The organism is Paenibacillus sp. FSL R7-0189 (assembly GCF_037969925.1).
Lineage (GTDB): Bacteria > Bacillota > Bacilli > Paenibacillales > Paenibacillaceae > Paenibacillus_AQ > Paenibacillus_AQ odorifer.
The window spans coordinates 4,902,077-5,017,419 of sequence record NZ_CP150223.1 but is presented as its reverse complement, the minus strand read 5'-3'; the positions used below and the strand labels follow the sequence as shown (position 1 = coordinate 5,017,419).

The following is a 115,343-nucleotide window of genomic DNA, read 5'->3' as shown; positions in this document are numbered from 1 at the left end:
GTGATCGGATTTTTTGCATTTACGACATGGGTTGTATTTGGGACAATCTTCAGAACATTTATGAAAAATCATCAAAAAGTTCTAAATACCGTGATGGCACTGTTTTTAGTATACTCAGCCATTATGATATCGGGAATCCTATAAAGTCGCGGAGGTTAAGAACGTGGAGAGATTTAACTATAAAAAGTCAGCAGAGATCCTGTCCTTATCCGCCAGCCTTACTGATTTCACCTATAAAAAACATTGCCATGAGGAATATGCACTCGGTGTGACCCTTCGTGGCATTCAGCAATATAATCTTGACGGTAGTTTGCAATCCTCACATAAAAATGGCGTAATGTTGTTTAATCCAGAACAAACACATGATGGCAATGCGTATGATAAAGGTGGCATTGATTATGTCATGCTTTATATTAAGCCAACCCTAATGCGAGAGATACTAGATAAAAAAGAACTCCGCTTCGCCACTCCTATCTTATACGATGACAAATTGGCGCAGTGCATATTAGCCCTAAACCATGCCATCCAGAATGGCAAAGAGGAGTCTTTGTGCAGTGAACTGTTATTCACTCTGGTTCATTTAGTATCTAATACTGAAATAGTTACCGATCGTAGAACGAATAATAAATTTCTCAAAAAAGCAAAGGAAATGATGTACTGCAGTTTAGACCATGTGCTGAAGCTGGACGATCTCTGCACAGAGTTTGGTCTGTCCAAATATCAGTTTATTCGCGAGTTTAAGACACATACAGGAATATCACCCTATCAATATTTCTTAAATTGCAAGGTAGAGCGTGCCAAGCAGTCCATTGAGAGAACCAAGGATATCTATGCAGCTGTTGTAGATTGCGGATTTGTGGATCTAACTCATCTGAACAGGCATTTTAAAAGCGTGTTCGGAATAACCGCACATGAATATCGGTCACAGCTGTAAGATTTGCCCTCCTACCATTGTCCAGAGCACTTTAAATTCATCATCCAAGAGGACTAGGTCAGCATCTAAGCCAGTGGTTATCGTCCCCTTTTGTTGAAGTTCAAGAATATTAGCAGGTGTAGTTGAAGCCATTTGTACGGCATCTGTCAGCGAAATTCCAGTTTCGACAGTATAACGTAAGGCTTCATTCATGGTAACTGTACTGGAGGCCAGCGTGCCATCTTCCAATCGCGCTATGCCCCCAGATACCGTAACCTGATGTCCTCCAAATATATAGTTCCCATCCCCTAACCCCATTGCTTGTAACGCATCTGTGATCAAGACCATTCCTTCTGGTCCTTTCATGGTATGCATCAATCGGATAATTGCAGGATGCAGATGGACATTATCCACAATAGCTTGCAGGCTTACATGTTTCTCTTCGAAAGCGGCAACCACAATCCCCGGATCGCGATGATGGATCGGCCGCATGCCATTAAAACAATGCGTAACATGACTTGCCCCAGCGGCAAAAGCTTGTTTGGCTTCCTCATATGTGGCATCCGAATGAGCAATTGCTATCACCACTCCCCGTTCCTTCAAAAAGGAAAGAAGCTCCATGCCTCCCGGCAGCTCAGGAGCAATCGTAACCATTTTAATGAGTGATCCAGCTTCTTGGAAAATGAGCTTCATTTCTTCTAAGTTAGGATGCCGCAGATACTTTTCATTTTGCATTCCTTTTCTCTTGGGGTTTAGATAAGGTCCCTCTAAGTGAATGCCTGCGATCTTTGCTCCCACTTCATGCCCAATTACACGTTTGACACTACGAATCATCTCTAAAAGATCTTCCATCGTAGAACTCACAGAGGTAGCCAGAAATGAGGTGCAACCAGATGCTGCGCAAGCCTTCGATACTTCTTGAATACTCTCTGCAGTACCGTCCATCATATCAAACCCGTTAGCACCATGAATATGCACATCTATCATTCCGGGCACTAACAAATGCCCTCCGCCATCAATCCGTTCATACTCACCCTCTGGAATAGAGGTATCTCCTGAGTCTATCCTCATCACTTTTCCTTCAGAAATCCATACATTGGCCGCTGAAACTATACTATTCTGAAGCACTACTTGTACATTTTGCAAAATATAAGTCATAAACGTTCTCCTCCATTTCGTTATCACTCTTGATTTCGAACCTCTTCAGCTTCATCTTGACACTCAATAACTGTGATGTTCTTCTGATCTAGAACTTCTCTGATCTCGATTGGAAGCTCTCGATTTGTAATTAAAATATCAATGAAGTCAAAGTCTAGCCGATAAAAGGATTTGGCATTAAATTTGGTGTGATCGGCTACTAAAATCACTTGATCAGATCTTCGAGCCATTTCTCTTTTTACCCGCGCATCTTCTTCATAAGGATAATAGAGCCCATCAGCACAGATCGCCGACGCTCCAATAAAGGCTTTATCCGCACGAATTTCACTAAGTTTATCGATAATGGAAGAACCATATAACAAGCGGTTTTTCACATTCAAGTAACCACCAAGTACATAAATTTGCAGATCCTCACGATGGGATAAAATCCCTACATTATCTATTGAATGCGTGACAACCGTAATATCCTGTGCACTAATTTGTTCAGCAACAAACTGTACAGTGGTCGATACGTCTAAAATCACAGTCTCACGATCTTGGATAAGCGCGGCTCCGATCTTCCCTATTCTCTGCTTACTCTCGGATTCATCGATCAAACGATCCTGGTAAGATAATAATTCTTTTTGTAATTCTGGTAACGCTAGACCGCCATGCGTCCGAACAACGACGCCCTCTTGTACTAACCTAACAATATCCCGTCGGGCAGTATCTCTTGAGACTTCAAATTGCGTACAGATATCTTGAACACTCATTGCTTGGTGTTGTTTCAAATATTCGAGTATTTTTAATAATCGTTCCTCTTGATACATAAGGTAATCCACCTCCTAAAGTCATCATAAGTCATTTAATAAGTATTTACAAGCGTTTATGAGTATATGATTAAGCATATGTAAGTATTAATACGTAAAAAAAGACGAAAGCCAGATGAATGTGCATCCGCTAACGCCTTTTTAATTTTATTTTTTTAGGATTTACTTCACAATGTCACTTCACCTTGCGGTTCCAGCTTTTTTGTATTTTTCGAATAAAAACAATCTGGCCCACATGATAAGCATTATGGGTTGTTACATTTCCGAGTACTTCCCACCATTTACTGTCTGGGAATCCTTGAACATCAGCTTCCAATTGTTCTTTCTTAATCAATTCCTGCCAATGTAAAAGAACCTCTAAAAGTTGTTTTTGCAACGCTTCGAACGTTTTCCCTTCTGCAACGACAAAGGTATTATTATTATCCACTGAAGGAACCACATGAACACTGGCTTCTTTATACCTTGTTTGCCAAGTTTCATTCCAGTAAAGCAGATGCTGCACAATCTCAGCAATACTATTGCTTTCTTCCGTTACCTTCCAAAAAGCTTCTTCTTCACTTAAGTCTTTAACCGCCACTTCAAAGGGCACATACCAACTCGGATCATTTGCATTGGCCAGCAACTGGTTGGCTAGAACATCATAAGCATGAAACATTCTTCCTTCCCCCATTTTCCAGATAGATTATAAGCAATTTAAGTACCGCAGAATGTACGATATGGACATGCGGATTCCTCAGGAAGTGCCGAGTATTCCTCTTGTTCAGGGGAGTAGGCGTATGGGTTAGACAATGCTTGAAGTAACCTCTCCATCACATCGTAATCTTTCCGCTCTACCGCCGCCTCAAGCGCTTCTTCCACACGATGATTCCGCGGAATAATCGCAGGATTACTGGTACGCATCAGCTCCTGTGAAGAGGATTGTGATTCCTGCTGCCTGCTAAGGCGCGCCTGCCACAGCTCATTCCATTGCTTAAATTCAGGAGTGCCAAACAGATCAGCATCTTCCATTACGCCTAAAGTTAAAGACCGAAATGTATTAGTGTAGTCAGACCGATATTTTTGCATCAGTTCAAGGAGGGTATCAATCAGAGCAACATCCTCTAACTCTTCGTTAAAGATTCCCAGCTTCGCTCTCATTCCCGTTAGCCAATATTGATAGGACCGCTCCGAAAAATCTGAAATTGCCTCCTCAGCCAGCTTAATCGCCTGTGCCTGATCGTCAGCCAGCAATGGCAGTAGAGTCTCGGCAAATCTGGCGAGATTCCATGCGCCAATCCCGGGCTGATTGTGGTAAGCATAACGACCCTGCTGATCTATGGAACTAAATACCGTCTCAGGATTATACACATCCATGAAGGCACATGGACCATAATCAATCGTTTCTCCGCTAAGGGCCATATTATCGGTATTCATCACTCCGTGAATAAAACCTACAAGCTGCCATTTAGCAATTAGCGCTGCTTGACGTTCCATTACTTCCCGAAGCAGAACAAGATATGGATTAACTTCCACAGGAGCTTCTGGATAATGTCTATGCAACGTGTAATCAGCCAGAATACGCAGATCCTCCACAGTCCCCCATGCAGCAGCATATTGGAAAGTTCCAACACGCAAATGACTCGCCGCGATCCGGGTCAAAACAGCCCCCGGCTGTTCCGTTTCTCGAATTAGCGACTCCCCTGTAGCTACCACCGCCAAGCTGCGAGTCGTAGGAATCCCGAGTCCATGCATAGCTTCACTGATGATATATTCGCGTAACATCGGTCCAAGCGCTGCCCGGCCATCGCCACCACGAGAGTATGGGGTTCTTCCCGCACCCTTCAACTGAATATCTACACGATCACCTTGAGGGGTGATCTGTTCGCCCAGCAGCACTGCTCGACCGTCTCCCAACATGGTAAAATGTCCGAATTGATGTCCAGCATAAGCTTGCGCAAGCGACACGGTACCTTCAGGAACTTCGTTGCCGGCAAGAATCCCAAGGCCCTCCTTGCTCTGTAGTGCTGTGCTATTCAGCCCTAGAGTAGCAGCCAATGGTTCATTAAAAATAATCAGTTCCGGTTTACGCACAGGCGTTGGCTTAATTCTTGTAAACATTGATTCCGGCAGATGAGTATAACCATTCGCAAAATTCCAGCCTATATCTATTTTCTCTGTCATATTATCTCCTTTTTATACCCTCAGTCTCTATGCCTTTATTAACTCAGAATAAGTTATGTTAAAATTTAATGCAAATCTTCTCGCAGACCTATGTTTTTGCCGAAGTGTTACAAAGACCGCCCGGCTTCCTGCCATTTTATGCAGGGAACCGGGCGGTCTTAATTATGATGTTCTATCTTGTTTTCAACTTATTTGGAAGCTAATTCGCTCCGCCTTTGGAGAGCATAATATTGAGAATGGTCTTGTCAGTTTCCGCCAGCCCTTCCTGAACCAAACGCTCCATGTTGCGGATGGTATCTTCCACCTCTTCGAAAATCACACCATCCTTGGTTGTAGGAGCAATGTTGTTCATAGCCAGTGTGGCTGCCTGGATCGCCGTATTGGTGGAGGTGGAAATCTTCAGCGCACAGGTAGAATTCGCACCGTCACAGATCATCCCTGACAAAGAAGCTATCGTATTCTGTATCCCATGCTTGATCTGCTCAAGACTGCCGCCCATGAGATAAATGATCCCGCTATTTGCTCCTACTCCTCCTGCAATCCCTGAACCACATAATGGGGACAAACGCCCGATATAATGTTTGATGTGCACAGTGACCAGATTGCTCAGTGCAAGCGCCCGAGCTAGCATTTCTTCATCTTTGCCCAGCAATTCCGCCAGAGCTATAACGGGTAGTGTACAGGCGATGCCTTGATTACCGCTGCCCGCAGTTGTCATCACAGGCATTGCACTGCCATCCATTCGAGCATCTGAAGCCGCTGCAGTGGCCGCGATAATTCTGTTCGCTACATCATTGCCGAACAGATTCACCGCAGATTGCTGATTCATTTTCTTACCTACCTGCAAGCCATAATCGCCTCGCAATCCCTCATCGGAGATCGCTTTGTTCATCCGTGCCCCTTCCAAGAGAAAGCTAAGCTCTGAAAAAGGAGCGTTACAGATAAACTCGAATATCTGGTCTACTGAGCCCGCATACTCTTCCGTGTCGGAAAGACTAGGCTTGCCACAGTCGGCTTTTGAATTCCGGGGTGTTATTTTCTCCCCGTCCAGAGCCAAATATTCTATATGGGTGTGCTCTCTGGCAATAATGGCAGTCGCCGTATGGTTCTGCGTAAACAACTGGGCTTCAATATATAATTTCTCAGGAGTGTCCTTTATCTCCACTTTTAGCAGCTTTCTATCCAGCAGGTCATTTGCCATCTTCAACTCAGCCTGTGTCAGACCTGACAGAATTTCCAGTTCCTTGTGAGAACGGCCGACCACCGCTCCAAGGGCTGCTGCGATGGGCAGGCCTGTCTGGCCTGTCCCGGGAATGCCCACTCCCATTGCATTTTTGATAATATTACCGCTGAGATGCAGCTGAATCCCCGTAATTTCTTCCTCGAGAAGCTCTGCCGCCAAGGAGACGGCATACGCAACTGCAATCGGCTCCGTACAGCCTTCTGCCGGTACGACTTCCTTGTGTAAAATTTCCAATAAGTTGCTCATGTATGCATTTCCCCCTTCTCTCTCCTGTTGGAGTTATTTATATATAGTAACTCAGAGAGAAGTTTCAGGGAATCCTTTTTCTTAGGAATCACTCCTTCATCCCCCTAATATAGTGTAGGAAAGAAAGGCGGGATGCACGTGAGTAAGAGGAATGAGCAAGGGCAAAGGGCGATCTTTCTAGCTGCAGTCTGCGGGCAGACCTATACACAATTTTCAAATATAGATGGAGTTTTCGTCATTCCATTAGATTATCAGCTATGTCATCCCATTGAAGCACAATCCTTCAATAATGTATGGGAACGTTTCGGCTTTATTTTGGAGTCTCCACAAGAGATTATTATTGCCTTTCGGGGAACCAGTACGACGACCAATTGGATATCCAACGTCCTCGCTTCACAGGAACGGTTCAAATATCTTAAAGAAGACTCTCTCACCCATCGTGGCTTCACCAACATTTATTCTTCAGCTCGGGATGGCATCTTCTCTACGCTCTCCAAGCTATCTCCCGACAAGACCTTATACATTACGGGCCACAGCCTCGGTGCAGCGCTCGCCACCTTATGTACCTTAGATATTGCGGCAAATACCTCTTACACCACACCTAACCTCTATACTTATGGTTCCCCACGGGTAGGCGATCCGGACTTCGTTAATATTTTCAAACAATATGTGCGGAAGAGTTACCGGTATGCCAATCTTTTTGATGTTGTAACCTACGCACCTCCACATGTCTATAAGCTCCCCAAACGGGAAAAAAAGTATTATTACAATCATGTCCACACTTTTAACTCACTGTCTTTCCAAAATGGATCTACAAGTGGTAATCACGTAATCAGCAGCTATTTCGCCGAGCTCTCCAAGCTCCAACCGGAATTCGCTCAAGAATTATGTATAACGAACCCTGGATTCTGTCCACTCGTGGCTACGAAAGCAGAAGTATAATGTGAACACAAAAAGGAGGTGCCCAACACGCCATAAGCTGGCTGCCGAAACACCTCTTTTCTTCGTATGATTCGATGCCATCAGCAGTTACAAAGTCACTAACGGACTCCATTGACACTAACAGCAGTATATTTCCACTTTAAGAATTCCATCGGACTCCATGGCCACTATTGGCATAAAAAACACCTAATATAAGTCACTTTCTAACGAATAGCTGCACTGGAGTCCGAAACGCTGCCCAAAAGGCGATTATTTTGCAAATAACGTCATCTGGGTCCGAAGCCGGTACGAATGAAACTAGATCAGAATATAAAATAAACTAATACCACACCCAGGACTAACAGAATAAGTGAAACTATGTGCTGTTTCGTATGTTTTAGAAATTTCCAGTCGATGAACGACTGAAACCCTATTGCTACTACTATAACTACAATCCAAAACCATTTTATAACCGTACCCTCTGGGCCATCGGCAATTATTATCACAATCCCCGTAATTAATCCCACAAGTGCAAGTATAAGCTTCCCTTTTATATTAAGCTCATAACCGTCTTCAGGAAGTTTTTCTTTGTCCGGGCCAACAATCCATATCCTTAGAAATAGATTAGAAAAAGCAAGTATTATAAGTATAAGTCCAATTTTCACTTTCGTTCACCTCCACCCTTATATAGAATTCATTCGTATTTATTTCTGATCATTAGTTCTTTGATTTCTTTTAACTCATTTAATATTTCTTTTGATAGTTGCGTACTTCTAGAGTTATCGATGCCTACTTTAATCACAAATATTCCAAGCAACAAATAGATGATTAGCATTACGATGATCCCCAATTTACGTTCACTCCTCTTTTTTTGTATATTTCATTAAAGATATTGTTAGCATTAGATTAATATTATTCCCATGATACCATAATAAGGATATCTAATTAACACTCAGGAGCTTGCCGTTGGCTTGACAAATGATCAGTATATTCGATAAAATATATTATATCTTGATAATCAAGATAATTGATTTGCGAGATTTTTTCCATGAGGGAACGCGATTAATCTTAACTGAAAAGAGGGAACACAATGGCAGTACTTATTCTATACGCTACAAAATCTGGAGCAACAGAACAATGTGCAAAAGTATTATCAGAAGAGCTACCTCAGAGCAAAATTTGCAATATCGAACTAGAAAAGCCAGATATCGAGGCATTTGATAGCATTATTTTAGGGGCAGGAGTAAGAGATGAAAAAATATATAAAGCCATTCGTGACTTTATCAAAAAAAATAAAGATGAGTTACTGACTAAGAAGATGGGCTACTACATTTGCAACGAGAAACCCAAGAAAACCGAAGAATTAATAGAGAAAAATTTCCCTGATGATCTGAAAGAAGCTGCGATTTGTATTGAATCTTTTGGAGGTTATAAGGCATATAAGGCTCCAAAGGAAGGTACTGATCAGCTCAAAGGGATATTGGTAGATAAAATAAAAGAATTCTCACAAAATTTCAAATAAAAAATCCTGTTACCAAGACGAAAATCTTGATAACAGGATTCTTTTTTTATATACGTTTATTGCGCCTTGAGGGTCACTTCAAACTTCGCACCGACATCACCTACAAATACAATTTTGCCGTTGCTAGGAAGTTTGACTTGCTTAAGACCGCTAATGGTAAAGTAATTCACACATACACCATTCACATCATAGACGGCAAAGGAACTCTTGGTTGGCAGCTCTACTGTCATTATCTTACCTGTTGCCGTTTCAGGAACTCCATACCATCTAGCGTATCCATCTGATTGGATAGTTACCATAGATTGCGGGCCTGCATAAATAGGTTTAACTGCATCTTGATGTATAAATAATTGATTGCCAATCTTTAAATACTCCACACCATTTTTATTTTCAAAAATAAGATCCGCAAGATCGCGCCCAGCGATGGTTGGGATTTGCACGGTCATTTCTGCTTTATTAGGTCCAGTTATTTTATTCGAGCCCATATAACCAGGTGCGTCAGGGAACATAGCGATTCCAGCTACCGGCATACTCATGTAATATTGGGAGCTGTACTTCTCGCTGACATCAAAATACAATTTCCCTTGACGCTGCTGCCATGCAGTAATGACCTCTTGAGATAGGGCATTAGGTTCAAGCTTCTCAGCTGCATATTGGGTAACGGCAGTTTCACCAAGTCCTGGAATTACCCCATACCCTTGACTCCAAAGATAGATACGGCCATTGCTCTCCTTCACAAAGCTAACTTTACTTGTACCCTCGGCATCTAAAAATTCACCGTTCGAATTATATGAAAATTTCTGCGCTGGCATTGTAGGAGCTATAATCGAAGATATACTCAATTCCCCAGCTTTACTAACTTCTATCTTCATTAGTTGCGTAGAATCACCATAGACACCCGCATAGTTTACCAATTCTTGCGGCATATCCTCTTTGTTCGAAGCTTTAAAGGTAGGTGTAGCTTTCAGTTCCTTAATAACTCCCTTTTCCTGTAAGGCACTGAGTAAAATTTCGTTGGCAAGCATCTGGTCCGTTGTACTTGCTCCGCCAGAAGATATTACTGCTGCTGCCATCCGTTGTTCGGGCAATACAACTAATGAGGTATGATACAGACCCGTATCTCCCCCCTTTGTCAAAGCCTTGATTTCGTACTGGTTAAATGGATATAAGTTCACACTGTCCCAGCCTAATCCATAAGCTAACGAATTATCTGTTCCCTTAGGCCATATTCCACGCTTATATTCCTCTTGTTCCATCGCTTTCACAGACTTTTCTGACAAAATGCCAGTCGATTGGCCCGTAAAAATAGTTGCAAAGCGCACCAAGTCCTCTGCAGTGGAATAGATACCACCTGTTCCAATCACATTAATGGTTTCTTTGGGTAAAGCTGCTGAGTAGGTAGCATTGTAGACACTAGCCAGCTGAGAAGAAGCTACAGAATCTACAGGCGTTTTCGTATGTTCAAGCCCTAGAGGTTCTGTGAAATTTTGATGAATGAATGTGGTAAAGTCCGTGCCGCTGACCTTTTCAACAATCAACTCAGCCAGCGTAAATCCATCATTACAATATACTGAGTAGGCACCTGGATCGGCCTTCAGACGTTGTGTTGACAACGTTTCTAGTAAACTATCTTTTGCAATAGGATCAGAATCATTAAATAAGAAAGAATTGGATAAGTTCGAGCCAGCAAGACCTGAGGAATGATTCAACAGCATCCGTACAGTGATTTGCTTATAACGAGGATCTTCCATCGTAAAATTATTCAAATAAGATACGACTGAACCGTCCAAGTCTACTTTCCCTTGCTCAACAAGCTTCATAATAGAAGCTGTTGTATACATTTTACTCGTTGAGCCAATTCCATACATCGTTGTAGCGCTTGGTGCTGTCTTACTCTCCACATGACTATATCCAGATTGACCGCTCACAACGATATTATCGCCATCAATAAGAGCATATTGGAGACTAGTCGTTCCCAGCTTTTCCGTTAAGAATGCTGCCTTCTCTGCTGCCACCTTCTGAGTGTTCACATACGTTTGCCCTTTGCCGCTATCTGCTGCTAATGCACTCGTAGGGACATACATTACCAGTAGAAGCAATGCAACTAATAGGGATGCCAAATTCTTCTTCATACATAACCTCCCGATATGAAATCGTCATCCTTTAAAGGATAATTTATCCATGGAGTAATGTAAAGGAAGTTTGCAATTTTGGGACCATGTATCTAATCTACTAATTCTACTTTATCTCCGATTCGAATTTGCCCAGTTTTGATTACTGAAGCATAAACTCCAAAATGCAAATCAAACTCTTTATGCAGTTTTTTCAAAAGTACTGGGTCCTTCTGGAGACTATCCGGGTCCATCGTAATCACAACACATCTCTCGCAAAAACTATCTACCTGTAGCTGTGCATCCCCAATGTTGAGCCGGCGTCCAATCCAATCTCCTTCAAAAAGAGAATCATCATTCAGCGCAATAACAAAATTCCCGCGAAAACGCCGTTGATCCAAGGAATGCCCCCAGGTTGCCTCCAGTTTTTTTAAGCTGGCATCCGTAATGAGTAGAATACTAGCGCCATCCACGGATAGGAGCTGCGGATGTTCTGGCTGAGGATGTACAGCTTTTAGACCAGACATAGTGATTGGAGTTTTGGTTTGGCTTTGGATTTCTTCCAATAGAATATCATCCCATCCAAAGGTTCGCCCGTCTGATGCCGTTACATGGATTTGTCCATCTATAAATTGCGCTTGATAGGTAAGCATATTCGGAATATTTCTAGCGGTGATATATTTTCGCCAGCCCTCTTTTGACTCATCGTAAAAGGAGCAAAAACGGTCACCAAGCATTCCATACGGTTCAATCATACAACTTTCTAAATTCTCACCCGCAAATGACTTGACCGGGTAACGATTAATTCCTTGAATTTCACCAACAACTGATAACATGATACAACGCCTCCACTTGTCTTAAAATGCAACGTATCTTCCCATTCTACCTGATTTTATTTAACTGTTGTATGAATATCTAATAACCCAGAAATTTTATATGTTTTATTGAGTTATATGTTTTATACTATGACTGTTGGATATATTGCATTTTGAGATAACACTCACTCCCCTATAAAGAAGAGAGGTAACCTGCTGTGCGGACAAATGATTTTCAAGGTTTTGACTTTGTTTTTACCCAAGCCGTGATGGGTATGGCCCTTATTTCGCTTGATGGAACGTTCCTAAAACTGAATTCAGCATTATGCGACCTCTTGGGGTATGATGAAAACGAGTTAACGACACCCTCTCCAACCGTCCGTACCCTTCTAGATCAGATTCATAAATTCATTTCATTAGGAAGCTCTCTTCCATCTACGAGTACTGATCCGCAGAGACTCGAATTAGATTATTTCCATCCAACCGGACACCGGTTATCTTTAAACGTCTCCATATCTATCCTTCCGGATGACAATGGTGAACCCATATTTTATCTTACTCAATTCGAGAATAAGACCCTGATCAGGGAGATGGAGACTCAGCTTCAGGTTGTGAAGACCCATCTACTTGAAAAAGAGAGCTCTTTTCTACAGCTGCTGGAGGAACTGCCTCAGCCCGTGCTTATCACTAGGGGAGGGATTGTTCTATATGCAAATTCGGCAGGTTTACAATTAATCCATGCAGAAAGCCTAGATCAAGTGCTTGGTCTATCGACTATGGATATTGTAGACTACTCTAATTATGAAATTCTCTCAGAACGAAGAAAGAAATTCAACACTGATAGAACAACAGGTTCTGTCTGCTACCTGATTAATTGTTTAAATAACCAGCAGAAATATGTGGATGGAATTACATTGCCAATCATTTATGAGGGAAACGAAGCGTACATTGGCATATTCAAAGATATATCCGAGCAAGTATTGGAAGATGAACGACTGATACAGTCCGAGAAATTATCTACAGCAGGACAGTTAGCCGCTGGAATCGCTCATGAAATACGGAATCCTCTGACAGCCATTAATGGCTTTATGAAGCTACTGCGCTCTTCCGAGCGGATGAATGATAAATATATTTCCATTATTGAGTCAGAATTGAAACGCATCGAGTTCATCGTCAACGAACTGCTTGTCTTATCTAAACCCCAAACCACTCATATTAGTAAACCAGTGGATTTATTGTCTTTGCTGGAACAAGTCACCACACTAATGAATGGACAAGCTGCTCTAAAAAATCTCAAGATCCTCCCTGTCTGTACTGATCAATCCATTTGGATTAATGGTGAGGCTTATCAGATGAAGCAGGTATTTATTAACTTACTTAAAAATGCGATGGAAGCAATGAATCATGGGGGAAACATCTATATTCATGTGCAAACCTATGACAGAGAAGCCCGAATCAGTGTGCAGGATGAAGGCTGTGGGATGACAGAGAAACAGATCAATGCCCTTGGCAAACCATTTTATACGACCAAAGAAACAGGAACAGGCTTAGGTTATATGATCACACAAAATATTATACATAATCATGGCGGAGCGATCTCTGTAGAAAGTATTCTGGAGCAAGGAACAACTTTTACTGTGAGTATTCCAACGATCATTACACCTGAGGAACCTATCATGTAGAAGATGTGGTATCGCAACATCATGCAAGAATGCCCCTAATTTTCACAATATAATGGTTATACATAATTGGAAAAGAAGGTGCAGCAATGACTCGAGAAGTTCGAACTGTCGTTTTCGATCATGACTTAAAATTTGAGGCGTATCGATTCGAAGGTATTATGCAGAAGTTTCCCAACCATTTTCATGACTATTATGTCATAGGTTTTATTGAACAAGGAAAGAGACATCTGCTCTGTAACCAAGAAGAACATATTCTTAACAGCGGAGATGTGGTCATCTTTAATCCGGCGGATCCTCATGCCTGTGAACAGATAGACGGGAGAACGCTTGACTATCGCTGCATCAATATTCAGCCGGAAGTCATGCGTGAGTATGTGCTAGAAATTACCGGCATAGGCTACTTACCGCGGTTCACACGCAATGTTCTCTACCAAAGTGAACTGTCGAGCCCTTTACACGATCTGCACCAAATGATGTTAGAGGATCAATCCGATTTTCAAAAAGAAGAGTTGTTTCTATTTCTCCTTGAGCAGCTTTTGAGAGAATACATGGAGACAGAAACCCCCTATCCACAAGAGCCTACTTCTGAAATTAAAATCATTTGCGATTACATAGAGTTACATTATGCGCAGAACATTACGCTAAACCAGTTAAGTGAATTAAGCGGCTTAAGTAAATATCACTTGCTGCGTTTATTTACCAGACAGAAAGGAATATCACCTTACCGTTACTTGGAAACTATTCGCATCAACCACGCCAAAAAGCTTTTAGAACAAGGAATATTGCCAATAGAAGTGGCCTCTCTAACCGGATTCAGTGATCAGAGCCATTTCACAAATTTTTTCAAAAGACTCATAGGCTTAACCCCTAAGCAATATATGCGTATATTTGTTCAGCAAACGGGAGTAAAGTCATCAAGGAACTTACGAAATGATAAATCAACGCAAGATTAACACAGGACATCTGCTGGCATTACTTACGATTTTAATCTGGGGAACCACCTTTATCTCCACTAAAATACTGTTAAAAGACTTTACGCCTGTGGAAATTCTGTTCTTCCGTTTTCTTATTGGGTACTTTGTACTGTTACTGATCTATTCACGTCCAATCCGAACTACATCCTTTAAAGAGGAATTACTCTTTATCTCAGCAGGTCTTTGTGGGGTCACGTTATATTTTCTTATAGAAAATATTGCCCTAGTCTATACCCTTGCATCCAATGTAGGTGTGATTGTCTCCATCGCTCCATTTTTCACGGCGGTGATCGCTCATTTCTTTTTAGAAGAAGAGAAATTTCGTAGGCAGTTTATTATAGGATTTTTGATAGCCTTGGCAGGAATTATATTAATTGGGCTGAACGGGAGTTTTCTTCTGCAGCTGAACCCCATCGGTGACTTGCTGGCATTGCTGGCACCTGTGGTTTGGGCAATTTATTCAGTGTTGATGAGAAAAATAAGCGTATTAAAGGTTCATACTATAGGGGCTACCCGCAGAGTATTTTTCTATGGTCTGCTGTTTATGCTGCCTGCTCTGTTTCTGTTTGATTTTCAGCTAGGTCCGAGTAGATTTAAAGAAATTTCAAATGTAGCTCACCTGCTTTTCTTAGGTTTGGGTGCCTCGGCACTGTGTTTTTTGACTTGGAATAAAGCTGTAGGGATTCTAGGGGCTGTAAAAACAAGTGTATATATCTATATTGTTCCTGTAATTACAGTGGCAGCTTCCGCCCTTGTTCTGAATGAAAAGATCACCTGGGCAATTCTAACGGGAACTTTTTTAACGCTTATCGGTTCTTATATTTCCGAACGCAAACCTAAATAAACAAAATATCTTTAACATTTAATAAAAAGAAGCCCCAGCAGCGTGATGCATACTGGAGCTTCTTTAAGTTTCATTCCATACTCAGAACAACGAGACAGGAATAAGCTTTCTTCCTCCCTTGATCAGGGTTGATTCCAGCATGTCCCCTTTGACGCCTCCAAAATAAAGCTGCCAATACACGCCAAAACGCACGCTGACATCATTCTTCACCAGCTCCGGCGGCGTAACAATCAGCCATTGGAATTTGAGCGCCTTGGAAATTTCGAAGACGGGGTCAAGCACGTTATTGGAGACCATTTCTCCGAAAGGATTGTCATATAAAAAGACCGTCCAGCCTTTATTCTCACGATTCACACGTTTATGCGTCATGATCATCATTGCGACCAGCAGCTGTACAGATTGACGTTGCCCACCACTGCCGACTGCTTCATCCAGTGCGCCGCGATTAATAATCTCCCAGTCCGAATAATGATAATCTTCCGGTGCGGCGTAGAGGAAATAATTCTCCGTTACCGGTTTATACACTTGAAGTATCGGAAAGCGGTTCTGCAGCGCCGCATAGACAATTCGTCCGTCATTAATAACCTCTTTGATTACCAGCGCCGGCACTTGTTCTATCTTTGGATACTTTTTGAGCAATTCATTGATGCATTGATTGAAGTAGTCACTCACCATCGGCTCTACCTCATCGCTTGTTCTTGGCACATTGATATTCTTGTAATTCAGACGTACCAGCGGAAAGGCATAATTATTCTCGTTATGAATAATCATCCGGCGTTCCATTCGCTTCATAATATCAATGATTTGTACCACTCGTAGAGATGCCCGGCCTACCCACATCTTGCGGGAGAGATCCATGCCTTCCTTATCACTTTGAATGCTCTCGATCTGATCGCTCGAACTGCGTAACATGGAATCTAGGACTTGCAGTGCAATGGCGAAATTATCCCAATGGACCGTATTCAATCGATCTAGAATCTTGGTCTCCAGTTCGGAATTCCGTTCATTTTTCGCAAGTTTTTCGGTTAAGGAATTTTTCTCTTCCTTCACCTTTTTGGAGATCTCATCCTGTCTAATCCGGCTATCTTTAATGCGGAGAAGCCAGTCGGCTACTAGAGGCTCGCAGCTTTCTCTAACCCTCAGCGTTATTTCTTCTGGTACACTCCGTAGGTTGACGCGATCCTCAATATGCGCATTCATTATTTTGATTTGATTGGATAAAGTCTGGATGAGGACATCCATTCGATCCAAGGATCTTTTACACTGGTTAAGCATAAGCTCATTCGCTTGGCAGCGCTCCTGAATTTCTGTCTCCTTATCCTCTAGCGCCTCATTCCAAAGCTCCACGGCACGTTCATGTTTCTCCTTGATACCCTTCTCTACTTTGCGCAACTCTTTCTGCAAGTTCTCCAATTCAGTCTGGCAGCGGATGTAACCGTCGTGAACAATCTGATAGTCTTCCTCTAACGAAGTAGTATCCGTCTTTTGGCGATTTCTTGCAGCCATAATAGACTCGGACGTTTCCGTAGGTTCAGTCGCCTTCCGCCAATTCACATCTACTTGATTCAGGCTGGATTCAAGCTCAGCCAGATTCTCGCTTGCTGCCTTAATCTGTGCAGCTCTTGTCCGAACTTCCAGCTCATTTTCGGTAAGTGATTGCTGCAGGCTTTCAACGGTACTGAGCTGCTGCAAGAGAAGATTCTGCTCTACAGGATCTACAGGTATGACTTCTCCTTCATCAGAAAGCTGGTGATCTGTTGGGAAAACAATCTCAGGAAACCATCGTTGCAGTCTAGGGAACATCGCATATTCGGTTTCTCTCGTCCATTTATTGCGTTGTCCGCTCAAGCTTTCCATTTGCACCTTTAGGTGTTCAAGCTGCTGATCTTTACCTGCTAACTCTTTGCTCACCAGATTCTTTCGTTCGATTATTTTTTGTTTTTCCTTATAATCTTGTTCCTGTTTCTTCGTCCGTTCAATCCAAGCTTGCAGAACCCCCGCTCTCTGCTCATGTTCCACACTTAGAACTTTGTTCTCAGCGAGCTCTCGTCCGATCCGGGTAAGCGTCCCCTCATTCTCATCCATCTCATTGCTCAGATTGATAATGCTCTGCTGAAGTTCAGCCTGCAGTTTAATAAGCGCATCATGCTTGGCTGTAAGCGTCATGGTATTCTCGACTTGAAATAAACGTTCATACTCCTGACGCACCGATTTCAACTTAGATAAATAGGCTTCAGAGTCCTGAAGGATCTGCTCCTGTTCCTTGAGCTTCCCCTGAATACTGCTCTTCCAATCCTGGAAACGATCCGGCTGCAAGACCATTTGCGGCCCTTGATTCGCAAAAAGCATGAAGGATGCTTGATGCGAAGCTGCCATCTCTTCACGAATAAAGATCGGCACCGCTGATTTCAGCAAGGTGTCCTTCATCAGTTCCGGCTGAATTTTATCAGCTTCGCGCCGGGTCAAAATCAAACTATATGGAAGTAACGGATATTGCTCCAGTTCTTCCTCACGTTCAAGATACGGACGGTCATTTAAGTAGGAACTACCTAGCGTTGATTGAATCTTTAACGAATCGAGTGTATCTTTGACCGTCAGAATATCTGAATTGGGTAGCCAGTAGGATTGGTTCTGAAGTTCCACATCCATGAGCTGATTATAGTAATCCCTTCTGGAACGTTTAGTCTGTTGCTCTACTTCATCTATTTTTCGGATAAAACGTGCCGGGATAACATCTTGTTCTTCAAAAAGGCCGGTAGCACCTAAACGATTATGCTCTTCATACATTTCCAGCAGTACAACGAGCTGTGACCATAATTGGGATTCTTTCTGAGTCTGTGACTCAAGCAGAACCCCAAGCTCGTCCGCTTCACGCTCATAAGAACGCCGTTTCTCACTCAGCTCAGCATGACTCTTATGCAGTGCCAGCTTCCGAATCTCTTCCTGCTTGTGCTGTTCTTCCAAGTCTCCAATGTCTTGAAGAATCGTTTTGGCCGCTGAGACCGTACGCTGCAGCGCAGCTGCCGGAGAATGGGCGGCATCCTGCCCATATTGGGCTGCGAATGCTCCGAGTTCTTCCGTATATTGCCGAATAGATAAGGTCAATTCATTGATCTGATTATCCAGCCCCGCCAGCTCTACCAAGAAACTTTCCCTTTCCTTGCGCAATTCCCTTTCTTCCGCCGTCAGGTCTTGCTGCGCTGTCTCAAACTCTCTAATCGTTTGCTGCCAGAGATTAAACACCACATCCCACTGTTTCCGCAGCTGTTCCTTGGCTGTCTGAATGACCTCTTGCCGTTCTTTCATCTCCAGAGAACCTTCGATAGCTTGAATTTCTTTTTGCCACTGCTCAATTTGCCGGGTATGGAGCAAACGTTTAGCCAGAAAATAAGCTACTTCAAGCTTCTTCTCTTGCGCTTTGGAATCCTCCAACCGACCACGCGCACGGCTCTGATCATCACTGAGCTTCTTAAACTCTTCTTGCTTCAGTTCCGTTTCTTCCTTGCTGCGTAAGTATTTAAGATTGTCTGTCTCAAAGCGCAGTTGCTTCGCATCCTGATAACGTCCAGCCAGTTCATCAGCAATCTTACTTCGCTCAACTTCTGCATTTCTCTGCTCTTCATAGATAACCGTATAGATTTGGCGTCCACGTAGTTCAGTTTCTTGTACTACGTTTTCCGCCTCCACGCCAAGTTTCACCAGCTCATAAAGCGGTGCAGCCATACCAAGAAACTCTGAATAGACCTGCTCCCGCTGTTCAAGCATCGGCAAGCGCTGAGCCACTGTTGCTGTATCGATAAACATCCGCTGCAGCGTATTGTCGTCTTCCTTTAATCCTTCATTCAGACTAGATCCGATTTCAGGAATAATCAGCTTTTCGAACAAGTTATGATTGGTGAAGGCATCATTCTTTTTAAAATAACCTTTGATACCGCCCTCTTCACCATTGATCCGCCGCATATTACGCCACTCGGCGATATGGATATCCCGGATAGCCAGGAAGTCATAATATCTTTTCAAATCCGAGCTATGGCTGCCAAAAGGTACAATCTCCCCCCGCCGATCGCGTACAAATTGCTGGATCGTTTCAAAACTCGTAGGTTCAGCAGTCACTTCGTCAAATAACGGCAACGTTGATAGCGTAAGTTCAGCCGCTTCACCGTAATCTGTAAGTGCGTACAGCAAGTAATCCACTTTGATATCCTGCTGATCAAGCGAATTATGTGCCGTCATAGCGATTCCCGTAGTCATATACTCATTGCGCTCATTGTTGTCGAGATGCCATTCGATAGCTACGTGAAAAGTGTACGGTTTAAGTTGTTTTTTATGATTATGAAAAAAAGCCTCAACCTGGTTCTCACTGTCTTTGCCCCATGGTGTTTTGGGCATTAACAGCTGAAAAATGGATTGCAGCAGTACTCCCTTTCCACCGCCATTCATGAGCGTAATAAGCGTATTAGCGGGTCCCTCTTCGTTGCAGAGGTCCAGAATCATATCGTCGTATTTCTTGAGCATCTTCTCGTATTTAAGTCCTGTAATTCGTATGCGTTCAATCCGCGGCATAGGTAGCACCGTCTTTCTCAGCTAAAGTTCTTCCAATGAGGCTCTTTAATTCCTGGTATCGATCGACATCATGATATAAATAACGCATTCTCTCATACAGCTCTTCCCGAGGAAAGATACGCTTCTCTGTCTCAGAGATGAATACGAGCTTCTCCTCTTCCAGAAGTTTCATGCCTTCATGGATCAGTCCAATTCGTGAGCCTGCGCCTCTGGTCAGAAGATCGCTTTCTTCCTGACTCTTAGTCTGCATGTAGAGACTGGTCCATACCTTAAACATCGCTTGGATATCAAGCTGCCACTGCTGGCTAAATCGCCCATCCTCATCCATCTGAATCCACGTCTGAAAGAGCGAGGACACCTGATCAGCAATTTGAATATAGGACATACTGTCCTGCCCCGACTTAAAATGAGTCTCATCCTGATCCATTTCGGCCAGAAAAACCAGAATAATAATATTGATAATATGTAAGTGAGTTTTACGCTCAACACGTGAATATTTGTTCTTTAACTGGGTGAAATTGGTTGCAAACACTGACCCCAGTGGATTAACCAGCAGATGGAGACGGTGCCCCGAATTCATCACCCGACAGCCCCCTTCTTTAGCAACATACTGAAGCGCATCATAAGTTCCTGCATCCTGAAGGCATTCTGCCGCTGCAGGGTCATCGAGAGGAATTACTTTTTTACGGAGCAATTCAAAAAATAGCCGCGAAGCTTGCTGTACCTGTTCTAATGTATAACTCATGTTAGTAACTTCTCACCTCTCCACGATCGTAATCATATATGGACTCATATCCAGACCAGGACACCGTACCCTTGAGGCTGGCTCTGGAGCAATGCTCGTCCGCAGCATTTTGCCGCGTAAACTCTCAAACAGAAGATCTTCTGCAAGTACATATTGGATTAGCTGTTGGCATTCATCAGAAACGCCGCCACCACCTTCTGGTGCCTGTTCCTGCACTAAAATCTCTGTATGAAAAAACTGCACCCACAGATCAACAGCATCCGGTGTATTTGCCCACCCTGTTAGTTCTTCGGCGGAAAAAGCCTCTGCAGTAAAGGTAAAGCTTCCCTGCTCAGCCAAGGCAGTAAAAACCGGCTTCCACAGATCCACTACTTTTGCCCATGGGATACCTTTAGGAATATATTGAACAGGCTCTGCGTCCACCTCATCTTCGAAATCATCCATCACTAAGTCGGGGATAAAGCCTACCTCTTGTTCCTCCCAAGCCCAAGGAAGCGGATAAACGAAGTCCTGATTCGGAGCGAATAATCCGCTGAGCAGCAGTTCAAGACTGTCACCGCTTGGCAGACCCTCTTCTTTCACCCATTCCTCCCATACGTGAGTACGGAAGTTAAACCCGGCTGCTCCCCAGAATAATTCAGGAAAGTTCAATCTTAAATTGGTCTCCATCTCAAAAATATTCAATACTACCTCAGCCAGCTCATCGTGCACACGCCTAGAAAGCTCGACTCGTTCAGAGAGAATACGGATCTCATTGAAGTCGATTACGTCTTTCTCATCATTGGCCAGCCGGGCCAGAGAACGGTGAATACTGTCAAAATGTTTGCGTTCCTCCTCGAACTGATGATGAATCTCTTCGAGTCGCTGATGCCGAGCCACTCCGAATTCACTAAAAATATGCTTCGGATTGCGGCGTAACGCATTGCGGTATTCTTGCTGTTGCTGGGTCATCTTACGGACACGGGAGATCAGTTCATTAACATCCTGAAGAGCCCGAGTTACGCGCCCATGTTTAATATGCATTTGAATCTCGAGCAGTTTGATGCTGATCTGAAATTCATCAATAATCTCATGGCTCATAAAAATGAGCTCCATTGCATATTCGGAGAGACGATAGATGGTTCTGCCATTCTCTTCCCAACTGCTGCGGGTCGCATCCTCGTCCACCGTGAAATACTTATATTTCTGCACGGACATTTGCCGGGTCACATCATCATAGAAAAAGGATTCGAAATCTCCACCATTCCCGCTCCACAATAAACCGTCCACGAGACGCTCTACGGATTCGGTAGTCCCAAGATTGGCGATATTAAAACGTTCCAGTGCAGTCCAAGTAAGTTCTATAATATCCTCCTTGGATCTTCTCTCATTCGATTCTAGCTCCAGATAATAGACTTGCAGCAGAACGCTTAAAGACACCATTTCTTTGTACGGTTGGATTTCGCCAAGGTTCATGCCAGCCCCCAAATTCCACAGGGGATTCAATCGTTTGTTTCGTTCGCCAAAATCCGACCAATTCATCTTTCTGCTAACCTCGCCATCACTTCATAATTTAAAATTTCCTGCGGAACTCTCCGGTCCTTTTCTCCCTGTACGGACAACGCCATACTTATTCTCGATCACCCTCACTAAAAGAAATAAAACCCCTATACATCCTGTATAGGGTTCTGAAACACGGGAATATATGTTTCTATTATAACAATCCTTCGAAGCTTATGCTATTTTTGTTAAACAAAATAATAGATTCTAGCCGGATGACAAAAGATCGCGGAATTACAGGGAGAAATCCCCTGATTTTTCTCTTGAAGCTTCATTAACTCTTATGGACTAAGCAAAAAAAGGCTGCCCCATAAACCATGAATTGGCTGAATGAGACGGCCCTTTTTTATTAACTACTCAGCAACTCCTTGCGTAAACGCCATACAATACTGCTCAAGTGGGCTATTAGGTAGAGGAATGACTTTAACCGTACGGAAATGATAATGCTCATAAATGGGCAAGTTGCTCGGCGTCTGTGTCTCTAACGTGCATAATGTATTGTTCACACGACATTCCGCGAGCAGCGGTGTCATGATTTTTGATACATATCCTTGGCCTCGATATTGTTCTTGCACTGCAAGCATATCCAAATGTTTATACTTCTGATCCCCAAACATTGATAACCATAAAGAACTCATACTACGCAAAATAGATAAACCACGTATAAATCCTCGCACCCCAATGATTCGGCAGATCGGTAATGACTTGATGATCGCAAGGACTATCTGTTTCATATACCTGACGTTCGAAATCAATGTCCCTGTCTGACGCTCCGAATGGAACACTAAAGCCACTGCTTCAAAGTTAGTAGAAGTCGTTAGTAAATCCGAATATGGATACAACATCTCAATGTAACGATGGAAAAAAATATTCAACACGCGTAATCTGGTTGATTCATCAGGCAAGATATGCTGATATAACGGATCATTTTTAGCAAATGCTTCGGCCAGAACACTGGCTGCTCTCGGAATATCATGCTGCTGAATTTTTAGTAATGTACTACAAATAGTTCCACCTCATTTAATAGTCTTACGAATTAGTATAACTCGTCCAATTGAATATGGCACGATGGTTCTATTGTCATTTCTTTATTGAATACGATATGATTGAAAAGATTACAAAAATACTGGGAGGTAAAATGGAAGATATTATACTGTGGCTTAAATACTTGTTTCTAGGGTTTGTTCAAGGGGCAACTGAGCCAATCCCCGTCTCTTCGAGCGGCCATTTGATCATCGCACAGAAATTGCTAGGCTTAAAACAAAATGGGCTATCATTTGAAATCTTAACAAATACGGCTTCACTAATCGCGATTTGTTTTATTTTCCGTAAAGATATCGGAAGATTGATCACTGGATTCGTTCAATTTATTCTGACCCGCAAAGAGGAATATAAGTCAGATTTCCTGTTCTCTTTGTACATCATCATCGGTACCTTGCCTGCGGTAATCGTTGCTTTACTCTTCAAGGATCAGATTGAGGATATCTTCTCGTCAGTTCATACCGTATCTATCGCCTTGCTGGTTACAGGGGTAGCTTTATGGTTGATCCGTAACCTTCGCGGCCGTAAACAAGATGGTGACTTAAAAGCGAAGGATGCAGTTATAGTCGGACTTGCCCAAGCAGTCGCCCTTATTCCTGGGATAAGCCGCTCTGGTGCAACTGTCATCTCTTCCATCGCTGTGGGAATGAAGCAAGAAACTGCTTTACGCTTTTCTTTTATGCTTTATATTCCTGTCAGTTTGGGCGGACTTGTTATGGGTGCATCTGATATTGCCCACGATCCTAACCGCTCGCAGCTAGCAATTCCATACTTGATTGCATTTATTACTACACTTATCGTTACTTATTTCTCCATGCGCTGGTTTATGGGGATTATGGCTAAAGGTAATTTGAAGTATTTCTCTTATTACTGCTTCTTAGCTGGGATACTTCTCCTCATCTTTATGTAAGACATAACTTCAATTAAAAAACCTCATGACAATCTCTGAAATTACAGAGAGAGCCTGAGGTTTTTTTATACTATTTCAACATGGATATTACTTCATCGCTCGACCGGATCTTACCTATACGAGGGAAGATAGTTTTGCATACATAATCATGCTCTTCTTTTACCATCGCGGTCATAGCGTCTTCTACAAAAACTTGATGATAACCAAGCTGATAAGCTTCTCTTGCAGTAGTATCCACACCAATCGAGGTAGAAATACCACATAATACGATCGTATCTATTCCGCGGCGCCGTAACTGCAAATCAAGATCTGTACCGAAAAATGCCCCCCACTGCCGTTTGGTAATCAGATGTGCATTTTTGATATTCGCTAATTCTGGCACGATGTTGTCCCAACCTTCTGGATAGGTGACAGAATTCATTTGTAAATCAGTTTTAGGTTTAAGCATATCTTGCCCATCTAGCCATGACACCCTCACTAGAACAACAAATCCTCCTTTCTCCGTAAAGGATTGAGCTAATTTGCAGGCATTCTCAACCACCTGAGCACTTGTATGCGGCCCCTGCTTTGGACTGAGGACAATTCCTTGTTGCAGGTCGATCACGACTAGCGCCGTTTTACTTGCCTCAATACTTTCAGATACTAAGCTTGTTAATTCTTCCATGGTCTTCTCTCCGATTACTATCAATTTTGTGTACATCTTAAAATAGACCCACTGTTAGTTAGTTTAATACAACAATTACCCTATATTACCCAATAGGTGTCCCATTAGGTAATTTAATATCTGGCTTCAAGAGAACCACATCCCCTTTATCCGGTATTCCTCCAAGAACTAATACTTCTGATAGGAAACCCGCTATATTTCGAGCAGGGAAGTTAACTACCCCAATGATTTGTTGCCCTACAATCTCTTCAGGCCTATATCGTTTAGTAATCTGTGCACTTGATGTTTTGCTTCCGATATCTGGTCCAAAATCAATTTGGAGTTTAATCGCAGGTATTTTTGCTTTTGCAAAAAACTCCGCTTTAATAATCGTTCCAACACGAACATCAAGTTTCAAAAAATCATCAATAGTTACCATTTTCCATCCCCCTATACATATTTCCGACTACTCATTTACTTATTTTGAATGTTGTACTTTAAAGATTTCGACCAAAAATACATTCCCATACCGAGTAAGGTTATTATGCCGCCTAAAAGCTGGAATAATGACATAGTTTCCCCTAATAATAGGTATGCAAGGACAATGGCAAGAACAGGCTCACCAATAATCCCAACCGAGACAGTAGTTGCTCCAATCGACTTTAACAAAAGGTTAAAGATGTATTGACCAAAAATAGTTGGAATTATTGCAAGAAGCAAAAAATAAATCCAATCTGATGAAGCATAATTAATTAATGAGACATTATCTATCAAATTGTACACGAGCATAACAGTACCACCAATAAAAAAGACGAAAATGCTGTATATATTTGCATTGATTTTGCCGCTTACTTTTTGCCCGGCCAACAGATAGGCTGAAGCGAAGAATGTACCAATTAACGATAAAGCATCACCGATTAGTGCATCTTTCGAAACCCATATGTCTCCCCATGCAATAACAATCGAACCTAAAAGAGCAACAATCAGGCAAAAAACGGTTAGCAGGTTAACATGTTCTTTGAATAAAAAGTAAGACCCTATCATAACAAATAGTGGCTGTAACGATAAGATCACCATGGAGCTTGCAACTGAAGTATAGACCAATGATTCCATCCAGAATAAAAAGTGTAACCCTAGAAATAGGCCGGATAAAATAACGATGACCCAATCTTCTTTATTCATCTCAGTAGAACGAGCCATTTTCCCGGATGTAAAACAGAGCATGATGATTACAGAAATAAACAGTCTATACATCCCAGCCACTGAAGTAGGTGTATCTGAAAGTTTAATCATAATTGAAGAGATAGAAACGGACAAAATACTAATAAATAACAGAATAAACGGATGAAATAGTATAGACGGTTTATTTGAACTAACCATAGTTCCTCCAAAATGTGTGACAATCCCTGTGCACAGAATTGTATGATAAGTCTAGGCTGGATATAATAATATCATCGCCAGGGTCTATATTGTGCAACTATATCTTTAATTTATATTGAAATATCGTCAAATAAGGAGAATAAGCACTTTGAAAAAGCAATTACACGAAGCCATTCAATTTCCTGATGATTCATTTCCATACATCCTGTACACTCATACCAATTATGAATCTATTCCTAATGGCAGAGGGGTTAACGATCTACATTGGCACCAAGAACTACAAATTACTTTAGTGACCAAAGGGAAACTAACCATACAAGTCAACGGAATCAATTATGATTTAGAAACAGGTCAGGCCATCTTTATTAATAAGAGCGTACTTCATATTGTTACATACCTTAGCCAAGAGGGTGAATATGTTAGTTTTAACTTCCCAGAGAAGTTACTTGCGTTTTATTCTGATAGTGCAATGGAAAAAAAGTATGTACTACCGTATACCAATTCATTCTTGTTAAGTTTAGAAATCAAAGGGGATAAGGACTGGCATAATCAAATCCTACAAATTCTTTGGGATATGAAAAAAGAATTTGAATCGAAAAAAAAATGGGGATGGGAGTACGAAGTTTCTATCAAAACTGCCCAGCTATGGTTAATCCTTATATCAAATTTTTCTCTATCCTCCGAGGAATCGTCTAAATATAACAGACTCCAGCAAGAGAGACTACAATTAATGCTTAGCTTTATTCACAAAAACTATTCTAATAATTTGACATTGAAGGAAATAGCAGATATAGCACATTTAAGTGTATCGGAGTGCACTCGAGGTTTTAAAAAAAGCATCCATATGACTCCGTATTTCTACTTAATTAAATATCGCATTAATAAAAGCTGTGATTTGTTAATAGCAACTGACTACACGATAACTGAAATCGCACAGCGAGTTGGTTTCAATAACGCAAATCACTTTATCCAGTCTTTTAAAAAACACTTAAATATAACTCCTAAGGAGTTCAGAAAAATTAGAAATGAACGAACTTAAAAAACAACAAAAGCAGAGTCGATCGCTTTGGCTGACTGCCAAATCGTGTTTATTGAGCTATCGTTCTCCGTTAGCGTAATTTCGATGTCCTTCGTAAATCTCGAATTTATTTCCAAGACACAAGCTTAATGTTTTCATTTTCTAATAGTCTATGATTTCGGGATCGCCATATAAACGATATTCCATTCTCTTTTCCAATAATGTTACGTCTATATCTTCAACCTTTTCGTCCTGCATGAATTAGTGTTCAATTCTCCTATATGATAAACTTGCAAGAAGTTATCTGCTATTTATCTATTAATAAAGGAGCGGAAAAATGAGATGGGCAAAAAGAAAAAAACATTACCCGCCACTTTTGCCGAGCTGGTTAAAACGAATGATATGTCTGCCTTAAAAGAGGTATTTGAGCTATGCGAATGGGATGCCCGTGGGGGTTACAGCAAAGGTACCGCCCTCAGCTTCCGGCAAATACCGGATGAAATGGTTTCCTGGCTTGTGGAGCAGGGTGCTGACATCAACGCTGCCGACAACTATAAGCGTACCCCTCTTCATGCTCAGGCTGCAACCTGGTCCGGAAATGTCCCCTTACTCCTTGAGTTAGGTGCAGATATGGAAGCCCTGGATTACCAGAATGAGACACCGCTGCACTCAGCAGCAGCTTCTTACAAAACAAAAGTAGTGCGGGATCTGGTGGTACGCGGCGCAAATGTCCATGCAGAAAATAAGCAAAAAAACACACCTCTCGCCAAAGGATTATTACAATGCCGGAATATCGATATAGTTCAGATGGCAGAAATCTCGCGAATTATGCTGGATGCAGGAGCAGTAATCACGCCGGAGATGAAGGAATCCGTGCGGCGTATCGGCAAGGAATTTGAATTCATCAGAACAAATTACAATAAAGATCGACTGGATGAAACTGCAAATGCTCTCCTGGAGCTGTACCAGCAATTTGATGTCGAGCCTATAGCGAAACTGGTGAGACATGATGGAATCTCTCCTATCAAGGTAACGGCAGCCGCATGGCCCGCACAGCACCAAGAGCTGTGGGATTTTCTCGTCCCTGCTTCAGGACACGCGATAACGGTGCAGGGTGAGGTTATCCGCATCACAGGGCGGGTGTCTCATGAAATCCTTAATAATGGCGGAGGAAACTGGGATGCCGATTACCGTAAAATGCTGGATGCACTGATGCGGCATTTTAGCACGGGGACGCCTTTAACGCCCGTCCTTCTTCAAGAGGCAGCTGCACTCGCCAAACGGTTCCGCAACATCGCTGGCAATGAGCAACCAGCCAGATTATGCGAGCTGGCGGTGCAATGGGTACTTGCCAATCCTCAGCCTATTTCTATGACACAACCCGATTATTCCCGTTAAGTCTATCCTGCTAAAGAAAACAAAGAAACGCCCCGAAGAAAAAAACTTCGGGGCGTCAATTTACATAAATTCTAGATCCAACAAGTTTTAAGGATAATGACGAGGAGAATGTAAAGCACAAGAATCGTACCCGTTGATGTCCAAGGATTAATACAAACTGGAGCCTTTTTTTGTTCTTGAACGCCCCCAACACAGTTATACCCCATTTAAATCCCTCCCTAATTATTTTATTTTAATTTCACAACAGCATATGACTATGTATCATCAAGTGATTGGGCATTAAACAACTTTACCGCTTGTATTTAATTCTATGATTCTATTCATTTTCTTTAACTTGACAAGCATCCATAACTTTATGCTAATATAGACAAATCAATAACGTTGATATATCATCTATTCTTCAATTAGGAGAGATCATATGGATTCAAGAGAACCTTTAGGTTTGGTCATTCGAGATTTGCATTTAGAAATAGCAAATTATTTAACAAAGTTACTTGCTCCTTTCCGACTTGCACCTGAACAGCATCTACTTATGGCTCTGATGCTTGAGAAAGAAGGTCTATCTCAGAACGAGATTGCTGCTAATCTTGGTAAGGACAAAGCCAGTGTTGCCAGAATGATCGCCAGCTTAGAGAGCAAAGGTTACATACGCAAAGTAACAAGTGCGCAAGATCGCCGAGCGGTAAATGTATATGTAACAGAAGAAGGACGGAAATTAGAGAATACTATAAATGAGGTGACGGTCAATTTAAACGAAATTATCGAGTCAGGATTATCTGCTTCAGATTACTCAACGTTAAAGACTTTGCTAACACATGTGCTGAATAATGTAAGAGATGCTTAAAGCATTTCTCTCCCCCTTATAGTTGATATATCATCTATCCTGTAAAAATAATCCGAATCAAAATACTGAAAAGAGGTTCATCATTATTATGGAATCATCATCAACTGTTCAAGTTAAACGTCCAGCCCTCATGGCCTTCTCGCTTATGTTAGGTGCATTCGTCGGGCTATTTAGTGAAACCGCCTTAAACATGGCTTTTACAAATTTAATGGATGAATTTTCAATCAACGCCTCAACGGTTCAGTGGCTAACCACAGGATATTTACTTGTATTAGGTATCCTCGTTCCAATATCCGCCCTATTAATGCAATGGTTTACCACTAGACAATTATTCACCGCTTCCTTGCTATTTTCTATTATCGGTACTTTAATTGCTGCCCTCTCCCCTAATTTCAGCTTATTATTAATTGCACGATTAGTGCAAGCCTTAGGGACAGGGTTATTGCTTCCATTAATGACCAATATTATTCTTATTATTTTCCCTGCACATAAACGCGGAACTGTCATGGGAATGATGGGGCTCGTTATTATGTGTGCACCGGCCCTTGGACCTACTCTATCTGGTTTAATTGTAGATCATTTTGGCTGGGAGTATATCTTTTGGATAAGCTTACCTTTATTGTTATTTACATTAGGTTTCGGATTAACATTCATCAAAAATGTAGCCAACATCACAAAACCTAAAATAGATATTTTATCCATCTTGCTTTCTACGCTTGGATTTGGTGGAATCGTCTTTGGTTTTAGTAACTTTGCTGATCATTCTTTGAGTGAAATCATTGTTTTGTTGCCTCTTATTATTGGTTTCATCAGCTTAATCTTGTTTGTATTACGGCAATTTAAATTGGAAACCCCAATGCTGAATTTACGGGTATTTAAATATCCCATGTTTACGATAGGTCTTATAATGCTCTTTTTAGGAATGATGATCATTTTATCTTCTGCAATTTTATTACCTTTATATTTAAAAGGAGGTTTATTGTTATCGGCCACAATGGCTGGTACTCTACTTCTTCCAGGCAGTGTTATTAACGGGGCTATGGCTCCAGTTACGGGTAGAGTATTCGATAAATACGGTCCGAAATTATTGCTGCCGCTTGGATTTTTTATCGCAACCATTGCTGGTTTTCTATTTACAAGAAACTCTACTGAAACCAGTAGCCTAACCTTTATATTAATACACTGCGCAATGTTTATCGGATTAGCAATGGTCATTATGCCCGCTCAAACCAATGGGTTAAATCAATTACCTGTGAAATACTATCCGGATGGGGCTGCTGTTATGAGTACACTTCAGCAAATTGCAGGTGCTCTTGGTACAACGTTCGCTGTTACGCTAATGTCTAGCGGACAAACACGATTCGCAAACACACATCCAACCGCTGCACAGCCTGAAATATTAACCGCTGGAATTACACATGCTTACTTATTTATCGCAGTAATTGCAGGTATTGGATTTATTATATCGTTATTTGTGAAGCGTATTCGAGTGTATTGATTTGTATGTTAAAAAGACAGTGGGCATGAACTGCCCGCTGTCTTTTTTTTTAAGTATAACCCTAAGGCTTTAACTCATATGTTTTTCATAAAAAACTAATGTTAAGTTGTCATTTATTTTTTTGGTTTCCCCCGTGCTTCTATACCCTAACTTTTCATATAAATAGCAATTCCTTTGCTCCTGTATAATACTATCCAGCTCCCATTTCTTTGCATCTTTATATCTCTGTTCAATCATTGCAAAAACCTGCTGGGCAATCCCCTTTCCATGATGTTCTGGCAATATAAAGATGATGCTGACCCGATAAGTTTTATTATCCTTTTTAACGATGCGGACACCGCCCACAGCAATATCAAAATACTTAATCATATAATAATCTGCAAAAGACTGATTAATTCGATCCCTGATTTGTTCCACAGTTTCATTGGCTGGGCTGGTTTCATAATCTTTATATTTCTCCAGCAATGGCATAAAGGCTTTAACTTGCATTTCGTGAATAAACGCTGCGTCGCTCGCGTCTGCTTTACATAAAGAAATCTCCATAAAGTTATACCCCTCCGAAAGTTAGTAAATATATAAGCTGTCAGATATTCTTTTTATCCTCCGATTTAGAGGAATCTCTAAAAGAGCCCAAGATACCCGTAAACAGCCCAACTAATCCAATAAAAACGCCTATCCCGCGGCCACCCTCATAGGCTAATATCACAACTACTCCAAACAATGTAATGTGAAGCCCAAAAAGTTGAGTTTGCACTCCTGATTTCAAATAAAGACACTTGAGCCTCCCGGCTCCAGCGTCTCATCATGTGGATTTATGGTTTGTTTTTGGGAAGGATATAGAGTGTTCCGTCTTCTTTATATTCAGCATAGGCAATATCCTCAATGCAATTATAGCCCTGCTCTCTGACGCGTTCCTTAATCTGCTCCTTGTTCATCGATCTGCCACGCATAGACTCTTCCAGTACCCTGCCTTTATCAATAACTGTAACGGAAAAAGCAGAAGATTGCTCATCTTCAGACTTGCGCATTACCGATAGAGAACCGTTCGTTTCGAGCAGAGCATACCGTACTTCACTTAGGGAAAAGATATTTTGTTGCCTCAGCATGAACAATAGTTGGGTATACTCAATATCGTATTTCTCCAACAAATCCTGATTCACTTTGCCATCGTCAATTAGCAGCACTGTCCGGCCTTCCGCCATGTTCCCGAATTTCACAAAATGGGTGGTCACCTTTTCGAACAAATAAGATAATGCGGTCCAAACAAAAAGAGCAAACAGCAGATGCCAGATCTTCACCTCATCATCATATATCGTATTGCCGACAATTTCACTTAAAATCAATGAAGACAGAAAATCGAGTGGTGTCAATTGACTAAGCGTCTTGCGGCCGGTAATAAAGGTAATGATCCACAAACCAAAAAAGCTGATGACCAATTTGACGCCTATAGTTACAAATATCTCCATTGCTGCACCTCCAGATGGGACTCGCGCAGGCACGTTGCCCTTTTTACACGAAATCCATTCATGAAAGGTATTACACACTCCTAGTGGGGTATAAACAGCAAAAGATACTCTCTGCAACTTGCCTATGTTGGGATGGTTATAAGGAATGTTGTCCCTTTGCCTTTTTCACTATCGACTTCAATATTTCCTTTCACTTTATCGACGGTACTGTAGACCATAAGCATACCCAGCCCCGTCCCTTCTGCTTTAGTAGAATAATATGGTTTACCGAGTCGCGATATTTCATCTTTAGTCATGCCGACTCCGTTATCTTTGATACTGATCATAATATTTTGCTTTTTTTCAAATATATCGATAAATAGCGTTCCGCCATCGGTTTCCTTCATCGCTTCTATACCGTTTTTATATAAATTAATTAGACACTGCTGAATCTGGTTCCGGTCATAATTTTTATTTAAGAAATTATTAAAATTGAATTGAACATCTACTTTGTGCATGGTGGCATAAGGCATTATGATATTTTTAGTATATTCTGATTCTGCCTTCATATTGGAGTAAACCATGTTTTCAGATTGTGGCTTGGCAAAGGAGAGATAATCACTTACAATTTTTTCTGCTCGCTGTAGCTCTTGTAGAGACAACTCTACAAATCCCTTTTCCTCTGGCGTCATTGTTTTAGATTTATTTAATAGCTGCAAAAAACCACTAGTCACTGTAAGTGGATTTCTGATTTCATGGGATACACTTGCCGCTAGCTCGCTGACGACATTTAATCTTTCCGATTGGACAATCCGTTCCCGATTTTTAATATTAGATATAATTTTTTCAATCAAAATCATAATGACACTCATCACCCCAACATGAGTCGTCAAAGCATTTAATGAAAGAATCCAAAATTGCCTGTCTAAAGAATCCTGAACCAAACCTAAAATAAACAGATAAACCCCCATAATTAGCAAAGCAATCAGATTTGCCGCAATCACACGACCTTTCGATGGTAATTTTAAAAATCTGTTTTTATATAACGGCACCAAAATCAGAATCGCCGTCGCAAATAGAAACGAATAAAATACGCCATCTCCACCCACATAGAATCTGTACGCATTCAAAATAATATATAGAGGAAAAACACTCCTATATCCTCCAAAGAGTGCCACAATAATAAACGGAATGTACCTTAAATCAAAAATATAGCCAATTTCTAGTCTGATAGGTTTAGCGATACAGAGACTCATGGTCACTGCTGACATAAAAACGAGAATCAATCTATTGTAGGAATAGGCCCGATTCTCAAAAAATATCAGAAATGTTAATACTGGAAAAAGCAAAAACAAAAAATTCAAAAGTAGGGTTTCAAACAAGAGATGACTTCCTTTCAGCCTTTTGCTGCGTAAATGAATATATTCAAGGTTATATTAAGGGTTTTAGATCATTACCTAAGCTAACATTATAAGTCACAGTATTGACTATACACTATGTATTTCTCAACCATTTTTCAAATAATCCCAAAAAATCATACTATAGAACCACAATTAGCAAAAAAATACAGACATCTGAAGTCTGTGTGGGGTCATCAATTTTCGTATTCCTGAATATCTACCTTGTAAACTGTACCTTCGTAGTTTTTATGGCTGGAAATGAATCATTGAATTTGTTTTACACAGAAAACAGCCATCCCCTCAGGATGGCCGGTTTTTAATTCACTAAAATCCGTTAACTGTGATATGGAGCGGCGCCTAATTTAACTTCGCTCGGATCTCCACTTTTGATCATAGCAATGGAGACAGCTATAAGCAATATTTTCCGGAGAATAAATAAGTACTACAGCCTAAAAACAATTCGATTTCCTGTCTCATTGTTCTTGAAGGGTTTACCATATTCCCTGAACTCTAATATAACACCTGAAGGATCGTCAGAAAGCGGTGGAGAAATTACGTAATTATAACAAGCTTGTCCGGTTGAACTTCCGCCATTCATCATTCGACTATCATATTCTTCTCCTATAAACAGCTCGAAAAAGCTATGGCTATGAGAATTTGCTGGAAGCTCAGTTGTCATGTCCCAATCTATATTAAGGGTGACCACACTAGCATTACTGTATTGGCGTATAGAGGTCAGTGTATAAAAAAACTCATCTTTCTCAATTGATTTAAGAACTGCAATATGTTTTCTAAAATCAATTGGCTCAACCATCGGCTTAAAATGCTCTTCACTTAGCAGCGTCCCAAATACCGCTTTCAAAAAATCCTCATAGAGCTCATAATTATCTGCCCATTTAGTGATAGATTCAAACGGTGGGAATCCTGGATTATTATTCGAGATTTCCTTTCGTTGCTTGATCAATGCACATATTTGCTCGTCGATATCCTTAATTTGCAGATCGTAATGTTCGGTTGGTCGTACAAACGGCATCCTTTTCATTTTGAACCTCCTTTTTGCACAAATGCAAAAGAAATCTCAGCTTCACATACCAGCTCACTATTTACTGTTGCGGTGCCTTTGCCTTTTACAATCTCACCTTTCATCCGATTGACTTCGAATTTGAGAAGAAGCTGATCCCCAGGTGTTACTTGGCGCTTAAAACGGGCATTATCAATGCCTACTAATAACCCTATCTTGCCCCTCAGCTTCTCGTTTTTGCACATTGTGATTCCGCCTACCTGGGCTAATGCCTCCACAATTAAAACACCCGGCATAACAGGATGCTCAGGAAAATGGCCGCTAAAAAACGGTTCATTAATGGATACATTTTTTATACCTACTGCTCTCTTGTTCTCCTCCAACTCAATAATTCTGTCCACTAAAATAAACGGATAGCGATGAGGAATAAGTTCTACAATCTGCTGTATATTTAGCATAATTCCCGTCTTAGCCTCCTAAAATACTTTTTGGGTAATTTTAACACCAGAAGAGATTTTGTACTACTCAAAAATACCAAAGCAACTGGCTTATAACATCACTTCTGGAGAACCTAAAAAACAACGGCAGCCCTGAACTAGTAAATAAAGTCCACGACTGCCGCTTTTTATTGATCTACTGTATCCTGTTAGCTTAAGATTCAAACTCAATTAACAAACACCTGTGTCTTTCTCCCTGCTTCAATTCGTTCAGTGAATTTTCCGCCAGTGTATTCCTCTATTACCTTTTTCCAAAAGCGTTGTGCGGGCTCATTATTATCTATTTGATAAACTTCCCATTGCCCCTTATGTAAATTAAAAATATCTTTTGCAACTAGTCTACCTAATCCTACTCTCCGATACTTTTTTATAATAAAAAACTCTGCAATGGAAAAGTATAAATCATCATCTCTATTTTTTAATTTGACTAAAACGAATCCAGCATTTTTCTCATTCAGAGTTAACAGATATGGGAAATTCGACTCTTCTGTCCAGTAATCGTTGAGAGGATAATCATTAAATTTTCCGTTTTCTTCAAGGTGCAAATCCATATACTCGGAGAAATCATACATATAAAATTGCATTAGGTTGTTGAGGATTTCTTTTTCTTCAAGGGTCGCCCTTTTAATTTGATAGTTCATTTAATAATCATCCCATATCTATATTTTATCTAATTAGTAAAGGAATCTTCTATTTTCTCGGATAAGTTTCTTCGCATCCTTTTGAAATAAAACAATTGTTGTTGTACGCTTCAATGGATTGATTCCCAAATTACTTTGCAGTTGCAGTAATATGTTACCACTCAAGAATACTCTCTTTCAACTTTACAAATTTTCACTTTGTAATTTTGGTACCAATCATTCTTCCCTTTCTCCTGAGCAACTTTGTGAGATTGATGCTGTTTCCAGTTACTAATCGCCTCTAAGCTCTCCCAATAAGAAATCGTAATACCCGCTCCTGAAGAATCCCGGACACTTTCCACTCCTAAAAACCCAGGTTGCCCGGACGCAAGCTGCTCCATTTTTTCAGCCATAATGTTATATCCGTTATCCCCCTCCGTACGTTGACTTGAAAATATGACTGCATAATAAGATCCGTTTGATTCATGAACCATTCCGCTCAAACTCCCCTTTAATCGTAGATGTTTTTATATAAAACAGATTATACTATTATAATTAAGATAAAAATAATGAATATTAATTATTAGTTTAATGAATTTTTTTCATATATTATTGAGGAGAGAAATCATTATGAATCTTTTAAAATATCAGATTTTCAGTAAGGTAGTTGAGATTGGAACTGTGAAAATAGGTACTTTCTCTAGTGTATCGATCCAATGGATGCCCCAAATCATTAAACAATTTCAAAATCAGTTTCCACATATTGAAATAAAACTACTTGATGGTAACTACTCTGAAATAGAAGAATGGATTGCCGATGGAACCGCTGACTTGGGATTTGTAAATCTGCCTAGTAAGTATACTCCCCGAAATGATTCTGTCACATCTCCCCGACAATGTATGTTATCGCCCATTAGAAGGAGAGCATTATCGTTCTATTGGCATTGCAGCCGCATCCATTAAAAATGCCTCTCCAGCGGCAAAAAAACTAATTGAATTCATAACAGAATGGATCACCCAACGTGCCCAACCCTCCGCATTACCGTGATTAATGATACGGCTCAACGCGCTGTCTGTAACGGCAAGCTTTAAGGTTATCCTTCGCAGAGTGGTCCTTTTTTGAATCTAGTATTAACGTCAGCGTCAGGGAAAAATGAACCTTGTCTATGTATCTTTTGCGTAATTCACTACTCCCGGAACACGAAAATTCGCATAACATAGAGAACAGCCTGCTGGCTGTTCTCTATCGCTGTCTGCCTTAGAAGCACGTGAACGAGCTAATCCGATTCAAATCAATGCCGAAGTACGACCAGAAAAAACCGTTCCATCTGAACCCTGCAATAGAATTACGCCCGACGAATACTGGAAAGAACCAAAATTGCTCGCCGTTGTTCAGCCAAATGTATGTGTTGCGGAACAGGCAGCGTCTGATCCCGCCGGGATCAATGGCAAATGTGGTAGTCGACATTTGCGGCACGAATTGCGGTGGAGGAGCCGTCGGCGCTTGAACGCCTCCTGGTGCACCCCCCGGAAATTGTCCGGGGGTTCCCGGAAACCCTGGTCCCCCGGGTCCTCCAGGTCCTCCAGGTCCTCCGGGTCCTCCCGGCATGCCAGGTCCGCCAGGTCCTCCAGGTCCGCCCGGGAATCCTGGAAATCCTCCGCCGGCTCCCGGTGTTGGAAAAAATCCCATATGTGATCGCTCCTTTCAATGAGTAGGCATAATCATCATATGCATTCGTGGAAAGGGCGCTTAGGCGCAATGGGCGTTTTTTCAAAAAATGAAAATCAACAATAAGATCTAACATAGGCAATATCAAAAAACTAAACTTGCTCCTACTTATAGTACGGTTCAACGCATCATAAATAAACTAAGCCAATTACACTCATCAGCACCTGCTGAATTAATTCCGTCCACGTCACCTTGTTAAGTTTTCAACTTTAACGTTAAATCGTCACTGATTAGATGCAGAAGCTTGGTCAGCCTTCACACAATCAATAGCGACAACAAACGCAATCATGAGCGTTTCCATCTCATCATTCAATATTTGAACCTTATAGCTATCACCCCAAGTGAACCACTCTTTGTTCACTTTACCGATGACTACACCACGCTGTAAAACCTGAAAATCCATGTCCCACCAGTTACCATGTACCTCAATGTCAGTCGCATCAATCGTATAACGTGCTTTAAAGAAAGAAAACTCCTTCTTAATCGTCAACACCTCTCGACCATCTACTTCTACAAAAAACTTTGGTAAAAAACTGAACACTTTTTTCGTAATAAGTGCAACTTCATCTCTTGTTGTATTCATAATGGAGAATGTCTTGGGAATTTGCATAAAACTGCCCTCTACGTAATAGACATCTTGCTCCTGCTGATTCTTTACCGTGAATTTACCACTTAGACTGAATATCTTTTGTTTTATATAAAGTTGCTTCATTCTAAGCCTCCTAGCGCTTCTCTTAGTTAACATCATTTTAGACAAATGTTATAGTTGTTTTGTCATAATAAAATCTATTTGTTCTTCTTCACCCATATAAAAAGAATGAGTTCCTGTATGAACAAACTTCATTTTTTCATAAAAGCTAATAGCTTTCTTATTCTTTTCCCAAACCCCTAACCAAATCTTCTCTTTATTACATTGTACCGCTATTTCTATAGCTTTATTTATTAGATATTTCCCAAGCCCCTGTTTATGAAATTTTTTTCTAATATAAATCCTCTCGATTTCAAGTGAATCATTACCCATTACTTCAGATTGAGCATCCTCGGTGTTAACCTTTAAATACCCAGCGATTTCTTCATTAAAATAAATAAAATAGAATTCTGATGAGCTATCCGACAATTCTTTTTCTAATTGCTTTAAGTTAAAAGCTCTATCCAGGTAGGCTTTCATATTTTCAGGTGAATTTTGATTACTAAATGTCTCATTAAATGTTTCAACACTAATTCCTTGAAGTGAACCCAAATCTTCGAACGTGCACTTTTTTATATTGATAGCCATATCGTTTTCTCCTTTTAAAATATCAATTTACAAATAAACTCTTATTTCGAGCTCTAATTATATGGTGTTATGCAGATGTGACAGGAAAATAGTATACCATAATTGTTGTATTTGCAACAAAAAAACTAAGTATTTTCCATCATTCTACCTATTAGCGTATTGGCGTAATCAGTCGCTATACGGCAGTCAGGACTCCAAAACTGGAAGCGATCGATGTTTTGGGAGTTCGATGATGGATGACGGTTACTTTCGGACTCAGATGACGTTATTTGCGAAGATTTCGGCTTTGGAGCAAGGTTTCGGACTCCTGTGCAGTTATTCCCCCGAAAAGGCTGCTTTCGGGGTGTTTTTCAGGCCAATAGCGACTATGCGGACCGTTAGGATTCCAAAAGTGGAATATAACGCGTTTAAGGGTCATCTGAGTCCGTTAGATGCTTCCGGGCGCGCAAATGTGATCGAAGAAAGTGTGGCTTAAAGGTGATGATAGCGGAAGTGAGCCAACTTTGAGGAATCGGTGATGGAGAATAGATCAGCGTGGCTTGGGGATCTACGATGGAGAATGTCAGGGGGATTTTGAAAATCGGTGATAGCAGCAGCAAACGAAGCATGAGGATTCGCGGATGGAGGAAGCGAACAAGGTTTGGGGATTCGATGATGGAAGATGGTTACTTTCGGACTCAGATGACGTTATTTGCGAAGATTTCGGCTTTGGAGCAAGGTTTCGGACTCCTGTGCAGTTATTCCCCCGAAAAGGCTGCTTTCGGGGTGTTTTTCAGGCCAATAGCGACTATGCGGACCGTTAGGATTCCAAAAGTGGAATATAACGCGTTTAAGGGTCATCTGAGTCCGTTAGATGCTTCCGGGCGCGCAAATGTGATCGAAGAAAGTGTGGCTTAAAGGTGATGATAGCGGAAGTGAGCCAACTTTGAGGAATCGGTGATGGAGAATAGATCAGCGTGGCTTGGGGATCTACGATGGAGAATGTCAGGGGGATTTTGAAAATCGGTGATAGCAGCAGCAAACGAAGCATGAGGATTCGCGGATGGAGGAAGCGAACAAGGTTTGGGGATTCGATGATGGAAGATGGTTACTTTCGGACTCAGATGACGTTATTTGCGAAGATTTCGGCTTTGGAGCAAGGTTTCGGACTCCTGTGCAGTTATTCCCCCGAAAAGGCTGCTTTCGGGGTGTTTTTCAGGCCAATAGCGACTATGCGGTCCGTTAGGATTCCAAAAGTGGGATATGACGCGTCTAAGGGTCATCTGAGTCCGATAGCTACTTCTGGGCACGCAAATTTGATCGAAGAATGTGCGGCTTGGGGGGATAGAGGAAACGAGCGACGTTTTGGGGTTCGATGATGGAGCAAAAAAAATGAGGTGCCCCAGTAGCCATTTTCGGCTTTTTGGGACACCCATCCTCTCCGCAGTGCGCATATAGCGCGGTATGGTGGACTGGTCAGAGCCCGGTTAAAGCCATCTCATAAATCTTTTTTTAGATAGTTTAATCTGATTATGTTCGGCCCATGCGGTTAGTTCTTTCATTCCCTTGTATTCTTCGTCAAGAAAACTAAAACATAATCTATAGGGAGGAAATTTGTGATCTACAGGTTTAATGCCTATTACGGGTATGAAATAGCCCTTTACATAAATATTCTCAATTTGTTTCGCTTGAATTTCTTTGTTATCTACTAGTATAGAGTCTGGAAGAATCCGAACCTCAATGAACTTTCTAATCGTAATGATCCTATAGAGCAATATGATTACAACAATCAGACAGAAGGTCAACCATATATAACCAAAATAAAGTAATACTTTATACTCCATATTATTTCTGGCATTTAACAGTAGTATGCTACTTGAAAAAATCATAGAAAACAGAAGTGACATTAACGACGGACGACTCACCTTATAAGCTCCTATATTTTCCATAACCCCCTCACTTTCTCAGACTATTATAGCTTACTATATTTCATAAATTATGGATATGGCACCTCTTTTTAATCCACTGGAATCTCAATCACCTTGTTATATTCCTTCATATAATGTATTCCTTCTATCAGAATATTTTCAGGTTTCGTTTGTGTATCAAATAATAAGGTGCGTTCCTTCATGAGTTTACCGTTGTTTTGTTCTGACTCTTTTTGATTAATTGTTGTTTTTAAAGCCGTGTTTTCGCCAGCATTTTCTATAGACACACCATCCAGCATTACATCCTCATCTGTAGCAATAGTTACTTCAATCCCTTGAGCGGTATTGGACACATCCTTAATCCATAATTCTTTATCCCCCAGTAGAATCGGCTCATTACTATCAGCATTTAGAGGATACTTCTCTTCCAGCTTCTGATATCCAACAAACTCTTTAACAACCAGCTGCAATGAATGTAGTTCTTTTGGCAAGGTGTCATAACGAATATCAAATGATCTCCCACCCAGCGAGGTTTTATTGCTACTACCTAATATTTCTACAGGCTTTCCATTGGCAATTAATTGAATGCCTTCTAGCCCTAATCTTATTCGATCGAAATTCTCGACATTCATACTCCCTTTAATCACTGTCATGGTTGGTGTGGCCGTGATCGATTTGAAGGTAATTGATCCTTTGTCGGCTTTGACCTTTTTATTAATCGACTGTTTGATCTGAGTCACCATCGCTTGATTTGGATTATAAGAAAACGTTATGCTCCCTTCACTCATCTGCCCTTTCTGTAGAGGTCCCCAGTAATGAAGTGTTAGTTTTTTCGAAAATGGGCTTACGCTATCAAATGTCATCGTGCCTTTTATTTCTGTATGTTCGTCATTGATTAAAGATACACCACTTCTTATGTTGGAATTCGTGAGAAACCCTTCTATTTTAGAAGGACTAAAATGATCTCCCGTCTCCTCTAGTCCCTTAGGATTGTTTAACGTGTAATACACAATAAATTGATTGGCATCTGCCATAATTCCGTTAATCTTAAGTTCTGTACCATCTGCTAACGTCGTCTTTTTGTCTATGCTTTGTCCCATTCCTTGTTCATTGAGTTGTTGTAAAGTTCCCTCTAACACCTCATCAAAACCAAATAACTTTTTTCCATAATAAGCGAAGGCATTATAGCTGTTTCCAGAAACCACTATCACTAATAAGATGACGGCTGCAATCTTCCAGAGGGGGGAGCTTTTTCTTTTTATTCTTTTTGGGGGTGCCGAGTCTAAAGCATTTCTTAATCTCATTTCTAAACCCTCAGGTGCAGTTATGGACTCTAAATTCCTCTTCTCATCCACTAATCGTTGTTCGACGTTATCGTTCATCAACATCACCTCTGTAATGATTTTTTAGCGTTTGTAATCCATTGTAGATTCTTGATTTAACAGTTCCGATCGAGACCTGTGTAATGTCAGCTATCGTTTGATTATCGAGATCATGAAAATACTTTAATTGAATTGCTTCTCTTTGCTGCTCGTTCACATGTAACAATAACGCCTGCATATCCATTTGCTGTTCACTTTTATGATAAGGATCGCCTGGTGCAACATGGACGCTTTCCATCTTAACATTGGAGCTCCAATCCTCTAATAACACCAGCTTGCTTCGCTTATGAAGCTGCCTTTTGCAGCCATTTACCAAAATCGTTTTACTCCAGCTGTAAAAAGACTCCTCTTTCTTAAGTTGATCAATCTTCTCGTATAACGTAACTATCATTTCCTCCATGGCATCCATTGCATCTTGCGCATTTCCCATATAGCTGTACGCAAGCCTATAAAAAACATCTTTTTCAGACATAATTAATTGCAGCAAAACTTCTTTATTTCCTTTTTTGGCTTTTTTCACCAATCGTATAACATCCATGCCTTCACCTCTCTCCCCTATATGAGTCAGGAGCACTGTAAAAAGTTCATCTTCATAAAAAATTTTTATATATCGCGAACTATTCAATCCACCTAAACTGTAATATTCAGGAAAATTTCACTCAGACATACCCAAATCTAGTTGATTTTAAACGCTTCAATGTAATAGAATGAACTAATCTAAAAAGAAAAGGATGGGCATAAGCAATGCCGTTTAAAGAACCTCGTACCCTCAGTAAAAGATCCCTGCTATTCTTCTCTCTCATTATGCTTGTAAAAAGCTATTTTGCCTGGTATTTTCTATTTGAAGATGGCCCTACTTGGACCACTTGGCTTAAAGAAATCCCTTTTGTACTTCTAGTCTTTTGCTTGATTGAATGGTTCGCTACGAAACGAAAAATTGCAATTTACATGTTTGTCAATGTGTTGATTACTACTCTATTTTTCTCATTAATTGTATATCATAATCATTTTGGCATCATTGCTACTTCGCAAGTATTAGATCAGGTCAAACAAGTGGGAGCCGTAAAGAAAAGTATATTTTCGGTCCTTCGTCCTCAATATATGCTTATCTTTGTGGATATCATTGTCATCAGCTTGGTGATGTTTAGAAAACAGAAAGCACTGGATTGGAAAAAAGCCATGTCGCGCAAAAGTAACCGTAAAGCGGTGGCAGTCCTGTTCTGTATTTCCATCATCATTTGTGCAATGAATATTTTTCCAAACCGTGCCAGTATGAACGAAACGATTAAAGCGGAGCAAATGGGCATTCTTAATTATGAAGCCTACTCTCTGCTAGCTGATCAAGAGGAAGAACAAATTGACGTCTCTGAGATTACGCAATCCACTATTGATAAAACCAAAGGAATTCAAGCGATCTCTAACCCGGTTTTATTTGGAGCCGCCAAAGGAAAAAATCTAATCATTCTGCAAATGGAGTCTTTCCAGAACTTCTTAATCAATCTAAAGATTGATGGACAAGAAATCACACCAAATATGAACAAGCTTGCGGCCAGCAGCTTCTACTTCCCGCGTTTCTACCAGCAGGTTGGACAAGGCAACACTTCTGACGCAGAGTTTATTGTAAACACTTCTTTTTATGTACCACCTGATGGTCCAGCTACCCAAATGTACGCTCCTAAAGAGCTTCCAAGCTTACCCAAGCTGCTGCAAGCACAAGGTTACGATACGGCAACATTCCATACGAACGAAGTCGACTTTTGGAACCGTGGTGAGCTTTATAGTGCTTTGGGATTCAATCGTTATTATGATAAAACTTACTTCGGGGAAGAAGACACAGTATTTTATGGCGCTTCTGATGAAGTTTTGTATGAAAAAACCGCTGCAGAGCTGGCAAGAATGGATCAGGATGACCAGCCCTTCTACTCCCATGTAATTTCGATGTCATCTCATAACCCGTTCTCCATCCCAGAGGATAAATACAAAATGACACTTCCAGTGCGATTCGAAGGAACGCTTGTTGGCGATTATATTCGGGCTCAGAATTATGCTGATTATGCGCTAGGACTTTTTATTGATGAGCTCAAACAAAACGGAGTGTGGGATAACAGCTTGATCGTATTGTACGGGGATCATCGTGGGCTGCCTATCTTCTCTCTAAAAGAGGATGATCATCTCCTACTGGAAGAGATTCTCGGCCATGAATATTCGGAACGTGAATTGATTAATATTCCGTTGATCATGTCAGCGACAGGGATTACAACACCTAGTGTAAAAGAACAGCTGGGCGGGCAAGTGGATATTTTACCTACCGTATCTAATTTATTGGGTGTCTCTCTTACAGATCATATTCATTTCGGACAAGATCTCTTGAATCAATCAACATATAACTTACTTCCACAACGGTATTATTTGCCAACAGGATCTTTCGTAAATAACGAAGAGCTCTTCTTATCCGGCAGTGGCTTCGAGGATGGCCAGCATTATACTTTATCTGGTAACGGCGATCAACCTCTGCAATCCACAGAAGACGAATTCGAGCGTGCCTTACAGCTGCTCCATTTGTCAGACAGCTATGTTACACAGCTACCGGATAGAGTTATTGAAGAATAAGCTGCAATGTACAGCAAAAAAGACTGTGCTCGCCAAATCGGTGAGCGCAGTCTTTTTCTATAATGGTTATTATTTTGACTCTTTAACAACTAGTTTAAGCGGTGCCGCAATCAGCTTTTCTACGGTTTTGCCTTCTAATACATCCTTAGCGGCTTGAATGGCTAGTTGGCCAATTAATTCAGGCTGCTGAGCAACGGTTCCTGTTAATTTACCAGCTTCGATGGATTTAAGTGCATCTTCATTTCCATCAAAACCAATCACAGGGATATTCTTGCCTGAACTTTGAATGGCTTCAATGGCACCTAGCGCCATTTCATCATTATGAGCGAAAACTGCTTGTACGCCAGGATTTCCTTGTAGAAGGTTCTCCATAACGGTCAGGCCTTTCGTACGGTCGAAATCAGCCGTTTGCTTAGCAATGACATCTAGCTGGCTGTCCGCAATTTCATGGAATCCCTTACCGCGTTCCCGAGTCGCTGACGCTCCTGGGGATCCTTCTAGCTCGATGACCTTTGCACCTTTCCCAAGCTGCTCTACAATATATTCTGCCGCCATAGAGCCACCCTTTACATTGTCAGAGGCAACTAGAGCTTTGATATCCCCTTGATCTGCGGAACGGTCCAACGTAACGACGGGAATATTTAAACTGTTAGCTGTTTGCACTACCGTCGAGATCGCTGATGAATCTACAGGATTGATCAATAACGCATTCACACCTTTTTGCATCAAATCTTCGACGTCATTACTTTGTTTAGCAGAATCATTTTGGGCATCAATGACAAGGACTTCCAAGCCTTGCTTCTTAGCCTCGGCCAAAACACCATCTTTAACGGATACAAAGAAGGGGTTATTCAATGTAGATATGGATAATCCAATCTTCATATTCTCCATGCTTCCACCACTGCTAGGCTTAGCCCACTCTGGAGGCTCCAAGGAACATCCTGTCATGAGAATTAATAGTAAGGAAGTAAGAATCAAAGTTAACTTTTTCATGTTGGAATCCCCCTTATACGGCTTTCTTACGGTCTATGAGTACGGCAATGGCAATAACGATCCCTTTGACCACCATCTGGTAAAAAGAGGATACGCCGAGCAAGTTCAAACCATTGTTCAAAATCCCGATAATCAGTGCACCAATCAATGTGCCTACGATACGTCCACGACCACCAGTTAAGCTCGTACCGCCTAATACTACAGCTGCGATAGCATCCAGCTCATAGGATGTGCCTGCTGTGGGTTGTGCTGAGTTCAATCTGGAAGTCAGGATAGCTCCTGCCAATGCGGACAACATACCGGTCAATGAATAGATCATAATTTTAATGCGGTCTACTTTAATCCCTGAAATAATTGATGCTTTTTCATTACCACCAATGGCATAGGTTTTACGACCAAATGGAGTTTTGTGCAATACAACCCATAAGACTGCGAAGACGATGAGCATTGTTATAGCAGGTACAGGTATTCCCAGTAAATATCCACGACCAAACAATTGGAAGGTCATGCTGTCTCCAAGACCTGTGATTGGATTACCGTCTGTGTATACAAGAGTTAATCCCCGGAAAATCGTCATGGTCGCCAACGTAGCGATAAATGGTGCCATTTTACCTTTGGTAATCATGAGTCCATTGACCATCCCCATCACACCACCCGCTAAACAACCTACAATAATAGCTAAGACAGGATCCCAACCTGACAACATCAGGTTAGCTGTGAAGGCACTGGATAGGGCTAGAATAGAACCCACCGATAAATCGATACCACCCGTTAGAATAACAAAGGTCATCCCAAAAGCGATAAGCGCATTTATGGCAACTTGTCTAAGCAAGTTCAGGATATTAAGGGGCTCCATAAAGCTTGGGTTCAACACCGTAACGATAACAATTAGAATAATCAGCCCTAGTAATGGACCTAGCTTCTGTGTAATTTGCCCGATTTGAAAACCTTTATTTTCTCTCTCACCTTTGATAGTTGTCATTACTATTGCCCCCCTGTAGCTAACGTCATGATTTTTTCTTGCGTAGCTTCTAGTTGTGATAGCTCTCCACTAATTTCCCCTTCATGAACCACTACGATCCGGTCGCTCATTCCTAAAACTTCAGGAAGCTCTGACGATACCATGATAATGGCGACTCCACGTTCCGTTAATTCGTTCATGAGCTGGTAGATCTCCCGTTTAGCTCCTACGTCCACTCCACGGGTAGGTTCATCGAGGATAAGCACACTTAAGCCAATCCCAATCCATTTAGCGATGACCACTTTTTGTTGATTCCCCCCGGATAAATTCCGGACTAAAGTGGAGGAAGACTGTGTCTTGATGTGCAGCCGTTTGATAAGTATGTCTACAAATTCTTGTTCTTTTTTATCAATGATTACACCCTTAGGAGCGAAGCTATATAAATTTGTAAGGACCATATTGTCTCGAATAGAGAAATCAAGCACTAACCCTTCATCTTTCCGATCCTCCGTAACGAATCCTATCCCCACCTTCATCGCATCATTGGGATTTCGAATCGTGACCTTTTCTCCCCGTACCATAATCTCACCACGGTCTAACGATTCCAATCCGAATAAGGTTCTCATCATTTCTGTTCGTCCAGATCCCATTAATCCTGAGAAGCCTAAGATCTCACCAGAACGAACGGAGAAATTAACATCTTTAAATTGCCCTTTTTTCGTGGCATTTTTGACTTCAAGAACAACCTCTCCGGGTTTGGAGGTACGCTCAGGAAACCGGTCAGTTAATTCACGCCCTACCATCTTCCGAACTACATCATCGAAGTTAGTCTCTGGAATGGGCTTCGTGTCTACTGTTTTCCCATCTCGCATGACCGTTATTCGGTCACATATCGTAAAGATCTCTTCCATCCGGTGCGAAATATACACGATGGAGACGCCTTCCTTTTTAAGGGAAGTTATGACTTCGAACAATTTTTGGATTTCCCGTTCGGTTAATGCCGCTGTCGGTTCGTCCATGACGATAACTTTTGCATGAGTCATAAGCGCTTTTGCAATCTCAATCATCTGTTTCTCACCTACCGAACATTCCCCCGCCTCTTGATTTAAGGGAATCGTTACGGAGAGCTTACGAAATTGTTCATTTGCTAACGCTTTCATCTCTTTCATATTTAAGATCCCTAGTTTGGAGGTTCGTTCCTTACCAATAAACAGATTATCTAGAACCGTCATATCCGGCCACACGTTCAGCTCCTGATGGATAAAAGCGATCCCATAACGTTCAGCCTCTTTGGGATTATTAAAGTATGTTTCCTGACCATCTATAGTAATGGTCCCTTGATCACGCTGATGCAGTCCAATCAGAATGTTCATCAGAGTAGACTTGCCTGCGCCATTTTCTCCCATCAGGGCATGAACTTCGCCATCCTTCAGTTCAAAATCCACACCCGTCAACACACGGTTAGCCCCAAAAGATTTATAAATATCTTTCATCGTAATGTGCATACGCTTTGAACCCCCTTTTTATCAAAAATAGACCCCGGCTTGTAAAATACAATTTGCATAAGGCTTAGCTTCCCCCGTACGAATGATGACCTTCGCATGCTGGGTTAACCATTTAAATTGTTCATGTGAAATCGCCTCTATAGGTATTTCCTTAAATTTGTCATTCAAGTATTCAGAGGTATCTTTATTTTTTTCAGCTAATTCCTCTGCTACGATAACTTTCTCAATGACCATATCCTCTGAAATGATTTCGACAAGCTCTTGAAAGCTGGGAACTCCCAATTTAAGTGCTAAATCAATCTTTGGAACACCAGGTGGAACGGGTAATCCAATATCAGCAATGACAATCGTATCGGTGTGGCCTAAATCAGTAAGCACTTTGGAAATATGACTGTTTAAGATTCCTTGTTTTTTCATAATTAAAGACTCACCTCCACCTCTACTCTTGTTGGCATGCCACCTTGGGCACCAAATTTTGTGACGGATAAAGAAGCCGCGCGATTGGCAAACTTTACACTAGTTCGAATAGACTTGCCTTCAGCTAGAGCAACAGCAAATGCCGCATTAAAAGTATCTCCTGCTCCAGTGGTATCTATAGCATTTACTTTATAGGTGGGAACTAAAACTTCCTGTTTACCATCGTAATAACGCACACCATTGCTGCCCTCGGTTATAAATAACTTATTGGGATATTTGCGTAAAGCTTCAGCAGTACTCATCTCAGGAAATAATATTGCACATTCATGTTCATTGGGTGTTAAATAGGTGGCATTGTTTATAATCGTTTCACTGATAGGACGAGCAGGTGCTGGGTTAAGCAACATAGGCACATTGAATTTGTGGCAAATCTCACTTACAAAAGACACCGTTTCTTCCGGAATTTCTTGTTGGATTAATACCATGTCAGAGCCTTTAATATTCTCAAGTGCCCGTTCAACCAATGCAGGAGTAACTAAATCATTGGCTCCTTTTACAACGATAATGCTGTTATCGCCTTCCGCTAAAATGATGTGAGCTGTTCCGCTTTCGGCATGTGTAACCGGTTCCACATTGGCGGTAAAAACGCGATTCTTTTTCAGATTATCCATGATAGCGGTACCATAGAAATCATCACCTACACAACCAACCATCGTAACTTCTGCTCCAAGACGGGCTGCAGCGACTGCTTGGTTCGCGCCCTTACCGCCCGGAACGGTGGAGAATTGTTCTCCAAGCACAGTCTCACCCGCGTGAGGTCGCTTATTCGAAGTCACTACTAAATCCATTGAACAGCTGCCAATTACACAAATCTTAGCCATTTTCATCAACCTTTCTCATGTTGTCATCTATTCTTTACTTCTTGTAGTTTCCCGCTCCACAAAGCTAACGGGTAGTTGAATAATCTTCTCTTCCACCTTATCTTGCTCAATTAGCTTAATAAGTAAACCCGCGGCTTCTCTACCCATATCATGTGCCGGCTGGCGAATGGTGGATAAAGCAGGTGACAACAAGCTGCTAAGCGGGATATCATCAAATCCGATGATTTGCAGATCCTGCGGCACTCTTTTACCTAAACGATGTGCTTCATGAATGACTGCCGTCGCCACAATATCATTACTGGCAATTACGCCATCTGTATCTATATATTTAGCAAATAACTCCACAGCCCATTGTTCTGCTACTGTATGGGAGAAGGATGAAGTTTGGATCACATTATAGCTGATTCCCATTTCATTAAGTACTTCAATCGCCCCAAGAAATCGATCTTGTGCAGGTTTGATATGCGCCGGTCCTTGTATTACTGTGATTTTTTTGCTTCCCCGTGCGATAATCTCTTGTGCTGCAAGACGTCCGCCCTTTTTGCCATCTGCGTATACGGAAGGGCTATCGTTAGAAGTACGGTCCAGAAATACGACCGGAATTTTCAAGTTAGAATAAACGTCGCTCTCAGGGAAGTTGGTTGACGATATCATGCCAATGACATTATTTTGGATAAAGGTTTGAATATAATCCATCTCTTTGTCCTCGTTCTCATCACTATTGCCAAAGATGATCCGATAACCTTGCTCCTGCATCCGATCCTCTATCCCCCGCGCTAACTGCGGGAAGAAGGGGTTGGTAATATCAGGCAAGAGCAGCCCGATTAATTTAGATTTCCGCTTGTACAATGATCTTGCAACCTCATTAGGGGTATAATTCATTTCTTTGATCGCTGCCTCAACCTTTTTGCGAGTATCGATATTCACATATCCAGATTCATTTATAACCCGTGAGACTGTTGCTACCGAAACTCCAGCTATTTTTGCGACATCTTTGATCGTCATCATTCTTTAATTCATCCCCCAATGTGTAACCGGTTACATGTATTACATAAATTAGATTATCACATAACCTTTTCATTTACAAATCTTTTTTTTGATCATAAAGCTAACAAAAGATACCAATTATATATCGATATCTTTTGTTATTTGAATTTATTTATCTGCAAAGCGATTTAATAATTTTATTGTATTGAAGTGCATACCTTCATGGTAAAGTGTGAAATTTATGAATTCACCGATTGAATTTAAGGTTAATCCACTTCCTGTTGTAAGAGGGGTTACTTGCTCACTTAAGCGATTGTGAAAAGCTTCCTGGATCCGTTTGGGTTGCTCCGTAAGCATCTCAAGTAAAACTTCAAGCGTTGGCGGTTCCTCATTCCACTCGGCTGGTTTAGTCCCTTTCGCAAATAAGCGTTCAAAGCTTGCCGGCAATTGCATAAGCTCCCTAGCAGAATGAAAGGCAAACTTCTCTTGCACCAAATAAATATGTCCCAAGTTCCAGCGGATATTGTTATTAAAACCTTCTGGAATACTATCTAAAATTTCCTCAGATAGTCCCTCGACAGCACGCACAGTAACACTACGCACAAACTTAAGTTGTTTGAATATGATTTGATCCATTATGACCCCTCCTAACTTTTATCCATAGTTTACCATAAGCTTATCTTTAATTTCCTAATATTATTTTAAACTTAATTGTTTCATAACGAGCGTAATAAACGACTGCATATAGCTTTCTTGAAGTTCCTTCTTTCTGTAACCCATCCATATCGAATGCTTGGAGACTACATTTTCTACTGCTACATTAGCTAATGTTCCCTGATCAAGATAAGGTTTCGCCAACAAAGCGGATACATAACTAATTCCATAACCGGCAATCACAGCTTGAATAACTTCATTCACTCCATTAAATTGAAGCCCAATCGTTGGTTGCTGTACACTTCTTTCTTCACACAACCGGACAAGCCGCTCTCTGGCTGCACTGCCCTCTTCTCTCATAATAAATGCTTCAGACATCACTTCTTCAAAGCTAACCTGCTGATTGGCATAAGGATGATGGGAAGAAACCACGAATACATACTCGTCCCTATATAACTCCCGATGTTCGAACACTCCTGTATTATGCGAAGGAAACTCCATATCACTGTAAATCGCCACGTCTGCTTCAAAATTATTCAATTTTTCCATGACTCCATGAGAATTAGTAGTAGTGATCTGAATGTTAACTTCCGGAAAAGATTGTTTAAATAATGACGCCCACCGGGGAATGAGGATGCTTGTCGCCAAATAATTACCTGCAATCCGCAGATTCCCCTCAGGAAATTTGTGATAGTCTTCAATGATTTGCTGGACTTGATCACCCATGGCAAAAAACTTCTCAAGAGGTTCGATTAACCTTTTTCCTAAAGGGGTGGGCACCATCCTCTTTCCTTTAATTTCAAATAATAAAATATGATTCTCCCGTTCAAACTTACGGATTTGCGCTGATATAGCGGGTTGACTGATATGCAAACGTTCAGAGGCTTTGGTCACACTACCTGTGATCGCAACGTAATAAAACAATTTTAATACATGATAGTTCATCGTGATCTCTTCCTCACTTCATAAAATAATATCTGTATTCGCCGCTTATCCTCAGTCATTTTACTATAACTATACATTATGGATGTTAACTATTATATATTGTTTATTTATATTTATTTCTTTTATACTTACAACTATTCATAAGGGAGGTTTTGTTAATGACAAAGACAGTATTATACTTAACCCGCCACGGGCAAACAGAATGGAATTTACAAAAACGAATGCAAGGCCATCAAAATTCTGCGCTTACAGCCTTGGGCGAACAGCAGGCGGAATGGTTGAGAGATCGTTTGCAAGTAGAAAACTTAGGCGCAATTTATTCTAGTACTAGTCCAAGAGCATTGCATACTGCACAGATTTTACGGGGAAAGCGGAGTTTACCTATTCATCAGCAAGTTTCTTTAATGGAAATTAACATGGGGAGCTGGGAAGGAATGAATACGGATCAGATACAACTAGAATCCCCTTTACAATATTCCCATTTTTTCACCAGACCCGATCTATATATTCCTCTAACCTCAGGTGAAACTTACAAGCAGCTTGAACAAAGAGTAGTGCCGACAATGGAGCGCATCATAAACGATAACGTAGGGCTAGAAGTGCTCATCGTCACCCATCGGATGACTTTAAAAGTCATTATGGCTTATTTTCTCAATAAATCATTGCAGGAAATAGGGGAGTTACCGGATATTCTCTCTACTGCATTATGTAAAGTAACCCTAACTGATAACAATACAACCATCGATCTGTATGGAGATACTTCACATTATCAATGACTATGGGTCAAAAAATAAAAAGGTAACTCCGATTAACGGGGCTACCTTTTTAGCGTTCAACATTAAATATCCACACTTTTGATTATAAAACTGCGGACCTTCATCCATTTGCCTGAAATGAATTCATCAATCGTTTTCGTCTTTGGTCTAACGCAAAAGCGGTGTTTTGCCCCTTTATCAAAGCCCACAGCTTCAAAAATTAGGCTGTCCCCTATTTGCTCCTTGAAGAACACCTGCTTTAATCCCAACCTATTTAACATTTCAAGCTTTACGCTCTCAATATATGTGCGCGAATACTCCTTAGACATATGTGTTCCTCCTAGTAGTGGTAGTAATATTATAAGTCAATAGGAAGAAAATCAACAATAGTTCATATATTCATCATCCACAAAAAAACAACCAGGCAGCAATTCTCCGTTATTGGAGGTTCGCTGACTGGTGTTTTGGGTCTGTTGTGATTTGCTTGATAGGTTATGAGCTAAGCTTAATCATTCGTAGCTTTCGGATAACCACTCCGTTGTAGCGCACTATCTTGATATATCTGTAAGATAACTGCAATCTATAATCCACAAGGGCTAATTCTAACTTTAAGTGTATTCTATACAATTAAAAACTAGAGAAATAGCCTATAGAGTATTAAATCAGTAAAATAGATGTACAAAATACAGCTATTTTCATTGGCCGGGCGTTTTGAGCATTTTAGTTGTACAAAATACAGTTAAAACCATCTACTGTACACTTCAATGTTTCATACTCCATTACTTCATACTCCATTACTTCATACTCCAATAATTCACTGCTTCAATACTCCATTACTTGTTACTTCGAAGCCGTTGGCTCTCATATGGTAACTAGATGGGGTGTAGTCCATTATGAGTCAGCCCATTCATTACTGATTCCTTTTGCCTATCCTATCCGGATAATTCTATCTATTTAGTCCTTCTACTTCTACCTAATCGAAATCATCACTAACTTATTTAACTTCAGTTGCCCCAGTCACTTTACCTTCAATCCCTGCAGTTGCTTTCACATCTTCGTTTGCGAAGTAAAGATTTCCATCAATAGTCGAGGTTTCATGCAGGTTAAATCCGTTCGCTTCTACATAAACATCACCTTTAATGGTTCCGCCTTGAACTCGCAAATTTTCACTTTGTACGGTTAACTTAGGTACAGTGAGTGTGTAATTGGCAGTAACTTTGTGATCAGCGTCTTGGGCATAAAGAGCAATCTTACGGTAGATGTCGCCGTCTGCGGCCCCTTTATCATGGAATTCGCCTTCAACAACAACATCTTGGGCAATGGTCACATCATTTAGAATGGCAATAATCCAGTTTCCATCTTTACTTACAGCCTTGGTAAACGCATCTGCTTGATTTACGATTGAAGCTGTAGTAACTGCATCCGTTTGCTCTGTAGCTGGAGCCGTAGTAGCCGCTGAATTAGTTGCATTATTATTATTCGCACCACAACCAGACAAGACTGCAACCGAGACGCCTGCTACTAACATCATTTTAAATAACTTCATTTTAAATCCCCCTTGTTTTTGATTATAAATTAATTATATATTAAAATTTTTAATAAACAGGTGAAAATTTTCACAATATTGTGTCGTTATCTGAAGCGGTTTCACAAAGGTGATTAATTCCATACAAAAAGGACACTCCCAATAACTGCGGAAGTATCCTCATAGTCTTTATTACTATAATTTTTTAGATTAAATACCCTCTTGAAAAAGATATGGAACCATCATACTCTACACTTACTTTTTTAATGTTAGGTTTATGCAAAACATCAGCATAAAAATAATACAGCGGAAGGATGACCATTTGGTCAATGAGCATTTTTTCAGCTTTTGCATAAAGCTTGTTTCGTTCGCTAGTGTCTAATGTAAGCCTAGCTTGTTTAATATAACTATCATAAAGTGCACTGCTCCAGCCCGAATCATTATCGCTGCTCCAAGATGTGAAATAATCTAAAAAAGTCGATGGATCGTTATAGTCGGCTGCCCAAGCCGCTTTTGCCATTGTATAATTCAGCTTAAGACGATTATCAAGCAGATCTTCCCAGGGTTGAACCTCAAAGCCTACTGTAATGCCCAGATTTTTGTTCCAGCTGTTAATAACGGCTTCTGCAATTTCTTCATGACCTTCATTTATAATAATCGAAAAACTAGGAAGCTGAGTTAAGCCCTCTTCCTTCAAACCTTCCTGAAGTAATTTCTTAGCCTGTATTACATCCTCTTTGAAATACCGTGTATCAATAATCTCTGATCTAAAATTCAACTTGGAACCACGAATACTCCGAGGAATAAAACCGTAAGCAGGTGTACCATAGCCGATAGATTCTCGGTTAGCTGCCATGGCTAATGCTTTACGTATCTTCAGATTTTTGAAAGGTGCTTTGCTTAGATTGAACTGATAATAATATGTAGAAGCATACGGCAAAGCATATAACTCCTGAGGGAATACAGAATTTAAAGAAGCCTTATCTATCAGCTCATCTTTTGCCCCTACCCAGTCAACTTCATTGTTTAAGTAGGCCATAGTTGGCGAAGGTGTTCCAGCTTTAGGCCGAAGTAGATGCACCTCTGAGAAACGAATTTCTTGCGCCGCATAATAGTTTGGATTTTTAATTAGATGAATCGAATTTTCATCCCACTGTTGCAGTTTAAAAGGGCCATTAGTAACCATAGTTTTAATATTGTACGCCCAATTCTTATCTGCTTTCGCGACTTGCGCATTAATTGGCATGTAAATACTTTCCGCGAGAAGCTGCGGGAAATGTGAAGTTTTTTCATTCAAAGTCACTTGGAGTGTATCGTTATTTAACGCTTTCACACCCACTTTCGAAGACTCCTTTAGCTTCCCTTTATGATAATTCTCTGCGTTAGCAATTATGAACATTTTGAATGCATAGCTATTCATAGACTGAGGTGCAAGCGCTTGTTTCCATGCATACTCAAAATCTGAAGCCTTAACCTGCTGCTGATTACTCCATTTTGCGCTCGGCCGCAAGGAGAACGTGTATGTTTTCCCATCCTTGGAGACTGTCCACGACTTGGCTATCCCGGGAACCGCCTCTCCCGCATCATTCAAACGCACCAATCCCTCAAATATCCCTTTAATGACCGTAGTCGTACTACTATCTGTGGAAGAGGCAGGATCTAGATCTACAGGAATATAATCAAAACCAATACGCAACACCTGTTTAGCCTGTACAGCAGATGCAGTGTTCCCTTCACTTACATTTAAACCTATTAGTAATACTAAAACAAAGAGAACATGGAGCAATTTTTTCATCGACACTTCCCCTATTTCTATTATTTTTATTAACTAGAATAACATGGAATCTATTGATTCCGATAGATTAATTTCACCGTAATTCTTCCATTTCTAGAACCTAGCAGGGTCATCTAACTGCACACTCACTTCCCATTGACGCTTTGGGATCAGAATGTTAATCTTTAGAAAATATCACAAGGATAAGGGAGCTATTTACTGGTGAAAAAGACAACCATGAAGGACATCGCACTTCGTGCCAATGTCTCCGTCGCAACAGTGAGCTATGTTCTGAATCGTGTCGGCAACCAAACCATTCCTGAGAAAACGCGCCAGCAGATTCTTCAGCTTGCCGAGGAACTACACTACATACCCAATCTGGCGGCACGTTCACTTGCGAATCAGAAAACAGGATTGGTAGGTGTGCTTGTTAACACCTCAGCCCATACACCACACTGGAAGCTCCATGCCCAGTTCTCATTTATACATGCCTTGGAACAACGGTTAACAAATGCTGGTTACCATACGCTGCTATATTCACTTGATGTTGATCAGCCTTCTTTGGATATTATCGTAGAAAGAAAGCTGGAGGCTGTATTTCTAATCGATGTGCGCGAGGAAGCCTTTTATTCGATCTCCAAGCATTTTGTAGAAGGAATTCCTTTGATTCTGATCGACAGCATGATTGAAGATAAACTCTTTAAGCAGGTCCTTTTCAACTATCGAGCAGCTCTACAAAAGGTAAAACCACAGGACCTTTCACAGGTATGTTTAATTATGGAGAGCTTCAATAACTCTTTCCTCACCCGCTTTATTCAGGACAGTATTCCATTACCTGAAGAAGCGATATTTACCGTTGTCAATTTGGAGGAATTAAATACATTCTTACAGGAGGGGGGCTATAAAGAGGCCATTGTCATTAATGAGTTTATTGGAAGTTACGTTGAAAAAAACGGGAGGTTCGAACAACTCTCTGTTCTTTGCACCTGCAATTGTCCGGAAATATTAGGCGATGACGTTCATAAATTCATTTTCACAGGGGATAAAGCGGCTACTGCATTTGAACTAATGGACAAATTATTGCATCATTCTGACTACTCCGCACAAGAAAATAATTGTTATTTTGTAGAATAATTTTTTTGTCTATTCACTTAAGCGTTTAAGTTGAAGGGAGCATAACTTATGTCTGGTCCTGTATTAGTGAAACAAGTTCCCCCTGCTGTTCAAGCTCATCCCTCTCTTTGGAGAAATCGGAGATTCCTGCTGCTACTCAGTTCGTACTCCATTTCCTTATTCGGTAACACTTTTCATAGTATTGCTTTAAGTTTATGGGTACTGCAAACGACCGGCAGCGCCAAAATGATTGCCATCATCACGATAATCAATTTAGTGCTCAGTTCTTTACTTGGATCGATAGGGGGAACTTTTGCGGATAGGGTCAATCGTCGAACCCTCATGCTGATCACCGATCTGATAAGTTGCGGACTCGTAGTGACACTTGCTTTAGCCATTTCCCTGCCCTCTACATCGTTCATTATAGTCGCTATACTGACGGGTCTTACGACCGTTTCAGCTTTATTCCAGTCCCCGGCATACCAAGCTTCTATCACTACTGTTGTTGGTAAAGAACATCTACAAAAAGCGGTAGGATTGTTGAACTTGTCTGAAAACATCTGCCGGACTATTGGTTATTCAGCCGGTGGGATTTTCGTAGCGAGTTTTGGAGCAGCCGACGCTATTTTATTTGATGGAGCTACATTTTTCCTCTCCTTTCTGCTCGTTTTAGCAGTTCGCTCCCTTCCTTTGCCAACTCAATTAAATAACGCACCCAAGAAAGAACGGAAATTCACACAGGATCTGGTTGATGGAATTCGCTATATTAGGAGGTATCCTTTCGCACGCGCCGTTATGATTATGCTTCCTACCTTAACCTTATTTTTTGTCCCCTCCCTGATGTTGACGCAGGTTATGGCCGTCAAAGTGTGGGATTCCACTCCCTTTCAGTTTGGACTTATTGAAGCCTGTATTCCACTTGGTTATATGATCGGGTCCGGACTGATCTTGCTGCTTGGCTCCAAATTGAAAAACAGAGGTTTCCTTATTATGACTGGACTGCTATGTCTCGGTCCCCTGTACCTCCTGTTATCATTCGTCACTTCCGCTGCGATTGCCATTCCTATCATTCTTGTGATTGGCTTCATGTTCTCATTCTCCACGTTGCTGATTAATACAATCCTTAGGCTGGAAGTTTCAGAAGACATCCAGGGTAGGGTGTTCGGTGTATTAGGTTCTATCATGAGTGTAGCCCCATCCATTGGTCTTACTGCTGTCTCGTTCTTGTCTGATCTCTTCAGCCCTGGTCCTGTCATGGGTTCAATCGGAGTCTTACTGCTGCTGTTTGCCTTATCAACTATCACTAAATTAAAGGTAATTCGAAACTACAAGTAATTTCAGAATGTATCCTGTGTTCTTTATCTCCCTCTTTTTCTAATAACGCGTCTAAGATGAAGCTCAAACAGTAATAGAACAACCAGAAAAATCAATAACAGGAGACCCGCTATTCCAGTTAGAAACGGAAATAGGAGTGGGAAGAAAATACTAGGATAGGCCTTAGTAACATCTGAATAATACCCCATACCTATAAGGGAGGTACCGGAGAACTCGATTAGCTTGACACCTAAATGATTGTTGCTTCTTTGCGCATAGCTGAGAACCTCTTCGTCTACATCTCCGTTTTGTGCAATCGTGATGATTTTCCATTTTCTTGTTTCCATGGGTTGACTATCATCGGTCAGTCTTTGGACTATACTTACTTGTTCCTCACCAGTCTTTCGGTCCTTTACTGTGAGAATATCTATCCACGAAAAATATCTGCTGCCTCTGTCCCGATTGGATAGCCATATTTCATCAGGGGTGGAGATTTTTTGATCATTTAATAAGAACTGAACTTTGACAATAACACCAGGCGGGGCCTTCTCCTCTTCATCCCATGGAGTCATATCTGCTTTCCTGCCTGTTTTTTCTTCCCTGATTTTAATATTCTTATGAGCAACCGTTATCTCTTGTACGTTTATTGGGTTATATTCTTTTTCAGCATGCTTTATCTCATAACGCTGATTTATTTGATCAGAAATTATATACTCACGTATATAGTTGAACAATGGGTTAAAAGAAATCGCCAGTAAAAATAGCGAGACGCCAGATATAACTATAAACTTCTTCATAAGTCCTCCTTTTTAACTTACAGTCAGTTTAAACTTTTGGCGTGAACCCCCATCCGGTCCATCGGGAACATATTCCTGCAAAGGACTAAATCCTAATTTCCGATAAAACTCCCTGGCAGGTTGGCCTGCTAAATGATCCTCACCAAAGGTAGTGACGGTTATCTAAATCTCCCAACCATAATAAACATTGTGGAATAAAATCTGCATAGTTCTGTAATGCATTAATCGTACGGATTACCTCACAAGTACCCAGCTCCCGTTCTGCGTCATCCGAGCTCTCCAGTCCTAGCGAACGTCTGATATTGTAAGCTAACCATTCTAATTTTCCCAAAAAGCCATAGTTGAGCACAACCTGCCAATCCGCATAAATCTCTCCGCCATGCTCCAGATAGCTGTTAATCAAATTTGAGAATGCCTTTTTGCTTAAATCTCCCGATTCAGAACCTGACCAATATAAAGCTACATCTATCAGCTCTAACGTCGGATGAATAGGTCCTGCTGCTTCCCAATCGATTATTATTGGAGCTTGCCGCTCATCCCACAAGACATTTTTGGGGTCTAAATCCCGATGGCTGATAACATAATGATTCGTCAATAGACTCGCTGAAGAATGAATCAATGCCTCCCAATTCTCTATCTTATGCAGGTGATCTGCCAGCAAGCTTGACCATTCTGCACGCTGCTGCTCTCCTTTGAGAGCAAGCTCTTTCCAATTGGCAACTGCAGCATTAGACGCTATAAGCGTTTCAAAGTGATGATCATCCGTTCCCTGTGAGAAATCGATGATGTGGAGCTGCGCAAGAATTGCCCCAATCTTTTTACAACAATCTAAATCTATTTCACCTAAAGGTAATGCCTTCCCCTGAACCCATGGAAACAATAAATAAAATTGCCCCTCAACCTCGTGCATACTACTGCCATTAGATACGATTGCCGGAACAGCATGGATCCCCTTTTGATAAGCCAGATTCGCAACCATTTCAGAAAAAATATAATTAGACATGGCTGTATCTCGTTGCATAATTTGAGGATTTAAGGCCTTTACTGCGTATTGCGCTTTATCCGTTTGCAGGCGATACATTCTGTGCAAGAGTCCACCTGTTATCGGTTCAGGTTCATTCATCAACAGACCCAGATTATATTTGGCACAAAGTGTAGCGAATTTTAAATTATAGCTTATATTTTCCATGTTATGTATTCCTTTCTGTGTGAGTAAAGTCGTACTCATTTAAAATGGTTCAAGTAAATTTAAAACATATTTTTGTCTTTATGAAATATTATGTACTGTTCACTATGACATCCTGTGTAACCCTCGTGAACCAAAAATGAAAAGGAGGCTTCGTTAATGAGTAAGCGGTTACATCAGTCAGGATATCTTGTAATCATTTGGTTTTTAGTCTTTACGTTAGGGACGGCAGCTTTTGGCTCTCTTTCCTCTGTTTCGGCAGCAGCTGCCCGGCAAGCGGAAAAGCTAAGTCGGGGACTAGTAGCAGTCAAGGTATCCAGCGGTGTATTTGTGAGCTGGCGGCTACTCGGAACAGAAGAACTGTCGGTTTCTTTTAATTTATACCGCAATGGCACAAAAGTAAACGTTACCCCAATCACGGACAGCACGAATTATCAGGATAACGCCGGCACAGCTTCGTCTAGCTATACAGTTCGAGCAATCGTTGGCGGTATTGAGCAATCTGATTCTCCAGCAGCAAATGTATGGGCCAACAATTATTTGGACGTTCCAATTCAAATTCCGGCTGGCGGCACTACGCCAGATGGCGTAAGTTATACCTATAGTGCCAATGATGCCAGCGTGGGTGACTTAGACGGTGACGGGGAATATGAAATCGTATTGAAGTGGGATCCTTCCAATTCCAAAGACAACTCGCAAAGTGGCTATACTGGCAACGTCTATCTGGATGCCTATAAGCTGAATGGAACTCGGCTATGGCGAATTGATCTGGGCAAAAATATTCGGGCTGGCGCACATTATACTCAATTTCTAGTCTATGATTTCAATGGTGATGGTAAAGCCGAAGTAGTCTGCAAAACAGCAGACGGTACGGTTGACGGAGTTGGCGTAACCATTGGAAACGTAAGTGCAGATTATCGCAATTCCAGTGGATATATCCTGACCGGACCTGAATATCTGAGTGTATTTTCCGGACAAACGGGGAAAGCCTTAACCACAATTGATTATGTTCCTGCCAGAGGAACGGTATCCAGTTGGGGTGACAATTACGGCAATCGAGTAGACCGCTTTTTAGCAGGAGTAGCCTATCTGGATGGAGTACATCCAAGCATCATTATGGCACGTGGTTATTATACACGCACAGTCGTTGTAGCTTTTGACTGGAATGGCAGTGCTTTGACTCGTAAATGGACCTTTGATAGCAATAGCTCCACCAATGCTGGAACCGCCGGTCAAGGTAATCATAGCTTAAGTGTAGCCGATGTGGATAACGATGGTAAGGATGAGATCATTTATGGTGCCTTAACCATTGATAATAACGGTGCGACCTTATACAATACAGGGCTGGGTCATGGAGACGCGCTGCATGTAGGCGATTTAAATCCGAACCGCCCCGGTCTCGAAGTTTTTAAAGTCATGGAAAATACTAGTTCTCCCTATGGCGCTGCGGTATGGGATGCTGCAAACGGGACGGTCTTATGGGGTGTATACACGGGAAAAGATACCGGCCGGGGGATGGCTGCCGATATTGATCCCAATTATCCCGGGGAAGAGGTATGGGCTCACGGCGTTGGCCTCTACTCCATTACAGGCACCAAAATAAGCAGCACAATGCCTTCTGTGAATTTTGGAATTTGGTGGGATGGCGACTTGTCCCGCGAACTGCTGGATGGTGTCAAGATTGATAAATGGAACCCTGCAAGCAACTCCGTTACCAATTTATTAACCGGAGCGAGCGTAGCATCCAACAATAGTACCAAAGCAACGCCAAGCCTACAGGCCGACCTGCTTGGAGACTGGCGCGAAGAGGCTATCTGGAGAAAGTCCGATAACTCGGCTCTACGAATCTATACAACTACGAACATCACCACTAATAAAATATATACCTTAATGCATGATCCAGTATATCGGTTGAGCATTGCCTGGCAGAATACAGCTTACAATCAACCTCCGCACACAGGATTTTTCCTAGGCAACGGTATGCCCACTGTGTCTAAACCCAATATCTACGTAGTGCCGTAAGCTTTCTAAAGAATTAGTAAGTGAATAAAAAAGCAATTGCAGTTATCCGGATGTGCCGGGGCAATTGCTTTTTTGTTCGGTTTATATCAGCAATGATCGAGGTGCGTTAATAGTTTTTTTAATTGTTTAATGCCTTCGCATTGAGTGGTTATTATTGCATATAAAATAGGTTTTAGTGCTGGGCAGATATTAAACTGTAAAACGTTGTTTGACATTCGTACAGCGCCCTCATGATGGGGTATCATCTCTCGTACAAAATTCGCATTCACTCCGTTGGTTACAGTTGCCGATCCCATTTCTGAGAACATCGTTTGCGTTATTTGCTCGAATTTCTTCATGTATTGAGATCGTTCAAAATCTGTATTCGTCAGCATTCTACATTTGCACTGGATAGCTTGCATATTGGAGATACTTTTGGTTTGTGCTGAAATGATACTTGTAGCAATACGCTGTATTTCAAGATTGGTCGTGTATTTAAGAATATTACGAGACATCTCAATAGCTGCGATATGATGCGGTATCATCTGTTGAATAAAGGTGTCTGATATACTACACGATAGCGGAACACATGTCATTCTTCTAATCATGGTATTTAGAATATTATAATAAGCATTCAGATAAGCTTGTGTCACATTGCTTAGTTTGCAGTTTCTATCCATAAGGTTCATAACTCCTTTCTGGATAGTGTATGAGAAACGTTATGGGTATGATCCTAGATCCCCAATCAGAATCCCAGCTTTAATAGCCAGGCCGCAAGCTTCTCCTCCCGCCTTTTCAATTCACCATCTACGCGATTATATTTTCCAAGCCGTTGCTCAGCTGCAATGCTGCCATCTAGCATATATAAGACACGCTCAGCTTGAGCAGCGACTTTGGCATCATGTGTGGCGATTATAAGCGTTGTTCCTGATTGATTAATATCTGCTAATATGTCCATGATTTCACTAGCTGCTTTTGAGTTAAGCGCCCCGGTTGGCTCATCGCCAAACAATATATCTGGCTGATTAATGAGTGCTCTGCAGATTGCTGCTCTTTGCAATTGTCCTCCTGACACCTGTGTAATATCACGTTCAGCCAGCGTAGCAATTCCTGTTTTGTTCATTAACTCGGCTGCTCTTTTATTGATAGTTCTACGGCTGCTGGTTCTCGCCCGATAAGCAGACAGGATGATATTGTCGCGGATATTCAAGTTTTTTAACAGATGCATTTGCTGAAAAATAAAGCCCATATGCTTTAAGCGCAGTCCGGCTAATTCGTTCTCTGAAACTCCGCTGATCTCCTGCCCTTTAAAAATAACACTTCCCGCTGTCAACTTATCCATCCCGCTGATCGTATACAGCAATGTTGATTTTCCTGAACCAGAAGGTCCCATGACAGCTATGAATTCCCCCTGTGACACCTGAAGCTGAACATCCTTTAATATCGACTGCGGAGTTCCTTGCCCTGTTGAATAACTTTTTTTTAACCCCTTCGTCTCTAATATGAACATTCTGCCACCTCCTATCATTCGACAATTAGTTTGGCTATACTGGATTTTCTCATTGAGATCGTGCTTGTTACGGTGGTGAGCGCTACAATCAGCATGAAAAGTAGCGGAAGAATAAGATAGGCTACCGCCGGATTGATTACAAACTGTATCTTAGAAGCACCCATAAAAGAGCCTAGCATTTGAGCAATTTTTTGCCCGAGAGTGTTAGCCGCAAAAGTACCAAGAATGACGCCCAGCCCTGATATTATCAGCATCCTTACCAGATACTGCCTACGAATATCTCCTAACGTAAAGCCAACACTTCTCAAAATAGCGGTTTGCGAAGAATCCTTGGCAAGCAGCATTTTCAGAAATAAAGAGGTAATCAATACCGAAATCGAAAATGCGATAACGATGGATAAGCCTGTAACTAGCTTCAATTGGCGAATTGTATTTCCTAATGTTTGAGCTAAATAGCTTTGCAGATGAGTGATTTTTGCTGGATAAAATAAATTGGTGTACTGATCCATTTTTGCCTGGACGGAAATTCCCGGGTTCACATCCAAAGCTACTACATACCAGAGAACCGTCTTCGGATCATATGGCAATTGCGCTTTTGCGGTTCGGCCACCATTAGTTATATCCTGATAGATCCCGCTAACAGTCAATTTTTTTGCCACCCCAGCAACCTCTAAAAAAACGGTATCCCCCACCTTTTTATTCAGTTCCTTGGCGTTCAGGTCAGAAAGAGCGATCTCACTTGCACTGCTAGGAGTTCCTCCATTAACATACGAGAGCGGAAAAATAGTAAAGTCACCGGTTTCAACATTTAGCGATTCCCATACACCATCACTACCTAATACCTTAAATCTAGAAGTAATCAGTGGAGATAATTTAGAGATGTCCGGGTCATTTTCAAGCTTGGTTATCATCTCATTAAAACGCTTCTCTATTTGGTTCGATTGCTGCAAATCTATACGAATATCGCTCTGACCGACGCCCATATAAGAAACAAACCGGGGAGACTGAAGGGTATTCAATATATTCACTGGCACTAGAACGATAAACAAACTGATCACAAATACGAAGAACAATAATCCGTACATGGTGAAGCGCCCGTAAACATCTTTTACCCCGAGAAAAGCATTCACGTTAACAAATTTACGCTTACTAAGTGAAAATCTGCTTGTGTTAATCCTTGCTTCACCCCTCGTACCTGACCGTAAAGCTTCTACAACCGTGATGCGATTAAAGCGTCTAAGAATCATCCGGCAAAAGAATACAACAACTCCAAAGATCAAACCTACCGCCAGGACAGGAACAAAATATTGAAGTATACTGGCAGGAGCAACGCCCAAATACAAAGTAATATTGGCTGTAAACAAACGCACCACACCTAAAGATAGTAAATATCCACATACAGAGGCGACGGCTGCCATCACGATATATTTTGCTAAATAAATGCTGCGAATATCTTGCTGCGTGATCCCAATCGCTTTCATGACACCTATCTCTCTGTAATCCTCTTCCAAGGTAGCGATCATCGTAAATCTGAGACATAAAATAGCAATCAGCATCAGCAGAACACTTACCAAAATAATAACAACTGCGATAATCCCATCCGTCAGTGCATTCAGCGTTTTAAATAAAGGATAGTCAATAGAGGGGCCTTTATTGGGCAGATTTGAGGATTGATACTCATTGCGGAAATCATTGAGCTTGGATAGATCCGTAAGCTGAAATTCAATCAGGTATTCAGGTTCGCCGAGCTTTTGTTTAAGCGCTGTAAAGTCAGCAGCGTTTACGACAAAACGTTTGGAGCTGACCATGGCTGGATTCATTTGGACATCCCTTACAAAATCAGTAATCACAAACTTTTTATCGAACTGTTCACCTAAAACGCTAACTACGTCGCCGATTTTCAGATTCTTTTGCTTCATATAATAAATGGGGACAGCGATTTCTCCTGCCGATACCTCAATCACCTTGTTCTCTAAATTCAGCAGCAAATCAAACGAAGGATTCTGCTCTACAAAGCCGATATCCATCACGCTGTTTGCTTCCGAGCCTTGGTTACTGCCTAGATAAACGTTAGATCCATCCAAGTTAAGCATCTCTACGGTTTGTTGATCTTTCACCAGTGGATTAGTAGCTGTAAAGCTCTCGATTGCTGAGCTGTCGATTTGTCCTGCGTGCATCTGCACGAAATGAGGGGCTTTGGATTTAATCAATAGCTGATTCAAGGACCCCGACAATTCCATAATCACTTGCGACGCAGAAGCAACAAGCAAAGCCGATAACATGATAAACACAAATAATCCGAAGGTAATGATTTTATTGCGTTGAAGGTCTCTTTTTACAATTCGTAGCAGCATTGACGGGCCTTCTCCTCTCTAATACAGAATTCAATTATCCACGTTCAAGGTTACGGATTGATTTCATTCGGGGGATCACAAATGCCATAATAATGATGAGCAAACCAGAGATGATAAATAATAAGCCGATTCCCCGTCCTTCCCCTGTGCCTATCACCTTACCTACTGATGAAGTAAGCAGACCTCCCTCTCGTAAAAGAGGATTAAACACTTGATCAGCCAATATGCCAGCAAAAGCATACGCAGCCACATAACCAAGTTGTGATAAAATGCCAATGATCCCCCATGCCCGCCCCTGTGTGTCATTTGGGATATGGTTGCGAATCATAACGTCAGCACTGGTATTAACAAAAGGCAACGTTGCAAAAAATAAAAAGCCAGCAGCTGTAATAAAAGCAACATTCGTGGTCAGTCCCACCAAAGAAAAAAACAGTCCGGCGAATCCTAGGCCGAGCGCTAATACTTTGATATATTTACGATCGATGCTAAAAACTCCAATAATCAGACTGCCGAGCAACATCCCTATAGCACTTACAGACAATACCGTGCCTAGAGTTTTCGTATCCGTAAAGGGTAGAAGCATAGGCGTATATAAGGTTTGGAGAAAACCCACATAAAAAGTAACGACAGACAAAATGATCGTAAGCTGCAGTACACCTTTCGTGTAAATAAGAGCATCCCAGCCCTCCTTCAAATCTTTTACAAACGACTGATTCGTTGGGACTCTGTGTTCAGTCTGTAGATTCCTGCGAACAGCCATCACTGCAAGAACTGTAACTAGAAAGGTTGAGATATCTATAAGCAGGATAGTTGTTATATCCATAAAGCTAAGCAAAATCCCGGCAAGGATAGGGGAAAGAAGATATTTTGAGGACGCAGCAAGCTGAACTAAACCACTGGCCTTGGCAAATTGCTTCTCTGTTAATAAATCTGTAATGGTAGCCTTGTAGGCAGGTTCAAGCAAGGATACAAAAATCGAACTAAACGTCACGCCTAGACAAATCTGCCATAAATGAGGTTCACCCAGCAGCATGATGATGAGAACATATACTAGTCCAAAAGCAGATAACAAATCCCCTGCTATCATCATCAATCGACGATCAAACCGATCCGCTAACACGCCGCCAAAAGGACTAAGCACAATGGAAGGGAGAAAAGCACATAAGGTTAAAAGTGCCACGCTAGAGGCAGTCTGCGTCATCTGGAACACATAAACCCCTAAGGTGAAAGCCGTCAACCCGCTGCCAATACTGGATATCCACTCCCCCATCCAAATGATCATAAAATTTCCGAAGGATTTGTTGTTCAGAATATTCCCTCTCCCCTACTCAAACATTTGAAACACATAGTCGAAGCTACCTTTCTCCGCCCCTAGCGTAATTTCCATCGTATAGATAAAAGCTCTTATCTTCTGGATGATTTCCTCAGGCTGCCACTTGAATATACCTTCATCAAAAAGAAATTGAGAGGTGATCAATAGAAATTCCATCGTCTCCCGGGGATACGGATTGTGAAACAGTCCCTCCTCTATGCCCTGCTCAATGACCTCCGTCAAAACAGGAGTTAGCCGCAAAATGGTTTCCACCAAGCTTTTCTGGTGCAGCTGTGCATTATCAGCCTGATGGAACTGCTCAATCATTTGGCTTTTTCTGTCCGTATCCGGCTTTTGCGCCATAATGATTTGCAGCAGCTTTTCATGAACGGTCAGCTTAGGATCTGCAGCAATTTGCTTAGCGGTTGCTACACCAACATCAATAAATCGCAGCACTACAGCATCCATGACCTCTTCCTTCGATTTAAAATAATAGTAGAAGGTTCCCTTCGCAATACCTACAGCCTGCAAGACATCATTCACTGTCGTTTTGGTATACCCTTTCGTAAAAAACAGCATTTCTGCTGTATCCAATATTTCATTTCTACGTTCTTCCGCTTCTTTGGAAATTCTCATCTGAAACGTCCTCCATTCTATCGACCGACCGTCGGTCTATTCCAATTATATACAAATATATTAGATCGTGTCAAGATTAATCCGGCATCACAAAAAAGAGAGAATTCCAAAAGCTACGTTATGGCAGCTGGAACTCCCTCTTTTTTGGATAAACTGTTGGGTTTTACTGTTGGGTTTTACTGTTGGGTTTTACTGTTGGGTTTTACTGTTGGGTTTTACTGTTGGGTTTTACTGCTGGGTTTTAGTCTTACTGTTTACTGTTTACTGTTTGGTCTTATTGTTTATTGTTGGATTTTACTGTTTGGTTTTACTGTTTGGTCTTACTGCTGCGTTTTACTTTTAGCTTGCTCTTTGATCTGATCCGTTGAGCGAAACCTTTGCTCGTGTTGTAACACTAAACTTCGTTTGCTTATATCACATTTACACTTACGACATAGCCTATCGGACACAGCTGACCTTATATGCTGCATTATTCCCCATTTGGAATCCTAACGGACCGCATAGCCACTATTGACATGAAAAACACCACAAAAGACCCCTTCCTCAAGGAATAGCTGCACTGGAGTCCGAAAACCGGCTCAAAGGGCTATAAATCTGCAAATAGCGTCCTTTGGGTCCTTAAGCAACACGGGATAGGTATTCTATAGGTATTCAATAGGTATTAATTACCTAAGTACGGACTAAGTGGCTTCCGGCTGCAGATTTTGCCCCCAAACGGCTTCCCTGTATAGAATGCTGCTATTTCGCATGAGCTTCTGCAATCCCGTCTCAAATAGATTAACTAATCCGCCGGATTGTACTAATGAAAATTTGCTGCCCAAGGAATAGGCTATATAATAATCCGCCCAACTGCTATAACGTTCTTGTAGCTGCCTTGCTGCTTCTATTTTGTATTCCCAGGCTTCTTCCTTCTTCAAATAATCCTCAACATAACCAATCCGGCTCAGATAAATTACCCAAGCTAACCCAAAAGCAGAAATGTCACCAGAAGGCAACTGATGTATTCCTTGTGCAACAACCTTCAGATTAACAAAATCCTCATGATCCTTATGTGCCTCAAGATATTTACTGCGTGAGGTTTCGGAAAGTGTGGCTAAACGAGCATGTAAAGATCTATATTCTGCACGGTTGCCATCTTCTAAAAGCCAGCGAATTTGGCGATGAAAGGAGTTAGCATCCTCGATATTCCATCTTTCACAAGCATTTTTGATTAATCCTCTTTTGAAGAAGACATTACTGAAATCAAACTCATAAACCACATAGTATCTCCCTAAGAGACCACGTATGCAGGTAGAGGAAAGACAGCGGAAATACATTTCCAATCGTTTTCTTTGCTTAACATTGTATTCCTTCAGCATGTAGAGCCTCCTGATATTAGTTCGAGAATAAGTATGCTGTTTTGCAAATGTTCCTGATTTTCCATAGAATAATAAGAATGAACACCGCATTGACAAGCGGGGGAAGCTCAGAAACTGAAAAATAACATATGGTATATACCAAAATATAGAACCAGCTTAATTTCAGGAAAACCAATAGATAGAATAATATAGGCCCTATAATGTTCTTTCCAATGGTTACTAGCGAAGAGATACGAAGACGTTGTGGATACAGTTTTTTGTTCTTCAACATGTACTTATTCGCAAGATAACGAAAATGAACGAACTCGTCTTTCTTAGGCTCATTTGTCTCCGTTTGTGTAAGAGCTTCCTCAATTTGAGAACGTGCAATCTTACATTCCAGAATTAAACATTGCACATCTTTATTTCCAGCATCCTCCTGCAACAGATATTCACAATCCTTCATCGCTTCCTCATAACGCTGCAAATAGTAGAGAAGCCGCCCTCTTAATAAGTAACCGTCTCTTTCGTTAGGCCACATAGTGGTTACTTGGTTTAAACACACCAGCGCTTCCATATAATCAGCAGTATCCAGACAATACTTAGCTCGCATTAATTGCAGATCCGGATCATTCTGAAACAGCTTATTTGCTTCGTCGAGCAGTTGACCAGCTTCAGTATGTTTATCCTCCATCAGCATGAATTGAGCGGATTGCCTCAGATTTAGATAGTGTTCTATGTCAAACTCAAGAGACGCCTGCAAAAGGAAACACTCATAACGCATCTCCAAACTTCCGTCGACCTGCCCTAGTATGTACTCGACTAACTTATTATCATAACGTTGAAGAAATATTTCCTTGTCCTCACGAAAATGAAAAAATGAATCCAAAGCCTCCCATACGGCATGAGGCAAATTCCGATGCTGATCAAGGAACAACATAAGCTTATCCCTTAGCCGATCACGATGCTCTATACTCCACATGAAATCTTCATTCAAAAGTGAATGCCACGAAGCTTGTTTAATCCGGCGCGAGAAATCCGCATACAGTTCCCTAATTTGTCTGTCAAAAATATCTGCTGGCTGTTCTTGAAGATCAGCATCAAGTTGGATGGGAAGAGGGCGAAACAGCGCCCACTCGTTTTCATGCGGTATAGAAGTTGCCCCTTCTACTTCTTCCTCGGTGTCTACCTCCTCAACTTCTTGTTCTTCCTCCTCGCTTTCTTCCTCCTCAGCTTCATCTACTCGTGTTACTTTTTCTGCTTGTATCACCATTTTTTCTATTTCTTTTGATATTGCTTCTGCTATTTCTTTCTTATCCTCACCTACCAATGAAGGGACAGTGCTTGCTATACGCTGCCCGGAGCGGGCCCATTTCACAGCTGTATCATAAGCTTCTCTAAGCTGCTGGTATCCTTCAGGGTCATCTTCGGGGTGATGCGATTTCAGTTTCTTGGCATAGGCCTTCTTGATGATAGCTAGTTCATCTGTGGGTTCAATCTCCAACATACTCCAGATTGTCATGTGAAGTATGACCACCCTTCAATTTCCGCCAATTGCTCATTGAAAGCTTGTGCCGCTTTTTCAATCACTTTCTCGTTCTGAGTATATAAAGCATCTTCGAATACTTTCAGACATTGTGCGATAAATTTCCGTTGGTCCCCAAGCACCTCTTCATATAAACGCTCACCTCTAGCAAGCAGAAGCCTGTTCTCGGTACGCTCACGCGGATGAATTTTGATACTCCGCAGTTCCAGTAAACGAGCTTCAATTTGCTTTTTCGTCATTGCACCAGCATTTTGCTCGATGATCATCTGATGCTTCTGACCTGTTGAAACTGTTGTAACCTCCACCTCAAGAATCCCATTCACATCATATGTATATCTGACATCTATACTTTCTTCTCCCCGAGGTGCTTGCGGAATCTGAAACTCCATTTCTCCCAGGAAAAGATTATTTTCAACGCGAGGACTCTCCCCCTGATACACATCCACACTTATGATCTTTTGATTATCTGCAGCTGTATATAGACGTTCTACCCGGCTAACAGGAATCGGAGTGTTACGTTCAATGATCGGAAAGTAATGTCCAGATGACGTTTGTCCGCTTGAACCTCTACGCAGAACACTGGTCCCTAATGTATAGGGGCAAACGTCCGTCAAAATCATTTCATCCAGCGCTTGATCACGCTGCTTCAGAGCTACCTGAACCGCAGCTCCAAGTGCGACGGTCTCATCTGGGCTGATATTCGCATAAGGCATTTTCCCGAACATACGGCTGATAATTTGCTTAATCAGAGGCATTTTAGTCGCACCCCCAATCATCACAATCCCATCCAGATCGGAAGGCTGCAAAGAAGCATCCCGCAATGCTCTTTCTATCGGCTGCCTTAGACGTATTAGTAACGGTTGCACCAATTGCTCAAGCTCTAAGCGATCTATAGTCAGCACGTATTCTTCCTCTTTAATAACTATCCGCATAGTCGCAGCAGACTCTGTACCAAGAATTCGTTTACTCTGCTCTGCCTGCTTATACAACATCGACCTCGTTATTGGTGTTAACGATTCCGCGTCCAGCTTATTCTTTTGGATAAAATAGGCCACTAGTATCTCCGTGAAATCTTCCCCGCCTAGATAGTTATCTCCGGCAATCGACTTAACATCCATTACCCCTTCGAAAAGCTCCAGAATTGACACATCAAAGGTTCCTCCACCCAGATCAAAAACAAGAAATGAAGTCTCCTGATTCTGATGCAGACCATAAGCGAGTGCTGCCGCCGTAGGTTCACTAATAAGCCGCTCTACTTGTAAACCGGCCAGCTCAGCCGCTTTCTTAGTTGCTTTCCGCTGAACATCATTGAAATAAGCCGGAACACTGATTATAGCTTTCGTTACGGACTCACCTAGATGATTTTCCGCATCCTCTTTCAGTGACCGCAGAACAAAAGAAGATAACTCTTCAGGAGTAAAAGTCATCGTACCTAGCGTGTATTTTTTTGCTGATCCCATAAAGCGCTTAAAAGTCGAGGCAGTTAACTGTGGATGTGTAATCAGTCGTTCTTGTGCGATTCTTCCAACTAATACTTCTCCCCCTGCATCTACACTAACAATCGAGGGTGTTACATGCTCCCCGAGTACATTGGGAATAATTACAGCCTGACTGCCGTCCCAATAAGCAGCAAGACTATAGGTCGTTCCTAAATCAATTCCGATTGTTCTCACTACTATGTCCACTCCTTTTATATACAATAATATACAAAGAAAAGAGTCCAAGAATCGAAATGTCACTAATTCAACATATTTACATCCAGAGCATAAAAATGAAATCGTCCTTCTGCAATAGACATAAAAAAGGTATCTCAAAAGCCACAATGGCTAATGGGATACCTTCATTTATTGGCGGAGGATATTTTTCTGTACATCATCTATAAAAAACAGTCTCATTCATTCTCTGGACGTCCTAACATCTGATCTATCTTCTCTTTTGCACCTTCCCATGAGGTCAATAATGGAAAAGCATATTGTTCACGGGCCCGCAAATTCCATGGATGCGGAATACAAAGCACTTTTCTTCCCTCCTGCAATGCCGGAACCAGGTTATGCACCCCGTCATCGATCAATAGATCGTAGTTAATAAGATTTTTTCGCTTACAGGTAAAGAAATTTTCAATCGGAATAAACGGCATATGCTTCTGCAGCCAGTTCCATTTTTCCACCACCGACTGGGGTTGGGCTGCCGTAACAATAATTACATCATAAGCGTTATGCAACTTCTCCATTTCTCCTACGACATGTTCGTCAAACAGTTCAAGCTCTTCATACAGACCGGGCCGCCCATAGAAAATCTCTTGTGTACAATCCGGATGACGTAAATGATCCGTATTCCAATCAAGCATTTCCTCATACCGTAGCAGATGCGTGGGAAAATCATTATTATTATGGTATATGGCTCGCTTCACTAGATGGCAAATTGTATCATCCATATCTACTGCAATTATTGGCTTCCTCATCTGCGCCTCCATTATTTTTTTAGATTACACTTTAATTATATACAATGAAATTACGGTTTTCGTCGAGAATTAATTAATATCCCGGTTAATGTTTATTAAATGCTTCTACGCATTTTTGGCAGATACAAGCTTTCCCTCTCAGTTCTTCCGGGATCTGTTCCTGCAATTCGAGTGGAATTTCTGTATGGAAACACCAACAGTCACCACTTTCAGCGCCACAATGATTCAATTTTTTACACAAAGGACAATGGCGTTCTTCCACCAGTATGTTCATCATATCCAAAATTTCTACTCCCCCAAAAATCACAAACTATTTTTCTTTGGAAAACCATATTAATAAAAAAATCCAACAAATGACAATACGTCAGTAAGTAAAACAAACAACCCCCCGAATAGGTTTCCGCCATAACCACTTCTGAAGATCCCTAGTTTAGTATAAGCCCAATTTCTCTATTATTCCTAGACTTGTGAACTCGGTTCACTTGCATTAAGATAGTGAACATTACGAACTCAAATGGGAGAATAACAGATGAATGATAAGAGTATGAGCTTTTTAGAGTGGGTTCGGGAAAGAAACAGTCTCGTATTTATCCGCTTCAAACCCCCACTGCCATATTTTCATGTGTACCTCCAACAGTATTATTTCACTCTTCCAAGTGCTATCTTTCCTTCTATTAAATCTTTTCTTATTTCATGCAAAACTTTAACTCCTTCATTCGTAAGTGCGACCTGATTATAGTTTAATCCAACAACCATCCTTTGCCTATCATCCAGAAGGGATGCAAATCAGTGGTCGTTAGTATCTCTTCACCTATATGGATATTCCAGTATCTGGATTATTGGACCAGACCATATCACCAACTTGAACCTGTTCAATCGGCTTGGCACCTTCTTGGTTATTCACCTGTGTGCCAGGTGAGAAGCAATTACACGGGTTGAATTTATAGATTTGCCTGAATATCCGTGCTACAAGAATAAGTTTCTGTCCACGAACAAGATATAAAATGGAGTTGAGTCCATCAGGACCCGCCCCAAGGATTTTAATAATATTTCCTGTTAGATCATAGTGAAAACAAGGTGGGTCGTCAGAATTAATGCATACTGTCACTTCGTTGTCTATTAATTTTTTGATTGGATATTTATCCCACGACGGATATACTTCTAAGCTTATATTAGAAGCTGGACATAGAGTAAGTAATATTTTTTTATCTGCCAACCATTCTAATAACTTTTCGTCCTCTACAGCACGAACACCATGATCTATTCTATCAAATGGTATCGATTGGATGGCATCCCAAGTACCTTCTGGACCAACTTCTTCACCAACATGACCCGTAATAAAGAATCCATTTTCTTTTGCAACAGCAAAAGCCTAAATAATATTTTGTTCTACCATTTCACGAGCACACTCAAAGACCATGTCAGCGAAGTCATTTTCTGTTTGAATTGAAGAGATCGCTGTTAACATCACAGTAATAAATTCATTAGCAATAATTCTCAGAATACTATTTCGCTTTAATCCAAATATTTTTTCTTTTTCTGGCCAGGTTAAATTATCCATATTTCTATTTGAAAGAATCTCAAAAGCCCTTATGAAATAAGTTCTCTCTATTAATTCTTTGCTTGAATTCAAACCGTATTCACAACTACAGTCAGGACAAAGAAAATACTGTTTAGAATGCAGCAAGTGTGATAAGTACGCCCTGCAGAAGACGAAGCAAGGATGTTGGGAGTACTCTTGATACTAAAAGTGAATTAGGTTCATCGATATCTGGATGAAGAGAACTAACCACAATTACAGCGACTACGGGTACTGTTATTTTATAATCGGCTAACCCTAAGATCGAAATAGTAACTCCGGTACTTATGGCTAAGTGAGCTCTTCCCATCATAAGAATCAATAACCTTTCTTTAGCAAGGTAGTATGTGAATGATATCCACTAATTTTCTTGAATATTGACACATTGGGAGACTACGAATGACTCTTCCCCCATATCTCTTGGTTAAGATCCTGTTATCTAGAATGATAAAAGCGCCTTGGCACTTCATGGATCGATTTAAACGCCCAATCCTTGCTGAAGCTTTACCATCATTTTAGGGAACATATAATCAAAGAAACTGCTGCGCTTGGCTTAGAGTAGCACAAACCTCGGAAATTTCAATCTTGGTTGTCATAAGCTTGAAGGCAAGTAATCCTCCTTGATCATCTCTCATCTTCTTTCCTACTTGAGCGTACACTTCATCAATTTGCTGGTGAAAAGTTTGACGAAGCTGAGCAAGCTCGATTTGATTTCCATGATCGAGTTCCGAAAATGCACTTCGTTTGAAGATTGCTTCGTCAAAAATGACGGCATCATATGCTGGAAGAGTACCATTCCCCGTCTTCATTCTCATTTTTAGATCATTAAAGAAGTAAGCGAAATTTGTGACAATTATATGGGAGGTATACATCTTTCCTTTCAGGTCTTCTAACATGCAGTTGCTTGGTTTAGTATTGGCTGGACAATTGGAAGCACTAATCTTTTTTCACACATTGTCTTCAACATCGAATCCTAGAGCCGCACGATCCCCAACCCGTTCTTGTTTCACCATCTTTGAAATTTCACGTACAAGTTTAGCTTCAGAATCATTACTGCGTAATTTTTCTTGCCAGAGAGCTTCTAATTTTGTATTACAAATATAATGATCTTTTCCTTTGACATGTTGGAACTTAAGTGATAACTTCTCCATCTTAAGAATGTTAACTACTCTTGGCAGCTCCACATTAACGATTTGATTCATTAAAGGGATCGTATGCGTACAGACAATAACTGTTTTCTTATTAACGACAGCCCATCGAGCTGCAGGAGTTAAATATCCAAGTGATTTACCAGTCCCGGTGCCGGCTTCGCAGATTAAATGCTGTGAATTTTCTAAAGATTCGCCAACCTTTTTCGTAATCATTATTTGGGGGGCTCGTGGGATATATCCATTTACTAACTTAGACAAATGCCCTTGAGCCCCGAAAGCCCGTTCAATAAATAATATATTGTAAATGCCTTTGTAGGAAGCTTGATAAATAAAATCTATGCTATCACTCTCATACTTATTTATTCATCTAAAATTTTGGAAGCATCTGATTCGTAAAAGTATTCATTTTGTCGATCTTTATACTCCTGCGGAATTTCCTTCCCCCAATATTTTGCATACGAATGTAATGTCCTCTTGTTCCCTCCACTTCCAGGTTTCCCAAAATAAAATTCGAGATAACTCTCGGGTTTGCTAATAGGATCAAAATCCCGATCACTAATATCTTCCACGATGGATTAGGCAACCCTCTAGCTTTTCTACTGACGGGTGGTCAAGTTATTCTTTTCCAGCGATTGAATTGCTTCAGGAGTTAGATATTATTGGAAGTCACATTCTTGGCGACAAAGCCTATGGCTCAGAAGCGATTCGGAACTGGATTACGACTAAACAGGCCACTTACACCATTCCGCCTAAAACGATTAGTCAACATCCATGGAAGGTCATTGGTATCGGTAGAAAGAACTCCACTTGGTTCAATGCTTTTTCAATAAAATCAAACACTTTCGCCGTGTGGCCACTCGTTACGATAAGTTGGCTAAGTCAATCCTCGCGTTTATATACATAGCTTCCATTTTTAAATTGACTCAATGATAGTTTTCAGACACGCCCTAAATGACAATATTAAAAAAAGTGGCGTAATGGCCTCCTCCTATGTAGGTGGGCTTAATAGTAGAGCCTTTATTCCGGTCAATGAAGATCACGCATGATTCAAGCGGCTCAGTGGGGTACCCTTACACTAGAGAAGCTGGAAGCTATGACCTTTGGTCGAATTTGGCGGTCTGCTCGGATATGCACCAGTTATAGCAGTAAACGGCTTCAACTGCGCGAACTTCGTTAATCGTGGCGGACGAATCCCAGCTCCAATTCATAGCTTTAAGAATTAATTGAAACCTCAAACAGCAAGTCCCTATTTCACTTCACTTAGGAGACTTGCTGTTTTTTTGTGTTAGTTGGTCAGTCGTAGAAAAAAACTATAGCTGAATGAAGAGGCATATCATTTGATATACCCCTTTATCCATCTTATTGCAATTAAATCAAACCGTTTCCATTCTATTTGAACTGGAACCAAGTTAAATTTGCAACTGTGGTTGAATCTGACTTAACAAAAGTAACATATACCGTATGGGTTCCTACAGCTGTCCCGGCATTAAGCGAGATATTCTTGACTGACCATGTCTGCCATCCGCCTGTGGTTTCTGCCGTCCAATAACCCAGCATAGTGCCTGTAGGGCTGTCCAAGTGGAATTCTATTCTTCCGCCGGAATTAGCGGATGCAACCTTCAAATCAATACTTGTTTTAGCTGTACTACCAAAATCTACATTTTTAAATGCTATATAGTCGCCATTACTCCCTCCACCAACATCCAGCCCACCATCAGTGCTTGCCTCATAGGATATAACACCTGAACTAAGGTTATAGCCTTCCGCTTCAAATTTCAATGTGTTGAATTTTGGAGCTTCAGCATAGCTGTTAGTATCTGTTATTTTCAATTCTGTCAATGTAGTTGCCGCAACTCCACCGACGCGAACATTGTTTAATGTAACTCCGGAGACAGTAAATGTATCACTCCAACCCTTCATTACTGAAATTTCACCTAAAGCGCGTAAATTGATATTATTATAGACCACATTTTTTATCGGACCGCTTTTTGCAGAAAGATCAAACCATCTGGAGTGAACACCGGATCTTGGCCAGAAGCCTTCTACATCTATATTGTCAAATATGATGTTTTGTGCTGGTGTAGTCCCATAAAGATGACCTACCGCTAAAGCGCGCCAGCACCTGTATACATAAGAGTTTTTAACAACAATGCCATCCTGAAGCTGTTTAACTCCATCTCCAACCTTAAATGCTCCACATCTGCTCCAAGCCAAAGCATCATCCACAACTACATTTGACTGGTTTTCAGGACTTCCCGGCCAGTTTGCAGCTATATCCGTAGTTGCTACGTCCCATGTCTTAAATGAGTATGTGTCATCCTCCGATACTGCTACCGTGTGCTTTATTAGTACATTCTGGCTCTCTTGAATGTCTATTGCATCATTTTCATAATCAAGTTCATTGTTGTTGAAGTGCTTTGTATTCTGGAATGTGACGTTATTGGATCTTGTAACTATGGTAGCCCAGCCCCCGCTGTCTCTTATTGTTATGCCGTCAACCGTGAAGTTGCTGCACTGCAAGGGTACAAGAATATTGTTCAAATAATTCTTTGTATTTCTCATATAATGGCCATTGCCGTCAATAGTCCCCCTGCCGTATATCTTAATATTGTTTGCATTTGTTTCGGTGTAAATAAACCATGTTCCATCCTTACCCAGAGAATTCTTATGAAAATGGGTAGTGTAATCGCTCGGATTTCCTGAACCCCTTATAACAGAACCACCCTCCAGATAAACCGAAACATTGCTTTTTAAAACAAGGTTTCCGCACTTATAAACACCGGCTGGAACGTATACTATACCGCCACCTGCTGCGTTAGCCGCATTTATGGCGTTTTGTATTGCAATTGTAGCCATAGCGGCACCGGTACTGTCGGCACCGTATTGAGTTTTAACATTGTATATACCTGTACCGGATGAAGCCGGAACATTGGTTTCAAGAGCATCTGCCGCAATAACCAGATCTTTCAGGTTATTGATTTTAACTATAAGATATGTTGGTGATGAAAGTGTAAATGTAAGTGTATTTCCGCTCTTTGTTGCAGTAATTCCCAAAGCTTTGGGAGAAATATTATAGGTATTGATTGTCTCGCTTGCTGTTATTGTGATTGTAGTAGTACCTGAAAAAGAGAAATTACAATAATTATAGTTTACAAATACCGCCGAAGTGTCGATTACCGGTATATTTGTAGAGTCTGCTGTTACCGTGTATTGACTGGTCGTGGTATAGATCGACGGTAATGGATAGCTTACAATTGTATCCGCCGCTCTTGCTGTCAAAGGAACGACAGCTAAAAGACTGGCGAGCATACAAACAATTAAGCTTAATAATTTTAACTTTTTCAGCATAAATAAACACCTCTTTCATATTTTTAGGAAATACTCTGTCATCAGTGAATAATGATTTCACCAGTGATGCTCTATTACTCTTTTCATAAAATCGACATATTCCTGTTCAGCTTCGGAAGTGGCAGAGTAATACTAACCTTTTCTGCATCAGCAAAGTTTCCTTTTAAAATACGGTCCTGGTTTTGTTGCACCTCGTGCAGGATTTCTGCGTTGGTCGCTACTACTGAGCTGTATTGTTGCATTTTATGGATAATCTCCCCACGGTCGCTGTTGTTGATTTAGCATTGTTGCACTTCATGCACAAACTCCGCGCAAGCCGCTCCAATCATGGCACATGGCCCCACTGTTACTCCGCATTTCCGCCCTCAGCCTGCTTCCAATCTTATCTATGCTCCGGCTCCAGACAGAGTCGGAGCAGATCGTCCACATGGGCCGTTGCCAGACATTCTACCGTATCCGCAGAGCCATAATAGATCTTGACCTCGCCGTTATCCTCCAGAATCATCCCTCCCGGAAAAATCACATGATTGCGGAAGCCCCCGCCAATCTCATAGTCTGTCTCCGGTGCCAGCAGCGGCTGCCTGCTCATGCCGATCACCTTGCGGGGGTCCTCCAGATCCAGCAGCATAATTCCGGCGGTATAGCGCTTCTTCCAGGTGTCCTCCCAACCATGCTTGCCTCTGGCCGGGTCCACATCCACCGCATGGAAGGTGGTCAGCCAGCCCTTATCCGTCCGGACCGGAGGTGCGGCCGGACCGACCTTGTCATTGGCAAACGGCACCTGCTCGACGGCGAGCAGTAGGCTGGAGTTGCCCCAATGCTTCAGGTCCGGCGACTCGGAGATCCAGGCATCGAAGCGGTCCCTGCCGCCGCGGCTGTATACCGTGAAGGGACGCTCCAGCCGGACATACTTGCCGCCGATCAACTCGGGAAACAGTACCATATTGCGCAGGTCCGGTGTAGACAGGCTGAGCACCTCGAAGTGTTCCAGATCATCGGTAACGGCAATTCCGCCGCGGATGCCATGGTGCGTATCCATGGCAAAACACATATAACAACGGCCGCCGATCACGGTCAGGCGCGGGTCGTAGGCGCGGATAATTTCCTCGTCATGCATTTTGAACACTGGCTTCGGGCCGGCGGTCCAGCTCAGCCCGTCGTCACTGTAAGCAATGCCGAGATCCGTGGTGTGGTGCGGCTCAAGCGTCTGATCGGCCAGTGAGCCGTAATCATTGCGGAAGATCATCACATATTTGCCGTTAAATTTCGTTACACCGGCATTGAATACCAGTGCGGTGGGGTAAGGAATCTTCGCTGCAGCCAGCACCGGATTGCCCGGATACCGCCGGATGAACGGGGCAGATTGCAGAATCGCCGGAACGTGTTGAGTCATGGGGTGTACCTCCTTGAATGTTAAAGATGGATTATGGGTTGCGCAGGGCCGGACCGCTACCCTTTGAGGGAACCGGCCGTCATCTGCATGAAGGATTTGTTGGCGAACAGATAGGCCACGAGAATCGGCAGAATGGACAAGCAGGCGCCCGCCATCATATAGTGGGTCTGGGAAGCGGCCGAAATCCCGTATTTCAGGTTCGCCAGCCCGACAGTCAGCGTCTGCAGCTCCGGCTTCGTCATCGTGAACACGAGCGGCAGCAAATATTCATTCCACGCGCCGCGGAAGGTGAACAGCGCACCTACGCCGAGTCCGGGTCCGAGCAGTGGCAGAATAATTCGCCAGAAGGTGCGGCCAGGGGAGCTGCCGTCCATCAGCGCCGCCTCATCCAGCTCACGGGGAATCCCCTTCATGAAGCTGGACAGAATGAAGAAGATCGAAGCATGGGCGGAGATCAGAATCAATATGACCCCCCACAGGCTGCTGTGCAGATGAAGCTTGACCATCAGATCAAACTGCGGGCGCAGCACGACCGCCCCTACTGCCACGAACATAGTGAAGGATTGCAGGCCGATATACAATTTCTTGCCTGCAAAATCCATCCGGTCCACCACATAAGCCGCCATGGATGATACCAGCAGCGTGCCAACCACCGCCGCCAGAGAGACAATCAGGCTGTTCAGCGTATATCTGGAGAAATTCGCCTGCGCCCAGGCTTCGGCATAGTTCGAGAAGTGCCAGCTATCCGGCAGGAAGGTGGCTCCCGCAGTCAGTTCGGCATTTGTCTTGAAGGAGCCGAGAATGGTGATAACGACCGGAATCAGGGTGATAAAAGCAAATGCCAGCAAAAAAATCCACAGGATGATATTGCCCAGTATGGTTCTTAGTCTCATAATATCCTCTCTCCTCAATCGGTCTGATTCATACGTCTGGATGCGTAGAAATAAATGAGCGATATGATCCCGACGATGACCGCAGACACGAAGGCGACCGCACTGCCGTATCCGAACTCTTGGACCTGGACCGCCGCGCTGCCTCCGCCGACAGGGAAAAATAATTTGTACAAATACAGGAACATCACCTCTGTCTTGCCTACGGGGCCGCCTTCGGTCAGCACCATAATGCTCTCGTAGCCCTTCAAAGCTGTAATGATCGCCAGCATAATGACCATCTGCATGACAGGCCCGAGCATTGGCAGGGTGACATAGCGGAACTGCTGGATTCTGCCTGCTCCGTCCAGGGAAGAGGCCTCATAAACATCCTCCGGGATATTCTGCAGACCGGCAAGGAAGAGCAGCATGTAATTGCCGACCGCCCCCCAGGCTGCAACCAGAATGACGGTGAGCATGGCATATTTCGGCCCCAGCCAGTCCACACCGGAATCGGAAAGGCCCGAACGGATCAGAAACTGGTTGAGAATCCCGTTATACGAGTTAAAGATCGTGAAGAAGACTACGGCCATTACGGCAGTACTGATGACGGTCGGCATGAAGAAAATCCCCCGCAGCAGCTGTCTGCCCCGCAGCCCTCGATTCAATATGGCGGCCAGCAGCAGAGCCAGCGGAATGGTGATCAGCAACTTGCCGCCTGCATAGACAAACGTGTTCACCACCGACTCCCAGAACTGGGTATCCTTCAGGATGCGTCTGAAATTGGCCAGCCCGGTAAACCGGGCCGTTCCGAACCCTTTGTAATCATAGAACATATAGCGGAACGCCCAGGCAATCGGATAAATCCCGAGGACCAACGTGAGCAAGGCACTTGGAAAGATAAAGCTGTATGAAAATAAGGCTTGTTTTGTTTTGTTCATCTGGTTTCTTCCGGCTCCTCTCCCTTGCGGCCAGAGCAGAGGGAGAGGAAAGCTGCTTCCCCATCCCTCTGCTTTGGCCTATATCTCTATCCCTAACCTTCCGTCTACTTGGCGAACTTGCCGCCCAGTGCGGCGGGGTCAAAGCCGGCATCCGGCTCGGCCTTCACGCCATCATTCGCAATCACGCTGTCCAGTGCAGTGTTATAGCGTTTGTTCAGATCGGCGATAATCGCCTTCAGATCGCCGCCGTTCAGCATATACTTGAAGAAGGCGTCATCCGATTTCATCCCTTCCGGTGCTACAGACGGATAGACCGGCCACACTCCATCGTGTTTGTTCGGCAGGAAGCCTTCAATGCCGTTCACATCCGGTGTCTTGGCTACTGCGCTGACGGATGGAACCATGGAGATGCCAAAGCCTTTTTCCTGATAATCCGTCAGCACCTGATCGCCGTACATGAACTCCATGAACTTCCAGGCTGCTCCTTTGTGCTCCGACTTCGAGCTCAGCGCCAGCCACTGGCCCCCGAGGAAGCCCGAAGCCCCCTTCACGGTGCCGTCGATGGTCGGAACCGGAGCGGCTGCCCAGTCAATCTTGGCCGGGAACTGATTCTTGTAGACGCCCGGCTCCGAGGAGTAGGACATATACATTCCGATTTTGCCCTCTGCAAACTGCGACCGCAGCGGATCAATATCCAGTGATTCCACACCCGGCAGCATGCTGCCGTTGTCCCGGATCTGCTTAAAGGCATTGATGATCGGCTCGAAGCCGCTGAAATCGTAGCGGGCCGTCTTGAAATCATACCCGAAGCCGCCGTAGCCGCTCATCTCCGCAATCACCCGCGCCGAACGCCCGAACGCGCTTCCGGGGCTTTTGAAGTTCTGGGCGAAGCCGTAAGCGCCATCCGCTTTACCGGCTTCCGTCAATTTTTTGGCGGTTTCCACCAGCTCCTGCAGGGTAGCCGGCGGATGCTCAACGCCTGCTTTGGCGAACAGATCCTTGTTGTATACAAGACGCATGGTTGTTCCATAATTCGGCAGACTGTAACGCTTGCCGTCGAATTCATTCAGATCCGGCATGGCCGGGAATTTCGTCTTCAGCTCATCGGTGAGGAACTCGTCAATGGGAGCGAGAAAGCCTTTTTTGTAGAAGGTCTGGATGGTATTCTCCTTCACCCGGATTACATCCGGCGCATCGGAGGTCTGGAAGGACAGATCGAGTGCGGTATCGAAGTCATCGCCCTTGACGACCAGTTCCACCTCAATCCCGTCGGTATTGGTTGCGTTGAACTCGGCTACCTTGTCCTTCACGAAATCCGCATCATGACGGTCGCCGGTCCAGTAGCTGATTTTGGTCTTGTCCCCCGAGCCGCCTGTCTTCCCGTCTTCCTTACCTTCTGCAGCATTGCCGCCGTTACCGTTGCCGCAGGCTGTCAGGCCAAGTGCCAGGACCAGGCTCAGAGATGTTATTAGCATACGCTTCATCATTGGTAGTTCCCCCTTATATATCCCTGCTGTATTCGCTTACAACCTGATTATAGACGGATTGGCGCATCCGGATAAGGCGGGTAAGCCCACTTTAAGGGCAGATTTCTGCAGAAGCTTTATACAGTGAAGGGAGGCCACCTCCGCCCTGCGGACATGCCTCCCCTGCGCATTTTTATTCTTTTCCAAGATAATGCAGTTTGAACTCGGACGGGGTCATTCCGGTATATTTCTTAAACACCTCGCTGAAATAGCGCCTGTGCTCATACCCAAGATCCTGGGCGATCTCCTGAACCTGCCGTCCGCTGATCAGCATCGCCTTGGCCTTCTCCATCTTCTCGTGCATCACATACTGCTGAAACGAAATCCCCTGCACCTTCTTGAACAGGTTGGAGAAATACCCCTGGCTGAGGTTAATCTGCTTCGCTACCTGCTCCAGCGACAGTCCCGTATCCAGATGGCTATCGATATAAGCGGCGGCCTGGCGGATAATCCGCGTGGACTCCAGGGAACGGGTCTCTGTAACCAGCGCACAGGCCTCCCGGCACAGCCCGGACAGCAGGTCCCGGATATCCTGCAGGGAAGGATGCACCTGGTTCTTCATGATGGCAATCCTGCGCTCCAGCGGCTCCACCTGCCCGTAGGGGAACTGCTCCAGCAGGACCCGGCAGATCCTGTAGCCCAGCTCATAGCCGACGCTTTCCACATAACGCGGCTCAGGCAAAAGCCCGCTGTCCAGCAGCTCCGCGAATAGCTGATCGAGCATCTGCAGGCTTTTGGCAGAATTGCCGGAACGCAGGGCGAACAGCAGCTCCCGCTCGGCGGCGGCGGAGTAGCTGTGAAGTGCGAGCGGTTTATTCTCGATATTGCTGTAAATGTAGACCCCGTTGCCTCCGGTGTAGAAATGATAACCCAGCGCGCTAATCGCCTGCCTGTATGCTGCGCTCAGCTCCTGAATCGCCGCTGCGCCCAGCCCCACGCCAATGGAAAGCGTATGCCGGGAGAACCGGCTTACATTCGTGCAGCAGGCCTCCGTAACCAGCGCGGCCGTATCCGGGTCCGAGCCGTTCATGATGCAGACATACCGGTCTGTCGCCTCCCGGATGATGACGCCGCGGGTCCAGGCGGAAATCGTCTCTTCGAGAATATTGTGCAGGCTGAACCGCAGCAGCTCGACCTCCTGCACAGGCTGGCCGCTCAGTTTCTCCGTGAAATGATCGATTTCGGCGACAAACACGAAGAAATCATGCTGGTCCAGAGGGATATCGAGATAGGCCCAGCGGGAACGTGCATCCGATTCTGTCGTCTGGTGGTGCAGCAGGAAGATGAGATATTCCTGGCGGAGAATAGGCAGACTTTCTCTGATTTTGGCCTCCATCACAGCAAGTCTGGTGGTCTCCTGACGCTCCTCCCGGCACAACTCCCTGGCCTTCATCACAGCCTGCATAATCTCGTCCAGCGAAAAGGGCTTCTTGACGAAATCAATCGCCCCTAGTCGGATGGCTTCCTGGGCATAAGAGAACTCCGAGTAGGCGCTGAGGATAATAATCTTGCAGTCCGGAAGCACCTCCAGAATCGCCCGGGTCATCTGCAGGCCGTCCATTCTTGGCATTCGGATATCCGTCAGCACAATGTCCGGCCGGGTCTCGCGGATAATCTGCAGCCCCGCATCACCGTCAAGCGCCGTACCGACGACCTCAATACCGTGCTCCTGCCACGGCGGCTTGCGCGAGACCATCTCCACCACACTTTTAATATCGTCGATTACACATAACTTGAACCTTTCCTGCTCCAGCTCCCAGTCCATCCTTCATCTCTCCTCCCCTAACGGAATCCACAGATCTGTCCGTGATCCCTTACATGGTTCGCCGCCAACGTCCATACGTGCTTCGGCCCCGTAATACAGCGCCAGCCGATGCCTGATGTTGAACAGGGCATAACCTTTCCTCGACTGCGGAGCCCTGACCATCCCCTGCTTGACCCGTGCAGCATCAAGACCCCGCCCGTTGTCGGTAATGCAAATATGCAGCAGTTCCTGCTCCCGGCTGACCGTGATGTCGATCCGGCCGCCGGCAGTCCGGTCGCTGAACCCGTGCTGAATGCTGTTCTCCACCACCGGCTGCAGGATAATCTTGGGCAGCAGGCAGGACAGCAGGGCCTCGTCCTCAACAGTCACCGTGTATTCAAACAACCCTTCATAGCATTTCTGCTGAATGGCGAAATACTGCTGCATGTGGGACAGCTCATCCTCAAGGGGAATCAGATCCTTGCCGCCGCTGAGCCCGATCTGAAACATCTGCGACAACGACAGGATCATCTCATTCACATCATCATTCTCGCCCATGACCGATTTGCAATAAATGGTATTCAGAGTATTGTACAGAAAGTGCGGCTCCATCTGCGCCGTAAGTGCGCGGATCTCTGCATGACGCTTGTCCTCCTCCTTGGCCTTCACATCTGCAATCAGCACCTTAATCTCCGACATCATCCGGTTGAACTGATAGCCGACCTGGGCAACCTCATCCTCATAACGGCTCTCATAAACTACGCTTAGCTGGTTCTCCTCGACTCTGCGCATCAGCCGCCGCAGCTTGAACAGCGGCTTAAGCAGCACAGACGTCAGCTGATTGGAGATCAGCCAGGTGGCCAGCAGGAAGAATGCGATGACATAGAGGGTGATGCGCTGCACCCGCTGCAGCTTGCCCAGCAGCTGGTCCCTCGACTGCATGCCGGAGATGATCCAGTCCGGCGATGCCGCTGAGCCTGTATAATTAACCAGATACTCCTTCCCGCCATAGCTGTAGTTGTAATCCTTGGGACCGGCTGCTGTCCCGGCTCCGGCAAGCATCGGCTTCCAGGGGAACCTGCCTTGGAAGGGCCAGTGGGACTCCACCACCGCCTCGCCTTCCCCGCTCACCAGGTAATAATCCCATCCCGCTTGTTGTCCCCCTTTATTCAGCAGCTCATTTATCCGGCTTTCCCTGATATTGACCACAATAAATACATTGCTGATCGGTGTGTAAGGGTATTCATAAATTCCCCGGACCACGAAGGAGACCACCCGCTGGCTGCCCGTGAATAACCGGTCATAATGTCCTTTGGCCCAGTAGCCGCCCGGCTTCCCCTTGCTCAGACCATATAATTCCGAGTCGTAGAATGAATGGTCCTGCGCCCGGGTCTGCGTAGTGGAATAGAAATCGCCTATCGGGGTAACGATCAGTACATTCTCAATGATCGGCTGATTGAACGTTGCCTGGGAGAGCACATATTGTAGATCCGACAGATGCACATAGTAATTCGACACATCATGGCTGAACACATCGAGCATCATCTTGCGGTACGCATCGCTCAGCATCAGGGACTGCACGGACAGCGCCACATCATTCAGGCGGGAATCCAGCAGCTGTGCCGTCTTGCTTACGGTCTCCTGGCTGCCCGCGTAGGCATTGTCCTCGATCTCCTGCGCGGCAATCCAATACGAGAAGCTACCCATTGCACTGATGGACAGCGTGATCAGCACGATGAACGAGAACAGAATTCTCTGCTTGATGGATATCCGGTAATACCTGCTGACGATCTGCCGCCGGATCTGTCGGCCATAGGCTGTGAATTTATTCATAGTTCCCCCTTCTTGAGCATGTGTTTGTATGTTTGTATGTTTGTATGTTCTTGTCACTTGTACCATACGGCTGCTCCAGCCCGGCGTCAAGACAGGGCATGACTATTTAGCTGATTCTGTCCCTTATTATCAATAGGCAGGGGGCCTCCGCTTAACATGGTGCGGATTCATTAATCATGGCTCAGGTTGACGGGAAGCTACGCGATTGAGTAATTATGCTTGTGACGGTCAGTCCATTCCGTTTGATGCCTTTCTGCGGCAAATGTTGAACGATCCAACAGTAGCAGAGCTCACTGATTTTGTTGCCTCATACGTAAAAAATAATACAATTAGCCAAACTGACGGTTTCAAGGGCGATTCTATGAAGCATGAAACAGAGATGGGGGGAACGTTGAGCGAAGTCCTGCCCCAACTGAATACTGGCGGCAACGCAGTGTTCACTTATTATGGCGGCAAGCAATCTGGTCCGCTTCATGTGGTATTCCATGTATAGGTCTGGGAACAATAAACTGCTTCCATTTGCTGCTTCGACACCTGGATGAATAAGGGCTGGGACCAGTTGTTGGCATTACGATTGCGGATGTAGAGCGCTATTGAGACTAGGAACATTGACGGATTGATCGAACGACTGGCTGACGACTATGCGGCCCGTCTTCTGGATACCGGACATCGTCAATTTCAGCTAATCGGCTAATGTTTGGGAGGACTGATCGCGGTTGAAACAGCTGGTCGTTTGTTGGAGGCAGGGACTGGAGGTTGTAGACTTGATGCTGGTAGACAGCCATCCTGTTTTTCATTCCATTGAAGATGAATTAGCAATGGAAGCGCTATTAGTACCGAACCTTAATATTTCACTGGAGCAGACCGGTTTTGTCGGAGTTGCCTCGGGACAACTTATTCGCGAAATACAGACAGTTTTTCTGTGAAAATAAGGGGAACTAGACGAATGGACGAATTTTAGTTTTTGGAGTCGGCCTTCTAAGTAAGCTTCTTTGTTTTTCAGCATGCTATAGGCTATGACCAGTAGGGTTCGTGCCATAGCAATTGGCGTTAGCATGAAAGAAGTACAAGAATGGCTAGGTCACAGTGTCTATTCCACCACAGCCAACATCTATGCTCACTTGGAATTCAGTTTTAAGGTCACTTCCGCAAACCGAATGAATGAAGTAATAAAAATAAAAATAGTCCACCAGATTTTTAATCTATTGAACTGCTCTTAGTAAAGGGCGAGAGGACTCGAACCTCCACGGTTTCCCACTCGATTTTGAGTCGCGACTGCTATTGAGAAGATAGCAGAAATTAAGTCCAAGAAGAGGAGTTTAAAGACCGCTAGAAATCCTTGTAGAATCAAGGTTTTTAGCGGTCTTTCTGGTCTTTTCCAAGCCCGTAAGGGTTCCCGGCATCTGGGCAAAATGAAGCTTTTTGGGACGTTGGAGAGAACTCGGGAAGAACTCAGAAAGAACAACAACAGAACGGCCCGCTCCCTACCATTGACAAAATAATGAAGCATCTGTGTAGGGCGTATCTGAAAACTATCATTGAGTCAATTTAAAAATGGAAGCTATGTATATAAACGCGAGGAATGACTTAGTCAACTTATCGTAACGATTGGCCACACGGCGAAAGTGTTTGATTTTATTGAAAAAGCATTGAACCAAGTGGAGTTCTTTCTACCGATACCAATCGACCTTCCATGGATGTTGACTATTCGTTTTAGGCGGAATGGTGTAAGTGGCCTGTTTAGTCGTAATCCAGTTCCGAATCGCTTCTGAGCCATAGGCTTTGTCGCCAAGAATGTGACTTCCAATAATATCTAACTCCTGAAGCAATTCAATCGCTGGAAAAGAATAACTTGACCACCCGTCAGTAGAAAAGCTAGAGGGTTGCCTAATCCATCGACCATGGCATGAAGTTTGGTCGTCTTGCCGCCACGACTGACGCCGATGTGTTGGTTTACTTCGTGTCCATCTGCGTTTTTTTTTGCACCGGCACTGTGTCGGTGGGCTTTGACCGATGTAGAATCGATGCTCAAGTTTTTAAAATCGGGTTCGATGTGAAGGGCTTGGAAGATGGCGATAAGGAGTCCGGAGTCTCTCCATTTGCAGAAACGACTGTAGGCCGTTTTCCATGAACCATAACGTTCTTCCGGCAAGTCTCGCCATGCCGCACCACTTCGGGCAATCAAGGAAAGGCGTTAAACATCGTACGATTGCTTAATTTCGACGGTCTTCCTGTTTGATAGGGGGAACATGTCCTTTATTTGTTCCCACTGTTCATCGGTTATTTCGTACCGTCTTGGAATCATGCTTGTTTCTCCATTCGTTTTTCTCATATCATACCATAGGATTCTTTAGTTTTCAGACACGACCTAGATAAAGCGTAAGCAAGATTGTATGCAGTGGTCGTTTTGCCTGTACCGCCTTTCTGATTGGCAATGGTAATAACCGTCGTTTTGGACATTTCAATCCCCTCCCTGAAAACAGTAGGCTATTAAAATGAGTAAAAAAGATTTTATATCGTTCTCCTTTAACTGTTTCGCTTCTCTTCAAAGTCAGTCAAAACTGGCTCGGGAAGTTTGCGTTTCAAATGTGCCAGTATATGCTCAAAGCAATATACCAATGATTCGCGATTTAAGTTCGGTATCCGTCCTAGCAACTCCCACTCGGCATTAGTCAGATTCTCTTTACACTTCAGGCATTTATGGTTTGAAACCGCAAATGATTGTATTGGAGCGGCTCCATCCTCCACTCCTGCAGGTGGTCCACTCTGTTGTAAATGTGCAAGCGCTGGGTTCCCTGCCCAGTCCTCAAGCTTGTAGGGGGCGAGATCCTTCCATCCCATCTCATAAGTATCAATCGCGTCGATGAAAGCTTCATTGACTGCCTGATCGACCGCTGTACGTATTAACTTGGGCTCGGCAGCAGGATCTCCATTCATAATCAATACTCCGTAGCCATCACGAGTATAGGGTCCAATACGGATCTGTACGATCGCCTTTACATAGCGATGTGGCACACTAATATCCAGCTACTTAATCTCCTTATCCCACTCACTGCCTGTTGCAGTCTCAATTCGATCTGTATAGACCTGATTGGGGATATAAACTCCCTTCTTATCTTTTCGGTGTGTTACTGTCCCTTCCGGAAAGCGCTGCTTCAGCGAAGCTATGATCTCCTGATAGTTATCCATCCTCTCATACCTTTCTATTAGTCATATTTTTTCATGATTTTAGAAAATCGTTCATAAACCTGGATGGCCATGTTTACTTCTATCCTACATAGTGACTTACTTGCTACCATGGAAGAAGTATATAATCCTTGCAGGTTTGATTGCTCCGAACCAATTCTTGAACCGCAAAATGCGGAATACGGAGCATATATCTTTACCTTAAATGCGCTGGCCATTAGATTCCGGGTGGCTAAAATCACACCCACTAAAGTCGGGCAATTTGTGACACTATGGGAGCGAATTGGAGATCATCCCATCCAACCCTATGACATCTCAGATCCTGCTGATCTCTTCGTTATAAGTACACGAAATGGGAATCACTTTGGCCAATTTATTTTTCCAAAAGCTGTCCTAGGAGAACAAGATATTCTATCTGATAAAGGTGAAGGTGGAAAAAGAGCTTTTCGAGTCTACCCGCCTTGGGACAATCCCACGAGTCGCCAAGCTCAAAAAACGCAAACATGGCAGTCGGAATATTTCTTGGATATCCCTGTAAATAAACCCGTAGACTACCTTCGTGCACAAGCACTTTACGGTTTACCTGTAAATCTTACGGTCTGACCTATCTCCTCCACATGTTCCTTATCGCCCTGCAAAATAAAATAATAGTATACATCATCTCCTATTTTCACTGCTTCGGGATATTTAATTATAAGCGCCGCTTGATGATTCCATTCCTCTCCTTGGTCAGTAGAAGGCATTATCAACTTTGCCTTCTCTTCCTCTTTTAACCCCTCTAATGTCAGTTCAGTGATTTGCGGATTGGAGCCATATGGTTTCAGCTGATGGGAGGCAATGATTTCAGCTACTTCATCTATTGATTGTCCCTCTCCAGACATAGCGGATAATTGAAAAAAACCATCCTCCCCCTGACCCTTCTCATCATCTGCTGAATCGACGACCCATTCCGTTGGATACTTCAAAGAGACTCCATAAGCATTGGAAGTAAAGGTTGCAAGCCCAGTTTGCGTAAGCAGCATACCGATTACAGTACCTGCAAGTGCAATAACCACGATAACCAACACCCAAAGCCACCGTTTTTTGTATACATTTGTTTTCACGATATCCCCCTAAATCAATAATTAGTTGACATGTACAATATTAGGAAATAAGATATAAACAAACATATGAGCAATCATTCATATGTATTGGTAAGGAGGAAATCATAATGAGCGATCTTAAAAATATCCTATCTCTACTTCTTTTCTGCATCTTCCTAATTTCTTATCTATTAAAGCTCCTTATACTTTACAAGAAAAACCACATTAAAGGAAACGTTCTGGCTAAAGGCGATAAACTATCTAAGATCCATTATACCGAGCTATTGGTAAAAACCTCTACTTTTTTATGGGGCGCAGCATGGTTTGTTTTTTCCGTAGCAGAGTCCTTTATGGTTACACTTGTAGGTAAACCGTTTGATATTCCTGTAATTCACTTTAGCGGTGTTGGTGTAGCTGCCCTCGGATGTTTTATTTTCATTCAAGCTATGATTGCTATGCGCACTTCATGGAGAGTTGGGATTGATAAGACTACTGTAACCAAACTCATCACACACGGTATTTATAAATATAGTAGAAACGCTGCATTTGTCGGGTTTGATCTCATGTTTCTGGGATTGTATCTGATGTACCCCAATCTGTTAACACTCCTAATATTCATTCTTAACATTGCCGCGATTCATTTACTAATTCTTCAAGAAGAGCAACATTTAAAGTCCGTATTCAGAGATGAATATATCCAATATTCCAATAATACACCTAGATATTTTCTATTTTAAAATCTTTTATCACAGCTCGGATAATTTATATTCGCTTTATCATTTTACATTTTTTACAAGACAAGAAAACATTCTCTTAATGTAACTACTATAATATGAGACTGTAAACATACATTAGGAGGGAAATTATGAAATCACCGAAAAAGCATGGCGTCAAAACAGCAATTGTAGCGACAGCGGCAACGGCTCTTTTTGTATCCAGCATAGTCACTACTCATGCACCTAATCAAGCAGACGCAGCATCTTCGAACACAAGAAATGTAATTCTGTTTATTGGAGACGGAATGGGTGCTGCTCAGCGTGATGCCATCCGGCTTGCCACCGTAGGTGAAAAAGGAAATCTAGCAATGGATTCGATGCCATACGTTGGATTAATTCATACAAGCTCCACTGTCCCTGTTACAGATTCGGCTGCTTCTGCTTCAGCCTATGCCAGCGGTGTGAAAACTTATAATGGAGCTATCGGAATGGATGCCGATAAAAAAAGTGTTAAAACCATTATGGAATATGCTAAAGATGCCGGAAAATCAACAGGTGTCGTTACTACTAGTCAGATTACAGACGCGACTGGCGCCGCATTTGGTGCTCACGTCGAAGACCGCTCAAAGCAAAGTGATATCGCCCTCCAGCTTCTGACTAAGAGCAAGGTTGATGTTCTGCTTGGTGGGGGTGAGGATTTCTGGTACCCTGCAGGCAATCCCGGGAAATTCCCAGATGAACCCGCTGAAGATCCTTCAGAGAAAAGCAAAGGAACACAAGGTAACCTTGTTGATAAAGCTAAACAATTGGGCTACACCTATGTAACGAACAAAGCGGATATGCAAAAAGCAAAAGACGGCAAGCTACTGGGAATATTCGCAAACGAGGAAATGTTCCAGCAAAATCCTGAGGGTGAAGGGGATATTTATAATCCGGTGGTATCGCTGCCCGAGATGACTAAGAAAGCTATAGATACGCTAGCAACAAATAAAAAGGGATTTTTCCTTATGGTGGAAGAAGAAGGCACTGACGAATTTGCACACCAAAACAACGCTAAAATGACGATTAAATCAGGTCAAGAACTGGACAAATCCGTGCAAGTAGCCAAAGACTTCGCCAAAAAGAATCCAGATACACTGGTTCTAGTTCTTGCCGATCATGAGACCGGCGGATTTTCTATTGAAGCAGTTGACGCAGATGATGAGTCCGGTGACGGCATATCCAAAGAAGACGGTCCATTCGCCATCGCCAATTCCAAACACAATTTTGTAGTGGACTGGACGACCTCAGGCCATACTGCGGTTGATATTCCAATCACAGCTATGGGCAAAAATGCACAATTATTTACTGGAATCTACGAAAACACCGAAGTATTCACCAAGCTTATGCAAGCATCAGGTTTTAAAGCCAAAAAATAAAGGCGAACAATAAAAGACTAGCCAAATTAAGGAGGATGCCCCCTGCTCTCTATTGAGCAGGGGGCATCCTCACTTCTGATTACCTCGGTTGATATTAGCATCAATTAAAGCATTTTTGTGATTGTTATCTTTTTCTTCTTCTTCTTCTTCTTCAACTGTTACAACTACGCTTTTCAAAAATAATGGACTGTTATTAGTAATCATCAAATTATACTCATTATCGTTTTCTACTTTTGTATCATACTTAACCATTTCTTCACAGTCATAAGCTTGACTCTTCAATCTTATATTCTATTGTACCTCCTCATATTTTTAAAAATTGATTGCCTCAAAGGGTGCTAAACTGTGTGCTTATGCTTCTAATTTACGTGACAGCTCCTTAATTAACTCGATCTCTCGTAAAACCATACTTCGGGTGTAAAAATAGAGCTCCTCAGAGTAATCCATATCCTCACTATTGCCAACTACTTTGGATAACTGCTGTAAATGGTCCAGCTTTTCGTTCATATAGGTCTCTCTGTAATCAAGCAATCTTTTACGTGTCTCCTGATCCAAAAGCTCATAATAAGCAAGACGAATAGACCATTCATTATCAATTCGAATCGTCTCCAGCGTAAATTCTGTTAAGCAGGTGTTAAACCGCTCCTCACCCTCAGTAGTTATAGAATATACATAACGTTTAGGCCGGCGTTCCTGAATTTCCGTTTTTTTGATTACCCATTTTCGCTTTTCAAATAATTTCAGCTTTGGATAAAGCGAGTTATTGTTTACGATTTTATCATTGCCCATTACAAAAATAATGTTTTTTTTAATTTCATAACCATGTTTGGCCCCTTTCATTAATTGGGCCAGAATCAAAACTTCAATATCCATAATCATCCTCCGGGCTTCCGGAATACGTATCCGGTTCATCATTTTCTTATATTACCTCAATTACTACATTTCTGCCAAATCACTCGTGATTTTTTGCACATACTTTCAGCCCTCCCTTTCGCTAATATAGGTTAAAATAACCTATTTATTTTTAACCTATATGTAGAGAGGAAGTTATCGTATGGAATTCACACATTTATTCAGCAAGGGCACAATCGGAAATATGGAGCTTAAGAACCGGGTCATTTTACCAGCGATGGGCACGAAAATGAATGCGCCGGGTGGATACGTCAGTGATCGTCTGATTGATTACCATGTAGCACGAGCTAAAGGTGGCAACGGCTTAAATACTGTAGAAGTAACAACTATTCACCCAACGGCGGCCTCCGATGATGCTCCAGCCCTTTATGATGATAAATTCATTCCAGGTATGGCTCAATTAGCATTAGCTATTCGAGAGGCAGGAGGCAAAAGCTGTCTACAGTTATGGCATGGAGGTAAAGTAACTCCCAACCTAATTCAGGTCTCCTCTTCACCTGTTCCATTTGAAGGCGTAAGTCATATACCACGTGAACTTGCGCATCATGAAGTCGGCGAGATGGTTCAAGCTTACGCAGATACAGCCTCACGTGCGAAGAAAGCCGGATTTGACAGCGTGGAATTCCATGCCGGCCATGGTTATTTGCCCCAACAATTTCTAAGTCCTGCAATGAATTTTCGTCAGGATGAGTACGGCGGTTCTTGGGAGAATCGCTGCCGCTTCCCGTTGGCTTGTATCCGCGCTATCCGGGAAGCGGTTGGACCTGGATTCCCTATCTTGATGAGAATATCTGCAATTGAGGATCTACCGGGCGGACTTACGCTGGAAGATATGAAGCTCTTCTCAAAGCTCGCTGAAGAAGCTGGAATTGATGCTATTAATGTATCTCGTGGGGTCCCTGCTGGCGCTGCGATTAAATATGAAGTTCCGCCAATCGATTTACCTGTGGGTTTCAATGTAGATAACGCAGCGCAAATTAAATCTGCGGTGAACATCCCTGTTATTGCCGTAGGCCGTATTAATGATCCAGCAATTGCAGACCGGATTATTGCGGAGGGTTTGGCTGATTTTGTAGCCATTGGGCGTGCGCAACTGGCTGATCCGGAATTCTGCAATAAGGCTTTAGCCGGACGTGCAGACACCATCGTTAAATGTGTGGGTTGCGACCAAGGCTGCTTTGATGGATTCGTGAATCCTAATGTTCCATTTATCAGCTGTGTGTTTAATCCTGCAACCGGCCGTGAAAGTGAATATGAATTGCAGCAAACGAATATCCCCAAGAAAATACTTATTGCTGGTGGTGGCCCTGGTGGATTAGAAGCAGCTGTCACACTGAAACGACGTGGGCATCATCCAATATTATGCGAAAAAAATGACATTCTAGGCGGACAGCTTTATATTGCCGGCGCCGCACCACGTAAAGAGGAAATGGCTGCAGCCGCTCTGCATATGGGAGAAACCGCTAAACGTGAAGGTGTAGACATTCGATTGAATACAGAGGTTACACCTGAATTAATCCAAGAAATTGGTCCAGATGAGGTCATTCTTGCAATCGGATCTTCTCCTATTATTCCGCCTGTGGAAGGCGTCGACAGTTCACATGTGGTCAATTCACATGATGTGTTGTGGGGAACGGTTCATCCAGAAGGAAGAGTCGTTATTATCGGTGGCGGTTTAGTGGGGCTTGAGGTCGCAGAGCTGCTTGTAGAACGCGGACATCAAATCACTGTAGTTGAAATGCAAGCCGATGTTGCTAATGATCTAGGACTTTTGCGTAAAATCTGTGTCATGGAAAGTCTATATGGACATGGCGTTGAATTAATAACCAACAGCAAATGTATGGCGATTCAAGGGGATAGCGTAATTGTTGAAAAAGACGGCGAATCTCACAGCCTACCTGCTGATTATGTAGTAATCGCCGTAGGTTCACGCGCCCTCAACAAACAACCTCTTCAGGATTTCTTGGAGGAAAGCTCCATCCCTTATCATGTAATTGGCGATGCGGTGCAAGCGCGTAGAGCGCTTAATGCGATTTGGGAAGGCGCTGAATTAGCTAGACGAATCTAATTAAGCTAGCTATAAGATTTATGAAACAAACCCGGCAGGTCGCCCTGCCGGGTTATTTTTTACTCAGAGTGCATTCGTGAGCGGTTATCCGGTAATCGGTATCCATTCAACCATTCACCCATTATGCCGTTCTGTCGTTCGGACTCAGGAGGCGCTATTGAGCTAAAAGTAGTCTTTTTACGAATCTATCGGACCCAGATGCCGCTATTCCGCAAAAACAGGGGGCAAAAGTGGTGCTGCGACGGGAATAACTGCATTGGAGTCCGAAAAGCTCAGCAAATCAGCATTTAGGAGCTAATAAGTGCACTGGTGTCCGTTAGCGTTAAAGGTGCGCACAAAAGTATGGTAAGAAAGATGAAAACGGTGAGAATGATGAGAATAGTGAAATACTCATGTCAATGAACCACTCACATTCATTTTGAGTATCGGCAGCCCGATAAATGCCGCATATCGCTCAGCTTCTTTAAGTACCAACTTTTCCGTATCGCCCAGCTCGGCAAAAGGATGGATCACAATCTCGATCCCCTTGGTCTTTAGAGTTCTTTTCCATATACCCACAACCTGACCCTCCACAACAATCGTCGGAAGAAAAACACCATTATTCCCTGGAACTATCAAAGGAGCAACGTCAGGCTCTAGAACGGCACTTCGGTCTTTATAACCAAGAATGTACTCATCAAAACCCGGAAGCAGATGAACGCCCGATTCCTCAGCAGTTGACTCTAGCCGATCAGCAGACATCCAATACTCAGTGCCATCAATAACCTCTAACTGAAGTTGACTTTTGGCCGCTTCCAGCCCTCGTCTGGCATCTGTAAGGGTTATGCCTGCCCACCAAGCAAAGTCTTGAACAGTTGCTAAACCATGTGCGGTGAAATATCTCTGAGCGAGTTCATACAATGACTCATCGTAAGAAAGCTCTCGAAACTGTGGCACCCATTCCTCTAGCAAAACAATCGTTTGCTGCTTACCATTCATCGGTCCGAAACAAATCAACCCTTGGTACGCAACATTCCACAACATATGATAACCACGCTGGTTCCCCGTGTGAATACCTTCTTCTTCTATTAGCTGAAGTAAAAGAGCACGATCTAGCTGCATTCCACCTTGTAAAGCATTAACTATAATATGTCTACAAAGTTCTAGTGTCTGATCATCTAGCCCAAGCTCTGCATTTCGTCGCTTTGTTTGTCCCGCTAAACGCGGTACAGATAGCTGATGCATCCACTTCACATCTTCCGGTGGGACAAAATGAAGCGTACCTCGCAGCGTCCAATTCAGAATCATCTTACGATCAGCGATAGCACGCTCTATATCAGCTAAATTCGAAGATGGAGTACGTAACCCGATCGCCCACATCGCCTGCATGTAATCCTGCGCCTGTATTGCCCCTAATTCTTTAACGACCTGTTCAGGCTTGATTAGCTTGGAATCAACGATCTTCTGGTTATATAAACGTTGCGCAGCTATCATTTTATTCGTCACACTTTGCCTCCTTAAGTGAACCTTATCAAACCATCGTCTAACCTTATAGGAATGATTTTAATATAATTTTTTCCAATCTCATAGTTTTCTTATTTCTTAGCTATATTATTGGATAGGATGAAGTTTCGATTCAATCTCTTCCCGGCGTTCTTCCAGAAAAGAAGGTAAGGTCAAATTCTCGCCCAGCGCATCAAAAGATTCATCAATCTCAAACCCTGGACCATCTGTAGCAAGCTCAAAAAGAATATGGTTCGGATCACGGAAATACAAGGAATGGAAGTAATAACGATCAATGACCCCTGTGTTCTTGAACCCTGCAGCTGTGATTTTAGCAGCCCATGCGGTTAATTCTTCCAGATCCTTCACTCTTATAGCCACATGATGGATACTGCCTTTTCCCGGTCTTTCCCGGTCTTGATCATTAACTTCTTTGAGCTGAAGTTCAGTGTACAAGCCGCCTTTAGCTGTTTCATAAATATCCACCGTAACCTTCGAATCACCCATGGATGGCACTCTACGAACTTGTGTATAGCCTAAAATATCCTCTAAAACAGCCTTTGTACGGCTAGCCTCACGGACAGTCAATTCAACGGGACCCAAACCAACAATGGCATATTGTGGTGGAATATCATCAGTAATCCAAGGTTCTACCAGCTGAGTCACATTATCTTTTTCTGCGGACACCAGATGAACCGTTAATTCATCACTATCCTGAAAAGTAAGCGAATTGCGCTCCTCTATACTTACGATAGCTTCATGAGCGATTTCAAATGTATCTAATCTGTTAGCCCAATATACTAAGGCCTCATCGCTAGGAACGAGAAGAGAGATTGCAGAAATGCTGTTCGTTCCTTTCCGGGTCTGGCCTGCATTTGGCATTTCAAAAAAGGATACCTCGGTGCCTGGAGCGCCATTAGGGTTGCCATAGAATAAATGGTACATGGTTGGATCGTCCTGATTTACGGTTTTTTTGACAAGTCTTAGTCCCAGAACTTTTGTATAAAACCATAGGTTTTGTTTAGCGTCTTTAGTAATCATTGATACATGATGTTGTCCGGTTATTTGTTGTTGGCTCATTTTAATTTCCTCCTAATATGATTATGGTTTACTAGTAAACTGATGCTGAAAAAAGGAAGCTTTATTCAGAATAAAGCTTTTACAATACTACTAAACTCCTCGTGGAATTCGATTCTCATTCTGGCTATGGCGGTGAATCTTCTTAAGCATGCTGTAAAATACCTTTTTCTCCTCGTCCGTCAGTGGATCGAATAACGAAGCTTGGAAATCCGATTGCAAAGGAAGAACCTTCTCGATAAGCGCCTGGCCCTTTTCAGTTAAAGAAATATACTTCACCTTCCAATCCTGCTTACGCTCAATCCATCCTTCTTTTTCTAATCTGCCAAGCATATGTGATACTCCACCTTTAGTAATGGTTAAATGCTCGGCAATATCCATCTGTGTCACAGGCTGATGTAATAGTATTTGTACTAACGCATCAAACTGGCTAACCGTTAAATCAAACTGCTTCAAGAACTCATTGGAAAGATCGTTACTATTGTCATAAACTCTTACCAGCCGCAGCCAGATCAACAAGCTTAGTTTGTTGTCTTCAGTGAATCCATTGTTTCGCATTATGCCACATCCATTGCTTTGGAATTGGATCTATTTGATTATCAGTTTACTAGTAATCTGATGTGGAGTCAAGTTTCGTATTAACTTAAGAAATAGAGAAGCACAGATAAACCATTACTAAACATGTGTGCACTTATTGGCACTAATATATTTTTTCTTTTCTCATATAGGTAGGCAAAGATTAATCCAGCAGTCATATAGGAGAAGATATTCCACATTTCGTTATAGTTACCCTGAAAAACCACGGCTCTATAGACATGCTGGAAGCCAAATAAAAAGGAAGATATCAGATAAGCCAGAAGACGACTTTTCCTGCGGATCGTTCTGTAAATGGTCGCCCGATACACTAATTCTTCAATCACGGGACCAATCCATACCACATTCACTGTAAAAATAAATGGATACGAAGACAACATTGCCCGTAAATCCACCTCATTAACAGACTTTGTAATGGGATGAAAGATGGAAATTAGTGTGGGAATCAACATACTTCCGATGATAATAATCAAACAAAGTCCCCAAACCATCCATACCATATTACGCACCCAGTGTTGTCTGAAATCATGAACAGCTTGTTTATAGAACCCTCTAATACCTATAATCACTCCTATGTAGATCAGACTATTCAACAGTAAGGCCATTCGATTTTGTTGTTCTGGCTGCCAAATAAAAACATGGTTAAGAATCTCCATAATCGGCCGGATCAAGAGAATAGAGAACAATCCTAAAAAGTACATTACTGCTAATATAACGCCCAAGATCAATTGCCTTTTACTTAATTTCTCATCAATCATTATAATCTAATCCCCCATGTAAAATTGTTAATAGACTGAATATCAACCATTTTAGCATTGGGAAATTTCATACGACTTAATGTAATCTTACATAGACCTTAAATTTTCCAGTTCAGCCCAATTATAATTTCAAACTGGTTATCCTGCGTATTCAGCTGAACAGTCCCTCCATGAGCAGTTATTATTTTCTGAACAATGAGTAGCCCTAATCCAGAACCTGCCGGGTTCAAGGCTGATGGTTGACCGTAATTAACAAAAGTAAGCTTGGCTCCATCACTCACCTTTTCCAGCACAACTTGAAACTTAGAACCTCGCTCCTGATAAGCGATGGCATTATAAAGCAGGTTTGAGAATACACGGTTCATTCTTTTTTTATCAAACTGTAGAATTATTTCTTTAGACTCGATTACAAAATCAGGGATCAGACCCGCAGCCTCAAGCTCGGGCAACATATGTATCATTTCTTCTCTCAAGTATTCTGAGAAATCATCTGTTGTAACATCCAAACGAAATTCGGGACTTTCCATTCTCGATAATTCAAACAAATCCTGAATCAATACATTGGCACGGATACTATTTTCGTATATTATTTTGGCAAATTCCAAATGTTCTATCCGACCGCTCACTTGTTCTTTTAGTTCAAGCTCTGCGTAACCCATAATACTTGTTAATGGATTTTTTAAATCATGGGATATATCCAATATTAGATTTTTTCGATTATTTTCACTCTGTTCTTTTAACGAGGTCTGGATCTGAATCACTTCTGCCATATGATTAAAAGCCTGCTCCAGTTGACTAAACTCCCGATTCCCGCCTACCTGCACTCTTGCTGAATAATCCCCATTCTTAACCTTTTCTACAGCAGCGGACAACTGGTCTAAGGGTTTAATGAAACTAACCGCCGTAATCTTTGCATAAATCATCGTGCTTAGAATCAAAATCAACAAATAACCTAACCCAATAAACCCAAGCATTTGAAGGGTATGATCCTGCATAGGTGAATCTGAATTCCAATGGAAACTGCCTGTCATCTTCACTTGTATAGGTAAAAAGACGATCAGCCAAAAATGTTCCTGCTCATTATATTCAACAGTGATCATATCTTTGTTAGCTCCAGTATTCATTAGAAAATCCGTAAATTCTTTGACACTAATCTGCTTGGACGTAAATGGATTGTTGCCAATGGAGTGTATGACTTCGTAATTGGAATTCACAACCTGTAAACTGCCCCCGACATCATTAATAACACTAGTGTCAATTCTTTGATAGTCATTTTGCATAAGTTTAGCAGCCGTTAACTGATTATAAATAATGTCCTTAGATCCCAGCCTGTTCATGCTAAACAAAGCAACAATCACCAATATCGTGATAACCGTTGTTATAAGAAAGATCGCGATATAGTTTTTTAACAATTGATAGGATATATTATGTTTTTTCATCTTATTTACCTGGATTGTAGAATTTGTAACCTAGTCCACGCACTGTGACGATAAATTCGGGATGGTGTGGGTCCCGTTCAATCTTATTCCTTAGACGGCTGATGGTAACCATAATCGTATTATTATCACTATAGAAATCCTCTTCCCACGCCGCTGCATATAACTTTTTGGGCGTAAAAATTTGATTAGGACTCTGCATCAGACATTGTAATACCTTATATTCCTTGGCATTTAAAAGAACCGGACTTTCATTTATGTACAACATACATTCCTTTAAATTCAGCTTCAATTCTCTATGTTGGATTGTTTCTTCAGTTATCGATTGGCTAAGATCGTATACATTTCTTCGTCTCAGCTGCGCCTCAACCCTAGCCACAAGCTCTGAAGCACTAAATGGCTTCACCATATAATCGTCCGCTCCAAGACCTAAACCAACAACCTTATCAATTTCTTCACCGCGGGCAGTTAACAAGATAACCGGAATATGGCTTTTCTCTCTTATCTGTCGCAACAGATTAAGCCCATCAAGCTTGGGCATTACAATATCCAGAATGGCAAGATTTATTTCATGTTGATTAACAACCTCTAAAGCCTCAATGCCATCCTTGGCTTCGAATACTCGATATAATCGATCTTCTAAATGTATTTTCACTAGTTTTCTTATATCAGTTTCATCTTCAGCAATCAGTATATTCATCGCTCAATTCCCCTAACTAATCTCAAATAGCTGAGTCTTTTCACTCAGTATAACTTGCCAAATACCACTTCGGTATAAAAAGCCTAAAGAATAGCTCTGGAACATCATGATTAAAATACCCATGGATTCGGCCCGATGCGAACTCTGGACTCGTTAGTGCACACCAAGAAATGCGATTAAATTCCTCCCAAGGATCACCATAATCAAATCTATTAAGATCAATAATTCCAAGTTCCCTCGACTTCGTAATGATCATATTCCCTACATGATAGTCGCCGTGTTGAAAAGTCTGCGGCCGCCCCTCCAATAAGTAACGATTCGCCTCCACAAACTCAATGACCTGCTCTGCTCCCTTTAGAACAATGCCGAATGTTTGATATTTCGTGAGTACTTATCGATCTTCCACCCCAAACTGAAGAGGTCATTTCACAACCTCCTTTTAATCAAACTGCTTCACAAAATAGAAAAATTTTCTTATTTATTTCTTAGAAGATTATTTTATTCAATTGATGTTGGAACAACAATAGTGTATGATGCATAGTATAGATCGAATACTGTATGACACATAGTAAGTATAAGCGGCTTCGACGTCCTCTCAAGGACAACAAGCGTTTAAACCAAAAATATAAGAACAATTTATAAGAGATTATAAATCCTTATATTTTAAATAATGAGGTGGGTGAATGAGTACTTTATTAAATTCTTTAATCACAGAGCTTAGAAGAGGTACGTTAACGCTAGCCGTTTTAAGTCAATTACGAACACCCCAGTATGGATATTCGCTCGTTCAATTGTTGGAGGAATCCAGCATCATCATCGATCAAAGCACCTTATATCCATTACTTCGCCGATTAGAGAAACAGGAATTAGTGACGAGCAGCTGGGACACATCCGAGAGCAGACCCCGTAAGTATTATGTTCTAAGTGACTATGGCGTAGAGATTTTTTTACAGCTAAAGGAAGAATGGCTTAAGAATTCGAAAGAACTCTACGGCCTATTACAAGGGGAGGATGACCATGAAGCTAATTGAGATTTACATTCATGAAGTTACTCGGAGGTTACCGGAACAAAATCGGGAAGACATCGCATTAGAATTACGATCAACCATCGAGGATATGTTACCGGATGATTATGACGAAAAAGAGGTAAAGGCCGTCCTTGAAAAATTGGGCAATCCAGCTATTTTAGCTAGTGAGTACCGCGATCAGCCCATGTATCTCATCGGCCCACGCTATTTCGATTTATATGTTACGTTATTAAAAATGATTATACCCATCGCTGTAGTTGTTTCTTTAATCGCTCTGGTTGCTGATTACTTGATTGGCTACAGCGGCGATAAAACAGTTGCGGATATTGTTACTGCAGTTATAAGTACAGGAATTGGAACCTTCCTTGAAGTAGGAATCCAAGTCTTTTTTTGGATAACTGTTGTGTTCGCTATTATCGAACGGGCGGATAAAGGAAAGGAAGGGCATCCGCTTACTACAAAATTAAGGAAATGGACTCCTGATGATTTGAAGGATATCGCGCTTGTCCATAAGAAAAAAGCAATTACAAGCTTCGAAGTGTTCGGAAGTTTACTGTGGACTGCCATTTGGGCTACTGTTTATTTTAATGCTGAACACCTGATCAGAGTCTATAGAGGCGGTGAAGGCGCACTTAACTTCGTAGCCCCAGCTTTTAATCAGCATGTGTTACTTGATTATTGGCCTATTATTCTTATTGTGATCGGATTAGAAGTCGCATTAACTATATATAAATTAATCAAGAGACAATGGACTAGAGAATTAGCATTATGTAATACGGTCCTCGAGCTCATTGTACTTATTGTATTCGCTGTTATCCTTATAAATCCGAATGTATTTAACCAAGAATTCATTAACTACATGTCTAATTTATTAACTACTACAGCTAACCAATTTGAAACGGGGCTAGTAGGTGGAGGTATAGCAGTCTTGATTTTAGTTGCGGTCCTCAATATATATGAAGGCTTCCGCAAGGCTCGCCTCTAGTATTCGCAGAGCGGTGATTCTCCTGTTATTTAGAGAATTGCCGCTTTGTTTTCTGACTCGTTGAATGCCTGCTTAAAATGCTTCAACAGTATTGTCACCCTCTAAGAGTTACGGACCCAGATGACTTAATTTGCACATTTTCTGCCTTTGGAACAGGGCTTCGGACTCCAATGACGTTATTCCCTCGAAAGAGCTCCATATCGGGGTGTTTCAAGGCAATAGCGGCTATGCGGTCCGTTGGCATCCCAAACGTGCGATATTTCTGGGTTTAGTGTCATCTGTGTCCGATAGGTGTTTCGTATGTGCAAATGTTAGCGAAGAATACGAAAAAAAGGAGTTGTCCCATAAGCCATGAATGGCTGCTAGGACAACTCCTTCTGATTTAATTAAATAGTTCAAGCTCGATAACCGTATCCATCTCATCAGGTAACATCGCGCCTTTTAATGTAATAAACGCTCCACCGTCAACATCCGAATATTCCTCAGCCATCCACGGCGCCTCCACCTTTAGCTCGGTACCATCACGTAGTAATCTGGCCTTTTTAATCTTCCCTTTCAAGCCTTGGAAATAGATCGGGCCAATTCCACGGTCGTAAACGTGCGCATATAACTTATTGCCCTTTTGCGTATAACGTCCCCACTCTGGCTTAGGTAACAAAGACTTCCCGCATCCATAAATACTGTCTCCATTAAGGCGCATCCACTCCCCAACTTCGTCAAGGATAACCAGTGATTCCCGTGTCATTTCACCTTTAGCATCTGGTCCAACATTGAGGAGCAGGTTACCATTCTTACTGATACATTCGACCATCGTACGGATGACTTGCTTGGTTGATTTATAATTCTTATCCTCGGAATGATAACCCCAGTTGTCATTAAGGGTAATGCAGGCTTCCCAAGGGATGGATTGGCCGTTTACGTCAACAATGCCGCCAGGTGGAATGATCTGCTCGGGGGAGAAGAAATCTCCAGCATATTCCTCAGGTTCTGCCGCACGAATATTGCCACCTAATCGATTGTCGATAATAATATCAGGTTGTATGGAACGAATCATCCGGATAAGCTCCGTCGCCTTCCACTTCTCCCCTGTCATATTATCGTAGGAGAAGTCAAACCACATAATGTCGATTTTACCGTAATTGGTGAGCAGTTCCTTTACTTGCCCATGCATATACTCCAAGTATCTATCGAAATCAATCGGCTTATCTTTAGCCGCTTCGTTATCCCGATCAGGATGTGCCTTATCTCCATATCCGGGATAATCCTCATGGTGCCAGTCTATGATAGAGTAATATAGACCTACTGCAATCCCTTCAGCCCGGAAAGCGTCTACATATTCCCGCACTAGATCACGCCCAGCGGGCGTATTAGTGGCTTTGAAATCAGTCAGCTTACTATCGAACAGACAGAACCCGTCATGATGTTTGGTCGTAAGAACAGCGTATTTCTGACCCGCAGCTTTTGCTGCACTTGCCCATTTCTTCGGATCATATCGAGAGGCGTCAAATTCATCGAAATACGTCATGTAATGCTCTCTACTCATCCGCTCGTTACCGCGTATCCATTCCCCTCTAGCAGGAATTGAATATAATCCCCAATGGATAAACATCCCGAACCTATCCTGTAAGAACCATTTCGTTCTTTCTTCTCTTGCACCCATCTCTCCAACTCCTCGTTAATGAAAGCTATAATCAATCTTTCACTCCACCTAAGCGGTATGAAATAATGCTGCGGCTCCAATTAAACCTACATCGTCTTTGAGAGCGGCAGGTTCAATTGTAAAAGTACCCTTATATGGATCCATGACAAATTGCTCCGTCTTCTCCACCAGTGCAGGGAATAACAAATCTCCAGCCTTACTCACGCCTCCACCGATCACGATCCGATCAGGATTGAACGTATGAACTGCATTGGCTAGACCTAGTGCCATATAATGAATACTGCGGTCAATAACCTCGACGGCCACGGCATCGTTAAGTGCCATGGCTTCAAATACGTGCCGCGAAGTAATTTTTTCTCCATTTATATTAGCCAGTTCCGTAATCATCGACGGTCTGCCCTCCATACTTCGCAGCGCCATATCCCGAATCGCTGTGCCCGAAGCGAAAACTTCCCAGCAGCCGAATCTTCCACAGCTACATTCCGTTCCGTTCGGGTCAATAATATTATGACCTAGTTCACCAGCAAATGAATTTTTGCCAAGAAGCAGCTTGCCGTCAATGACGATACCTGCTCCAATCCCTGTGCTAAAGGTAACATAAACCATGTTGTCTGCACCTTTGCCAGCTCCTCGGACATACTCACCCCAAGCCGCAGCGTTCGCATCATTCACTACCTTTACTTCAACGCCTAGCTCCGACTCCATCCAGTGCTTCAGCGGAACATTATCCCATTCCGGAAGATTGGTGCCGTGAATAACGATCCCGTCCTGGCTATTTACAGCTCCGGGAGAAGCCAGCCCCACTCCAGTGAGTGGTCGTCCTTCGGATACGGAGCGGATCATATCGATCATTCGCTGCACCACTTCTTTAGCGGTACGTGCCCCAGCCGTTTCCATCAGTTCCCGTTTCAACACGGTCCCCTTTGAATCGAACAATGCTGCGGCAATTTTTGTGCCTCCTAAATCGATTCCAACTACGTAGCTCTCAACCTTCTGCATAACCCATTCACCTTTTCACTATCTATTATTAGCCGTTAGAATGAATACTCTCTGCTAACGCCCGTAAGGCTGCTGGATCGATTGGCGACAAAGCGTCTTTATCATAACGAACAGCCGACCCAAAATGCACTTCTGTTACTCCAGTCTGATGTATAAATGAAGTAATACCTTCCGGCTTCAAACCGCTTCCAGCCAGTATACTTACCGTTTTACCTCTTGATTCCTCGACTAGCTTCCGCATAGCAGGAATAGCTTCTGGTGCCGGACCTGGCCCAGCAGAAGTGAGTACACGCGTAATTTGCGGATACTTACAAAGCGTTCGATAACCTTCTATTTGATCCTTCAACTCATCAAAAGCACGGTGGAAGGTTACTTGCAATCCATCGGTCAACGGCAATAATGTTTCAAGCGCTCGCTCGTCGATAGTCCCTTCCGGTGTTAACGCACCAATCACAATCCCCGCCGCTCCGCTGGCTGCAATTTGCTTTATCTCTGCTGCCATGGTCAAAATGTCATACTTTGAATAGCAAAAAGAACGGCTGTGCGGGCGAACCATAACAAACGCAGGAATGCTAACCGATTTAGCAACTTGTTGCACCAATCCTATCCCTGGTGTTAGACCGCCTTCCGTAATCGCAGTAATGAGCTCCAGGCGGTCAGCCCCGTTCGCTTCGGCTGTAAGAGCATCGTCCATACAGGTAGCGATGACTTCCAATCTCATAACTTTCCTCCACTCTTCCGTTGTTATTGTTGTGCCTGTTTCATGACATAATCAGCGAGCAATCGAGCACCATAGCCCGTTGCTCCAGCTTCTGAATACCCCACATCCTGCTTGTACTGAACCGTCCCAGCCATATCAATATGAACCCAGCTCAGCGATTCCGCTACAAAACGCCGTATAAAAAGCGCTGCTGTAATCGCACCTGCAAAAGGTGAAGTACTAACATTACGTAGATCAGCGTAATTGCTTCGAAGATCGACTTCATATTCATCCATAAGCGGCATGGGCCACAGTCGCTCACCATTGCGCTCACCGATTTCGACGAGGTTCTGCGTCATCTCTCCATCACCCCATATGCCGGCGATACCTAATCCTAGCGCTGCGCCAACATTTCCAGTAAGTGTTGCAATATCGATGACCTTAGTTGCCCCGATATTTGCTGCATGAATAAGCGCATCCGCGATAATAAGCCGCCCCTCGCCATCCGTATTTGCAACCTGAACCGTCAGCCCATTAGGATAGCGTATAACAGACGATGGCAGCATCGCTTCAGCATCTGGTACGTTATCAACAACTGGGATCAATACGGTCACATTTACATGAGCTTGATTCCGTACTAAAATATCCAGCGCCCCAATAACAGCTGCTGCACCACCCATATCCATACGTGCATCGCTGATATCACTTGCGGTCTTAACATTCATCCCACCCAAATCGAAGGTAACACCTTTACCCACCAATGCCAGCATTGGCAATTCAGGGTTACTCTCATAGCGAATTTCAACGAGGGCTGGGGAGTGTTTACTGCCTGCTCCAACCGCCAGCAACCCATTCATCTGTAGGTCAACCAGCTCCTGCCCCCGGTAAACATGAACTTTCACTGCTGCGTTATCACGCTCGAAATATTCGACCATCCATTCTGCGAACCGATCCGGATTTAGAGTCCCGGGCACCTCATTCACCAGATCGCGAGCAACCACTGCTCCTTCAGCGCGTATGCGGCCAGTACTTAGTACAACTTCCAGTTCAAGCTTAGTCAGCTCAGGCCAATCGGCTGTCTGGAGCAGCAAATCAACTGAATTGTCTATTTTAGTAACGCCACGATAGGTTTGGAAACGATATAATCCGAGAAGCCAGCCTTCAATCCATGCTTGCAGCTCATCCGCAGCGGAAATATCACTTTCTGCTGTCCTACGAACAAATGAAGCGAAATTCAGCCCTTCTCTTAGAGCTAAGCGGGCGGCAGATCCCGCTGCTCGACGAATTTTCTCAAGCGTAAGAGCCTTGCGTTTTCCCATTCCAACAGCTAACACATCGGACTCTTCCTCAGAACGAGCATATAACCATGTCACACTGCCACTCTGTTTGTGAGCTTCTCCCAGCCGAAGAGGAAAAGGCTCCTCTTCATAGGCTAAGTAGATAAGCATATCCGCCCCATTAGCAGAATCGAACAAGATATTCATAGCTGTCCCTTCTTTTCCGTAAAGTGTACTCACATTTAAAATTATCGTTCTAGTTTCAACATTTCTTCATCAAACAGATGACAAGCGAGCTCATGACCTGGTTCAACTTCCCGGAATACAGGCACATGTTGCTTACAGATCTCCATACAGGAAGGGCATCTTGTATGAAAGCGACAGCCCGTCGGCGGATCAACGGGACTTGGAAGGTCACCTTTTAGAATAATGCGTTCCTTCTTCAAGCTTGGATCGGGCACGGGAACTGAAGATAGCAGCGCTTGGGTGTAAGGATGCAAGGGACGGTCATACAATGTATCCTTATCAGCCGTCTCCACAAGGGAACCCAGATACATGACCCCAATTCGATCACTAATATGCTCGACCACACTAAGATCATGAGAGATGAATAAATAGGTCAGGCCATATTCCTCCTGCAAGTCCTGTAACAGATTCAACACTTGGGACTGAATCGATACATCCAGTGCTGACACGGGTTCATCCGCCACGATTAGACTAGGGCGCACTGACAAAGCCCGGGCAATCCCAATCCGTTGCCGCTGTCCACCGCTGAACTCAAACGCAAATCGCTCAGCGTGCAAACTGTTCAATCCAACGGTCTCCAGCAGTTCGCAAGCTAGCTTATCCCGCTCTTTGGAGGACAGCTTTGTATGAATAAGCAGGGGTTCGGCGACAAGATCCTTCACCTTCATGCGTGGATTAAGTGAAGCGTAAGGGTCTTGAAACACCATCTGCATATCTTTGCGCAGAGGCCGCATTTGGTTATCTGAGATATGGCTAATATTTTGCCCCTTAAACCACACTTCTCCATGATTGGGTTCCAGTAAGCGAGTCACTAGCCTGCCCGTAGTCGATTTCCCACAGCCACTTTCACCTACAAGGCTGAACGTTTCTCCTTTACGAATGGCGAATGAAATCCCATCAACGGCGTGCAAATATTTAGTCGTTCCGAAGAAGCCCTTCTTCACAGAAAACAACTTCTTCAAACCCTTAACTTCAATTAGTGGAGTCTCTTTCATAAACATCCCGCTCCTTCCGTGTCCTCCTGCTGTGTAAGCCAACAACGGCTCTTGCGCTCTAGTCCCTCAATCGGAAGTAGCTCAGGTTCGTGCGACAGACAACGCTCCATGGCAAATTCGCAGCGAGGCGCAAACTTACAGCCGGCAGGCATTTGTGAAAGGTCTGGCACATTCCCTTTTATAGACTCCAAGCGATGTACATTCTGGCGCAGCTTAGGTACCGATTGAATCAATCCCTTGGTATACGGATGCTGCGGTCTGGCAAACAGCTCCTGAACAGAGGCTTCCTCCACCACACGACCTGCATACATTACAACTACCCGGTCACATAATTCGGCAACTACTCCAAGATCATGGGTAATGAGCAGCATTCCCATATCCTGTTCATCTTTCAACTGCTTCATCAGATCAAGAATTTGCGCTTGAATCGTTACATCGAGTGCGGTCGTGGGTTCATCGGCAATCAACAGCTTAGGATGACAAGACATGGCCATTGCAATCATGACCCGCTGTCTCATCCCGCCGGATAGTTGATGCGGATATTCATCGATTAATTCCTCTGCGCGAGGGATACCTACAAGCCGCAACATATGAATCGCATGCTCACGAGCCTTCTTGCGTCCATAACCCAAATGCAGTCTAATCGGCTCTGTTAATTGCAGCCCAATCCGCAGCACTGGATTAAGAGAGGTCATCGGCTCCTGAAAAATCATTGCCAGATCATTTCCCCGGATTTGGCGCATCTCCTTCTCAGAAATCTTCGTCAAATCCTTTCCTTCAAAACGCACAGAACCTTCAGAAATTCTACCCGGCGTATCTTTAAGCAACCGCATGATCGATAATGAGGTTACACTTTTGCCACAACCAGATTCACCAACCAGGCCTAGCACTTCACCTTTCTTAATGGCAAAGTCTACCCCCGCAACCGCAGTAATACTTCCATCGCCGCGTTTGAACTCCGTTTTCAGCCCTTGTACATCCAGCAAATGTTGAGTCATGTCTTGTCCCTCCTTAGTTTTTCATTTTGGGATCAAGAGCATCACGCAGTCCGTCCCCGACCAGGTTAAATGCAAGTACAGTTAAAAAGATGGCTATCCCCGGAAAATAAACGATATGTGGAGCAATACTTAAATAATCACGTCCCATACTTAACATTGCGCCCCAATCAGGCTCCGTTGTTTTTGCACCCATTCCGAGAAAGCTTAGTGATGCAGCAGCCAAGATCGCTCCGCCAATCTTCATGGATAGATTAACGATAATACTGGGCACGGTCTCAGGAAAAATATGACGCCAAATAATCCGGCGATGCTTCGCTCCCATGGAACGAGCCGCTTCGACAAACAATGTTTCTTTCGCAGATAGCGTTACGCTCCGAATAATCCGGGCGAACGATGGAGTCCCAAAGACTGCAACTGCGATAACAACGTTGGATAGACCCGGACCGAGGATGGCGACGATTCCAATGGCAAGCAGCAAGTCAGGAAATGAAAATAGTACATCACTGCCACGCATAATAATCCGATCTAGCCAACCGCCATAATATCCACTTAACAGACCTAGGATGGTTCCAAGTACGCCTGCGATGAAGACAGAACTGAGACTGACCGCTAAGGTTAAGCGAGTACCATCAATCAAACGGCTTAGAATATCACGGCCATATTCGTCTGTCCCGGCCCAATGTGCAGCAGAAGGACCCGCCATAAGGGCATCGTAGTTTGGTTCATCAGGATTATACGGGGTCAGAAATGGCCCGAAAATTGCAATTAGGAATAGCAATATAATAAAAAATGCGGCCACAAGGGGCATCTTTTGTTTACTGAACTTACGTAAAAAAACACCCATACGGCCTTTTGTTTTCCCCGGGGCCAGTACCTCTCCGGGTAATGGAGATTTTGCTCCCATCACCGCCGAATTGTCACTCATGATATCCCTCCTGATCCTAAATTCACCCTATAAATCTATTGAAATTCTGCTTCTTAGTCGCATTAGCTACTGAGAAAACCTTATTTTCGGATTAAGTACGCCATACAATAAATCTACTAATAGATTGATAAGAATAAATTGTGTAGCAAACAGAAGCAGTAAGGCTTGAATGACTGTATAATCCCGGAACAAAATGGAGTCTACTAGCAGCCTGCCAAGACCCGGAATACTGAATACCGTCTCAACCATTACAGAGCCGCCGAGCAGGAACCCAAACTGAAGTCCAGCTACGGTAACCACCTGAATCAAAGAGTTGCGCAGCGCATGCCTGCCGATAACAACATACTCGCGTAAGCCTTTTGCACGTCCTGTACGGATATAATCCTCCCGAAGGGTCTCCAGCATAGATGACCTAGAATAACGGGCCAACATAGACATAATTCCCATCCCAAGTGTAATGGAAGGAAGAATATAGGACTTCCAGGAATCAACACCACCTGTTGGAAACCAACCAAGCTCTACCGAGAAAATTTGAATGAGTACCAAGCCTAACCAAAATCCAGGAATAGACATCCCTGAAATGGCTGTCAACGTCCCTAAATGATCTGGCCACCGATTGCGATAAACGGCTGAAACCACGCCAATTAGAAGACCAATAATTAGAGCCCAGGCCATACTGAGAAAAGTCAGCCACAACGTTGGCATTACTCTGCTTTCTAGCATGTCGGTAACCGGGATCCCTGAACGGATCGAATTGCCCAGATTCCCACTTAGCAGATCACCCATGTAGTTTATGTATTGCTTCCACAAAGGCAGATTGAGACCCAGCTGCTCCTGAATTCCACGAATCTCTTCAAGTGTGGCATCTTTACCGGCAATAAGTCGGGCTGGATCGCCTGGGATTAAGTGAATAAACAAAAAGACAAGCACCGATACAATGAACAACAGCGGAATAACCCCGAGGAGTCTTTGTAAAGCATATCTACCCAACTCATAAGCCCCCTTCAGTATCGACAAATGATTTAGTGAGGCCGCTTCCCACCATACTACAGAAGCGGCCTCGTTCATTTCTTGGGATATTAAACCTAACGTTTGTTTAGCATTATTTCACTTCTGCATTCAGGACATTAATGGAACCATCCGGGAAGACCTTAACTCCTTCCAGATACGATCTTTTGCCTGAGATGATTTGGTCGACGCCCATGAATGCCCATGGAGCATCTTCCCATATTGTTTTTTGAATATTGCCATAAATGGATTTAGCCGCTTCTGGATCAACAGATTTATTCGCCTCAGCGATCCACTTGTCTACATTTTCATTTTTATAATAAGCTGTATTTGAGCCAGCAGGCGGGAACATTTCACTACTGAACAACCCTCTGGTTGCACCATCTGCATCACCTGAAGACGGAGACCAGCTGACATACCACATTTGAATTTTGGCTTCTTCTGGCGTCTTAGCAGAGTTAATTTGGTCGGACAATGTGCCGCCTTCCATGGATTTCACGTCTACCTTAATCCCTACAAGTGCTAGCTGTTGCTGAATAAATTGCATCCCCTTCATAGTTTCGGATTCATTTTCACCCCAAATTTCGGTTTCGAATCCATCAGGATATCCTGCCTCAGCAAGCAATTGTTTAGCTTTTTCAATGTCATAGTCATAACCTGTTTGTGGGGAATAGTATTGTGTTTTGGAAGACATCGTGGAATCAAGCTTAGCGCCAAGACCCGATTTCACAACTTTGATATAAGCTTCTTTATTGATAGCATAGTTAATGGCTTGACGAACCTTCACATCATCAAAAGGTTTTTTCATCGTATTTAACGTTACATAACGAACAATTGTCGAATCGATGGTATCTACAGTAATTCCTTCAAGACCTTCAACC

At 42.7% G+C, this 115,343-nt stretch carries 111 protein-coding genes and 4 pseudogenes (2 of these 115 running past the window's edge); 28 read left to right on the top strand and 87 right to left on the bottom strand.

Annotated elements, in window-relative coordinates; all coding sequences use genetic code 11:
• Positions 1-144 carry the end of a LysE family transporter gene (locus MKY63_RS21890; RefSeq protein WP_036688845.1) on the top strand. The gene continues 438 nt to the left of window position 1, outside the view, so 144 of the gene's 582 nt are visible here — the last part of the coding sequence; the start codon falls outside the window, past its left edge; it ends in the stop codon at positions 142-144.
• A gap of 19 nt (positions 145-163) precedes the next feature.
• Positions 164-934 (top strand): AraC family transcriptional regulator, encoded by a 771-nt coding sequence (locus MKY63_RS21885; RefSeq protein WP_339809815.1) that lies wholly within the window; start codon positions 164-166, stop codon positions 932-934.
• Here MKY63_RS21885 and nagA read toward each other — a convergent pair.
• The 5 genes from nagA to MKY63_RS21860 all read right to left on the bottom strand — a co-directional run bounded on the left by nagA (position 923) and on the right by MKY63_RS21860 (position 6,529).
• Positions 923-2,071, bottom strand: a complete 1,149-nt coding sequence (gene nagA / locus MKY63_RS21880) for an N-acetylglucosamine-6-phosphate deacetylase (RefSeq protein ID WP_076104968.1) — start codon at positions 2,069-2,071, stop codon at positions 923-925. The two genes, MKY63_RS21885 and nagA, sit on opposite strands and share 12 nt — an antisense overlap.
• A gap of 23 nt (positions 2,072-2,094) precedes the next feature.
• Positions 2,095-2,880, bottom strand: a complete 786-nt coding sequence (locus tag MKY63_RS21875; protein ID WP_038572168.1) for a DeoR/GlpR family DNA-binding transcription regulator — start codon at positions 2,878-2,880, stop codon at positions 2,095-2,097.
• A gap of 175 nt (positions 2,881-3,055) precedes the next feature.
• Positions 3,056-3,535 carry a DinB family protein gene (locus tag MKY63_RS21870; RefSeq protein ID WP_339809813.1) on the bottom strand — a complete coding sequence of 160 codons (480 nt, stop codon included), beginning with the start codon at positions 3,533-3,535 and terminating at the stop codon, positions 3,056-3,058.
• A gap of 38 nt (positions 3,536-3,573) precedes the next feature.
• Positions 3,574-5,040: a YdiU family protein gene (locus MKY63_RS21865; protein WP_339809812.1), complete on the bottom strand. Its 1,467-nt coding sequence runs from the start codon at positions 5,038-5,040 to the stop codon at positions 3,574-3,576.
• A 199-nt stretch (positions 5,041-5,239) separates the two neighbouring features.
• A complete protein-coding gene (locus tag MKY63_RS21860) occupies positions 5,240-6,529 on the bottom strand; it encodes an L-serine ammonia-lyase, iron-sulfur-dependent, subunit alpha (RefSeq protein ID WP_038572174.1) in 1,290 nt (429 codons plus the stop codon).
• A gap of 132 nt (positions 6,530-6,661) precedes the next feature.
• On the opposite strand from MKY63_RS21860, the gene MKY63_RS21855 reads away from it, so the two are divergent.
• A complete protein-coding gene (locus MKY63_RS21855; protein WP_339809811.1) occupies positions 6,662-7,471 on the top strand; it encodes a lipase family protein in 810 nt (269 codons plus the stop codon).
• A 302-nt stretch (positions 7,472-7,773) separates the two neighbouring features.
• On the opposite strand, the gene MKY63_RS21850 is transcribed toward MKY63_RS21855, so the two are convergent.
• On the bottom strand, positions 7,774-8,115 hold the full coding sequence (locus MKY63_RS21850) for a DUF4181 domain-containing protein (RefSeq protein WP_036688860.1): 342 nt from the start codon (positions 8,113-8,115) through the stop codon (positions 7,774-7,776).
• Between the two features lie 425 nt (positions 8,116-8,540).
• On the opposite strand from MKY63_RS21850, the gene MKY63_RS21845 reads away from it, so the two are divergent.
• Entirely contained in the window at positions 8,541-8,972 is a 432-nt protein-coding gene (locus MKY63_RS21845; protein ID WP_076104972.1) for a flavodoxin domain-containing protein, read from the top strand.
• Positions 8,973-9,028: 56 nt separating this feature from the next.
• Here the strand turns inward: MKY63_RS21845 and MKY63_RS21840 are convergent, their stop codons facing one another.
• Positions 9,029-11,104, bottom strand: coding sequence for a serine hydrolase domain-containing protein (locus MKY63_RS21840; protein ID WP_339809810.1), 2,076 nt, complete (start codon positions 11,102-11,104; stop codon positions 9,029-9,031).
• Between the two features lie 92 nt (positions 11,105-11,196).
• Complete coding sequence (locus tag MKY63_RS21835; RefSeq protein ID WP_076223119.1) at positions 11,197-11,919, bottom strand: MOSC domain-containing protein; 723 nt, start codon at positions 11,917-11,919, stop codon at positions 11,197-11,199.
• 197 nt (positions 11,920-12,116) lie between these two features.
• Between MKY63_RS21835 and MKY63_RS21830 the strand changes: the two genes are divergently transcribed.
• The 3 genes from MKY63_RS21830 to MKY63_RS21820 all read left to right on the top strand — a co-directional run bounded on the left by MKY63_RS21830 (position 12,117) and on the right by MKY63_RS21820 (position 15,398).
• Positions 12,117-13,580, top strand: a complete 1,464-nt coding sequence (locus MKY63_RS21830) for an ATP-binding protein (protein WP_256717306.1) — start codon at positions 12,117-12,119, stop codon at positions 13,578-13,580.
• An 86-nt stretch (positions 13,581-13,666) separates the two neighbouring features.
• Positions 13,667-14,533 carry an AraC family transcriptional regulator gene (locus MKY63_RS21825; protein WP_076316272.1) on the top strand — a complete coding sequence of 289 codons (867 nt, stop codon included), beginning with the start codon at positions 13,667-13,669 and terminating at the stop codon, positions 14,531-14,533.
• Positions 14,514-15,398: a DMT family transporter gene (locus MKY63_RS21820; protein WP_256717311.1), complete on the top strand. Its 885-nt coding sequence runs from the start codon at positions 14,514-14,516 to the stop codon at positions 15,396-15,398. The genes MKY63_RS21825 and MKY63_RS21820 overlap by 20 nt, the downstream gene beginning before the upstream one ends.
• Positions 15,399-15,479: 81 nt before the next feature.
• On the opposite strand, the gene MKY63_RS21815 is transcribed toward MKY63_RS21820, so the two are convergent.
• From MKY63_RS21815 to MKY63_RS21800, 4 genes are all read right to left on the bottom strand, one after another.
• Positions 15,480-19,961 carry a hypothetical protein gene (locus tag MKY63_RS21815; RefSeq protein ID WP_076316271.1) on the bottom strand — a complete coding sequence of 1,494 codons (4,482 nt, stop codon included), beginning with the start codon at positions 19,959-19,961 and terminating at the stop codon, positions 15,480-15,482.
• Positions 19,948-20,706 (bottom strand): DUF6063 family protein, encoded by a 759-nt coding sequence (locus MKY63_RS21810; protein ID WP_076100230.1) that lies wholly within the window; start codon positions 20,704-20,706, stop codon positions 19,948-19,950. Before MKY63_RS21810 ends, MKY63_RS21815 begins: the two co-directional genes overlap by 14 nt.
• Before the next feature lie 12 nt (positions 20,707-20,718).
• On the bottom strand, positions 20,719-22,227 hold the full coding sequence (locus tag MKY63_RS21805; RefSeq protein WP_141240267.1) for a hypothetical protein: 1,509 nt from the start codon (positions 22,225-22,227) through the stop codon (positions 20,719-20,721).
• A 371-nt stretch (positions 22,228-22,598) separates the two neighbouring features.
• Complete coding sequence (locus MKY63_RS21800) at positions 22,599-22,979, bottom strand: GNAT family N-acetyltransferase (protein ID WP_235219572.1); 381 nt, start codon at positions 22,977-22,979, stop codon at positions 22,599-22,601.
• Between the two features lie 404 nt (positions 22,980-23,383).
• Here MKY63_RS21800 and MKY63_RS21795 point away from each other — a divergent pair, with 404 nt between their 5' ends.
• The gene (locus MKY63_RS21795; protein WP_036688882.1) at positions 23,384-24,196 is read left to right on the top strand and encodes an undecaprenyl-diphosphate phosphatase; all 813 of its coding nucleotides are present in this window, start codon (positions 23,384-23,386) and stop codon (positions 24,194-24,196) included.
• 70 nt (positions 24,197-24,266) lie between these two features.
• Here MKY63_RS21795 and MKY63_RS21790 read toward each other — a convergent pair whose 3' ends face one another.
• The 3 genes from MKY63_RS21790 to MKY63_RS21780 all read right to left on the bottom strand — a co-directional run bounded on the left by MKY63_RS21790 (position 24,267) and on the right by MKY63_RS21780 (position 26,219).
• On the bottom strand, positions 24,267-24,860 hold the full coding sequence (locus MKY63_RS21790) for a hydrolase (protein WP_036688884.1): 594 nt from the start codon (positions 24,858-24,860) through the stop codon (positions 24,267-24,269).
• 85 nt (positions 24,861-24,945) lie between these two features.
• The gene (gene csaA / locus MKY63_RS21785) at positions 24,946-25,278 is read right to left on the bottom strand and encodes a chaperone CsaA (RefSeq protein ID WP_038572193.1); all 333 of its coding nucleotides are present in this window, start codon (positions 25,276-25,278) and stop codon (positions 24,946-24,948) included.
• A 35-nt stretch (positions 25,279-25,313) separates the two neighbouring features.
• Complete coding sequence (locus MKY63_RS21780; protein ID WP_076316270.1) at positions 25,314-26,219, bottom strand: DMT family transporter; 906 nt, start codon at positions 26,217-26,219, stop codon at positions 25,314-25,316.
• Positions 26,220-26,367: 148 nt separating this feature from the next.
• Between MKY63_RS21780 and MKY63_RS21775 the strand changes: the two genes are divergently transcribed.
• Positions 26,368-27,258, top strand: a complete 891-nt coding sequence (locus MKY63_RS21775) for an AraC family transcriptional regulator (RefSeq protein ID WP_076297666.1) — start codon at positions 26,368-26,370, stop codon at positions 27,256-27,258.
• 321 nt (positions 27,259-27,579) lie between these two features.
• On the top strand, positions 27,580-28,635 hold the full coding sequence (locus tag MKY63_RS21770; RefSeq protein ID WP_076316269.1) for an ankyrin repeat domain-containing protein: 1,056 nt from the start codon (positions 27,580-27,582) through the stop codon (positions 28,633-28,635).
• 71 nt (positions 28,636-28,706) lie between these two features.
• On the opposite strand, the gene MKY63_RS21765 is transcribed toward MKY63_RS21770, so the two are convergent.
• Entirely contained in the window at positions 28,707-28,787 is an 81-nt protein-coding gene (locus MKY63_RS21765; protein ID WP_232061537.1) for a YjcZ family sporulation protein, read from the bottom strand.
• Positions 28,788-29,053: 266 nt separating this feature from the next.
• Between MKY63_RS21765 and MKY63_RS21760 the strand changes: the two genes are divergently transcribed.
• Together MKY63_RS21760 and MKY63_RS21755 are read left to right on the top strand one after the other, a co-directional pair.
• Positions 29,054-29,479 (top strand): MarR family transcriptional regulator, encoded by a 426-nt coding sequence (locus MKY63_RS21760; protein WP_076134363.1) that lies wholly within the window; start codon positions 29,054-29,056, stop codon positions 29,477-29,479.
• Positions 29,480-29,567: 88 nt separating this feature from the next.
• A complete protein-coding gene (locus MKY63_RS21755; protein ID WP_076100222.1) occupies positions 29,568-30,977 on the top strand; it encodes an MDR family MFS transporter in 1,410 nt (469 codons plus the stop codon).
• Positions 30,978-31,046: 69 nt separating this feature from the next.
• Here MKY63_RS21755 and MKY63_RS21750 read toward each other — a convergent pair whose 3' ends face one another.
• The 7 genes from MKY63_RS21750 to MKY63_RS21720 all read right to left on the bottom strand — a co-directional run bounded on the left by MKY63_RS21750 (position 31,047) and on the right by MKY63_RS21720 (position 36,454).
• On the bottom strand, positions 31,047-31,520 hold the full coding sequence (locus MKY63_RS21750; RefSeq protein WP_076316268.1) for a GNAT family N-acetyltransferase: 474 nt from the start codon (positions 31,518-31,520) through the stop codon (positions 31,047-31,049).
• A gap of 269 nt (positions 31,521-31,789) precedes the next feature.
• Complete coding sequence (locus MKY63_RS21745) at positions 31,790-32,443, bottom strand: DUF421 domain-containing protein (protein ID WP_339809806.1); 654 nt, start codon at positions 32,441-32,443, stop codon at positions 31,790-31,792.
• Positions 32,444-32,565: 122 nt separating this feature from the next.
• Complete coding sequence (locus MKY63_RS21740) at positions 32,566-33,804, bottom strand: HAMP domain-containing sensor histidine kinase (RefSeq protein ID WP_339809804.1); 1,239 nt, start codon at positions 33,802-33,804, stop codon at positions 32,566-32,568.
• Between the two features lie 460 nt (positions 33,805-34,264).
• On the bottom strand, positions 34,265-34,864 hold the full coding sequence (locus MKY63_RS21735; protein ID WP_339809802.1) for a hypothetical protein: 600 nt from the start codon (positions 34,862-34,864) through the stop codon (positions 34,265-34,267).
• The gene (fabZ, locus tag MKY63_RS21730) at positions 34,861-35,301 is read right to left on the bottom strand and encodes a 3-hydroxyacyl-ACP dehydratase FabZ (protein ID WP_076134358.1); all 441 of its coding nucleotides are present in this window, start codon (positions 35,299-35,301) and stop codon (positions 34,861-34,863) included. The genes MKY63_RS21735 and fabZ overlap by 4 nt, the downstream gene beginning before the upstream one ends.
• Positions 35,302-35,507: 206 nt before the next feature.
• Positions 35,508-35,981 carry a GNAT family N-acetyltransferase gene (locus MKY63_RS21725; protein ID WP_036688911.1) on the bottom strand — a complete coding sequence of 158 codons (474 nt, stop codon included), beginning with the start codon at positions 35,979-35,981 and terminating at the stop codon, positions 35,508-35,510.
• Between the two features lie 161 nt (positions 35,982-36,142).
• Positions 36,143-36,454, bottom strand: a complete 312-nt coding sequence (locus MKY63_RS21720; RefSeq protein WP_076100214.1) for an antibiotic biosynthesis monooxygenase — start codon at positions 36,452-36,454, stop codon at positions 36,143-36,145.
• A gap of 166 nt (positions 36,455-36,620) precedes the next feature.
• Here MKY63_RS21720 and MKY63_RS21715 point away from each other — a divergent pair.
• A pseudogene (locus MKY63_RS21715) lies at positions 36,621-37,008 on the top strand (LysR family transcriptional regulator substrate-binding protein); the annotation flags it as partial.
• A gap of 210 nt (positions 37,009-37,218) precedes the next feature.
• Here MKY63_RS21715 and MKY63_RS21710 read toward each other — a convergent pair.
• From MKY63_RS21710 to MKY63_RS21700, 3 genes are all read right to left on the bottom strand, one after another.
• Entirely contained in the window at positions 37,219-37,650 is a 432-nt protein-coding gene (locus MKY63_RS21710; RefSeq protein ID WP_081384320.1) for a transporter, read from the bottom strand.
• A gap of 262 nt (positions 37,651-37,912) precedes the next feature.
• Positions 37,913-38,401: an LURP-one-related family protein gene (locus MKY63_RS21705; protein WP_076316267.1), complete on the bottom strand. Its 489-nt coding sequence runs from the start codon at positions 38,399-38,401 to the stop codon at positions 37,913-37,915.
• Between the two features lie 48 nt (positions 38,402-38,449).
• A complete protein-coding gene (locus MKY63_RS21700) occupies positions 38,450-38,965 on the bottom strand; it encodes a GNAT family N-acetyltransferase (protein ID WP_076316266.1) in 516 nt (171 codons plus the stop codon).
• A 534-nt stretch (positions 38,966-39,499) separates the two neighbouring features.
• Between MKY63_RS21700 and MKY63_RS21695 the strand changes: the two genes are divergently transcribed.
• On the top strand, positions 39,500-39,862 hold the full coding sequence (locus MKY63_RS21695) for a hypothetical protein (RefSeq protein ID WP_339809797.1): 363 nt from the start codon (positions 39,500-39,502) through the stop codon (positions 39,860-39,862).
• Positions 39,863-40,431: 569 nt separating this feature from the next.
• On the opposite strand, the gene MKY63_RS21690 is transcribed toward MKY63_RS21695, so the two are convergent.
• The 3 genes from MKY63_RS21690 to MKY63_RS21680 all read right to left on the bottom strand — a co-directional run bounded on the left by MKY63_RS21690 (position 40,432) and on the right by MKY63_RS21680 (position 42,792).
• The gene (locus tag MKY63_RS21690; RefSeq protein WP_076105271.1) at positions 40,432-40,893 is read right to left on the bottom strand and encodes a hypothetical protein; all 462 of its coding nucleotides are present in this window, start codon (positions 40,891-40,893) and stop codon (positions 40,432-40,434) included.
• A 68-nt stretch (positions 40,894-40,961) separates the two neighbouring features.
• Positions 40,962-42,254, bottom strand: coding sequence for a DUF4179 domain-containing protein (locus MKY63_RS21685; protein WP_076317122.1), 1,293 nt, complete (start codon positions 42,252-42,254; stop codon positions 40,962-40,964).
• Positions 42,244-42,792, bottom strand: a complete 549-nt coding sequence (locus MKY63_RS21680; RefSeq protein WP_036688931.1) for a sigma-70 family RNA polymerase sigma factor — start codon at positions 42,790-42,792, stop codon at positions 42,244-42,246. The genes MKY63_RS21685 and MKY63_RS21680 overlap by 11 nt, the downstream gene beginning before the upstream one ends.
• Positions 42,793-42,998: 206 nt before the next feature.
• Between MKY63_RS21680 and MKY63_RS21675 the strand changes: the two genes are divergently transcribed.
• The gene (locus MKY63_RS21675; protein WP_076317123.1) at positions 42,999-44,864 is read left to right on the top strand and encodes an LTA synthase family protein; all 1,866 of its coding nucleotides are present in this window, start codon (positions 42,999-43,001) and stop codon (positions 44,862-44,864) included.
• Between the two features lie 69 nt (positions 44,865-44,933).
• Here the strand turns inward: MKY63_RS21675 and rbsB are convergent, their stop codons facing one another.
• From rbsB to MKY63_RS21635, 8 genes are all read right to left on the bottom strand, one after another.
• Positions 44,934-45,857: a ribose ABC transporter substrate-binding protein RbsB gene (rbsB, locus tag MKY63_RS21670; RefSeq protein ID WP_036688935.1), complete on the bottom strand. Its 924-nt coding sequence runs from the start codon at positions 45,855-45,857 to the stop codon at positions 44,934-44,936.
• 13 nt (positions 45,858-45,870) lie between these two features.
• Positions 45,871-46,839, bottom strand: a complete 969-nt coding sequence (gene rbsC / locus MKY63_RS21665; RefSeq protein WP_036688938.1) for a ribose ABC transporter permease — start codon at positions 46,837-46,839, stop codon at positions 45,871-45,873.
• A 2-nt stretch (positions 46,840-46,841) separates the two neighbouring features.
• The gene (locus MKY63_RS21660; RefSeq protein WP_038572232.1) at positions 46,842-48,323 is read right to left on the bottom strand and encodes a sugar ABC transporter ATP-binding protein; all 1,482 of its coding nucleotides are present in this window, start codon (positions 48,321-48,323) and stop codon (positions 46,842-46,844) included.
• A 21-nt stretch (positions 48,324-48,344) separates the two neighbouring features.
• Positions 48,345-48,740, bottom strand: a complete 396-nt coding sequence (gene rbsD, locus MKY63_RS21655) for a D-ribose pyranase (protein WP_038572233.1) — start codon at positions 48,738-48,740, stop codon at positions 48,345-48,347.
• Between the two features lie 2 nt (positions 48,741-48,742).
• Entirely contained in the window at positions 48,743-49,621 is an 879-nt protein-coding gene (gene rbsK, locus MKY63_RS21650; RefSeq protein WP_036689135.1) for a ribokinase, read from the bottom strand.
• A 27-nt stretch (positions 49,622-49,648) separates the two neighbouring features.
• Complete coding sequence (locus MKY63_RS21645; protein ID WP_036688945.1) at positions 49,649-50,629, bottom strand: LacI family DNA-binding transcriptional regulator; 981 nt, start codon at positions 50,627-50,629, stop codon at positions 49,649-49,651.
• A 147-nt stretch (positions 50,630-50,776) separates the two neighbouring features.
• The gene (locus MKY63_RS21640) at positions 50,777-51,244 is read right to left on the bottom strand and encodes a DinB family protein (protein ID WP_076147540.1); all 468 of its coding nucleotides are present in this window, start codon (positions 51,242-51,244) and stop codon (positions 50,777-50,779) included.
• A gap of 60 nt (positions 51,245-51,304) precedes the next feature.
• A complete protein-coding gene (locus MKY63_RS21635) occupies positions 51,305-52,207 on the bottom strand; it encodes a LysR family transcriptional regulator (RefSeq protein ID WP_076317124.1) in 903 nt (300 codons plus the stop codon).
• A gap of 158 nt (positions 52,208-52,365) precedes the next feature.
• On the opposite strand from MKY63_RS21635, the gene MKY63_RS21630 reads away from it, so the two are divergent.
• Entirely contained in the window at positions 52,366-52,983 is a 618-nt protein-coding gene (locus MKY63_RS21630; RefSeq protein WP_076147536.1) for a histidine phosphatase family protein, read from the top strand.
• A 62-nt stretch (positions 52,984-53,045) separates the two neighbouring features.
• Here MKY63_RS21630 and MKY63_RS21625 read toward each other — a convergent pair whose 3' ends face one another.
• The 3 genes from MKY63_RS21625 to MKY63_RS21615 all read right to left on the bottom strand — a co-directional run bounded on the left by MKY63_RS21625 (position 53,046) and on the right by MKY63_RS21615 (position 56,282).
• Positions 53,046-53,291, bottom strand: coding sequence for a hypothetical protein (locus MKY63_RS21625; RefSeq protein WP_036688955.1), 246 nt, complete (start codon positions 53,289-53,291; stop codon positions 53,046-53,048).
• 665 nt (positions 53,292-53,956) lie between these two features.
• Positions 53,957-54,508, bottom strand: coding sequence for a polymer-forming cytoskeletal protein (locus tag MKY63_RS21620; RefSeq protein WP_076100192.1), 552 nt, complete (start codon positions 54,506-54,508; stop codon positions 53,957-53,959).
• A 184-nt stretch (positions 54,509-54,692) separates the two neighbouring features.
• Positions 54,693-56,282 (bottom strand): peptide ABC transporter substrate-binding protein, encoded by a 1,590-nt coding sequence (locus MKY63_RS21615; RefSeq protein ID WP_051491588.1) that lies wholly within the window; start codon positions 56,280-56,282, stop codon positions 54,693-54,695.
• A gap of 201 nt (positions 56,283-56,483) precedes the next feature.
• Here MKY63_RS21615 and MKY63_RS21610 point away from each other — a divergent pair, with 201 nt between their 5' ends.
• Together MKY63_RS21610 and MKY63_RS21605 are read left to right on the top strand one after the other, a co-directional pair.
• The gene (locus tag MKY63_RS21610; RefSeq protein ID WP_076147527.1) at positions 56,484-57,395 is read left to right on the top strand and encodes a LacI family DNA-binding transcriptional regulator; all 912 of its coding nucleotides are present in this window, start codon (positions 56,484-56,486) and stop codon (positions 57,393-57,395) included.
• Positions 57,396-57,443: 48 nt separating this feature from the next.
• Positions 57,444-58,709: an MFS transporter gene (locus MKY63_RS21605; protein WP_339809795.1), complete on the top strand. Its 1,266-nt coding sequence runs from the start codon at positions 57,444-57,446 to the stop codon at positions 58,707-58,709.
• Between the two features lie 23 nt (positions 58,710-58,732).
• On the opposite strand, the gene MKY63_RS21600 is transcribed toward MKY63_RS21605, so the two are convergent.
• Complete coding sequence (locus MKY63_RS21600; protein ID WP_339809794.1) at positions 58,733-59,485, bottom strand: hypothetical protein; 753 nt, start codon at positions 59,483-59,485, stop codon at positions 58,733-58,735.
• A gap of 139 nt (positions 59,486-59,624) precedes the next feature.
• A complete protein-coding gene (locus tag MKY63_RS21595; RefSeq protein WP_076272008.1) occupies positions 59,625-60,674 on the bottom strand; it encodes a phosphotransferase in 1,050 nt (349 codons plus the stop codon).
• A gap of 156 nt (positions 60,675-60,830) precedes the next feature.
• Here MKY63_RS21595 and MKY63_RS21590 point away from each other — a divergent pair, with 156 nt between their 5' ends.
• Complete coding sequence (locus MKY63_RS21590; RefSeq protein ID WP_178944157.1) at positions 60,831-62,693, top strand: rhamnogalacturonan lyase; 1,863 nt, start codon at positions 60,831-60,833, stop codon at positions 62,691-62,693.
• 86 nt (positions 62,694-62,779) lie between these two features.
• Here the strand turns inward: MKY63_RS21590 and MKY63_RS21585 are convergent, their stop codons facing one another.
• The 14 genes from MKY63_RS21585 to MKY63_RS21520 all read right to left on the bottom strand — a co-directional run bounded on the left by MKY63_RS21585 (position 62,780) and on the right by MKY63_RS21520 (position 76,771).
• On the bottom strand, positions 62,780-63,352 hold the full coding sequence (locus MKY63_RS21585; protein ID WP_076297672.1) for a DUF305 domain-containing protein: 573 nt from the start codon (positions 63,350-63,352) through the stop codon (positions 62,780-62,782).
• A 65-nt stretch (positions 63,353-63,417) separates the two neighbouring features.
• Entirely contained in the window at positions 63,418-64,182 is a 765-nt protein-coding gene (locus MKY63_RS21580) for an ABC transporter ATP-binding protein (protein ID WP_036688966.1), read from the bottom strand.
• A gap of 14 nt (positions 64,183-64,196) precedes the next feature.
• A complete protein-coding gene (locus MKY63_RS21575) occupies positions 64,197-66,536 on the bottom strand; it encodes an ABC transporter permease (protein ID WP_339809793.1) in 2,340 nt (779 codons plus the stop codon).
• A gap of 34 nt (positions 66,537-66,570) precedes the next feature.
• Positions 66,571-67,818 (bottom strand): MFS transporter, encoded by a 1,248-nt coding sequence (locus MKY63_RS21570; protein WP_326047738.1) that lies wholly within the window; start codon positions 67,816-67,818, stop codon positions 66,571-66,573.
• Between the two features lie 42 nt (positions 67,819-67,860).
• A complete protein-coding gene (locus MKY63_RS21565; RefSeq protein ID WP_076141075.1) occupies positions 67,861-68,484 on the bottom strand; it encodes a TetR/AcrR family transcriptional regulator in 624 nt (207 codons plus the stop codon).
• A gap of 680 nt (positions 68,485-69,164) precedes the next feature.
• Positions 69,165-69,842 (bottom strand): DUF1266 domain-containing protein, encoded by a 678-nt coding sequence (locus MKY63_RS21560; protein ID WP_076100182.1) that lies wholly within the window; start codon positions 69,840-69,842, stop codon positions 69,165-69,167.
• Between the two features lie 16 nt (positions 69,843-69,858).
• Positions 69,859-71,343, bottom strand: a complete 1,485-nt coding sequence (locus MKY63_RS21555; protein ID WP_076317127.1) for a J domain-containing protein — start codon at positions 71,341-71,343, stop codon at positions 69,859-69,861.
• Entirely contained in the window at positions 71,340-73,040 is a 1,701-nt protein-coding gene (locus tag MKY63_RS21550; protein WP_038572263.1) for a molecular chaperone HscC, read from the bottom strand. The genes MKY63_RS21555 and MKY63_RS21550 overlap by 4 nt, the downstream gene beginning before the upstream one ends.
• A 218-nt stretch (positions 73,041-73,258) precedes the next feature.
• Positions 73,259-73,828, bottom strand: coding sequence for a hypothetical protein (locus MKY63_RS21545; protein ID WP_076129874.1), 570 nt, complete (start codon positions 73,826-73,828; stop codon positions 73,259-73,261).
• An 85-nt stretch (positions 73,829-73,913) separates the two neighbouring features.
• Positions 73,914-74,105: a cysteine-rich CWC family protein gene (locus MKY63_RS21540; RefSeq protein ID WP_339813589.1), complete on the bottom strand. Its 192-nt coding sequence runs from the start codon at positions 74,103-74,105 to the stop codon at positions 73,914-73,916.
• Positions 74,106-75,200: 1,095 nt separating this feature from the next.
• Positions 75,201-75,461, bottom strand: coding sequence for a hypothetical protein (locus MKY63_RS21535; protein WP_141240325.1), 261 nt, complete (start codon positions 75,459-75,461; stop codon positions 75,201-75,203).
• 40 nt (positions 75,462-75,501) lie between these two features.
• Positions 75,502-75,720: a hypothetical protein gene (locus tag MKY63_RS21530; protein WP_143758656.1), complete on the bottom strand. Its 219-nt coding sequence runs from the start codon at positions 75,718-75,720 to the stop codon at positions 75,502-75,504.
• Positions 75,721-75,937: 217 nt separating this feature from the next.
• On the bottom strand, positions 75,938-76,216 hold the full coding sequence (locus tag MKY63_RS21525; protein ID WP_339809791.1) for a hypothetical protein: 279 nt from the start codon (positions 76,214-76,216) through the stop codon (positions 75,938-75,940).
• Between the two features lie 138 nt (positions 76,217-76,354).
• Positions 76,355-76,771: a DEAD/DEAH box helicase gene (locus MKY63_RS21520; protein WP_076100173.1), complete on the bottom strand. Its 417-nt coding sequence runs from the start codon at positions 76,769-76,771 to the stop codon at positions 76,355-76,357.
• A gap of 734 nt (positions 76,772-77,505) precedes the next feature.
• Here MKY63_RS21520 and MKY63_RS21515 point away from each other — a divergent pair.
• Positions 77,506-77,781, top strand: a pseudogene (locus MKY63_RS21515) (DUF711 family protein); the annotation flags it as partial.
• Positions 77,782-77,947: 166 nt separating this feature from the next.
• Here MKY63_RS21515 and MKY63_RS21510 read toward each other — a convergent pair.
• From MKY63_RS21510 to MKY63_RS21475, 8 genes are all read right to left on the bottom strand, one after another.
• Positions 77,948-79,906 (bottom strand): carbohydrate-binding protein, encoded by a 1,959-nt coding sequence (locus MKY63_RS21510; protein ID WP_339809789.1) that lies wholly within the window; start codon positions 79,904-79,906, stop codon positions 77,948-77,950.
• An 83-nt stretch (positions 79,907-79,989) separates the two neighbouring features.
• On the bottom strand, positions 79,990-80,148 hold the full coding sequence (locus MKY63_RS21505) for a hypothetical protein (RefSeq protein ID WP_155986566.1): 159 nt from the start codon (positions 80,146-80,148) through the stop codon (positions 79,990-79,992).
• Positions 80,149-80,288: 140 nt separating this feature from the next.
• Positions 80,289-81,299 carry a glycoside hydrolase family 130 protein gene (locus tag MKY63_RS21500; protein ID WP_339809787.1) on the bottom strand — a complete coding sequence of 337 codons (1,011 nt, stop codon included), beginning with the start codon at positions 81,297-81,299 and terminating at the stop codon, positions 80,289-80,291.
• A 56-nt stretch (positions 81,300-81,355) separates the two neighbouring features.
• Entirely contained in the window at positions 81,356-82,192 is an 837-nt protein-coding gene (locus MKY63_RS21495) for a carbohydrate ABC transporter permease (protein WP_038572285.1), read from the bottom strand.
• 14 nt (positions 82,193-82,206) lie between these two features.
• A complete protein-coding gene (locus MKY63_RS21490) occupies positions 82,207-83,109 on the bottom strand; it encodes a sugar ABC transporter permease (protein WP_076105253.1) in 903 nt (300 codons plus the stop codon).
• Between the two features lie 104 nt (positions 83,110-83,213).
• Positions 83,214-84,596, bottom strand: coding sequence for a sugar ABC transporter substrate-binding protein (locus tag MKY63_RS21485; protein WP_339809786.1), 1,383 nt, complete (start codon positions 84,594-84,596; stop codon positions 83,214-83,216).
• A gap of 172 nt (positions 84,597-84,768) precedes the next feature.
• Complete coding sequence (locus tag MKY63_RS21480) at positions 84,769-86,400, bottom strand: response regulator (RefSeq protein ID WP_339809784.1); 1,632 nt, start codon at positions 86,398-86,400, stop codon at positions 84,769-84,771.
• Between the two features lie 3 nt (positions 86,401-86,403).
• A complete protein-coding gene (locus tag MKY63_RS21475; protein ID WP_038572295.1) occupies positions 86,404-88,212 on the bottom strand; it encodes a sensor histidine kinase in 1,809 nt (602 codons plus the stop codon).
• A gap of 205 nt (positions 88,213-88,417) precedes the next feature.
• Between MKY63_RS21475 and MKY63_RS21470 the strand changes: the two genes are divergently transcribed.
• Complete coding sequence (locus MKY63_RS21470) at positions 88,418-88,705, top strand: hypothetical protein (RefSeq protein ID WP_076134317.1); 288 nt, start codon at positions 88,418-88,420, stop codon at positions 88,703-88,705.
• Positions 88,706-88,928: 223 nt separating this feature from the next.
• On the top strand, positions 88,929-89,138 hold the full coding sequence (locus MKY63_RS21465; RefSeq protein WP_141240368.1) for a hypothetical protein: 210 nt from the start codon (positions 88,929-88,931) through the stop codon (positions 89,136-89,138).
• Between the two features lie 609 nt (positions 89,139-89,747).
• On the opposite strand, the pseudogene MKY63_RS21460 reads toward MKY63_RS21465, so the two are convergent.
• The 4 genes and pseudogenes from MKY63_RS21460 to MKY63_RS21445 all read right to left on the bottom strand — a co-directional run bounded on the left by MKY63_RS21460 (position 89,748) and on the right by MKY63_RS21445 (position 91,401).
• Positions 89,748-90,517: pseudogene (locus MKY63_RS21460) on the bottom strand (IS5 family transposase).
• A gap of 23 nt (positions 90,518-90,540) precedes the next feature.
• Positions 90,541-90,672, bottom strand: a complete 132-nt coding sequence (locus MKY63_RS21455) for a ParA family protein (RefSeq protein ID WP_080742533.1) — start codon at positions 90,670-90,672, stop codon at positions 90,541-90,543.
• A 66-nt stretch (positions 90,673-90,738) separates the two neighbouring features.
• Positions 90,739-91,227, bottom strand: a complete 489-nt coding sequence (locus tag MKY63_RS21450; protein ID WP_339809783.1) for a hypothetical protein — start codon at positions 91,225-91,227, stop codon at positions 90,739-90,741.
• 12 nt (positions 91,228-91,239) lie between these two features.
• Complete coding sequence (locus MKY63_RS21445; protein ID WP_155288153.1) at positions 91,240-91,401, bottom strand: hypothetical protein; 162 nt, start codon at positions 91,399-91,401, stop codon at positions 91,240-91,242.
• Positions 91,402-91,470: 69 nt separating this feature from the next.
• Here MKY63_RS21445 and MKY63_RS21440 point away from each other — a divergent pair, with 69 nt between their 5' ends.
• Entirely contained in the window at positions 91,471-92,001 is a 531-nt protein-coding gene (locus MKY63_RS21440) for a MepB family protein (protein WP_339809782.1), read from the top strand.
• Here MKY63_RS21440 and MKY63_RS21435 read toward each other — a convergent pair.
• On the bottom strand, positions 91,971-92,501 hold the full coding sequence (locus MKY63_RS21435; RefSeq protein ID WP_038572309.1) for a hypothetical protein: 531 nt from the start codon (positions 92,499-92,501) through the stop codon (positions 91,971-91,973). The two genes, MKY63_RS21440 and MKY63_RS21435, sit on opposite strands and share 31 nt — an antisense overlap.
• A 107-nt stretch (positions 92,502-92,608) precedes the next feature.
• Here MKY63_RS21435 and MKY63_RS21430 point away from each other — a divergent pair, with 107 nt between their 5' ends.
• Positions 92,609-93,217 (top strand): isoprenylcysteine carboxylmethyltransferase family protein, encoded by a 609-nt coding sequence (locus MKY63_RS21430; RefSeq protein WP_076225072.1) that lies wholly within the window; start codon positions 92,609-92,611, stop codon positions 93,215-93,217.
• 128 nt (positions 93,218-93,345) lie between these two features.
• The gene (locus MKY63_RS21425) at positions 93,346-94,614 is read left to right on the top strand and encodes an alkaline phosphatase (RefSeq protein ID WP_036688991.1); all 1,269 of its coding nucleotides are present in this window, start codon (positions 93,346-93,348) and stop codon (positions 94,612-94,614) included.
• Between the two features lie 69 nt (positions 94,615-94,683).
• Here the strand turns inward: MKY63_RS21425 and MKY63_RS21420 are convergent, their stop codons facing one another.
• Together MKY63_RS21420 and MKY63_RS21415 are read right to left on the bottom strand one after the other, a co-directional pair.
• The gene (locus MKY63_RS21420) at positions 94,684-94,896 is read right to left on the bottom strand and encodes a hypothetical protein (RefSeq protein ID WP_339809781.1); all 213 of its coding nucleotides are present in this window, start codon (positions 94,894-94,896) and stop codon (positions 94,684-94,686) included.
• 69 nt (positions 94,897-94,965) lie between these two features.
• Positions 94,966-95,487 carry a PadR family transcriptional regulator gene (locus MKY63_RS21415; RefSeq protein ID WP_339809780.1) on the bottom strand — a complete coding sequence of 174 codons (522 nt, stop codon included), beginning with the start codon at positions 95,485-95,487 and terminating at the stop codon, positions 94,966-94,968.
• Positions 95,488-95,668: 181 nt separating this feature from the next.
• Between MKY63_RS21415 and MKY63_RS21410 the strand changes: the two genes are divergently transcribed.
• On the top strand, positions 95,669-97,594 hold the full coding sequence (locus MKY63_RS21410; protein WP_339809779.1) for an FAD-dependent oxidoreductase: 1,926 nt from the start codon (positions 95,669-95,671) through the stop codon (positions 97,592-97,594).
• Positions 97,595-97,984: 390 nt separating this feature from the next.
• On the opposite strand, the gene MKY63_RS21405 is transcribed toward MKY63_RS21410, so the two are convergent.
• From MKY63_RS21405 to MKY63_RS21375, 7 genes and pseudogenes are all read right to left on the bottom strand, one after another.
• Positions 97,985-99,079 (bottom strand): winged helix DNA-binding domain-containing protein, encoded by a 1,095-nt coding sequence (locus MKY63_RS21405; protein ID WP_036688995.1) that lies wholly within the window; start codon positions 99,077-99,079, stop codon positions 97,985-97,987.
• A gap of 105 nt (positions 99,080-99,184) precedes the next feature.
• A complete protein-coding gene (locus MKY63_RS21400) occupies positions 99,185-100,156 on the bottom strand; it encodes a ring-cleaving dioxygenase (RefSeq protein ID WP_036688997.1) in 972 nt (323 codons plus the stop codon).
• A 90-nt stretch (positions 100,157-100,246) separates the two neighbouring features.
• Complete coding sequence (locus MKY63_RS21395) at positions 100,247-100,711, bottom strand: MarR family transcriptional regulator (protein ID WP_036688999.1); 465 nt, start codon at positions 100,709-100,711, stop codon at positions 100,247-100,249.
• A gap of 80 nt (positions 100,712-100,791) precedes the next feature.
• A complete protein-coding gene (locus MKY63_RS21390) occupies positions 100,792-101,505 on the bottom strand; it encodes a type II CAAX endopeptidase family protein (RefSeq protein ID WP_339210328.1) in 714 nt (237 codons plus the stop codon).
• A gap of 98 nt (positions 101,506-101,603) precedes the next feature.
• Positions 101,604-102,944 carry a HAMP domain-containing sensor histidine kinase gene (locus MKY63_RS21385; protein ID WP_339809777.1) on the bottom strand — a complete coding sequence of 447 codons (1,341 nt, stop codon included), beginning with the start codon at positions 102,942-102,944 and terminating at the stop codon, positions 101,604-101,606.
• A gap of 1 nt (position 102,945) precedes the next feature.
• The gene (locus tag MKY63_RS21380; RefSeq protein ID WP_339809776.1) at positions 102,946-103,641 is read right to left on the bottom strand and encodes a response regulator transcription factor; all 696 of its coding nucleotides are present in this window, start codon (positions 103,639-103,641) and stop codon (positions 102,946-102,948) included.
• 79 nt (positions 103,642-103,720) lie between these two features.
• Positions 103,721-104,020, bottom strand: a pseudogene (locus MKY63_RS21375) (phosphotransferase); the annotation flags it as partial.
• 304 nt (positions 104,021-104,324) lie between these two features.
• Here MKY63_RS21375 and MKY63_RS21370 point away from each other — a divergent pair.
• Both MKY63_RS21370 and MKY63_RS21365 read left to right on the top strand, forming a co-directional pair.
• The gene (locus MKY63_RS21370) at positions 104,325-104,672 is read left to right on the top strand and encodes a PadR family transcriptional regulator (RefSeq protein WP_036689003.1); all 348 of its coding nucleotides are present in this window, start codon (positions 104,325-104,327) and stop codon (positions 104,670-104,672) included.
• Complete coding sequence (locus MKY63_RS21365; RefSeq protein WP_038572325.1) at positions 104,659-105,654, top strand: hypothetical protein; 996 nt, start codon at positions 104,659-104,661, stop codon at positions 105,652-105,654. Before MKY63_RS21370 ends, MKY63_RS21365 begins: the two co-directional genes overlap by 14 nt.
• A gap of 382 nt (positions 105,655-106,036) precedes the next feature.
• On the opposite strand, the gene MKY63_RS21360 is transcribed toward MKY63_RS21365, so the two are convergent.
• The 9 genes from MKY63_RS21360 to MKY63_RS21320 all read right to left on the bottom strand — a co-directional run.
• Positions 106,037-107,314, bottom strand: coding sequence for an alpha-L-fucosidase (locus MKY63_RS21360; protein ID WP_036689007.1), 1,278 nt, complete (start codon positions 107,312-107,314; stop codon positions 106,037-106,039).
• Between the two features lie 48 nt (positions 107,315-107,362).
• A complete protein-coding gene (locus tag MKY63_RS21355) occupies positions 107,363-108,313 on the bottom strand; it encodes an ROK family protein (RefSeq protein WP_038572332.1) in 951 nt (316 codons plus the stop codon).
• A gap of 28 nt (positions 108,314-108,341) precedes the next feature.
• Positions 108,342-109,034 (bottom strand): copper homeostasis protein CutC, encoded by a 693-nt coding sequence (locus tag MKY63_RS21350; protein WP_038572334.1) that lies wholly within the window; start codon positions 109,032-109,034, stop codon positions 108,342-108,344.
• 23 nt (positions 109,035-109,057) lie between these two features.
• Positions 109,058-110,497 carry a leucyl aminopeptidase family protein gene (locus tag MKY63_RS21345; RefSeq protein WP_339210332.1) on the bottom strand — a complete coding sequence of 480 codons (1,440 nt, stop codon included), beginning with the start codon at positions 110,495-110,497 and terminating at the stop codon, positions 109,058-109,060.
• Between the two features lie 41 nt (positions 110,498-110,538).
• Positions 110,539-111,531 carry a dipeptide ABC transporter ATP-binding protein gene (locus MKY63_RS21340; RefSeq protein WP_094903192.1) on the bottom strand — a complete coding sequence of 331 codons (993 nt, stop codon included), beginning with the start codon at positions 111,529-111,531 and terminating at the stop codon, positions 110,539-110,541.
• Positions 111,528-112,529 (bottom strand): ABC transporter ATP-binding protein, encoded by a 1,002-nt coding sequence (locus MKY63_RS21335; protein ID WP_036689018.1) that lies wholly within the window; start codon positions 112,527-112,529, stop codon positions 111,528-111,530. Before MKY63_RS21335 ends, MKY63_RS21340 begins: the two co-directional genes overlap by 4 nt.
• A 13-nt stretch (positions 112,530-112,542) precedes the next feature.
• Complete coding sequence (locus tag MKY63_RS21330) at positions 112,543-113,454, bottom strand: ABC transporter permease subunit (protein WP_076100141.1); 912 nt, start codon at positions 113,452-113,454, stop codon at positions 112,543-112,545.
• A gap of 66 nt (positions 113,455-113,520) precedes the next feature.
• The gene (locus tag MKY63_RS21325; RefSeq protein ID WP_036689023.1) at positions 113,521-114,444 is read right to left on the bottom strand and encodes an ABC transporter permease subunit; all 924 of its coding nucleotides are present in this window, start codon (positions 114,442-114,444) and stop codon (positions 113,521-113,523) included.
• Between the two features lie 112 nt (positions 114,445-114,556).
• Positions 114,557-115,343: the end of a glutathione ABC transporter substrate-binding protein gene (locus MKY63_RS21320; protein WP_076141089.1), read on the bottom strand. It continues 818 nt past the right edge of the window; 787 of the gene's 1,605 nt are visible here — the last part of the coding sequence; its start codon lies beyond the right edge, outside the window; the stop codon is at positions 114,557-114,559.

What these genes read in the sequence shown, in the direction of transcription:
- MKY63_RS21495 (WP_038572285.1), bottom strand. Translation starts at nt 82,192, where the DNA reads ATGAGACTAAGAACCATACTGGGCAATATCATCCTGTGGATTTTTTTG.
- MKY63_RS21700 (WP_076316266.1), bottom strand. Translation starts at nt 38,965, where the DNA reads ATGGCTATCAATATAAAAAAGTGCACGTTCGAAGATTTGGGTTCACTT.
- MKY63_RS21705 (WP_076316267.1), bottom strand. Translation starts at nt 38,401, where the DNA reads ATGAAGCAACTTTATATAAAACAAAAGATATTCAGTCTAAGTGGTAAA.
- MKY63_RS21505 (WP_155986566.1), bottom strand. Translation starts at nt 80,148, where the DNA reads ATGCAACAATACAGCTCAGTAGTAGCGACCAACGCAGAAATCCTGCAC.
- MKY63_RS21525 (WP_339809791.1), bottom strand. Translation starts at nt 76,216, where the DNA reads ATGAAGACGGGGAATGGTACTCTTCCAGCATATGATGCCGTCATTTTT.
- MKY63_RS21770 (WP_076316269.1), top strand. Translation starts at nt 27,580, where the DNA reads ATGGGCAAAAAGAAAAAAACATTACCCGCCACTTTTGCCGAGCTGGTT.
- MKY63_RS21720 (WP_076100214.1), bottom strand. Translation starts at nt 36,454, where the DNA reads ATGGTTCATGAATCAAACGGATCTTATTATGCAGTCATATTTTCAAGT.
- MKY63_RS21835 (WP_076223119.1), bottom strand. Translation starts at nt 11,919, where the DNA reads ATGTTATCAGTTGTTGGTGAAATTCAAGGAATTAATCGTTACCCGGTC.
- MKY63_RS21520 (WP_076100173.1), bottom strand. Translation starts at nt 76,771, where the DNA reads ATGATTACGAAAAAGGTTGGCGAATCTTTAGAAAATTCACAGCATTTA.
- MKY63_RS21760 (WP_076134363.1), top strand. Translation starts at nt 29,054, where the DNA reads ATGGATTCAAGAGAACCTTTAGGTTTGGTCATTCGAGATTTGCATTTA.
- MKY63_RS21660 (WP_038572232.1), bottom strand. Translation starts at nt 48,323, where the DNA reads ATGCACATTACGATGAAAGATATTTATAAATCTTTTGGGGCTAACCGT.
- MKY63_RS21810 (WP_076100230.1), bottom strand. Translation starts at nt 20,706, where the DNA reads ATGAGTTATACATTAGAACAGGTACAGCAAGCTTCGCGGCTATTTTTT.
- MKY63_RS21620 (WP_076100192.1), bottom strand. Translation starts at nt 54,508, where the DNA reads ATGAAGTTATTTAAAATGATGTTAGTAGCAGGCGTCTCGGTTGCAGTC.
- MKY63_RS21805 (WP_141240267.1), bottom strand. Translation starts at nt 22,227, where the DNA reads ATGAATTGGTCGGATTTTGGCGAACGAAACAAACGATTGAATCCCCTG.
- MKY63_RS21745 (WP_339809806.1), bottom strand. Translation starts at nt 32,443, where the DNA reads ATGGAGATATTTGTAACTATAGGCGTCAAATTGGTCATCAGCTTTTTT.
- MKY63_RS21725 (WP_036688911.1), bottom strand. Translation starts at nt 35,981, where the DNA reads ATGAACTATCAAATTAAAAGGGCGACCCTTGAAGAAAAAGAAATCCTC.
- MKY63_RS21790 (WP_036688884.1), bottom strand. Translation starts at nt 24,860, where the DNA reads ATGGAAGAATTAACAAGCTTAGTATCTGAAAGTATTGAGGCAAGTAAA.
- MKY63_RS21865 (WP_339809812.1), bottom strand. Translation starts at nt 5,040, where the DNA reads ATGACAGAGAAAATAGATATAGGCTGGAATTTTGCGAATGGTTATACT.
- MKY63_RS21400 (WP_036688997.1), bottom strand. Translation starts at nt 100,156, where the DNA reads ATGAGCCAACAACAAATAACCGGACAACATCATGTATCAATGATTACT.
- MKY63_RS21475 (WP_038572295.1), bottom strand. Translation starts at nt 88,212, where the DNA reads ATGAATAAATTCACAGCCTATGGCCGACAGATCCGGCGGCAGATCGTC.
- MKY63_RS21565 (WP_076141075.1), bottom strand. Translation starts at nt 68,484, where the DNA reads ATGAGAATTTCCAAAGAAGCGGAAGAACGTAGAAATGAAATATTGGAT.
- MKY63_RS21780 (WP_076316270.1), bottom strand. Translation starts at nt 26,219, where the DNA reads ATGGTTAGTTCAAATAAACCGTCTATACTATTTCATCCGTTTATTCTG.
- MKY63_RS21510 (WP_339809789.1), bottom strand. Translation starts at nt 79,906, where the DNA reads ATGCTGAAAAAGTTAAAATTATTAAGCTTAATTGTTTGTATGCTCGCC.
- MKY63_RS21590 (WP_178944157.1), top strand. Translation starts at nt 60,831, where the DNA reads ATGAGTAAGCGGTTACATCAGTCAGGATATCTTGTAATCATTTGGTTT.
- MKY63_RS21485 (WP_339809786.1), bottom strand. Translation starts at nt 84,596, where the DNA reads ATGATGAAGCGTATGCTAATAACATCTCTGAGCCTGGTCCTGGCACTT.
- rbsB (WP_036688935.1), bottom strand. Translation starts at nt 45,857, where the DNA reads ATGAAAAAGTTAACTTTGATTCTTACTTCCTTACTATTAATTCTCATG.
- MKY63_RS21690 (WP_076105271.1), bottom strand. Translation starts at nt 40,893, where the DNA reads ATGGAAAATATAGGAGCTTATAAGGTGAGTCGTCCGTCGTTAATGTCA.
- MKY63_RS21380 (WP_339809776.1), bottom strand. Translation starts at nt 103,641, where the DNA reads ATGAATATACTGATTGCTGAAGATGAAACTGATATAAGAAAACTAGTG.
- MKY63_RS21625 (WP_036688955.1), bottom strand. Translation starts at nt 53,291, where the DNA reads ATGTCTAAGGAGTATTCGCGCACATATATTGAGAGCGTAAAGCTTGAA.
- MKY63_RS21685 (WP_076317122.1), bottom strand. Translation starts at nt 42,254, where the DNA reads ATGAACGATAACGTCGAACAACGATTAGTGGATGAGAAGAGGAATTTA.
- rbsK (WP_036689135.1), bottom strand. Translation starts at nt 49,621, where the DNA reads ATGGCTAAGATTTGTGTAATTGGCAGCTGTTCAATGGATTTAGTAGTG.
- MKY63_RS21350 (WP_038572334.1), bottom strand. Translation starts at nt 109,034, where the DNA reads ATGAGATTGGAAGTCATCGCTACCTGTATGGACGATGCTCTTACAGCC.
- MKY63_RS21570 (WP_326047738.1), bottom strand. Translation starts at nt 67,818, where the DNA reads ATGATCATTTGGATGGGGGAGTGGATATCCAGTATTGGCAGCGGGTTG.
- MKY63_RS21635 (WP_076317124.1), bottom strand. Translation starts at nt 52,207, where the DNA reads ATGAACTATCATGTATTAAAATTGTTTTATTACGTTGCGATCACAGGT.
- MKY63_RS21355 (WP_038572332.1), bottom strand. Translation starts at nt 108,313, where the DNA reads ATGCAGAAGGTTGAGAGCTACGTAGTTGGAATCGATTTAGGAGGCACA.
- csaA (WP_038572193.1), bottom strand. Translation starts at nt 25,278, where the DNA reads ATGGTAACTATTGATGATTTTTTGAAACTTGATGTTCGTGTTGGAACG.
- MKY63_RS21630 (WP_076147536.1), top strand. Translation starts at nt 52,366, where the DNA reads ATGACAAAGACAGTATTATACTTAACCCGCCACGGGCAAACAGAATGG.
- MKY63_RS21605 (WP_339809795.1), top strand. Translation starts at nt 57,444, where the DNA reads ATGTCTGGTCCTGTATTAGTGAAACAAGTTCCCCCTGCTGTTCAAGCT.
- MKY63_RS21560 (WP_076100182.1), bottom strand. Translation starts at nt 69,842, where the DNA reads ATGCTGAAGGAATACAATGTTAAGCAAAGAAAACGATTGGAAATGTAT.
- MKY63_RS21545 (WP_076129874.1), bottom strand. Translation starts at nt 73,828, where the DNA reads ATGAGGAAGCCAATAATTGCAGTAGATATGGATGATACAATTTGCCAT.
- MKY63_RS21595 (WP_076272008.1), bottom strand. Translation starts at nt 60,674, where the DNA reads ATGGAAAATATAAGCTATAATTTAAAATTCGCTACACTTTGTGCCAAA.
- MKY63_RS21555 (WP_076317127.1), bottom strand. Translation starts at nt 71,343, where the DNA reads ATGACAATCTGGAGTATGTTGGAGATTGAACCCACAGATGAACTAGCT.
- MKY63_RS21645 (WP_036688945.1), bottom strand. Translation starts at nt 50,629, where the DNA reads ATGATGACGATCAAAGATGTCGCAAAAATAGCTGGAGTTTCGGTAGCA.
- MKY63_RS21390 (WP_339210328.1), bottom strand. Translation starts at nt 101,505, where the DNA reads ATGATTGATGAGAAATTAAGTAAAAGGCAATTGATCTTGGGCGTTATA.
- MKY63_RS21500 (WP_339809787.1), bottom strand. Translation starts at nt 81,299, where the DNA reads ATGACTCAACACGTTCCGGCGATTCTGCAATCTGCCCCGTTCATCCGG.
- MKY63_RS21455 (WP_080742533.1), bottom strand. Translation starts at nt 90,672, where the DNA reads ATGTCCAAAACGACGGTTATTACCATTGCCAATCAGAAAGGCGGTACA.
- MKY63_RS21365 (WP_038572325.1), top strand. Translation starts at nt 104,659, where the DNA reads ATGAAGCTAATTGAGATTTACATTCATGAAGTTACTCGGAGGTTACCG.
- fabZ (WP_076134358.1), bottom strand. Translation starts at nt 35,301, where the DNA reads ATGCTAAATATACAGCAGATTGTAGAACTTATTCCTCATCGCTATCCG.
- MKY63_RS21335 (WP_036689018.1), bottom strand. Translation starts at nt 112,529, where the DNA reads ATGACTCAACATTTGCTGGATGTACAAGGGCTGAAAACGGAGTTCAAA.
- MKY63_RS21680 (WP_036688931.1), bottom strand. Translation starts at nt 42,792, where the DNA reads ATGGATGTTATACGATTGGTGAAAAAAGCCAAAAAAGGAAATAAAGAA.
- MKY63_RS21710 (WP_081384320.1), bottom strand. Translation starts at nt 37,650, where the DNA reads ATGGGATTTTTTCCAACACCGGGAGCCGGCGGAGGATTTCCAGGATTC.
- MKY63_RS21600 (WP_339809794.1), bottom strand. Translation starts at nt 59,485, where the DNA reads ATGAAGAAGTTTATAGTTATATCTGGCGTCTCGCTATTTTTACTGGCG.
- MKY63_RS21840 (WP_339809810.1), bottom strand. Translation starts at nt 11,104, where the DNA reads ATGAAGAAGAATTTGGCATCCCTATTAGTTGCATTGCTTCTACTGGTA.
- MKY63_RS21580 (WP_036688966.1), bottom strand. Translation starts at nt 64,182, where the DNA reads ATGTTCATATTAGAGACGAAGGGGTTAAAAAAAAGTTATTCAACAGGG.
- MKY63_RS21440 (WP_339809782.1), top strand. Translation starts at nt 91,471, where the DNA reads ATGTTTACTTCTATCCTACATAGTGACTTACTTGCTACCATGGAAGAA.
- MKY63_RS21860 (WP_038572174.1), bottom strand. Translation starts at nt 6,529, where the DNA reads ATGAGCAACTTATTGGAAATTTTACACAAGGAAGTCGTACCGGCAGAA.
- MKY63_RS21430 (WP_076225072.1), top strand. Translation starts at nt 92,609, where the DNA reads ATGAGCGATCTTAAAAATATCCTATCTCTACTTCTTTTCTGCATCTTC.
- MKY63_RS21395 (WP_036688999.1), bottom strand. Translation starts at nt 100,711, where the DNA reads ATGCGAAACAATGGATTCACTGAAGACAACAAACTAAGCTTGTTGATC.
- MKY63_RS21540 (WP_339813589.1), bottom strand. Translation starts at nt 74,105, where the DNA reads ATGATGAACATACTGGTGGAAGAACGCCATTGTCCTTTGTGTAAAAAA.
- MKY63_RS21615 (WP_051491588.1), bottom strand. Translation starts at nt 56,282, where the DNA reads ATGAAAAAATTGCTCCATGTTCTCTTTGTTTTAGTATTACTAATAGGT.
- MKY63_RS21425 (WP_036688991.1), top strand. Translation starts at nt 93,346, where the DNA reads ATGAAATCACCGAAAAAGCATGGCGTCAAAACAGCAATTGTAGCGACA.
- MKY63_RS21345 (WP_339210332.1), bottom strand. Translation starts at nt 110,497, where the DNA reads ATGAATATCTTGTTCGATTCTGCTAATGGGGCGGATATGCTTATCTAC.
- MKY63_RS21530 (WP_143758656.1), bottom strand. Translation starts at nt 75,720, where the DNA reads ATGATGGGAAGAGCTCACTTAGCCATAAGTACCGGAGTTACTATTTCG.
- MKY63_RS21755 (WP_076100222.1), top strand. Translation starts at nt 29,568, where the DNA reads ATGGAATCATCATCAACTGTTCAAGTTAAACGTCCAGCCCTCATGGCC.
- MKY63_RS21675 (WP_076317123.1), top strand. Translation starts at nt 42,999, where the DNA reads ATGCCGTTTAAAGAACCTCGTACCCTCAGTAAAAGATCCCTGCTATTC.
- MKY63_RS21815 (WP_076316271.1), bottom strand. Translation starts at nt 19,961, where the DNA reads ATGCCGCGGATTGAACGCATACGAATTACAGGACTTAAATACGAGAAG.
- MKY63_RS21415 (WP_339809780.1), bottom strand. Translation starts at nt 95,487, where the DNA reads ATGGATATTGAAGTTTTGATTCTGGCCCAATTAATGAAAGGGGCCAAA.
- MKY63_RS21870 (WP_339809813.1), bottom strand. Translation starts at nt 3,535, where the DNA reads ATGTTTCATGCTTATGATGTTCTAGCCAACCAGTTGCTGGCCAATGCA.
- MKY63_RS21490 (WP_076105253.1), bottom strand. Translation starts at nt 83,109, where the DNA reads ATGAACAAAACAAAACAAGCCTTATTTTCATACAGCTTTATCTTTCCA.
- nagA (WP_076104968.1), bottom strand. Translation starts at nt 2,071, where the DNA reads ATGACTTATATTTTGCAAAATGTACAAGTAGTGCTTCAGAATAGTATA.
- MKY63_RS21855 (WP_339809811.1), top strand. Translation starts at nt 6,662, where the DNA reads ATGCACGTGAGTAAGAGGAATGAGCAAGGGCAAAGGGCGATCTTTCTA.
- MKY63_RS21340 (WP_094903192.1), bottom strand. Translation starts at nt 111,531, where the DNA reads ATGAAAGAGACTCCACTAATTGAAGTTAAGGGTTTGAAGAAGTTGTTT.
- MKY63_RS21410 (WP_339809779.1), top strand. Translation starts at nt 95,669, where the DNA reads ATGGAATTCACACATTTATTCAGCAAGGGCACAATCGGAAATATGGAG.
- MKY63_RS21735 (WP_339809802.1), bottom strand. Translation starts at nt 34,864, where the DNA reads ATGAAAAGGATGCCGTTTGTACGACCAACCGAACATTACGATCTGCAA.
- MKY63_RS21795 (WP_036688882.1), top strand. Translation starts at nt 23,384, where the DNA reads ATGGAAGATATTATACTGTGGCTTAAATACTTGTTTCTAGGGTTTGTT.
- MKY63_RS21640 (WP_076147540.1), bottom strand. Translation starts at nt 51,244, where the DNA reads ATGGATCAAATCATATTCAAACAACTTAAGTTTGTGCGTAGTGTTACT.
- MKY63_RS21800 (WP_235219572.1), bottom strand. Translation starts at nt 22,979, where the DNA reads ATGAAACAGATAGTCCTTGCGATCATCAAGTCATTACCGATCTGCCGA.
- MKY63_RS21845 (WP_076104972.1), top strand. Translation starts at nt 8,541, where the DNA reads ATGGCAGTACTTATTCTATACGCTACAAAATCTGGAGCAACAGAACAA.
- MKY63_RS21360 (WP_036689007.1), bottom strand. Translation starts at nt 107,314, where the DNA reads ATGGGTGCAAGAGAAGAAAGAACGAAATGGTTCTTACAGGATAGGTTC.
- MKY63_RS21750 (WP_076316268.1), bottom strand. Translation starts at nt 31,520, where the DNA reads ATGGAGATTTCTTTATGTAAAGCAGACGCGAGCGACGCAGCGTTTATT.
- MKY63_RS21575 (WP_339809793.1), bottom strand. Translation starts at nt 66,536, where the DNA reads ATGCTGCTACGAATTGTAAAAAGAGACCTTCAACGCAATAAAATCATT.
- MKY63_RS21445 (WP_155288153.1), bottom strand. Translation starts at nt 91,401, where the DNA reads ATGGATAACTATCAGGAGATCATAGCTTCGCTGAAGCAGCGCTTTCCG.
- MKY63_RS21585 (WP_076297672.1), bottom strand. Translation starts at nt 63,352, where the DNA reads ATGGATAGAAACTGCAAACTAAGCAATGTGACACAAGCTTATCTGAAT.
- MKY63_RS21385 (WP_339809777.1), bottom strand. Translation starts at nt 102,944, where the DNA reads ATGAAAAAACATAATATATCCTATCAATTGTTAAAAAACTATATCGCG.
- MKY63_RS21330 (WP_076100141.1), bottom strand. Translation starts at nt 113,454, where the DNA reads ATGAGTGACAATTCGGCGGTGATGGGAGCAAAATCTCCATTACCCGGA.
- MKY63_RS21480 (WP_339809784.1), bottom strand. Translation starts at nt 86,400, where the DNA reads ATGGACTGGGAGCTGGAGCAGGAAAGGTTCAAGTTATGTGTAATCGAC.
- MKY63_RS21825 (WP_076316272.1), top strand. Translation starts at nt 13,667, where the DNA reads ATGACTCGAGAAGTTCGAACTGTCGTTTTCGATCATGACTTAAAATTT.
- rbsC (WP_036688938.1), bottom strand. Translation starts at nt 46,839, where the DNA reads ATGACAACTATCAAAGGTGAGAGAGAAAATAAAGGTTTTCAAATCGGG.
- MKY63_RS21875 (WP_038572168.1), bottom strand. Translation starts at nt 2,880, where the DNA reads ATGTATCAAGAGGAACGATTATTAAAAATACTCGAATATTTGAAACAA.
- MKY63_RS21370 (WP_036689003.1), top strand. Translation starts at nt 104,325, where the DNA reads ATGAGTACTTTATTAAATTCTTTAATCACAGAGCTTAGAAGAGGTACG.
- rbsD (WP_038572233.1), bottom strand. Translation starts at nt 48,740, where the DNA reads ATGAAAAAACAAGGAATCTTAAACAGTCATATTTCCAAAGTGCTTACT.